Source organism: Vreelandella halophytica (assembly GCF_968193635.1).
Genome location: NZ_OZ309107.1, coordinates 2,400,025 through 2,515,367, shown reverse-complemented (window position 1 = coordinate 2,515,367; position 115,343 = coordinate 2,400,025). Strand labels below are relative to the sequence as shown.

Here is a 115,343-nt window from a genome sequence, read left to right as displayed (position 1 = left end):
CTGTTATAAGGTTTACGCCTTTAGTATCACAGTTATTCAACGCTGCGGTAATGGAGTCGCCGCGACATGTGTGCCCATCGTCCTGGGCATCACTCAGGGAGAACACGTTAGATGCAGCTCGCCATTTTGCTAGGTTTTTTACTGGCCGCTTCAGCCCCCTTGATGAACCGCTGGTTCGGGCAGCAGACAAGTTTCTTGCTGGCCCTGTTTCCTGGTGCCATCGCGGTGTGGCTTTTAAGTCAGGCGGGCAGCATCGTCACAGAAGGCCCGCTGCTTTTAGAGTGGCAATGGGTGCCTTCACTGGGCATCAGCCTGACCTTCATGATCGATGGCCTATCGCTGCTGTTCGGTCTTTTGATTACGATCATCGGTACCTGCGTGCTGGTTTATGCCGGCGGCTATCTTAAGGGCAGCCCGGACATCGGGCGTTTTCACGTGGCGATGCTGGCGTTCATGATGTCGATGCTGGGCCTTGTCATGGCCGATGGGCTGTTGACGTTGTTCGTGTTTTGGGAGCTGACCAGCATTACGTCGTACCTGTTGATCGGCTTTAACCATACCGATCTACAGGCACGTAACTCCGCACGGCAAGGCCTGTTCGTAACGGTGGCGGGCGGGCTTGCGCTAATGGCCGGGTTGGTGCTTTTGGGTATTGCCAGTGGGTCCTGGTCGTTCTCCGAGATACTGGCTGGAAGCGAAGACCTTCGCGAGCACGCGCTGTATGTACCAATGGTGGTCTGCCTTTTGTTGGGCGCGTTCACCAAGTCCGCGCAGTTTCCGTTTCACTTCTGGCTACCCAACGCTATGGCGGCTCCTTCGCCGGTGTCGGCCTATCTGCATTCCGCCACCATGGTCAAAGCGGGTATCTACCTGATGGCGCGCCTGCAACCGGAGCTGGGTGGCACCGAGCTTTGGGTGTGGACGCTGTCGCTGGTAGGCGCGTTCACCATGTTTACCGGCGCCTTTTTGGCGATCCACCATACCAATATCAAAAAGCTGTTGGCGTACTCCACCATCATGGCGCTGGGCACGCTGACCATGCTGTTGGGTATTGGTACCGACTACGCCATGACCGCCTTTGTCACCTTCATGCTGGCCCACTCCCTGTACAAAGGGGCGCTGTTCATGGTGGCGGGGATTCTGGACCATGAAACCGGCACCAAGGACGTGACCGAAATGGGCGGGTTGCGAACGGTGATGCCGGTGACTGCCACGATTGCGTTCGTCACCGCGCTTTCGCTTTCCGGCGTGCCGCCGCTGTTTGGTTTCATCGGCAAGGAGCTGATGCTCGAAGCGGTGCTCGGCGCCGAAGGCTTTCAAGCGGTGCTTTTGGGACTTGCTTTCGCCTCGGCGATCATGACCATCGCCGTAGCCGCCATCGTCGCGCTGCGCCCGTTCTTCGGCAAGTATCGGCCGACGCCCATCGAGCCCCACGAGGCGCCGCCGAGCATGCTCATCGGCCCGGCGCTGCTCGCCTTTGGCTCGCTGTTTTTCGGGTTGGCCCCCGCGTTTTTCGGCATCGACGCACTTTTGACCGCGGCGGCCAGCGCCATCGTGGGAAGAACCCTCGAGGTATCGCTTTCGCTTTGGTATGGCGTCAACGCCGCGCTGATCCTGTCGGTCGTGAGCCTGGCGCTGGGCTTTTTGCTCTTCAAACGCTGGGACAGCGTGCGCGGCCGGCTCAGCGTGCTGGCGCCGATCCAGCGCCGCGGACCAGAGGCGGGTTACGAAGGCGCGATGAACGCGATCGTGCGCTTTTCCGAGTGGCAGACCCGCATTCTGCAAAACGGCTATATGCGCAATTACATTCTGGTCATGCTGGTGGTGTTGATCGCGCTGGTGGGCTATTCGCTGCTGGTGCGCCATACGCCGCTTTTGAGTTTCGAGCTGGATGTACGCTTTCACGAGCTCATCGTGGTGGGCACCATGGCGATGGGCGCCATCTTCGCGACCATTTCGCGCTCCCGGCTGGGTGCGGTGGTCTCGGTGGGCATCATGGGCTTCTCCATCGCGTTGATCTTCATCCTCTTTAGCGCGCCGGACCTGGGCATTACGCAGCTGCTCGTCGAGACGCTGACGGTCATTTTGCTGGTGCTGGTACTGTTCAGGCTACCGCGCTTTTCCAATCTATCGACCAGCCTTGAGCGCGTGCGCGACGGCGCGATCGCCACGGCCATGGGCGTGTTGATTTTTTTGCTGGTCATGACGGCGTGGAGTATCGACCAGTTCGAGTCGATCTCGACCTACATGGTGGAGAACAGCGCGCCACTGGCGCATGGGCGCAATATCGTCAACGTGATTTTGGTGGATTACCGGGCGCTGGATACGCTGGGTGAGATGTTCGTGCTGGCGCTGGCCGCGATCGGCGTGATCGCCATGCTCAAGCTTCGCCACACCGCGCCCGAAGAGACCAGGGCCAGTGACGATAAAGCGGCGGCCAAGGAGCCTATCGATGGTTAAATCAGGGACGATCATCCTCAACACGGCAGCGCGCTTTTTGATGCCGCTGCAGCTGATGTTCTCTGTGTTTCTACTGCTGCGCGGCCACGACGAGCCCGGCGGTGGCTTCATTGCCGGGCTGGTGGCGGCGGGGGGCTTTACGCTGTATTTGTTTGCCTTTGGCGTAAGCGCCACCAAAGAGGTGCTGCGTATGCTGGACCCGCGGGATTTGATCGGCATCGGGCTGTTGCTGGGCATGATTTCCGTCGTGCCCGCCTGGTTTCTCGATCAGCCCTTTTTGACCGCCCAGTGGTGGACCATCCCGATCATCGAGTTCAAGGCGTCGACCCCGCTCATTTTCGATGTCGGTGTGTACCTGGCGGTGCTGGGCTCGGTGGTGGGCATGGTCATGGCATTGATGGAGGTGGATAAAGATGAACCTTAACGAGCAGGGAGGCCGTTTATGGAGCCGATAATGGCCCTGGCGATCGGGCTTTTATACGCCACCGCCGTATTCATGATGCTACGTCGATCCATCGTCAAACTGGTGATTGGGCTGCTGCTTTTGTCCAACGCCGCCAACCTTTTGATCTTTACGACGGCGGGGATGACCCGCGGCGCGCCGCCGCTTATTCCCGAAGGCATGTCTCAGCCGCTTGGTGAAGTGGCCGACCCGCTGCCCCAGGCGGTGGTGCTAACCGCCATCGTGATCGCGTTTGGCGTGCTGGCCTTTGCCGTGGTGTTGATCCGGCGCGCCTACGAAATCGTCAAGGCAGACGACCTGGATAAGATGAAGGATACCGACACGTGAGGCCTGAAGTTGCACTGCCCGTTTTACTTCCGCTGTTGTCCGGGGCGCTGTCGCTGCTTTTTTGGCGCTCGCGCCCGATGCAGCGCTTTCTTGCCGTGGCGGGTAACGTTGCCTTACTGGTCGTAAGCCTTTGGCTGTTCGTGTCTGTCTTGAATGACGGCTACGTGACCATGCAGATGGGCAGTTGGCCGGCGCCGTTCGGTATTACGCTCATCGCCGATATGCTCAGCGCGGTGATGATTCTGATGACCGGTATCATCGGCCTGGCCATGGGAGTCTATTCGCTGGCCTCGACCGGGCGCGGCCACGAAAAATTCGGCTACTACCCGTTGATGCACCTGCTGCTGGCGGGGGTGGCCGGCGCGTTTTTGACCGGCGATATCTTCAACCTCTATGTCTGGTTCGAGGTCATGCTGGTGGCGTCCTTCGCACTGCTGATTCTGGGCGGGGAGCGCGCGCAGATGGAGGGGGCGATCAAGTACGTGACCCTCAATCTTTTGGCCTCGGTGATCTTTTTGACCGCTATCGGGCTTTTGTACGGCACCGTGGGCACGCTCAACATGGCCGATATCGCCGTGCGCATCGAGCAGCTCGAGCATTCAGGCATGGTCGAGGTGCTGGCAGTAATGTTCATGGTCGCCTTTGGCATCAAGGCCGCCGCCTTTCCGCTGTTCTTCTGGCTGCCTGCTTCGTATCACACCCCGCCCGTGGCGGTGTCGGCGCTGTTTGCCGGTCTTTTGACCAAGGTGGGGGTGTACTCGCTGTTTCGCGTTTTTACCTTGATATTCGATCAAACCATGGGCTACTTGCAGGACATCATGCTGTGGGGGGCGGTGCTGACCATGGTGACCGGGGTGCTGGGCGCCGCTGCGCAGTACGAATTCCGCCGCATCTTATCCTTTCATATCGTCAGCCAGATCGGCTACATGATTCTCGGGCTGGCGATATTTACGCCGCTGGCCATCGCCGGCGGGGTGTTCGCGATCATGCACAACATCGTGGTGAAGACGAATCTGTTTTTGATCAGCGGTATCACCCACCGGCTGCAGGGTACCTACCAGCTCAAGAAGATGGGCGGGCTTTACCGCCAGTCGCCTGGGCTTGCGGTGGCGTTTTTCGTCTCGGCCTTTTCGCTGGCGGGCATACCGCCGCTTTCCGGCTTTTTTGCCAAGTTCGTGCTCATTCGCGCAGGCCTCGAGGCCGAGGCGTATGTGGCCACCGGGATTGCGCTGGCGGTGGGGCTGATGACGCTCTACTCCATGGTGAAAATCTGGAACGAGGTCTTCTGGAAAGCGCTTCCCGAGGATAACGAGGTGCCCGCGGCGCAAACACCCGTGGGCGATGATGGGCGACTTCTTAAGCCAAGTCTTTGGATCATGTATCTGCCCGTGATCGTGTTGGCGTTCATGTCGCTTGCCATCGGTCTCTTCGCCGAACCGATCATGCAGGTCATGACGATTATCGGCGAGCAGCTCTTCAACCCGGCAGGCTATGTGGACGCCGTACTGGGCGGCGCGCTTGGGGAGGAATTGCCATGACCGGTGCGATTTGGAATTTGTTGCTTGGCCTTGCCTGGGTGCTGTTGAGCGGCGACTTCACCGGCCTCAATCTGCTGGTGGGGATGATCTTTGGTTATATTGCGCTGGTGCTGATCGAGCATCAGGTCGATGCGCTCAAGGGCTATCCCGCGCGCATCCCGCGCATCATTCGTTTTCTCGGGTTTTTCATCAAGGAACTCATCCAGGCGAACCTGCGGGTCGGGTTCGATATTTTGACGCCGCCCTGGCACATGAAGCCCGGTGTGATCGCCATGCCGCTGTCGGCGCGCACGGAGATGGAAATCACCATGGTGGCGAACCTGATCTCGCTGACCCCGGGAACCCTGAGCCTGGACGTCTCCGACGACCGGCGGGTGCTGTATATTCACGCCATGTTCCTCGACGACGAGGACGAGCTGCGGCGCAACCTCAAAGAGATGGAGCACCGCGCACTGGAGCTATTTCGCTAATGAGTACCGTCATTTTAATTAGCCAGGTCATCATGGGGCTGGCGCTGGTGCTTACCTTCGTACGCGTGGTACGCGGGCCGAGCCTGCCGGATCGCGTCGTAGCGCTGGAACTATTCTCGACCACGGTGGTGGGGCTGGTGGGGGTTTATGCCGTTCAGTCCGAAGTGGCCAGTTTTCTGGACGCCGCCATCGTGATCGCGCTGATGGGCTTTCTTGCCGCGATCGGCTTCGCCCGCTTTTTGGAAAGAGGAGGGCCGCGGGATGATTGATGTCATAAAAGCAACGCTGCTGCTGGGGGGCTCGCTGTTTATCCTACTGGCCGCGATCGGGCTTTTGCGCCTGCCGGATCTTTTGACCCGTATGCACGCCACCACCAAGGCCGCCGCGCTGGGCGTGATACTGATCATGCTGGCGGCGGCCATGCACTTTGCCGAGGTGGGGGTGGTGGCGCGATCCTTTGCGATTATCCTGTTCATTCTCATGACCGCACCAGTGGCTGCCCACGTGATCGGCCGTGCGGGCTATTTCGTGGGCTCCAAACTCTGGAGTGGCACCGTCAAGGACGAGCTCAAACCCAATTACGATCCGTTGACCCACGAGCTCAAAAGCGGGCTGGAAACCCAGGAAAATGCCAAGCGGCCACCTCGCGCCAGCGACCCCTGACCCGCCAGTGCCGGTTTGATGCCAACGTAAAAAGATGAAATTATAATTTTTAAATTAACTTGTGTTAATGAATGAAACCGCTTCTTATGGAGCGGTTTTTTTGTATTCAATTGACCCAAAGCGAAAAAACATGGACACTGTCCATGTACAATAATAGTATTGTACAAGATAACCTGTTCAGCTATTACGTTTGACAGGGTCGAGACACTCCATAGATATGCCCCGGATCTGGTTATTAAGCCCACGATGACCGCGTTCTATGCCCGCATCCATACATGAAAGTCGTAATGGACGCCAAGCTGTTTGGCGCGCTAAAGCGGATCACGCCGCCCATGCACACCCAGCCAGCAGAGCACGCTTAGGAGGCACCTGACATGAATTTAACGACCGATATTGTTTGGCTACACGACAATCTGCGCGTGGCGGATAACCCGCTATTAAGATTCGACGCGCGGCCGGATCAGCTTATCTGCCTCTACGTGCTGGATGAGCGCTTGCTCGAACCCTGCCTTGCCGGTGAGCAAACGCCGCGCTTGGGGGCTGCTCGGCTGCGTTTCATATGGCAAAGCCTGATGGAGCTTCGCGGCGAACTCTTACAGCGCGGAAGCGACCTTCTAGTACGTATCGGCGACCCCGCCTCGACGGTAGTCAAACTTGCCAGTGACTATCAGGCGCGCAGTGTAAGGGTAGCGACACACTCGGGTTACGAAGAGGCTGAGCACATCAGCCGCGTGGCCGAGTCGTTGCCTTCACCCAGCGTGCTTGAATGCATGGAAAGTGGCTATCTTTTCGACCAGCAGGCGCTTCCCTTCGCACTGGAGGATATGCCTGCCAGTTTCTCGGCATTCCGCCAGCGCCTGGAAAAAAACTGGGAGGTCGCGGAAGCGCTCGACGCCCCCTTTACGCTGCCAGGCTGGCCCGAAAATGCTTCTCGCGGCTTTCCACCGCTTCACGCTGTAAGCGAACAGAGCGCTTTTTGGCAGCCAGATGATCGCCAGGGATTCAATTTCGTAGGCGGTGAAACGGCGGCCCGTAGCCGTCTCAACCAGTATCTTTGGCAGCAAAGCGGCGCCGAGTCCTATAAAAAGACGCGTAACGGTCTTTTGGGCGCCAACTTCTCGACCCGGTTCGCCCCCTGGCTTGCTCGCGGCTGTCTTTCGGCGCGTCAGGTTTATAAGGAGATCAAGGCCTGGGAGGAGGTGAACGGCGCGACCGAATCGAGTCAGTGGATCGTTTTCGAACTTCTTTGGCGCGACTACTTCCATCGCAACGCTCAGGTGGAAAAGGCCCGGCTTTTTGGCGGTGAGACGCTGCCCGAACCCTGCGACAAATTCGACCTTTGGCGTGAAGCTGGTACCGGCGTGCCGTTCATCGATGCCGCCATGCTCGAACTCAGTAAAACCGGATGGATTTCCAGCCGTGCGCGCCAAAACGTGGCCAGTTTTCTGATCAAGGATCTCGGCGTTGACTGGCGCCTTGGCGCCTGGTGGTTCGAGCACTGTTTGGTCGATTACGATGCGGCCAATAACTGGGGCAACTGGAGCCATCTTGCCGGTACCGGCCGGGATGGGCGCAAGGACCGCTACTTCAACGTGCTCAAACAAGCCAGGCACTATGACCCCAAAGGGCTTTACGTCGCGCATTGGCTGCCTGAGCTTGCATCCTTCGAACTCAGCGCGAAACGCCATCAGCCTTGGCGCTGCGCGCCGCAGACGTTCGAGCCACCCTGTGTGTCACCCCGTGAGTGGAGCCGGTGGTTGCTTGACGAACCCGTGCCGGGTGCTTTTGAGCCCAAAGAGTCGTTGAAATCCGATGAGGGTCGCGAAGAAGTTTCTGATACCGAAACCAGGCTGACCCGCTCATTGGAAAAACAGGCTACCCAGACCCGCCAGCCCGTAGAAGAGCCCGAAGAAGCCGAAGAGTAGGGGATACCAGCGGCTTTCGTTGACTTCATTAGCTGGTAAGTGCTGCCAATCCAGGCCATTATCGATCTCTGCCAAGGATTGCCCGGAGATCGATACTATGTCGTTGAAATTTAATATATTAGCAGGCTATCGAGGTCTGCACGTAGGCGCGCTAAGCCTGGCCTTGGGTGGTTTGCTGGCCGCGGCACCCGTTCAAGCGAACCTGCAGCTAATGAGCGAAGTGGATGCGCGCGGGGCCCAGCAGCTAAGCGCAGCCAACTTTAACCAGTGGCGCGAGGATTTTCGCCGCTACGCGCGCACCCAAGGCATTAGCGAGGCGACCCTGTCAGAGGCTTTCGACGGTTTGCGCTACCGCGAGCGGGTCATCGAACTCGACCGTTACCAGCCGGAGTTCGTTCGGCCCATTTGGGCCTATCTGGACTCCGCCGTCTCCGATGCGCGGATAAGCAATGGGCGGGAAAAGCTCCAGGCGCATCGCCAAACCGCCGATCAGATGCAGAGCCGTTTTGGCGTGCCCGCCGAGATCATCGTGGCCATCTGGGGCATAGAGAGCAATTACGGCAGCAACTTTGGCGATTTCTCCACCCTCGAAGCACTCGCCACCCTGGCCTTCGACGGCCGCCGTCGCGAGTTCGCCCGCAACGAGCTTCTTGCCGCGCTGCGTATTATCGATCAAGGCGATATTTCCGCCGAGCAGATGAAAGGTTCCTGGGCCGGGGCCATGGGCCATACCCAGTTTATTCCTTCGAGCTTTGAAGCCTACGCCGTCGATGGTGACAACAATGGCCGCCGCGATATCTGGGGCAGCATCCCCGACGTCATGGCCTCCACCGCCAACTACCTTGCCAAGGCCAACTGGCAACCCGGTAAGCCCTGGGGGCGCGAGGTGATCCTGCCCGATGACTTCGACTACGCGCAAACCGAGCGTCGCTCGACGAGCGAATGGGCAAGCCAGGGCGTGCGTGCGGTCAACGGCGAACTGCCGGACTTCGACAGCGGGGCGATCATCGTGCCGGCAGGTGCTCAGGGCCCCGCGTTTTTAGTCGGGCCCAACTTCCGTTCGATCCTGCGTTACAACAACGCTACCAGCTACGCCCTCGCGGTGGGAACGCTGAGCGACGCCATTGCCGGGCGCGCGGGTATTAGTCAGTCCTGGCCGCGGGATGAGGCACCTTTGACGCGGGACGATGTCAGAGCCCTCCAGCAGCGGCTCAACGCGGCTGGCTACTCGGTCGGAACGCCGGACGGCATCATGGGGCCCAACACGCAAAGTGGTCTGCGCACCTTTCAGCGCGACCAAGGCTTGACGCCGGATGGTTTCGCCACGCAGTCGCTGCTGGAGCGCCTTCGCTAACGGCGGCGCAGTACGGTAATTTTTACTCAAGGATGACAGGCAATGAGCATGGCTTTTTTTAAAAAAGTGAGCGTTTTCGCCATCACGGGCGCGGTACTGGCCAGTACCAGTACCAGTGCCTTGGCCGATGAGCGTAAAGTATACGGCTGGGTCGAAAATGCGCTGATCGACTCCTGGGATATTACGGTGAAGGCGAAGCTCGATAGCGGCGCTTTGACGTCTTCGCTTGATGCCCGGGATATCGAGCTTTTTGAAAAAGACGATGAGGACTGGGTGCGCTTTCGTTTGCAGCTAGAGGACCAGCAAAGCGGCGACACCTTTAGCGATGAGATCGAGCGCCCGCTGTATCGCGAGCTGACCGTGCGCGGCGCTGGCGGTAAGGATGACCGTCCGGTCGTGCTGCTGGATATCTGCATGGGGGATACGATCTATGAAGAGCAGTTTAGCCTTCGTGACCGTGATGAAATGAACTATCCCATGCTGTTGGGCCGGCGCAGCATTGGCCATCTGGGGCTTCTCGATGTCGATAACACCTTCCTGCAGAGCCCGAATTGCGGTGATGACGCCGAGTACGTGGCCCACGACCCCAGCGAAGACGAGGAGTAAAGGCATCTGCAGCGTTAGCGTTATGCAGTAGATACTGAGAAGTACAGGCCAGGCGCCTCGCTTGACCTGTACTGAGGCGCATAGGCGTTGCGCTAAACATAGGCGTTGCGCTAAAAAAGCTTCGAAAGTAGCGCCGTCACGGCGGTTTCCACCCGCAGGATGCGAGGTCCCAAATGGATTCCCTCGCAGCCTGCCCCCAGCAGTTTTTCGACCTCCCAGGGTATGAACCCGCCTTCCGGGCCGACCAGCAAAAGCGTTGGGTCGGTAACATCGCGTGGGCAGGCATCGCGCATGCCCGGATGGGCCAAAAGACCGTGGTGCTCGGCTAAAAGCGTCGGCAACCGGTCTTCTAGAAAAGGTCTAAACCCTTTAGCCAGCGAGATTTTCGGCAGGATCGTATCCTGGGTTTGCTCCAGGCCTAGAATGAGGTGCTGATGTATTTTGTCCGGTGTGAGTTCCGGCGACTGCCAGTAGCTTTTTTCCACGCGTTTGGTGTGCAACAGGGTGAGGTGTTTGACCCCCAGCGCCGTCACGTGCTCCAGGGTGCGCGCCAGCATACGCGGGCGTGGTAGCGCCAATACCAGGTGAACGGGAAGCGGCGGGGGCGGCGTTTGCGAAAGCGTCGTCACCTTGAACACCGCGCGCTTCTCGCTTAATTCCAAAAGTACCGCCTTGCCCACGCAACCGCCGAGCACGCCGACAGTGAACTCGTCGTTCACTTGGGCGCGGTGAACGCGCGTCAGGTGTTCCAGGCGGCGGGTGTCGGTCAGGGTAGCGCGCCAGTCGGCGCCAAGCTCGTCGGGGGCAAGCAGTATCAGGTTCATGGGGCTCATCGAAATAGGGCTGGATAAAGCGCCGAGTGCAGGTTGTCGCCTCACTTGGCTTGCATGCGTGCGCGTTGCAGGCACAATACCAGCAACGGCGGCAAAAGCCTTTACCGCGTTTAAGGAGATGCGCTGTGCGCGTGATTCGCAAATATGCCAACCGGCGATTGTACGATACTCAGCAAAGCCGGTACGTAACGCTTGAAGACCTGCGGCGGTTGATTATCGACGAAGAGCCATTCCGCGTCGAGGACGCCAAAAGCGGTGAGGACCTGACGCGGACGATTCTGTTATCGATCATCATCGAACAGGAGCAGGCCGATAATGATTCCGAGGTTTTTTCCAACGATCTTTTAGCGCAGCTGATTCGTGTCTACGATATGTCGTCGCCGCTGCCGCTGTCGCGCTATCTGGAGCAGGGCACTCAACTGATGCTGCAGCAGCAAAAGCGGATGCAAAACCAGTGGCAGCAAGCGCTCAAAAACTCGCCCATGGAGCTAATGCGCGAGCTTGCCGAGGAGAACATGCGTTTTTGGCAAAGCGCGCTGAATAAGCCAGGGCCGGCGGATGACGACAATGATAACGAGCGCTCCTAGCGCCACGCTACAGGTTTGCTGTGGCATAATGCGCCCAGGTAACGCATCCGCTCGATAAGGAAAGACATGAACGTTTTGATGATAGGTGGCGGCGGGCGAGAGCACGCCCTGGCGTGGAAACTCGCGCAGTCGGCACAGGTAACGAAGGTGTTCGTCGCGCCCGGCAATGCGGGGACTGCCCGGGAGCCCTCGCTTGAAAACGTGGCCATCGAGGCCACCGATATCGATGGCCTGCTGGCGTTTGCCCAGCGTGAAAACATCGCGCTGACCGTCGTGGGGCCCGAGGCGCCACTGGTCATTGGCGTGGTGGACCGCTTCCAACAGGCCGGGCTTGCCATTTTCGGCCCTACCCAGGCGGCGGCCCAGCTCGAAGGCTCCAAATCCTTCACCAAGGATTTCCTCGCCCGCCATCAAATCCCTTCCGCTGCCTATCAAACCTTTACCCGGGTCGACGACGCGCTCGACTACCTGGCCGAGGTCGGCGCACCGATCGTCATCAAGGCCGACGGCCTGGCCGCGGGCAAGGGGGTGATCGTTGCCATGAGCGAGGCGGAAGCCACGGCGGCGGTTCGCGATATGCTCGAAGCCAACGCCTTCGGTGATGCCGGCGCGCGGGTGGTCATCGAGGAGTTTCTCGAGGGCGAAGAAGCGAGCTTTATCGTCATGGTCGACGGCGAGAACGTCGTACCCATGGCCACCAGCCAGGATCATAAGCGTGCCTTCGACGGCGATACCGGCCCGAATACCGGCGGCATGGGCGCCTACTCGCCGGCACCGGTGGTCACACCGGAGATCGACGCGCGAATCATGGAGCAGGTGATTTTGCCCACGGTGCACGGCATGCGCGATGAGGGCAACGCCTACACCGGGTTTTTGTACGCAGGCCTGATGATCGACGAGGCCGGCAACCCGAAAGTGATCGAGTACAACTGCCGCTTCGGTGACCCGGAAACCCAGCCAATCATGATGCGCTTGACCTCTGACTTCGCCGCGCTTTGTTTGGCCGGGGCGAAAGGCGAACTGGCCGGTTTTGAGTGCCACTGGGACAGCCGCGCTGCGGTGGGCGTTGTGATGGCTGCGGGCGGATACCCCGATAGCTACCGCAAGGGGGATGTCATTACCGGGCTTGACGAAGCGGATACGCGACACTGCAAGGTCTTCCACGCCGGTACCGCGCAAAACGAGCAGGGTGAAATCACCACCGCCGGTGGGCGTGTGCTGTGCGTCACAGCGCTTGGCGAGAGCGTGCTGGAAGCCCAGGTTAAGGCCTATCTGGGCGTCAAGCAGATTCACTGGCAAGATGTCGAGTATCGTCGCGATATTGCGCACCGGGCCATCGCACGCGAGCAGTCACGCTAATTTTACAGCCGTTTATCAAGGAGTGAGCTATGGAGCGCGTCACGCTGGATTTCCCTGAGGCAGCGATTATTCACCGCCACTCCTTGTCGGTGCGCATTACGGACATGAACTACGGTCGTCACCTGGGCCACGATGCGCTGGTGGGGCTGATCGCCGAGGCGCGCGCCCAGGCGTTGGCCGCACTTGGGTTCCCGGAGTGGGATCTGGCGGGCTATCCAAGTGTCGTGGCTGATTTGACCGTGCTTTACCAGCGTGAGGCGTGCTTCCCCGAGGTGCTTTCGATCGAAACCGCCGTTCCCGAGCCCGAAGGCAAGGCCCTTGTGGTGTATCACCGGGTTTTGAATGCGCAAGACCAGCGCGTCGCGACGGCCAAACTCACGCTGATGCTGGTCGATACGGCCGCCCGGCAAACCGTCGAGGTGCCCGCAGAGGTCAAACGTGCGCTCGCCCATGCCCGAGGTCTCTAATGTCGCGTGAGTATCCGATTATTGCGATCACCGGCTCGTCCGGGGCGGGCACGACCACGGTCCGGCGAAGCTTCGAGCGCATGTTTTTGCGCGAGGACATCCACGCGGCGATCGTCGACGGCGACGCCTTTCACCGCTATACCCGTGATGATCTGCAGCGTATTTTCCGCGAAGAGCCGGATCGCAAGGACGAGCTCTCGCACTTTGCCGTCGAGGCCAATTTGCTCGACCGCCTGGAGGGGCTTTTTGCCGAGTACGGCGAGCACGGCTCGGGCACCTTTCGCCACTATATCCACGCCGAAGACAAGCAGAAGATCGAGGCCGGTTACCGCGTCGGTACTTTTACCGAGTGGCAGTCGCTACCCTGTGGGACGGATCTGCTTTTCTACGAGGGGTTGCACGGTGGCCTGGTAACGCCGGAGTACGATATCGCTCGCCATGCCGACCTTTTGATCGGCGTGGCGCCCACCATGAATCTCGAGTGGATTCAAAAGATCGACCGCGATACCAAGCTGCGTGGCTACTCTCAGGAGGCGGTGATCGATACGATCTTGGGGCGTATGGACGACTACGTTCGTTATATTCAGCCGCAGTTTTCGCGCACGCACATCAATTTCCAGCGCGTACCCACGGTGGATACCTCCAACCCTTTCGAGGTGCAGGATATTCCCACCGACGCGGAGTCCTTCGTGGTGATTCGCTTTCGCGACCCTTCCACGGTGGACTTTCCCTGGCTTTTGGCCATGGTCAAGGACGCCTTCATGACGCGCCCGCACACCCTGGTGGTGCCCGGGGCGAGGCTGTCGCTTGCCATGGAGCTCATTTTGGCACCGCTACTGCGCCATTTGCTGGCACAGCGGCGCTTTCGCTAAGCAAGCGCACGGTTCGTTAGCAACGCCTCATCGTTCAATACGTCAGTCAATCGACTTGGCCGCGAACAACACAGTCAACGAATAACAGGAGCACGTCATGGAGTGTCTTTTCTGCAAGATCATCAATCGCGAAATACCTGCCGATATCGTTTATGAAGACGAGCACGTGTTGGCGTTCAACGATATCGACCCCAAGGCGCCCACCCATCAACTGATCATTCCCAAACAGCATATCGCCACCTTGAACGATATCGAGCCGGATCACCTGGCCGTCGTCGGGCGGCTTCAATATACCGCAGCTCGCCTGGCCAAAGAGCAGGGGTTTGCCGAAGACGGCTACCGCGTGGTGATGAACTGCAACGCCATGGGCGGGCAGACGGTCTATCATATCCATATGCATTTAATGGGCGGACGGCAGTTTACCTGGCCGGCCGGTTAACGCGCGCGACAGGATCAAACGAGGTCATGCCAATGCGGGAACGCCACTTGAGCCGATCGGATCGGTTTATTTCACATATCGATAGCGCGCTGCGCACGCTGATTCCCAATACCCAGGGAGCGCAGCGCGCCAATCCCTCGGCTTTGACCCCTGAGGCGGCGCTTAGCGAGCTGGAGCGTCGCCACGCGGCCAGTACGCTACGGGTGCTGCATGTGGCCACCGCCGGGGTTCAAGGGCTATGCCAGGGGCAGGTAGGGCTTATCATGCTGCCCAAAGCGCGCCAGCAAATCGACCACTCCCAGCGCGAGGCAATCGATCATCTTGCGTGGTGCCAGCAGCGTCTCGAGCAACTCGAAAGCCGCACCAGCTACTTTATGCCGGTTTACTATGGGGCCGGGGTGGGGCTTGGGATCATGACCGGTTTGATCAACGACCGCTTCGGTCTGGGCATGGTAGCGGCGGCCAAGGAGCTGATCGGCCGTCAAGTGACCGAGCAAATGGCGTATCTGCCTGCCGAGGATCATCGCTCCCGCACGCTTATACGCCAGGTTGCCTCCGACAACACCCACCACGCCCAGTTGGCGATCGAAGCGGGCGGTATGCGCTTTCCCGCGCCTCTCAAGTGGGGGATGGGGTTGCTGGGCACTACGTCGCTCAAAAAGGCGCGCTATACCTGAACGGCTTGACGAACCGCACTGGTTGGCCAATTCTAAAGAGTGTGAGCATACGCTTTAACGTGGCTCAACCGGGCTACGTTAAAAAACGCATAGGCACCCGCTGGCGCGAGCGGCGGCTTCAGGGATGCAAGCCGGTTGGAAGGCACCGCAATAAAGGAGACGTAAAATGCTGGGTAACGCACTGCTTTTTTTGATTATCGCGATCATCGCCGGGGTACTCGGTTTTTCCGGCATTGCCGGGGTGGCCTCTACGATTGCCCAGGTACTGTTCGTACTCTTTTTGATCCTTTTTCTCGTTTCGCTGTTTACCGGCCGGCGCCGATAGCGCGCTGGGTGCAGGTATAAAAAAAGCCCCTTTACAGGGGCTTTTTTGTGCCACGACTTCGTACAAAAAACCGGTGCTCAGGCGTCGATACGCTTGTACTTCATCCGCTTGGGCGTGTCGTTGCCGACGCGTTTTTTGTGGTCTTCTTCGTAGTCGGTGTAGTTACCGTCGAAGAACACCACTTCCGATTCGCCTTCGAAGGCCAGGATGTGCGTAGCGATCCGGTCCAAAAACCAGCGGTCGTGAGAGATCACGATCGCACAGCCCGGGAAGGCGAGCAGTGCCTCTTCCAGGGCGCGTAGGGTTTCGATATCCAGGTCGTTCGATGGCTCATCGAGCAGCAGAACGTTGGCGCCTTGCTTGAGCGTTTGCGCCAACTGCAGGCGACCGCGTTCGCCGCCGGAAAGCTCGCTGAGGCGTTTTTGCTGGTCGTTGCCCTTGAAGTTGAAGCGACCCACGTAGGCGCGGGAGGACACCTCGTAGCCGTTGATGTTCAGGATATCCTGACCATCGGAGACGGCTTCCCAGACGGTCTGTTTGTCGTCCAGAGCGTCGCGCAGCTGTTCGACGTAGGCGATATCGACCGTGTTACCGATGACCACTTCGCCTTCGTCGGGCTGCTCTTTGCCGGTGATCAGCTTGAACAGCGTCGATTTACCCGCGCCGTTGCCGCCGACGATACCAATGATCGCGCCCGGCGGTACGGTAAAGGAAAGATCCTGGTAGAGGAGCTTGTCGTCGAAGCGCTTGGTCACGTTGTGAAACTCGATGACCTTGTCCCCCAGGCGCGGGCCGGGTGGAATATAGATCTCGTTGGTTTCGTTACGCTTTTGGAAGTCGCCGGACTGCATTTCTTCGAAGCGGTTGAGACGCGCCTTGCTCTTGGCCTGACGGCCCTTGGCGTTACTGCGTACCCACTCGAGTTCCTGCTTGATCGCTTTCTGGCGCGAGGCTTCCTGTTTGGCTTCCTGGGTCAGGCGCTGCTCTTTTTGCTCGAGCCACTGGGAGTAGTTGCCTTCGAAAGGAATGCCCTGGCCGCGGTCGAGCTCGAGAATCCAGCCCGCCACGTTGTCCAGGAAGTAGCGGTCGTGGGTGATCGCCACGACGGTGCCGCTGTAGTCGTGCAAAAAGCGCTCGAGCCAGGCCACGGACTCGGCGTCCAGGTGGTTGGTGGGCTCGTCGAGCAGCAGCATGTCCGGGTTGGAAAGCAGCAAGCGGCAAAGGGCGACACGGCGGCGCTCACCGCCGGAGAGAGTGCCTACTTTCGCCTCCCAGGGCGGCAGGCGAAGGGCTTCGGCGGCCACTTCCAGCTTGCGCTCGATGTTGTGCGCGTCCGCGGCCTCGATCATGTTCTCCAGGCGCGCCTGCTCGCTTGCCAGGGCGTCGAAGTCCGCGTCGGGCTCGGCGTAGGCTGCGTAGACTGCATCGAGTTTCTCCTGAGCGGCTTTTAGCTCGCCCAGGGCCTCTTCGACGGTGTCGCGAACGTTTTTCTCGTCGTCGAGCTGCGGCTCCTGAGGGAGGTAACCCACGTTAATGCCAGGCATCGGGCGAGCTTCACCTTCAAACTCTGTATCGACACCGGCCATAATGCGCAGCAGTGTGGATTTACCCGCGCCGTTCAAACCCAGCACGCCGATCTTGGCGCCAGGGAAAAACGACAGCGAGATATCCTTGAGAATTTGTTTTTTGGGCGGCACGACTTTGCCAACCCGGTTCATGGTGAATACGTATTGCGCCATGGAAATCCGTTAGGTTGTTGAACAGGGTGATCAAAAAAAGATGCGGGCGTAAATGATAGTGCCCTAAGCGAGTAAAGGCCAGAAAGAGGGCGGCCAACATGATCGCTTAGTGCCGTGAAGACGCTAAAAGGGCGCTCTTGCCCTAGTCGTTCCAGTCGTCTTCGATAGCCCGCTTGAGATTACGCTCTTCAAGCCAGGCCTCTACCTGGCGGCGTGCGCGCAGGGTATCGCCCTTGCTGGGCTTTTGCTTGCCGTACTGCTCGTCGTTGACCGCATCCAGGCTTTCGAAATCGTCGGCCTCTAGATTTGCAGTGCTAAACGTATCGCGATTCAAGGGGTCACGGCTCATGAGATGCCCTCCAACCCAAGCCGGCGTACCGGCGTTTTATAGGCTTAGCGCTAAACGTTGGCTAAGCGCCCAGCGCACCACTGCGCTTAGGCGCTGTATAACGCCGCTTGGATTGAAGTTCAAGCTTTAAATGCAGGCGGGGTGGATCAGGCGCTTTCCTGCTGTTTTTGCAGATCAGAAAGGGCCCGTTGGGCTTCGACGCGCTCGGAGACGTCTTTTTGAACGCCGACGCAATACATCAGGTTATCGCTTTCATCGAATACCGGCGTGATGGAGAGCTCGTTCCAGAACATGGTGCCGTCCTTGCGGTAGTTGCGCAGCACCTCGCGAGAGGGGCGACCGCTTTTGAGCGCCTCGCGGATCCGGTCAAGGGCGTCCTGGTCGCGGTCATCGTTTTGCAGAAAGCGACAGTCCCGATAAAGAATTTCATCGGCGGTGTAGCCCGTCAGGCGTTCAAAACCTTTATTGACATAGATGAGAATATTTTCATCGCCTTCCTGCTCGGACACGACGATGCCGTCGTCGGATGCATCTACAATGCGCTCGAGTAATTCAGGGTTGATTAAAGGAGATCGTTTCATAAAAAATCCTGTTGCTAATCGCTCTTCCGTTGCCATGGCGCTGTACGTCAGCGCGGGAATCAACGGTACTTAAACACGCCAAACAGCATTAACATAGGCAGCAACGCTGGCGGTGGCAAATTATCCTCTCTTATCCAATGAGCAGGCACGCCAATGCGCGCCTGGGAGGGCTCATTCGACCTCGGGCAGCCGGTAGGCGCTGAGTATGGCGCAAAATGCCGTGAATGCCAGTACGAGCAGCAGTAGGGCACTGCCTAGCCACTGCGCCAGTGCGCCCACCAGGCCCCCCACGGCAAGCATCAAGACACCGGTCAGCGTATTGGAGAGCGCCACGTAAAGCGCACGATTATCCTGATTGGCGATATCGACCAGGTAAGTCTTGCGGCCAAGGCGCACGCCATGGTGAATGATCACCAGCAGCGCATAGACGACGGCGTAGGGCACGATGCTTTGCGTCCATTCACCGCCCACCCACACAAGGCTTGCGCCCAGCAGGCAGCAAAGCGTCGTGCCCAGGGCGGCGTAGCCCATGACGCGGCGGCTGGATTGGTCGGCAAGCCTGCCCCATACCGGGCTGGCAACCATCGCTGCCAGCCCCGATACGACGACCAAAAAGCCCAGACTGCCCAGGCCGGTACCGCTTTGCTGTTGGCCGAGCAGCGCGATGTAGGGTAGCGCCAGGGCGCTCGAGAGCAATAACGCGCGGGAAACGTTGAAGTGTAAAAAGGTGCGGTCGGTTTTTAAAAGCGAAAACCCGTACTTGATGCTCTGCCAGGCATTTTCTCCGCCCTCTACCGCGCCGGGTTCTTCCTTGATGCGCGCCACGCAAAAGGCGTTGAGTAGCCAGCCAAAGGCTGCGACGGCGAGCAGCGTGGCCAGCGCCCACTGGCCGGGGCTTTCGTTAAACAGCATCAGTACGCCGCCGGCGGCGAGGGTGGCGGCGCCGGCGACGCTACCGCTATAGCCCATGAGCGTGCCGCGGCGGCGTTTGGCGATGGTTTTACCCATTACATCCTTGGTGGCAATGGAAGAAATGCCCCGGGCGAGTGAAAGCAGCACCAGCACGCCGAGCACCAGTGCCCCACCCAGCGAGCCACTGCCCCAAAGGGCCAGTAACGCTAAACAGAACGCGCACACCCCTTGAAGCACGGCCCCGGCGGCCCATATCCATTTGCGCCTGGGTTGGGGCCTGATGAAACCGGCCACGAATATCTGCGGAAGCAGGGCGCCGGCTTCACGGATGGGAACCAAAAACCCGACCATCCATATCGGCGCGCCCATGAGGCCCATGAGCCAGGGGAGCACCAGCCGTGCGCTCGAGAGCTCGTCGGCCAGCTTATTGCCTAGCGCTGCAAACAGATGCAAAAAGAAGTTGCGCGGCTGCTCGTGGCACGCCTGTTCCGGTATGTCCTGACACATTCGGCTATCGTCATCGCCGGTCAACCATTCGAATAGTCGGGTTTGGGAAATGGGCTGCTCGGCCATCGCGGTTCCTTGGCAGTTATTAATACAAGGTGCCAGAATGCCGTTTTATCACCGCAGGTTAAAGCACTCGAGGCCGACACAATGCCGCGACTACATATCCGCTACTGCACGCAATGTCAGTGGCTTCTACGCAGTGCCTGGTACGCTCAGGAGCTTCTTTCAACCTTTGGCGAGCAGCTCGATGAAGTGGCGCTGTCGCCTTCCCACGGTGGCACGTTCGAGATCTGGTGCGACGACGAGTTGATCTGGGAGCGCAAGCGTGATGACGGCTTCCCGGATAGCAAGGAACTCAAAAAACGCGTGCGCGACAGGATCGACCCGGCCCGGGATCTTGGGCATATCGACCGATGAATCAGGACCGCCAGGCAATCGCATTCGGGTTAGGGGCGGTTGCGCTTTGGTCGACGGTGGCGACGGCCTTCAAGGTAGCGTTGGGTTATATGAGCCCGCTGGAGCTTATGTGGATCGCCGCGCTGGTCTCCTGGATACTGATGGGGGCGCTGGTCATCAAGCGTGGTCACATTGGCAAGCTGCAAAGCGGGTGGAAAACCGCGGCCTGGGCCGGGCTGATGAACCCGGTGGCCTATTACCTGGTACTGTTTGCCGCCTACGACCGTTTGCCAGGCCAGGAGGCCATGGCGCTCAACTATACCTGGGGGCTGGCCATGGCACTTTTGGCCGTGCCCCTTCTGGGCCAGCGCTTGACGCGATGGGACGTGGCGGCGGGCGGCGTGGCCTACGCCGGTGTGTGGGTCATTGCAACGCGCGGGCAGGTTTTCAATCTGGCGTTCGAAGATCCGCTGGGCGTCGTGCTGGCGCTTTGTTCCACGCTTATCTGGGCGCTTTACTGGCTTTTGAACGCCCGCGATGCGCGGGAGCCGTTGGTCGGTCAGTGGCAAAATTTTAGTATTGGCTTGCCAGTGCTGACGTTTCTACTACTTTTAGGTCCGGGGGTGCAGTGGCACGGCTTGCCTGCATTGGGCGCCGGTGTCTACGTCGGCCTTTTTGAGATGGGGATCGCCTTCATATTCTGGCAGGTGGCGGTGCACAAGGTGTCGCGAACGGCCAAGGTGTCCAACCTGATTTTTCTCTCGCCGCCGGTATCGCTTTTGTTGCTGCACGTGGTCGTGGGAGAGCCGCTTTTGGTATCTACTTTCGCGGGGCTTGGGCTGATTTTAGGCGGTCTTGCCTTGCAGCAGGTACAAAGTGGTGAAAAAGACTGATTAAAAGAACGTGTTTTTTAGATTCTTATTGTAAAGTTTTGTGACTTTTGTTCTGATATGTTGCCTTAATCGTTAATGCTATTAACTTAAGCCAGGTTATCGAGGCTGCTCTTTCCGGTCGTAGAATCATAAGCCAAGCGCCAGATCTTGACGCCGCGCAACAAACAGGTGCCGGAGAAGTGGCAGAGTACGCCACGATGTCATCGCAAGAGTTTCATCGTAAGAGTGGAACGCTCAACAGGGATCCATGGATATGAAAGACAACGTAACAATGAAATTAAAGTATCTGTTTTCAGCGCGTGCGTTTCGCCCCATTACGTTAACAACGCTTGCGTGTCTGCCGCTTTCTGCGCTAGCGCAGTCGCTACCTGCCAGCCTCTACGCGCCGGGGTCCACGGATTTGCCGAGCGCCATTCAACAAACCATCATCACCAACCCGCAGGTCAACGCGGCCTGGGCGAATTTCAACGCGTCGGCAAGCGATATCCGGGCCGCCCAGGGTGGTTACTTGCCGACGATTGATGTGCGCGCCGGGGTAGGGCGTCAGGACCGGGAAAACGACGGGCGAGGCAGCTACAGCAGCGATTTTGCCGAGCTGACGCTGTCGCAAATGGTCTTTGACGGTTTTGCGACCCGCAGTGACGTGGAGCGCCTGGACCGGGCCCGCCTGGTCGCTTATTTCGAGCTTTTGGGCGCAAGCGAAGAGGTCGCGCTCGAGGCATTTGGCAGCTATATCGACGTCCTTCGCTATCGTGAGCTGGTGCGCCTGGCCCAGGATAATTACCGCCAGCACCAGCGCGTTTTCGGTCAGATCGAAGAGCGCACGCTTTCCGGCGCCGGGCGCGGGGTCGACCTGGAGCAAATCAGCGGCCGTCTGGCGCTCGCCGAATCCAACCTGATGTCGGAAGCGTCCAATCTTCACGATGTGACCGCGCGCTATCAGCGTGTCGTCGGTGAGCTTCCCGCGCAAAACATGACGCCGGTACCTTCGCTGGCGGCGGATTTGCCGGCGGATGTAGCTCAGGCCGTTAGAATGGCCTTCGAAGGTAACCCGGATTTCCAGGCGGCGATGGAGAATATCGCCGTGGCCCGTGCCGAGCAGGAAAGCGCACGCGCCGGTTATATGCCGCGCCTGGATATTCAAGGACGTACCGGCACCAATAACGATGATAATCTCACCGGGCGTAGCGACGAACACAGCATTCAGCTCGTGGCGAGCATGAATCTTTACCGGGGTGGGGCGGACCGGGCAACCTTCGACGCGGCCGCTTCGCGGATCGAACAGGCGCAGAGCCAGCGCGAGCTTGCCTGTACCAACGTGCGCCAAACCACACAGATCGCCTATAACGATACCCAGCGTCTGCGCGAACAGCTTAGCTACCTCAACGAGCACCGTCAGTCCATTGACCGCGTGCGGGGTGCCTATCAGCAGCAGTTCGATATCGGTCAGCGCACCTTGTTGGACGTTCTCGACAGTGAGAACGAGTACTTCGAAGCCAGCCGCGCCTACGCCAACGCCGAGTTTGATTTGACCCTTGCTCACGCGCGTACACTGGCGTCGATGGGCCAGCTCATGCAAACCCTCAACGTGACCCGTGACGACATCCCAAGCCTTGCGGAGCTCGACTATGAAGGTACGACGCTAAGCTCCGCCGATACCTGTGCCGTTAACGGCCCCAGTGGCTTTACGCTTGAAGACTTTACACGGGGTATTTCGGCCTCTTCCACGGATTACCCGACGGCGTATCCGGCAGAGTAACCAGCGCCCAGCGCTAATCCTTTGTACGTATGGCCGGTACACTGCACACCCCGCCGTGTACCGGTTTGCGGCTTTTTCTCTACCCGAGTGATCAGTGGGCCTTAACGCCGCTGAAAGCTTTCGGTCTTCGAGGGAAATAAACGGATTGGCGTGTCTTTTTGCGGCCTTTGAAAAGAGCACTTTAAGATTAAATATAGCGAGATGGCTCAAAAAATCAGGGCGTTGGGTGGGGGTGTAAAGTACCTGGCGTTGAGCGCTCGATGTTTCACTTTTCAGTGATGACTCGACCTCGCGGTAAACCGACGGATAGGAGATTAGGTTTTAGTGGCTCAGCAAAAGCAGGTCGTCTCTACCAGTACCCAATCTCACGAGCGCGCGGGCGATGAGCTTCTTGAATGCTTGAAAGCGATCGCCTCCTATCATCAGCACGAGGTATCTTCGGAGGCGCTCAAGGCGGGGCTGCCTTTGGAGCAAGGGAACCTCACCCCGTCGGTTTTTGGCCGCGCCGCGCACCGTGCTGGCCTGACGGCGCGCATCGTTAAAAGTCCTTTGCTGGGGCTCAATCCTTCGCTTTTTCCCGCCGTGCTCCTGCTGGAGCCGGGGCGCGCTTGTGTGCTTTTGGCACTGGACACTCACCAGCAAAAAGCCAGCGTCATCTTCCCGGAGCTTTCCGAGTCCGCCGTCGAGGTGGCGCTCGACGAGCTCAACGGTGGGTACAGCGGCGAGGCGATTTATGTCCGGCCCAGGTTTCAGGCTGACAACAGCACTGAACCCGGCGTCAAGAAAAAGCGCGACCAGCACTGGTTCTGGGGCGTCATCAAGGAAAACCGCCGGCTTTACCGCGACATCATCAGCGGGTCGATTGCGATCAACGTCTTTGCGCTGGCCATGCCGCTTTTCATCCTTAACGTCTATGATCGCGTGGTGCCCAACCAGGCAACCGAGACTCTTTGGGTGATGGCGGCGGGCGTGTTTATCGTGCTGTGCTTCGATTTGGCGCTTCGTCTAATGCGCAGCGCCTTTGTCGATTTAGCGGCAAGCCGGGCGGACGTGAAGCTCTCCTCGGCGATCATGGCGAAGGTGCTGGGGATGCGCCTTGAAGAGCGCCCGGCGTCTACGGGCTCGTTTACATCGACGCTGCAGTCGTTCGAATCGGTACGCGCCTTTATTGGTTCGGCCACCATCGTCGGTATCGTCGATCTGCCTTTCGTGCTCATGTTCGTGGGTATCATCGCGCTCATCAATCCGTGGCTTGTGTTGCCGGTTATCGTGGGGATCCTCTTTGTACTGCTGTACGCGCTGGGCGCGCAGGGCAAGCTGCACCAGCTCTCCGAAACCACCTGGGAGGTGGGGGCCCAGCGCAACGCGCTGTTGGTCGAGTCGGTGTCTCAGCTCGAGAACGTCAAGGCGCTGCGCGCCGAGAGCCGCATTCAGCGTCATTGGGAAAAAGCGTCGGCCTTTTTATCGCGCACCGGCGCGCAGCTAAAGCTGGTCAGCTCTTCGGTGTCGAGCGTGGCGCTCTGGGCGCAGAACAGCGTGGCGGTATGCGTCATCATCGTGGGGGTCTATCAAATCATCGAAGGCAACCTGACCCAGGGCGGGCTGATTGCAAGCTACATGCTCTCTTCCCGGGCGATGGCGCCGATTAGCCAGGCCGCCGCGCTGCTGGCCCAGTACCATCAGTCCTCTACGGCGCTCGAGTCGCTCAATCGGGTCATGGAGAAAAAAGAGGAGCGCCACGAAGGCAAAGCCTACGTCGAGAAACCGAGTGTGGCCGGCCACCTTCAGCTCGAAAAAGTCACGTTGCGCTACCCCAACGAAGAGCGCGATGCGCTACGTGACGTGTCGATGACGATCAAGGAGGGCGAAAAGGTCGCGCTTCTGGGGCGTGTCGGCTGTGGCAAGTCGTCGCTCAACAAGCTGCTTTTGGGGTTCTATCAGCCAAGCGCTGGCGCGGTGATGCTCGATGGCGTGGATATCCGGCAGTTGGATCCGCTGCAGTTAAGGCGCCATATCGGCTACGTGCCGCAAGAGGTAAGCCTTTTTGCCGGCTCGCTTCGCGACAATATCGTGGCCGGCGGCGGAAGTGACCGGGTCGACGATCATGCGTTGTTACGGGCGATCAAAATCGCCGGGCTCGAATCCTTGGTGAACAGCCATCCTCAAGGGGTGGATTTACAGGTGGGTGAGCGCGGCCAGGCGCTTTCCGGCGGGCAGAAGCAGGCGGTCGCCATTGCCCGCGCCGTGGTACAAGACCCGCCGGTGCTGCTGCTCGATGAGCCCACCAGCGCTATGGATAACGCCAGTGAAGAGACGTTCAAGGCGAACCTGACCCGCATTTCCGAGGGGAAAACCGTGCTGGTGGTGACCCACCGTACCTCGCTACTGTCGCTGGTCGACCGCATCATCGTGATGGATGCGGGTAAGGTCGTGGCCGATGGCCCGCGGGATAGCGTGGTCGAGGCGCTACGCAACGGGCAGATCGGGAGGGCCTCATAATGGCGAAAAAGTCCTCTACCACCGAGCAAAAAGGGTTCGAAGCGATCGGCCGTTTCTCTGAGAAGGGCCAAAAGCCCTTTCGCCCTTTTATGGACCGGCTGTTCGCCCGCCGGGTAAGTTCTGCCCACCTCAACCGGGACTGGGCAAGCGATACCGACTGGGCGCGTATGCAGCAAGAGCCCATTCGCGCGCGGCTCTTTCTCTACGTCACCTTGCTTGCGTTTATTGCCGTGCTGGTGTGGGCGTACTTCGCCCAGATCGACGAAGTGACCCGAGGTACCGGCCGGGTAATCCCCGCAAGTCACCTTCAGCGTATTCAGTCCTTTGATGGCGGCGTGGTCGAGCAGATCAACGTGCGCGAAGGCCAGGTCGTTAGCGCTGGCGAAGTGCTCATGCAGATCGACCCTACCCGGTTTGTCTCCGATTTTCGCGAAAACCGCGCTCAGCGCTACGCGCTCGAAGCGCGTAGCGAGCGGCTTCGCGCGCTGGCGACCGGCACCGAATTCGAACCTTCTGAGGAGCTTCGTCAAGAAGTGCCCGGGATCGTGTCTCAGGAGCGCGAAGCCTACGAGAGCAGTATCGAAGAGCTTCGCGAGCAGGAGAACGTACTGGAGGACCGCGTTCGCCAGCGCCGGGAAGAGCTAAGAGAAGCCCAGGCCCGTCGCGACACCGCCGGGCGTGAAGCCAGTATGGCAAGCCAGGAGCTGAACCTGACGCGGCCGCTACTTTCGTCGGGCGCGGTATCGGAAGTGGAAGTATTGCGCCTCGAGCGCGAGGTGTCCCGGGCGACCGGCGAGCGCAATCAGGCGGACGCTTCGGTAGCGCGGCTTCAGGCGGCGGTCGAAGAGTCGCAGACCCAGCTTCGCGAACTAAGCGCCGAACGACGCAGCGAGTGGCGCAGCAATCTGGCGCAAACCGTGGGCGATCTGAACGCGCTTCAGCAGTCGGGCACCGGTTTGCAGGACCGCGTACGGCTAACCGAAATTCGCTCGCCAGTGGATGGTGTCATCCAGCGTATTCACATCAACACCATCGGTGGGGTCGCCCAGCCCGGGCAAGAAGTGGTCGAAATTATTCCAAGCGATGATCAACTGCTGGTCGAGGCGCGTATTGCGCCCCAGGATATCGCCTTCTTGCACCCGGGGCAGGCCTCCACTATCAAATTAACCGCCTACGACTACGCCATTTATGGCGGGCTTCAAGCCGAACTCGAGCATATCAGCGCCGATACGATTACCGATGATGATGGCAACACCTTCTATCTGGTACGGGTGCGTAGTTTGCAAGACGAGAACGTGGCGCAGCGGCTGCAGGTCATTCCTGGCATGACCGCGCAAGTCGATATAGTGACGGGCAAACGAACGGTCATGCAGTTTTTGCTCAAGCCCGTTTTAAGAGCGTGGCGTGACTCAATGGGAGAGCGCTAATGAAACATCTATTTTTAACGGCGGATGGGATATTGAAGGCGCGCTGGCAGGAAGCGTTCCCCGGTGCCGCAGCGCTTACCCCGGATAGCGGGCTTGGCGCCGTCGATACCGGCGATGTGGTATGGCTGGTCACCACGGTCAACGACTGGCAAGCGCAGATTGGCACGATTACGCAAAAAGGCGCCGTGGTGGTGGTGTTGAGCTACGCCGCCGACGACCGTGAGGCTCTGCAGGCCCTCGACCACGGCGCCCGCGGCTACGCGCATACGCTTTCCGCATCGGCGATGCTCGAGCAGGTGGCGCTGGTGGTCACCAATCACGGCATTTGGGCGGGGCAGTCGCTTCTGTCCAGGGTTTTGGGCGGCTCCGCCCAAGCACTTCAGCAGCGAAGCGGCGCCGAACGGGGGCTTTCAAACCAGCATTTAGCCTTATTGACCGAGCGCGAGCGAGCGGTAGCCCAGGCGGTTTCAAGCGGAGCGAGTAACAAGGAGATCGCCCGCCAGCTGGATATCAGCGAGCGCACGGTCAAAGCGCATCTAAGCGCGATTTTCAAGAAGCTGGCGGTGCGCGACCGGCTACAATTGATGCTGAAGCTCGCCGCCGATGCTGAAGCCCGCTCCTTTGGGTAAATAGTCGCCGTTTCGGCCCGATTCCCCCCGCGGCTACGCCGTTTTAACACGGCGCCCCCACGCCGCGGGCGCTAAAATAAATGCACTACCTGTCCATCGGTACAATAGGTTTATCCCCTCTGTTTCCCTAGTATGGCGCTATAAGCCGCATCTCCCTTCGTGCCACCCACGAGCCTGCGGCCACTAACGTTTATCGGGGAACTACTTCATGGCAACAGCAACGGTCATTTCCATCACGGGCGACGCCTGGGTCGTGGACGCAGCGGGCAATATCCGCGAGGTTCGCATTGGCGACACCCTTAACGAGGGTGAAACGCTCATGACCTCGGACGGTGGCCGAGTAGAGCTGGATTTTGCCGATGGCACCGGTGCCAATGTGGTAGAAGGTGGCCAGGAAGTAGTCATTACGCCCGAGCTTGAAAGCGATGCGATCGTGACCAGCGACGAGGCCAGCGTTCTCGATGACGATATCGAAGCCCTGCTCGCGGCGCTCGAAGATGAGGATACCGACCTTCTCGATATTTTAGACCCCACCGCCGCAGGCGGCGCCGCGGGTGGCGGCGGCGAAGGCCACAGCTTCGTGCGCGTCGCGCGCATCTCCGAAGACGTTAGCCCGTTAAGTTTCTCCACTGCAGGCCCCGCCGCGGGCGCCTCCCCGGCATTCTTCGAGTTCTCTGGCAGCGAGCTGGATGATGCCGATGACGGCCTCACTCCGCCTATCGACCCGACTGATCCCACGGATCCGACCGATCCGACCGATCCTACGGACCCGACTGATCCGACCGATCCGACCGATCCAACGGACCCGACTGATCCGACGGACCCGACTGATCCGACCGATCCGACCGATCCAACGGACCCGACTGATCCGACGGACCCGACTGATCCCACGGACCCGACCGATCCTACGGACCCGACCGATCCTACGGACCCGACCGATCCCACGGACCCGACCGATCCCACGGATCCGACCGATCCCACGGATCCGACTGATCCCACTGATCCAACGGACCCGACCGATCCTACGGACCCGACCGATCCTACGGACCCGACCGATCCTACGGACCCGACTGATCCTACGGACCCGACCGATCCCACGGACCCAACCGATCCGACGGACCCGACCGATCCCACGGACCCGACGGACCCGACTGATCCCACGGATCCGACCGATCCGACGGACCCGACCGATCCGACGGACCCGACCGATCCTACGGACCCGACCGATCCGACGGACCCGACCGATCCGACGGACCCGACTGATCCGACCGATCCGACTGATCCCACGGACCCGGAAGATGGTGATGCGGACGCGGATGCAGACTCTGATGCAGATGCAGATGCAGATGCAGATGCAGACTCCGACGCTGATTCTGACGCGGATGCAGATTCCGATGCGGACGCTGATTCTGACGCCGACGCCGACGCCGACGCCGATGCTGACTCAGACTCTGATGCGGATGCCGACGCTGATGCAGATTCCGACGCCGATTCAGATGCGGACGCGGATGCAGACGCCGACTCGGATGCTGACTCAGACGCGGACGCCGACGCTGATTCCGATGCCGATGCCGATGCCGATGCGGATGCTGATTCTGACGCCGACGCGGATGCAGATTCCGATGCTGACGCGGACGCTGATTCCGATGCAGATGCTGATTCCGACGCTGATGCGGACGCGGACGCTGATTCAGACGCGGATGCTGATTCCGACGCAGACGCAGACGCCGATTCCGACTCAGACGCGGATGCGGATTCCGACGCAGATGCTGATGCGGACGCTGATTCTGATGCCGACGCGGATGCAGATGCAGATGCAGATGCCGACGCGGACGCCGATTCTGATGCAGACGCTGATGCCGACGCCGACGCAGATTCTGACGCCGACGCCGACGCTGATTCGGATGCAGATGCCGACGCCGATGCGGATTCTGATGCAGATGCGGACGCTGATGCGGATTCCGACGCGGACGCCGATTCTGATGCAGACGCTGATGCTGATTCGGATGCAGATGCGGACGCAGACGCCGATGCGGACGCCGACGCTGATTCTGATGCCGACGCGGATGCCGATTCAGACGCGGACGCTGATGCGGATTCCGACGCGGACGCCGATTCTGATGCAGACGCTGATGCCGATGCGGACGCTGATTCAGACGCTGATGCTGATTCGGACGCAGATGCCGATTCAGACGCCGACGCTGATTCTGATGCCGACGCGGATGCGGATGCTGATTCAGACGCGGATGCCGATTCCGACGCAGATGCTGATGCGGATTCCGACGCGGACGCCGATTCTGATGCAGACGCTGATGCCGATGCGGACGCTGATTCAGACGCTGATGCTGATTCGGACGCAGATGCCGATTCAGACGCCGACGCTGATTCTGATGCCGACGCGGATGCGGATGCTGATTCAGACGCGGATGCCGATTCCGACGCAGATGCTGATGCGGATTCCGACGCGGACGCCGATTCTGATGCAGACGCTGATGCCGATGCGGACGCTGATTCAGACGCTGATGCTGATTCGGACGCAGATGCCGATTCAGACGCCGACGCTGATTCTGATGCCGATGCAGATGCAGATGCCGACGCTGATGCCGACGCGGATGCAGATTCCGACGCCGATGCGGACGCTGATGCAGATGCGGATTCTGACGCGGATGCAGATGCAGATTCTGACGCGGATGCTGATGCCGACGCGGACGCCGATTCTGATGCAGACGCGGATGCGGATGCCGATTCTGACGCCGATGCTGATTCCGACGCAGATGCGGATGCCGATGCGGACGCTGATGCAGATGCAGATGCAGATGCTGATTCCGATGCGGATGCTGACTCAGACTCTGATGCGGATGCGGATGCCGACGCGGATGCAGATTCCGACGCCGATGCGGACGCTGATGCAGATGCCGACGCGGACTCCGATTCTGATGCGGACGCTGATTCCGATGCTGATTCGGATTCCGATGCTGATGCTGACTCAGACGCGGATGCCGACGCGGATGCCGACGCGGATGCGGACGCGGACGCTGATTCCGATGCAGATGCTGATTCCGACGCTGATGCAGATGCAGATTCCGATGCTGATTCGGATGCAGATGCGGACGCCGATTCAGATGCGGATGCCGATTCCGACGCCGATGCGGACGCTGATTCTGATGCCGACGCGGATGCAGACGCTGATGCGGATGCCGACGCGGATGCGGATGCCGATTCAGATGCAGATGCTGACTCAGACGCCGATGCGGATGCTGATTCCGACGCGGACTCCGATTCTGATGCGGATGCTGATTCCGACTCCGACTCCGACTCCGACTCCGACTCCGACTCCGACGCAGACGCCGATTCCGACTCAGACGCGGATGCAGATGCTGACTCAGACGCGGATGCGGATGCCGACGCCGATGCAGATGCCGACGCGGACGCCGATTCTGATGCAGACGCGGATGCCGATGCCGATGCGGACGCTGATTCAGACGCTGATGCTGATTCGGATGCAGATGCCGATTCAGACGCCGATTCAGACGCCGATGCGGACGCCGACGCCGACGCTGATTCTGATGCCGACGCGGATGCGGATGCTGATTCAGACGCGGATGCCGATTCCGACGCAGATGCTGATTCGGATGCAGACGCTGATGCGGATGCTGATTCAGATGCGGATGCCGATTCCGACGCTGATTCTGACGCCGACGCCGACGCCGACGCCGACGCCGACGCTGATTCGGATGCAGATGCAGATGCGGATTCAGACGCTGATGCTGATTCGGACGCAGATGCCGATGCGGACGCCGACGCTGATTCTGATGCAGATGCAGATGCAGATGCAGATGCAGATGCCGATTCAGATGCGGACGCTGATTCAGACGCCGATGCTGACGCGGATGCAGATTCAGACGCTGATGCTGATGCTGATTCAGACGCGGATGCGGATGCGGATGCAGACTCAGACGCGGATGCTGATGCCGACGCGGACTCCGATTCTGATGCGGACGCCGATGCGGACTCAGATGCCGATGCGGACGCTGATTCAGATGCTGACGCCGATGCCGACTCGGACGCTGACGCGGATGCAGATTCAGACGCAGATGCCGATTCAGATGCGGACGCTGACGCTGACGCTGATTCTGATGCAGATGCAGATGCAGATGCGGATGCTGACTCTGATGCGGATGCGGATGCGGATGCCGACGCGGATGCAGATGCCGATGCCGATGCCGATGCCGATGCCGATGCCGACGCGGATTCCGATTCTGATGCGGACTCAGATGCCGATGCGGATGCTGATGCCGATTCAGATGCAGATGCGGACGCGGACGCTGATTCAGATGCGGATGCGGATGCAGATGCAGATGCCGATGCGGATTCTGATGCAGATGCCGACGCGGATGCCGATTCAGACGCGGATGCTGATTCCGACGCAGATGCGGATGCTGACTCAGATGCAGACGCCGATTCCGATTCCGATGCCGATGCCGATGCCGATGCCGATGCCGATGCCGATGCCGACGCGGATGCCGACGCGGATGCTGATTCCGACGCCGATGCGGACTCAGATTCTGATGGTCCTCATGAGCCAAAAGCCAAGATCACCATCGACAAGATCACCGGCGATGACGTAATCAACGGCGAGGAAGCGAAGGGCGACGTGCGCGTCACCGGCACCGTAGGCGGCGACGCCCAGGCGGGCGACACCGTGACGCTGACCGTGGGTGACAACACCTATGAAGGTGAGGTCACCGCCGACGCCGATGGCAACCTGACCTACGCCATCGACGTGCCCGGCAGCGTGCTGGCCGAGAACGACACCGTCACCGCGGAAGTTACCGGCACCGATAGTGCAGGCAACGACTACAGCGCCGAGACGGATCGCGACTACAGCGTCAATCTCGATGCCAGCGCCAAGATCACCATCGACAAGATCACCGGCGATGACGTGATCAACGGCGAGGAAGCGAAGGGCGACGTACGCGTCACCGGCACCGTGGGCGGCGACGCCCAGGCGGGCGACACCGTCACGCTGACCGTGGGCGACAACACCTACGAAGGTGAGGTCACCGCCGACGCTGATGGCAACCTGACCTACGCCATCGACGTCCCGGGATCAGTTTTGGCCGAGAACGACACTGTCACCGCGGAAGTCACCGGCACCGACAGTGCAGGCAACGACTACAGCGCCGAGACCGGCCGCGACTACAGCGTCAACCTCGACGCCAGCGCCAAGATCACCATCGACCAGATTACCGGCGATGACGTGATCAACGGCGAGGAAGCGAAGGGCGACGTCAAGGTCACCGGCACCGTGGGCGGCGACGCCCAGGCGGGTGACACCGTGACGCTGACCGTGGGCGACAACACCTACGAAGGTGAGGTCACCGCCGACGCCGATGGCAACCTGACCTACGCCATCGACGTGCCCGGCAGCGTGTTGGCCGAGAACGACACCGTTTATGCGGAAGTCACCGGCACGGACAGTGCAGGCAACGACTACAGCGCCGAGGCCGGCCGCGACTACAGCGTCAACCTCGACGCCAGCGCCAAGATCACCATCGACAAGATCGCCGGCGACGACGTGATCAACGGCGAGGAAGCGAAGGGCGACGTCAAGGTCACCGGCACCGTGCGCGGCGACGCCCAGGCGGGTGACACCGTCACACTGACCGTGGGTGACAACACCTACACCGGCATCGTCGGTGAAGATCAGACCTACGCCATCGACGTCCCGGGATCGGTTCTCGCCGAGAACGATACCGTTTACGCGGAAGTCACCGGCACCGACAGTGCAGGCAACGACTACAGCGCCGAGACCGGCCGCGACTACAGCGTCAACCTCGATGCCAGCGCCAAGATCACCATCGACAAGATCACCGGCGATGACGTGATCAACGGCGAGGAAGCGAAGGGCGACGTCAAGGTCACCGGCACCGTGCGCGGCGACGCCCAGGCGGGCGACACCGTGACGCTGACCGTGGGTGACAACAGCTACACCGGCATCGTCGGTGAAGATCAGACCTACGCGATCGACGTCCCGGGATCAGTTTTGGCCGAGAACGACACCATTTATGCGGAAGTCACCGGCACCGATAGCGCAGGTAATCCCTACAGCGCCGAGACCGGCCGTGACTATAGCGTCAACCTCGACGCCAGCGCCAAGATCACCATCGACAAGATCACCGGCGATGACGTGATCAACGGCGAGGAAGCGAAGGGCGACGTCAAGGTCACCGGCACCGTGCGCGGCGACGCCCAGGCGGGCGACACCGTCACACTGACCGTGGGCGACAACAGCTACACCGGCATCGTCGGTGAAGATCAGACCTACGCGATCGACGTGCCCGGCAGCGTGCTGGCCGAGAACGACACCGTTTATGCGGAAGTCACCGGCACCGACAGTGCAGGCAACGACTACAGCGCCGAGACCGGCCGCGACTATAACGTCGATATAGCGCCTTCATCTGAAGGCGGTTACGCCCTGGGTGATGAAGATAGCTCCAGTGCCGGTCACGATGACTTCCTGCTCAAATGGGAAGATTTCAATATCACCGACAAGGGGTGGGTCGAATCCGATCCGGGTATTGTTGTCACTCAGCTGCCAACAAGTGGCTGGCTGCAAGCGAAAGAGGGTGATGGATGGCGTGATGTCGAAGAGGGCGAGCGCTTCTCCAAAGCACAGATCGACGCAGATGAGTTGCGCTTCAAACCCGAGGCCAACGAGTCGGGCTTCGATGGTTATGGTGGCGATGGTGTGGGTAACATGCAGGCTGACTACGCGAAATTCAGCTTCAAACCCGCAGGTGAGCTTAAGGATGGTAAAGAGTCCACGTTCACGATCGACATTACCCCTGTCGCGGATAAACCGAACGTCGAACTAGAGGTTACCGCTGGCGATATCGTCCCGGGGTCAGGTGCTGGTAAGACACTGCAGGTGAACGGTGGTAGCAGTCAGCGCGGCGGCTTCGATGTTCGGGACGGTCAAATCGTCAAGATCGGCGATAATGTGCGTGTATGGCTCTCGGAAGGAGATATCGCTCCCGAGAGTACCGGTACTGGGGTGGTCGCTTATTATGACCAGCATGGAAACCCGGCTGGTGACGCGGATTACTGCGACATCTTCGTAGTTCGTCCGGACAGCAAATTACTCCATAACGTAACAGGGGTACGTAGCGGCGAGCCCGACGCGTTGGCGGACTACATCTTCATGTCTGGCCCTGCTAGCGGGTATGCCGTCTCGGTTGGAACCAACAACCGCAATGGTCAAATCAATACCCTCGAGAACGTCCATGTCAGCCATAATGGTCACTCCATCATTGAGGCAGGCAATCAGGTCGAAGGGTTCATCTATGGCGATGGTACCTGGGAAGCTCAAGATAAGTGTAATCCTGAACCGCCGATGGAATCCGTAGAGGGCGAGAAGCCTCTTCAGGAGCTATTGGTCAAAGTTTCTGCCCAGTTGACCGATACCGACGGCAGCGAAGTGCTTTCGGGTATTACGCTGAAAGGTATCCCGGAAGGTGCAAGCGTCGAGCTTAAAGACGCGCCGATGGGCATTGGGCTGGTCGAGCAAGATGGCGTATGGACGATTACGAACCCCGAGCATTTGTCCGGCCTGAATGATATTCAGCTATCGCTGAAAGTGCCTGCGGGTAGCGAGCCTTTCGAGATCGTCGCCGTGGCGAGTTCTACCGAGGTTTACCGCGATGCTGATGGTAACCCGGTGGCGCTTGAAGGCGTGACGCCAGCGTATGGCCTGGCAACTGAATATGTCGATGTGACCTCTGACAACATCATCGTGCCGGAAGTGAGCCTGGCGGTCGAAACGGTTCATGGCCTCGAGACAGTCACGAAGGATGGCTTTGCTGATCTGGGCGTGGGCGGCTCAGGCGACGGCTGGATCAATGATCCACGTCCGCCGGCAGATACCGAAAAGGCCCACTTCGATTTCGGCAAGGCGCATGCGGGTGAAACCTTCACGTTAAGCTGGACGCAAATGGCGAAAGGCGGCTGGGAAGATGGTCGTACCGGCTGGGGTCTGAGAGGCGGCACTCGCGATACGTTCAAGGTGCTCGTCAATGGCCAGGAGCAGTACGAAACGTCCTGGTACGATCCCAATAACAGCAACTGGACCCGTTTCAAGCCTGAAAATCAGTCGCTGACCGTAACGCTGGATAAAAACGGTCAGGCGGTCGTCGAGTTCGAGGTGCGCTCGACCGAAGCCAATGAAGTCGTGGATGTCAGCAATATCAAGGCCGAGCTGAACGTCGAAACGACGATTTACAAGGTCGACCTTTCCGGCAGCATCGCGGAGGGTGAAATCGACTACTACGAAGTCGAAGTTGACGGTGGGCAGTTGCTTTACAACGGTAACGTGCTGGTCATTGAAAACGGTAGTTACCGTGTCGAGCCCGATCAGCTGGATCACTTGACCGTTAGACCCAGCCCGGGAGCGGAAACGTTCGACGTGCGCGCCATTTCGGTCAGCGAACACGGTATTCCCAGTAGTCAGGCGTACGTCAACGTCGAGATCGAACAACTGACGGACCCGGTCCCGGACGTCATGTTGGGCGTCGAAACGGTTCATGGCCTCGAGACAGTTACGAAGGATGGCTTTGCTGATCTGGGCGTGGGCGGCTCAGGCGACGGCTGGATCAATGATCCACGTCCGCCGGCAGATACCGAAAAGGCCCACTTCGATTTCGGCAAGGCACATGCGGGTGAAACCTTCACGTTAAGCTGGACGCAAATGGCGAAAGGCGGCTGGGAAGATGGTCGTACCGGCTGGGGGCTGAGAGGCGGCACTCGCGATACGTTCAAGGTGCTCGTCAATGGCCAGGAGCAGTATGAAACGTCCTGGTACGATCCCAATAACAGCAACTGGACCCGCTTCAAGCCTGAAAATCAGTCGCTAACCGTAACGCTGGATAAAAACGGTCAGGCGGTCGTCGAGTTCGAGGTGCGTTCGACCGAAGCCAATGAAGTCGTGGATGTCAGCAATATCAAGGCCGAGCTGAACGTCGAAACGACGATTTACAAGGTCGACCTTTCCGGCAGCATCGCGGAGGGTGAAATCGACTACTACGAAGTCGAAGTTGACGGTGGGCAGCTACTTTACAACGGTAACGTACTGGCCAGCGAAAACGGCGTTTATCGCGTAGAGCCAAGTCAGTTGGGCAGCTTGACCGTAAGGCCGGATGTGGGTGTGGACACCTTCGATGTGCGCGCAACCTCGTTTAGCGACAAGGGGGTCCCCAGCGAAGAAGCGGTTGTCACCGCTATCGACGTTGAAATGCCAGTAATGCCGCCCGAGGTCAGTATCGAGGGCATCGAGATGGGCCAAGCCGCCGGTGTCGATGTACTTTCTAAAGTGTGGGGCGGACTGGATCACAAGGCTTTCGGTACCTGGAATAAAGCGGTCGATACGAGCTATAAAAATCAGGATGTCGCAGGCAGTCAGCTCAACGTCAATAATACAAGTAAGCTGTCAATTTACTCTCAAAAGGGCAGTAATGAGGCTAGTTACTTCCAGGTGGGTGACGTTTATAAGCTGAGTTGGACCGAATCTGTTCCTGTGTTCAATTTGTTGGGAGTGGTCAAGTTCCATAAGACGGTCGAAAAGACTATGCAGGGGACAGTGACGCGCTCCGATGAGTCCAACCTGCAAGATGTGGATAAAGACATCGTTGTCTTTAGCGGTAAGGTCGACGGTGCTGCTCAGACGCTATTAATTGATAGCAAAGGCGTGCAGACAGGGCACTACGATTTGTCGTATGCAGTGAATGACAAGGATGGCAGTACCGTTGGTATCCGAGAGATGAAGATCTTCGGCTCAGCTGCACCCGACGCGGAGGTGAAAATTACCGACGCTAACGGCAAGGCGGTCGATACAGTAAAAGCGGACGGCAACGGCGAGTGGACCACGGCATTTAAGGAGATCAAAGGCTCCAATGGTGAGTTGAAAGCGACCGCTATCGATGCAGACGGCAATATCTCGGTCGACACCAAGCATTACCAGCTTGGTGACACGGGCAACAACGTGCTGCGCGGTACCGAAGCCAACGACCTTCTCTACGGCGGTGCCGGTAACGATACGTTAGTAGGCGGTGATGGAGACGACACGCTGATCGGTGGAACGGGTAATGACACGCTGATAGGCGGCCCGGGTGACGATATTCTCGTTGGTGGCCTCGGTGCCGATACCTTCAAGTGGGAATTCGGTGACCAGGGCAGTAGCCATAACGCGGCCACCGATGTGGTCGAGGACTTTACTCAAGGGGTATTTGGTAAGGATGCCCAAGCGGATCGTCTGGACCTCTCCGACTTGCTGAAAGGCGAGAACAACGAGAGTATCGATCAGTACATTCGCGCGGAGCAGCAGGGAAGCGATACGGTTCTGCATATCAAGTCGGAAGGTGGTTTGTCTGCGGATAACAGTAACGCCGACCAGCGCGTGGTACTCAAGGATGTCACGATGCCGCAAGGCGAGAACTCTTCGGACTTTATCCAGAGTATGCTGCAGGATCACCAGCTAAAGATCGATCACTAAGGCGAAGGCGTTATACCAGCCTTGCAAAACGAAAGGCCGCCTCCGGGCGGCCTTTTTAACCTTGAATATTGGGTCATCAAGAAAGGGTGGTTGCGATGTTTTATATCAAACGCAATGCGGCGGGTGAGATTGTGCTTCTCAGCAAAGAGGCCTCCAGCGAGTTCTCGGAGCAGATCGCGGCCGATGACCCGGAGGTGCTGGCATTTCTGGCGGAGCAGCCCGGGTCCTCGGCCAACTTCCTCGCCTCGGATCTGGCCTTCGTGCGGGTGGTGGAAGATTTAATGGAGGTGTTGTTGGATAAGGGCGTGATCTCGTTTACCGACTTGCCCGAGGCGGCACAGAACAAGGTCATGCAGCGTAAGTCGCTGCGCTCCAAAAACAACGTCAACCTGATCAGTGAGGACGGCGGTATCATTTGATACCGCCGTGGGTCTCGATTAGGGGGTACGAACGCCCGGGCCGGTAGCGCCATCCAGGCCCATACGGAAAAGCTGGCTCAGCTCCTGCTCGGTCGTTACCCCTTCGGCAATCACCAGAATGCCCAGCGAGTGGCAAAGCGTGGTCATGCTTCGCAGAATGCTCTGCTGCTCGAAGGATGCGTGAATGTCGCGCACCAGGCTGCTGTCCACCTTCAAATACGAAAGACCGATATCCTGCAAGTCGGCAAGCCTTGTGAACGCCGCCCCCACGTGCTCGATCCCGAATTGGCAGCCCAGGTGGCGCAGCGCCGAACAGAACCCGCGGAAGCTCGCAATCGCGTAGGGGTCGAGGGTGGCGGGTATTTCGAAGCAGAGCCTGGGGGCTAAAGCGGCGTTTCTTTCCAACAGCGTACGCAGCTCGGTCACGAACTGCGCGTTGGTGATGGTGGCGATGGAAAGGTTGATACCCAGGGTCTGGCCGGGCTCGGCGCGGAGAAGCTCCAGCGCCTGCTGGATGACGGCCTTGTCCAGCGAAGCCTCCAGACTGAAGCGCGCAAGCCAGGGGATGAACACGCCGGCGCTTTGCCACTGCTCGGCCAGTTCAAGCCTGGCGGGGCTCTCGTAGTGGAGCACGTTTTGGTGGTTGTCCAGCACCGGAAAACGGCCAAGCTGGGGGCCTTGCAGGATGGCCAGATCCAGCGCCGAACGCCAGTCCGCGTGGGTGGCAAACAGTGCCTGATGCTCGCGCTCTCGAACGATTACGCGGGGCGCTTGTTGGGCACTTTCTGCCTCGGCCAGCGCAGTATCCAGCGTTGCCAGCAGCACGCTTCGCTCATCACTGGATGAGTAGCTGGTAATCGCGGCGGGCAGGCGTACCTCCACCTCGGGGAGGTTCGCTGTGGCGGCCGTAAGCGCTTGGCAAAGCTCTTCGTAAAGCGCCTCTATATGGCTTTGATGTGGTAGCACCAGCATGAAATCGCTACCGTTCAAACGACCCACCAATGCTTCTTCCGAGGTGGTATCCAGCACTTCCAACTGCTTTACGAGCGCTTTCAACAAGGCGTCCGTTTCATCGTGGCCGAGTTGTTGGTTTAACTGGGGCAAATCCTGTACACGCACCATGACCATTAGCCCGTTAGCCCGGGCGTCGTCGCTATCCAGCAGGGCGGCCAAGCGGCCCATGAAAACGTTGCGGTTTAGCGCCCCGGTCAAGCGGTCCTGCTGCAGGTCACGGCGCAGCTCGTCAAGCTTCTGGCTTTCGTGGGTCAGCATTTGACGGACATTGTTGGATAGCGCATTCATGGCGCGGGCCACTTCGCGAAGCTCGAGCGTACTGGGCTCTTGTATGGTCGTAAAACGCCGGGCGCTGATATCCCGTGCCTGGGCAATCACGCGGGTCAATGGGCGCTTGATGCTGCTGACGATCACCGCCGCGGCCGCCAGGCTCGCCACTCCCGCGGCGATGAACCAGCCGGCCAGCTCTAGAAAGCTTTTCCAAAGTGCGGCGTAGGCAAAGCTATACTGGCTTTCAAGGGTGAGGGTGCCGAACTGGCGCCAGCCGTCCTGAATGGTGGCTTGGCCCGGCGGAATATCGAAGCGCACGAGCGCACGAAACCAGCCGGGGACGCTCCCCTGGTACGCGTTGGCGGCGCGCTCGATCAGAACATCACCCGCGGTGTCGCGCAGCACGATTTGCTGGTAGTAGCCGGTATCGAACTGCGCCGAGATCAAAAGCTCGAGGGTCACCATGTCCTTATCCAGCTGGCTCATCGACAGCGCAAGCGCGGTGGCATTGTCCTCATTCTTGATGCTGATTTCCTGCTCGATATAGCCACGGCTGGTGGTAATGCTGATCGCAAGGCTTCCAATAAAGGAAAGCAGCAAAAGCCCTATAATAGCCAGCCAAAGCTGTTTGATAAGCGACATACGGCACGTCCTTTTTATAAAAAGCCTTGTGATTGCATACGCTCTAACGCACTTCGCCAGCGCGAAAGCCGGGCAAGCGGGTCAGCACGTGATTGTGATGAGCCGCCGGCCCATAACCCTTCGCTGTTGAAACTGAAAAGCGGGTCCAGGTCGGTACGCTGCGAAGCAGGAGAAATCGACGGTGCGATATTGTCCAGAATGAGCGGCTCCGCCTCGGGGGTCGCGTAATAGCCTAGCACCATATGCGCTTGAGTTACCTGGCTACGTCCCAAACGGGCACGTACGTAGATCATGCGCAGGCGCTCGCCGGGCACTCCTAGCTGCTTTAGCGTAATGTATTTGGCGATGGAGTAGTCTTCGCAGTCGCCCTGGCCCTTGCCCATGGCCTCGAGCGGGGTCGCCCAGTAATCCTCTTCGCCCCAGGTGACAATGTCGTCGACCCAGCGAATGTTGCGGTTAAAGAAGTCGTTGACTTCACGCAGCTGGGTTTGGATATCCCGATTGGCCGCCCGCTCCAAAAGCGCAAACCACCCCTCTAGCACGCTCACACCGGACGGCCCATAAAGCGCGCTCATCCGCTGGCGTAAGCGCGCCGGATCATAGGCCGAAGCACTGAAAGGAAAAAGCCCCAGGCCCGCGCCCAGCGCCAATAGACCGGCGCCGGTCAACAGCGCCCGTCGGGATAGGGTCGGTCTGGAAGAGGATGAACACCTGGGCATGGAGGCTTGGCCGCCGTCAAATAAAGCTTAAGATTACAAGTTAGCGACCGGTAGTGCTATAACTCTCATCATGAAAAGAGTTGAACGGTATGAGTAAAATAATCTTGCAGGCTCTGCGCGCGGGCATCGCCTAGTCTGCGTTGTCCAGCATCGGCTCGAGAACGGGCCATACGTTGTCCATAATAAGGGGCTGGGCCTCGGCGGTGGGGTGGATGCCGTCGCTTTGCATGAGCTCGCGGTTTAGCGCAATATTTTCCAGCAAAAAGGGAACCAGCGGAATATCGTACTCATCGGCCAGGGAGTGATAAACGCCGGTGAACGCGTCGCGGTAGGCCTGGCCGTAGTTGGGCGGAATATCGATCCCCAGCAGCAGCACCTGGGCATCGATTTGCTGGCTTTGTTCGATCATGCTGGCGAGGTTAGCGCGCATTTGGCCCGGCGGCAGACCGCGCAGGCCGTCGTTGCCACCGAGCTCCAAAAGAACGATATCGGGCTCGCGCTTTGTGAGTATCTCCTCGAAACGCTCGGCCCCACCGCTTGTCGTCTCGCCGCTGATACTGGCGTTGACCACGGTCGCCTCATCTTCCAGGCGCTGCTCCAAAAGCCTGACCCAGCCCTGGTCTTGTTCGATACCGTAGGCTGCACTTAGGCTGTCACCCATGACCAGAAGCGTTGGCCGGGCATCGGCGCTTGCCAGGCTCGCGTTAAAGATGACTACCAGTGTCAGTAGTCCCCCGGTTACCATGCACGTAAGCCTATGCCACGTTAAAGGGATGCCACGCTTCATGTCCTACTCCTCTGAACCGGATACGAGATCGTCTGCTCATCTTGGTACTCAACAGCAAAGCTTAACTGATGACCCGGCGTCATCGCACGCTTTGGGCGCAATACAAGGGCCGCCGGTGTTGCTGGCCGAAAAGCTTTGCAAGCAGGTGAAAAGCGGTGAACGCTCGCTGACCATTTTAAAGGATCTTTCGCTGAGCGTTGCCCAAGGGGAAACCGTGGCGATTTTAGGCAAAAGCGGGGCAGGGAAGTCGACCCTTTTAGGCCTTCTGGCCGGGCTCGATACGCCAAGTGACGGCGAGCTGAGCCTGTTTGGCCATCCCTTGAGTCGTCTGGACGAAGATGGCCGTGCGGCACTGCGCGCCGGGCGTGTCGGGTTCGTGTTTCAGAATTTTCAACTGCTGCCCACGCTCAGCGCACTGGAAAACGTGCTATTGCCGCTGGAGCTTTCGCCGCGCGCCGGTGAAACCCAAACCGCGCACGCCTGGCTCGACCGGGTGGGGCTTGGCGAGCGCGTGGCGCACCTGCCCAAGCAGCTCTCCGGTGGCGAGCAGCAGCGCGTAGCCATTGCCCGGGCCTTCGTGACCGATCCCGAATTGGTTTTTGCCGACGAGCCCACCGGTAACCTGGACCCGGACACCGGTGCCCAGGTGATCGATCTGCTTTTTACGTTGAACCAGCAGGCCGGTACCACCTTGATTCTGGTCACCCACGACCACGCCCTGGCACGACGCTGCGACCGCTGTCTGCGTTTGGAAGGTGGACAGTTGACACCGTTCGACCCAGGCCATGTCACGCAAGGCGGTGTTGATGAGTAGTGTGAACTGGCGCCTGGCCGGGCGTAGCCTGAAGCGGGATCTGCGCGCCTCGGACGTGCGCGCGCTATTCGTCGCCCTGGTGCTAGCCGTAGCGGCTTCGACCATGATCGCGTTTTTCCTCGATCGCCTCGAGCGCGGTCTCGAGCGTCAGGCGGGGCAGATGATGGGCGGTGATCTAGTTCTCGAACAGCGCGAGCCCTTCGATGATGCGCTTCGCGCGACCCTCGAGCAGGCCGGTTTTGCGCTGAGCGACCAGGTCGACCTGGTGTCGATGATCAGCCGCGGCGAGCATTTTCAGCCCACCAGCCTCAAGGCGGTGGACGATGTTTACCCCCACTACGGCGTCACCCTGGTCGACCTTGGCCGCGGCGCTGAAGAGATCGCCTCCGGCCCGCCACCGGGCGAGGCCTGGGCCGACCCGCGGCTTGCCGAACTGCTCGAATTGACGCTGGGCGAAAGCGTTCGAGTCGGCCAGACCGAGCTTGTGATCACCGGTATCCTGGAGCGCGAAGCCGACCAATCCGCCGGGTTTAGCAGTTTCAACCCACGCCTGATGCTCAATACCGCGGATCTCGACGCCACCGGGCTCATTCAGCCGGGCTCGCGTATCGAATTCGAAATTCTAGCCGCCGGCCCGCCCCGCGCACTCGATCGCGTACAGCCGCTGCTGACCGAGTTGAGAGAAGCCGGGGTGGAGGTGCGCGACGTGCGCGTGGACCGCCCCCAGTTGGGTAACGCTCTAGCGCGGGCGGAGAGCTACCTGGGCCTGGCTGGGCTGGTGGCCGTGCTGCTGGCCGGTGTGGCCGTGGCCATGTCGACCAAACGTTACGTAGAGCGCCACCTGGACACCGCCGCACTGCTGCGCTGTTTTGGGGCCAGCCAGTACCAGCTCGTGACGATCTTTGCGCTACAGCTTTTGGGGCTTGCGCTGATCGCCTCGCTGCTGGGGGCGCTGTTGGGGTTGGCGGGCCAGGCGGTACTTTTGTGGCTGTTGGCTCGGTTTTTACCACTGACGCTCCCGCCGCCGGGACTCATGCCGCTAGGCTTGGGTGTGCTGACCGCGCTTGCCGTGCTGGTCGGGTTCGCCGGCCCTACGCTTTTGCGCATCAAACAGGTGAGCGCGCTCAAAGTGCTGCGCCGGGAGCTGGACCCGGTCCCTCCAGCGGCCTTGCTGGTGGTCGGCGTGGCAAGCCTGGTATTCGGCGGGCTGTTGTGGCTTTACTCGGGTAGCTTCTCGCTGGCCCTGGGGCTTTTGGTGGGCGGCGCGGTGCTGCTGGGCGTACTGTGGATGGCCAGCGCCTTGCTGCTGAGTCTGGTTCTTAACGCCGTGGCGCGGCTTTCCGGGGCGACGCCCTTGAGCCAGGCGCTCCGGCTGGGCGGCCGCCAGCTTGCCCGGCGCAAACAGGCGGGAAGGGGGCAACTGCTGGCATTCTCCGTGACGTTCTTTGCCATGGCCATGATCGTGCTGGTGCGCGGCGACCTGCTGACCACCTGGCAAAGCCAACTGCCCGAGGACACGCCCAACTACTTCGCGATCAACATACAACCCAGTGAACGCGACGCCTTCGACGCCATGGTGACGCCGCGGGTGGATACCCAAAGCGCGCTCTACCCCATGGTGCGCGGGCGTATCACGGCCATCAACGACCAGCCTCCGCGCGACGCCGTACCCGAGGATGCCCGGGGCGACGGCGCGCTGCGCCGCGAGCTCAATCTGACCTGGCAAGCCGAGCTGCCCGAGGGCAACGACATCGTCGCGGGTCAGTGGTTTGAATCGACGGCCAATGCCTCCCAGGACTTTATGAGCGAAGTCGACGCGAGCCCCGGTGCGGCCACCGTTCCCATCTCCGTCGAGCAAGGCTTGGCCGAGCGTCTCGGCCTTGCGCTGGGCGATACGATGACGTTCTCCATCGGCGGTGAGTCGATCGACACCCGTATCGCAAGTCTTCGAAGCCTCGACTGGGATAGCTTCAAGCCCAATTTTTTCGTGATTTTCCCGCCCGGTGTGCTGGAGAGCTTTGGGCACAGCTACATTACCGCGTTCTATCTTCCCGAGCGTGAAGAGGGGCTGATTTCGCAGCTGGTCAGGGATTTCCCCGGCGTGTCGCTTTTGAACGTGGACGCCATCCTCGGCCAGGTGCGCGATGTGTTGGGTCAGGTCACCCGCGCCGTCGAGCTGATTCTACTGCTTGTCCTCATGGCCGGGGTCAGCGTGCTGTACGCAGCCCTCACTGCCAGCCGCCCGGTGCGCGCCCACGAAAGCGGGCTTTTGCGCGTATTCGGCGCGGGCAATCAAATGATCTCCCGCGTGCAGGGCGCCGAGTATGCGCTTTTGGGCTTCGCAAGCGGCTTGATGGGCGCCTTTTTAGCCGAAATCGCCAGCGCTGCGCTTTACCTTTACTGGCTGGATCTGACACCACGCGTACACGTTGCGCTGTGGCTTGCGCTCCCGTTGGGCGGGGCGCTGTTGATCGGCGTGATTGGCCATGTGCTGTCGCGAAGCCTTCGCCGCCAGGCGCCGGCGGCAAGCCTTGGTCTGTTGGGTGAGGCTTAGGTGGGGGGCGGTGAATGGTGAATGGTAAGTAGTGAATGGTGAATGGTAAGTAGTGAATAGTGAATAGTGAATAGTGAGTAGTGAATGGGGGCGTGGTGTGAAGGGGGTGTGAAAGGGCTTTATGAAAGGGCTTCATGGTGTGGCTGAGCCGGATGCGATGAAAGTCGCCTCTGGCTGAGGTATCATGGCCGCCTTGCTTTTATTGATGCCCTAGCCTACGAGGTTTCCCCATGTTCAGCCGCGATATGACCATTGCCGGGTTTGATGATGCGCTTTTTGAGGCCATGCAGAAAGAAGTGGCCCGCCAGGAAGATCACATCGAACTGATTGCCTCGGAAAACTACGCAAGCCCCCGCGTACTCGAAGCGCAAGGAAGCCAGCTCACCAACAAGTACGCCGAAGGCTACCCCGGTAAGCGTTACTACGGAGGCTGCGAGTTCGTGGACATCGCGGAAAACATGGCGATCGACTACGCCAAGGAGCTGTTCGACGCGACCTACGTCAACGTTCAGCCCCACTCCGGCTCTCAGGCCAACAGCGCGGTGTTTCAGGCGCTGGTCAAGCCCGGCGACACCATTTTGGGCATGAGCCTGGACGCCGGCGGCCACCTGACGCACGGTGCCAAGCCCAACTTTTCCGGCAAGCACTACAACGCTATTCAGTACGGCCTGAACGACCAGGGGCTGATCGACTACGGCCAGGTGGCCGAGCTTGCCCGCGAACACCAGCCGAAAATGATCATCGCCGGTTTCTCCGCCTACTCACAGATCATCGACTGGGCGAAATTCCGCGAAATCGCTGACGAAGTGGGCGCCTACCTGCTGGTGGATATGGCCCACGTCGCCGGTCTGGTCGCGGCAGGTGTCTACCCCAGCCCGCTGCCCCATGCCCACGTGGTTACCTCCACTACGCATAAAACCCTGCGTGGCCCGCGTAGCGGCGTGATTCTGTCCGCCGAAAACGACGCGGATATCGAGAAGAAGCTGCAGTCCGCTGTCTTCCCCGGCGGCCAGGGTGGCCCCTTGATGCACGTGATTGCCGCCAAGGCGATTTGCTTCAAGGAAGCGATGGCGCCCGAGTTCAAGACCTACCAGCAACAGGTCGTGAAAAACGCCCAGGCGATGGCGAAGGTGTTCATCGATCGCGGTTTCGATATCGTCTCCGGCGGCACAGAAGATCACCTCTTCCTGCTTTCGTTGGTCAAACAGGGCGTCACCGGTAAAGACGCCGATGCCGCGCTGGGCCGCGCGCATATCACCGTCAACAAAAACGCCGTTCCCAACGACCCGCAAAGCCCGTTCATCACCTCGGGTCTGCGTATCGGCACCCCGGCGGTGACCACCCGCGGTTTCGGCGAGACCGAATGTAGCGAACTCGCCGGCTGGATCTGCGACCTGCTGGACGTACTCGCCAGCGGCGATGACACGACCGCGGTCGAGGCCTCGATCAGTGAGAAAGTCGCGAAGGTTTGCCAGCGTCTGCCAGTTTACAAGTAAGCGTTAAAACGCTTTTCCCGCTGGGGAAGTCAAAACGGGTGCCTGGCGGCACCCGTTTTTTTATTGCCTGTTTAAAGCGTTTTTAGGGTTTTCAGGCAGTGCTGCACCAGTTGATGGGCGCGCTCGCTCGAGCCGGCTTCCACGTAGCAGCGAAGCTCCGGCGCGTTACCGGAGGGGCGCAGGTGAATGATTTCGCTATTTTCAAACGTGGCGCGCAAGCCGTCGGTGGTGTCCAGCGCGCTGATAGCGGCTTCAACGCCCAGGGTGCGTGCCAAACGTTCGGGCTCGGCTTGCCACTGCTGCAACAGTTGCTGGCTCTTTTGGGTCGCAAAATTTTTGAGCCGGTCGCTTGCGGTGTAGCGCGCGGGCAGGGCGGCGTTGAGCGCGGAGAGTGGCTTTTGCAAGCGCGCTGCCTCTACCATTAGGGTCAAGGCGGGCAGCAAAGCGTCCCGGGTGGGCAGGGCGGCTAGCGTGCGGTGCTGCTGCTGAAGCGGCGACTCGAGGAGAAAGCCGCCGTTTGCCTCGAAGCCGGCAACGCGCTCGAACTGCGTGCGCAGGCGTTGCATTGCTGCCAGCACATAGGGCGAACCGATACGCGTGCGCTCGACGGTTTCAAAAGCGCCGCACGCCTCGATCGCCGTATTACAGCTAACCGGCACGGCCAGTGCCTCGATGCCGAGCGTCCGCGCGCAGAGCAAGCCCACGATATCGCCCCGAAGCCAGGTACCGTTCTCGTCGCCTAGCAAGGGGCGGTCGCCGTCACCATCCGTTGATAACAGCGCGTGCAAATCGTGCTGCAAAGCCCAGGCGCGCCCCAGGTCCTGGTCTTCTTCGCTCACTGCTTCGGTATCGACCGGTACGAAGTCGTCGCTACGCCCCAAAACGATGACTTCAGCCCCCAACGCTTCTAAAACGTGTGCGTTGAGATCCCGGCCGGCGGCGGAGTGCTGGTATAAGCCCACCCGCCATCCTGCCAGCGGCTTACCGTCGAACCAATGCGTGTAGCGAGCGGTGTATGCCTGGTTGGCCGCGTCGGACACGGCTTCTCTGGCCGGTGGCGCCAGGGCAGGCATCGCTACGTTACTGGCTAGAATCGCCGCTTCGTCGGCTTTGGTGATTTCTCCATCCGGGCGGTAGAACTTGATACCGTTACGATCAAACGGAATGTGGCTTCCTGTAATCATGATGCAGGGCACCTCATCGGTCATCGCCTTGAGGGCAAGCGCCGGGGTGGGGAGAACGCCATAATCATCCACCGCGAGCCCCAGCGCCTTGGCCGCACTGGTACAGGCCGCCGCCATGGCCGGGCTGCTGGGGCGCCGGTCCATGCCCAGCGCGATCCGTTCGACCTTCGCGCCGGCGCGCATCGCGTCGATAAAGGCCACGGTAAAAGCAGCGCATACCTGATCGGTGAATTGCTCCACCAGGCCCCGCGCGCCGCTGGTGCCAAAGGCGATGCCGCTTGCATCGATAATCTCGGAGGTGGTGGGGGAAGCGTTCAAGTGCGTCTCCTGTCAGGGGAATAAAGTCAGCGTGTCCGGCATTCTAATGGCGTGCGGCGTGGCTTGCCATGGCCGTCACCCAAAACGAAAAAGCCCTCGCAAAGCGAGGGCTAAAAGGCGACTGGAACGGGAGAGAGCCTATAACTCGGCGCCCAGGTTCAATCCCACCAGGATAGGGTCATGGTCGGAGCTGCGAAACGGGTCCGCCGCATAGAGGTTTTCATTTTGGCGCTCGGTGGTGAATTCGGTGTTGTAATCCAGCGCGCTCGCCTCATCCGAGTTGATATGCCACGTGGTCGTACCGGTAACTTGATCGGCCAGCGATTCGCTTGCCAGCGCATGGTCGAGCGACCCCCAAAAGCCATCGAACACGTAGCTGTAGTCGTCGTCGAGCAATTCGAAACCGGCGTCCGTCAGGGTCGTGACCGGATCTTCCATGGCATAGGCGTTCAGATCCCCCAGAATGAGGACATCCTGATCGTCGCTGCCGGTAGGGTTGGTCTCGAGCCAGGCGAGCAGCTCTTCCGACGCTTCCACGCGGGTGGGGTTGTTGTTGCCCTGGCCGTCACCGATGGCGTCTTCGCCATTGATCACGCTGCCCTTGGACTTGAAGTGATTGACGACCACGGAGAACTGCTCGCCGTTGCTGTCAGTAAAGGTTTGCATCACCGGCGGGCGATTACCAAAAGCAAACGCGCCATCGGTCTTGGTGGCGGCATCGCCTTCAGGGCTTACGGCTTGGCTATTGTAGATCACCCCCACGGTAATGGCGTCGTCGCCGGCGCTCTCGATATTGCCTTGCGCGTCCCGGGGCGTGCTGTATGCCCAAGTGACATCCTCGATGCCTTTGCTCTGGATATCCGCATTGAGCGCGTCTACCAGGCTCGCCAGGGCGCTATCTTCGCCGTAGCCGTTGTTCTCGACCTCCATCAAGCCCAGTACATCGGCACCGCTTGTGTTGATCGCCTCGACGATCTTGGCCTCCTGGCGGGCGAACTCCTCGGCGTTATTGGCGCCTCGTGGGCTGTGAGTCGTACCGTTGAGGGTTTGTGTCTGCTCGCCGCTATCGCCCAGGGTAGTGAAGTAGTTCAGCACGTTGAACGAGGCGACCTTGACGCTGGCATCCGCTAGCGTATCCACGTCCGGCGTGGCCGGGCGTTCGTCGCCGTAGAAATCCAGGCCTTCCACGTTCTGTACTTTCCACTCGCCGAAGTTGAAGTCCAGAACGCCTTCCAGCGTATCCAGCTGATCGCCGCCGCGTAGCGGGTTGGACGCCGACAACTCCTCGCCGCCCCGACCAAAGATGATCGGGTCCGGGTTCTGGGCGGAGTTTGCGTCATCGATCTTGATGGTCCGTGCGTCAGCGTCTTCCAGCCACTCGGTGTAGCCTTCGACGCTGGGCGCATTCACCTCGGTAAATTGCTCGAGGCGACCGCCTGCCGACAGCGTGACTTCACCATAACGGCCCAGCTCGTAAAGCTCGGTCACCACCAGGGGCTGACCATCCATCGCCTCGATGGCCACGCGCATGCCTTCGAAGGCCTCCAGGCCTTGCTTGTTGGCAAAGGGCAGCTTGATGACCTGGCTTTGCGGCAGGGGCTGGTCGTTTTGCAGAACGTTCAGGCTCGAGCGATCCGCGGTCAGCTGCGTTTTGTCATAATACTCGGACACGGTACCGCCGATCCGGACCTGGTCGCCGGCCGAGAGCTGCGATAGCCACTCGCCGCTGCCGCTGCCCGCGTAAACGAAGATGCCTTCCGAGGTGAGCGGGTTATCGTCGTTGTCTTCATCCTCTTCCTGCAGGAAGAAACCATCGAGGCCCGGAGTGACCATAGTGACGATCGCTTCCAGCGTCACGGCTTCGCCGTCCAGAGCACTGGTACCGCCTTCGCCCTGGACTGTGGAGATCAGCGTGATCTCGGGCTCGGGCATGATGGCCGTACCAGGGGAGGCGAGGGCGGCAACGTCGCTGCCGTCACCGCCTAGTGCGGTAGAGGTGCTGGCGCCTTCTTCATCTTGCTGCGTGAATGCCTGGCGATCAACGTTCCAGGACGCGGCATCGTTACCCGTCGTGTCCGGGTAGGCTTCGAAGGCGATCTGGTTTCCATCGACTCGCGGGTCGCCTTGCCACAGGGTAACGGCGTCGCCGCCGCTGCCCAGGCCTGCGGCGTTATCGGCGTAGCCGATCTTGAGGGTGTCGATGTTGGCCAGGTTGCTCCAGGCGTCCCGGAACTGGGCAACGCCATTTTCCCCGCCATCGACGATGACGATGGCCGACTCGCCGGGTGCGAGGGTGGTAAGCCCCTCGATCAGCACGGCATCCTGAGGCGAGGCGCTGTCGTCGTCGTAGTAGAGCGGGGCGCTGCCAAAGTCCAGCGTCTCGTCCGAGCGGTTGGTGATCTCGAACCAGTCCTCGGTCACATCTGCGCCGTCCTGACCTGGCCAGATTTCGGTAATCGCGAGACCGATGTCGGTTTCACCGGGGACGTAGGGCGCTTGGGTGGTGCCGATGCGGAAGGCTTGGGTCAGCCCTTCGGGCATGGCGCTATTGGCGAATTCCCAATTGTCCGGGTTGCTGATCGCGCTCAAGAGCTCGTCCGCCGTCCCGTAGCCTTCACCGGTGAACGCCGCGTTGCGTTCGCGGCCCACTGCGACCGCCGTCAGGCCGTTTTCAAGACCGGTCGGCAGCGCCGAGTTGTTGGAGTTGGTGGAGGTTTCCTGCCACTCGTCGCTGTTGGTCTGCACCGCGTAGATAAACTCGGGGTTGGTGTCCTCGCCCACAAAGGCGAGGACCTGGTCGCCGCTGACCGACAGGTTGAAACTGCCATTACCCACGGCGGCACTGTTGGCATCCGAAAACTGATCGGCGTCGCGGGTATGGGAAACGACGGTGCCGGGGGCCACACCGCCTTCGGGGGCGGTCCATTTCACGGCGCCTTCGTTGGCGCGAAAACCATCGCCCATCCAGCCGGAGTCGGTAAAGGTGATTTCAGCCCCTTCGGCGATACCGCGCAGCGCGACGAACTGGAACTCCTTGTCGCTACCGCTCACGGCGGTGACCGCGATATCCCCGGCGCGGGGAACCATGTCCGGAAACGCGTCGAACGTGACGTCGGTGCCGATAAATTGCTGCTGGCTATCGGGAAGGTCTTTGGATTCACGGCCATCGTCGAACCAGTCCACCGTGCCGCTATCGAACAGCACGCTGGCGGCGATACCGTCGTCGCTGGCTACGATATCAAACAGCGCTTCGGGCTTGGCACCGATTTCCCGGGGCAGGGTGTTCAAGTCGACACCTTCGATTTCGCGCACGGCGTAATCGCCGTCCCAGAAATAGAGGCCGAAGCCGGTATCGTCGCTATCGTTTACCGGGCCCGCCAGGATCAGATAGCCTTCGTCGCCCGCTGATTCGATGGCACGCACCGCGCGTCCGTCCAGGTCCAGGCGCAAGGGCTCGCCAAAAGAGGCTTGAGTCGCTGCACCGGTCACTAACTCAGCGGCGTTGGTAACCGGTAACAGCTGCGCAAACCCGCCATCCAGCGGCGCGCGAAGCCCCAGATAAAGGGTGTCCTCGATAAAGACAGCGCCTTCGATATTGAGGCCTTGCTCGAGGTTGAGCGCGTTCTCGCCAAGCCCGTGGCCATTACCCGAGTCCCAGGCGGCCAACTGAGCGGCCAGTCCAGTAAACTGCCCCACCACGTTGATCGACAGATCATCAGCGCTATCGCCGGTGACTTCCGTTGCGAAAAGCAGAGAACGCTGGCTGGTTTCGTGGGAGCCCAACCAGTACTGCACGCCCTGGTAGCTGGCCACCGCTTCCAGATCGGCTTCCTGGCCATCGCTAAGCCCCAGGGCCTCGTTGAGATTGAACTCGCTGAGGGGCTCGCCGCCGGCCGCGCGATCATAAAGGCGTAGCGTTTGGTCTTCATCATCGGCGACCAGCATCAGGTTTTCGTTAATGGCTACCGCCGCCGAGGCATCCGAGCTGCCCTGATAGTAGCGCTCACCAAGATCAAAAACCGGCTGGGGCGTTCTATCCAGTTCCGGCTCTTCCGGCTCTTCCGGGGCTTCTGGCTCTTCTGGCGGCTCTGGCTCGCTTGGCCCTTCCGGTAGTTCGGGCTCTTCCGGCGGCGCTGGTTCGCCTGGCTCTTCGGGGGCTTCTGGCTCCTCCGGGGCTTCTGGTTCTCCAGGTGCCTCTGGCTCTCCAGGTTCTTCCGGTACTTCAGGTTCTTCCGGTACTTCAGGTTCTTCCGGTACTTCAGGTTCACCGGGTTGTTCGGGCTGAGCTGCTTCCCGTTCTATTTGATCAACCAGGTCGTCCAGCAACGTATCGAAATCGTTGGTCGTATTGCCGCTGTTATTCCCGGTCAACGCTTGCAGCGTTTGAGCGGGTTTGAGTTGCTGGCTTTCACTGCTGGCGGCTAGTGTCTGGGCGATCTCGTCGCGGGAACTGCCCGCTTCGAGCAGCTCTAGCCAGTAGGATGCCCCGGACATGTCCGGGGAACGACCCAAAATGCCAAGGTAAGCCTGGTCGAGCCAGTCAGCATCGCTCGCCTGCCCGTTGGTTGCCTGAAATTCGGCCGACGCTTTTAGATGGCCGGTAATCTCCTCCATCGACATACCCGAACGGTACATGTTGGCCCAGTAAGAAAGCCCTTCGATATCCGCCGGGCGTAGTAGGTGGGTCGTGTAAAGCTCGGTCAGGGGCTGGATGGTCGAAGTGAACTCGGCGCCAGACATTAAAGTGCGCGCTACGGCCTGTGTATCCAGTGTGCCGTTTTCCAGTAAGCCCACCCAGTAATTCAGTCCCTCTTCATCGGCTTGACGAAGCAAAAGTGTTTGATAAAGCGTACCGATGATCGTTTGATTTTCCATATCTAAAAGCCCCCTGGAGCGGTGGTTCATTCATTGTGTTTATGCATAAAGCGGCAGCTGTGGCGCCGTAACAATGAGTATTGAAAGTTACTTAATGTTACGAGTGATCGGCTCAGCCTAACCACTCAATATGTCGATACCGTGACGCTGAGGTGTGCGAATTATTGCAAGTTGATGATTATTAATTATTGTTTATAGCAAGGCCCGATAAACAAAGATCACTTGGCTTTATTCAAGCTGTCATGCTTTCGTCATTAATCGCCAGGTAATATCGCTACCTGCTTCAAAAGCCTGTCACGAAAAACGGCCACGGAAAACAAGGGGATTTCAATGAGCAACTTTCAGCTACAGCTTCTGCACGCATCGGACATGGAAGGCGGCGGGGGCGATCTACTAAACGCACCTAACTTCATCTCGATAGTCGATCATCTGGAAGATCAGTACGCTAATAGCTTGTTTGTGAGCTCGGGCGATCTGGTTTTGCCGGGGCCTTACCTGAACGCGGCGGCGGAGGAGAGCTTGCAGTCGGCCTTCCAAACGGCGGTGGAAGATGTGTATGGGCTGGAAGCGGGCTCCATGAGCGGCATAACGGCCGCATCGGGCCGTGTCGAAACGCTATTGATGGACTTGATCGACGCTGCAGCCGTTGCTCTTGGTAACCACGAATTCGACCTGGGCACGGGGTTGATTGCCGACATGATTGCGCCGGTCACCAACGGCGACAGCGCTGCGGATGTCGAGTGGTTGGGGGCTCAGTTCCCCTACCTTTCCGCCAACCTGGACTTCTCCAACGATGCGGCGCTGAGCGGCCTGGCAACCAACGAAATTTTTTCCAGCGAAGCGTTTCAGTCCACGTTGGAGGAAGTGTTGGCCGGTGCCGATAAGCCCAAGCTTGCGCCGGCGGTCATTGCCGAAAGCGGTGGTGAGCAAATTGGTATTATTGGTATCACTACGCAGATCCTCGAGAGCATCTCATCAACGGGCGATGTCGATGTCATTACCGGTGGACGCGACGACATGCAGGCGCTGGCGGGTGTGATTCAGCCGGTGATCGACGAGCTCGAGGCGCGCGGCGTCAACAAGATCATCTTAAGCTCGCACCTGCAGCAGATTCAGTTCGAAGAAGAGCTTGCCACGCTATTGAATGGTGTGGATATCGTAATTGCGGGGGGCTCTGATTCTCTGCTCGCCAATGAGCAGGATATCGACCGTGGCCTTTTCCCCGGCGCCGGCGAGCCTTACAAGTCCTACCCCATCCTGACCCAGGACGCCTCCGGTAATGATGTCGTGGTCGTTAATACCGATGCGGGCTGGCGCTACGTGGCGCAACTCGTAGTCGAGTTCGATGAGAACGGTAATATCATCCCCGAGTCGATCGACCCGGCGACCTCCGGTATTTATGCGTCTACCGACGAGCAGGTCGAAGCGCTATGGGGCAGCCTCGAGGCTGCATTTGCTGAGGGTACCAAGGGGCAGGTCGCACAAGATTTGGTTGGCGCTGTCGGTGCCTTCGTCGAAGAGCAGGACGGCAATATTCTGGGCTTCACCGATGTTTACTTGAACGGTGACCGAGGTACGGTGCGTACCGAAGAGTCCAACCTGGGGAATCTGACGGCTGACGCCAATCTCTGGTATGCCAAACAGGTCGACAGCGATGTCATGGTCTCTTTCAAGAATAGCGGCGGCATCCGCGAGCCCATCGGTGATGTAGTGGTGCAAGGGGGCGATAGTGAGCCCAGCTACCAGCCGCCGGGCGCAAATCCGGCAATCGGCAAGCCGGAAGGCGCCGTGTCACAGCTCGATGCTGGCTCGGCGCTACGCTTTAATAATGACCTTGCCATTTTGACGCTGACGCGTAGCACGTTGTTGGACGTACTCGAGCACGCCGTCGCGGCTTCTGCGCCGAATATCACCGCCGGGCAGTTTGCTCAGGTGGGCGGTATTCAGTACAGCTTCGATTGGGAAAAGCCCGCCGGGGAGCGCATTCAAAGCGCGGCTATCCTGAACGACGATGGTCAGATTCACGATGTTCTGGTCGCCAACGGCCGTTTGGTGGGTAACGCCGAAGAGATCGTGAAGGTGGTGACTCTTGGCTTTATGGCGGACGGGGGAGATGCCTATCCGCTCGAGGGTAATTACATCGACCGTGTCGACCTTTTAGACGCCTACGACCTGGATGGCAAGTTCGACTTTGCCGAAAAAGGTACCGAGCAGGACGCCTTTGCCGAGTACATGGGTGAAATGTACAGCGAAACGCCTTTTAATGAAGCCGAAACACCGGTTGGTGAAGACACGCGCATTCAGAATTTGGCCTTCCGCGACGACGCCGTGCTCAGCGAGACGGTCGACCCGCTGCTACGCCTGTACGATGCCGCTTTTGATCGCGAAGCGGATGGCACCGGCTTGGGGTACTGGCTGGATGCAAGCCAGGAGATCGGTATAGATCATATCGCACATAATTTCATCAACTCGGAAGAGTTTCAGCAGAACAACACGAATATCCAGAATGACGCATTTGTTGAACTGATGTACTCCAACGTCCTCGATAGAGAGTCAGACGCGGCGGGTAAGCAGTACTGGCTCGATGAAATGGCCAATGGCGCCGATCAGGCTACCGTGATGGTCGGATTCATTGAGTCGGAAGAGAGTATGCTCCTCTTGGGATAATTCTTTTTCTTCAGAGATGTAGAACTGGCTTTATCGACGCCTCTATCCCTGATAGGGGCGTCTCTGTTATGCTCTCGCGGCTCTAACCCGCGTGTTTTTTATCGATTCTACGGTGGCCCTTCCATGGCAAAGCAACAGGAAGAAACGGATTTACAGCGCGCATTGAAAGCCTGTAAGAGTTCGTTCATATCAGTAGGTTTTTTTAGTATGTTCGTCAACCTGCTGATGCTTGTTCCTCCAATGTATATGCTTCAGGTTTATGATCGCGTACTCGCGACGCAGAGCCTGGAGACGCTGATCATGTTAACGCTGGTCGTCGTCTTTCTTTTTATGATCATGGGGGGGCTGGAGCTGGTTCGTTCACGCATGCTGGTACGGGTTGGTAACCGCCTCGATACCGCGATCAACGAACGTCTCTATAGCGCTATGTTCCGTAGAAGCCTCGTGGCGCAGGGCGGCTCTAGTGCGCAGCCATTAAATGATCTTACCAGCTTGCGCCAGTTTTTGACTGGTAACGGCCTGTTCGCCTTTTTCGATGCGCCTTGGGTGCCGGTCTATTTCGGCGTGCTGTTTCTGTTTCACCCTTGGCTTGGCATTTTTGCCATCTGTGCTGGCATCGTTTTGGTGATTTTGGCCATCGCAAACGAAAAAGCTACCAAGTCGCTATTGGCCGATGCAAATAACGAGCATATTCAGGCCCAGAACCTGGCCAACTCTAACTTGCGGAATGCCGAAGTACTTCACGCCATGGGCATGCTACCGGGTATTATGGGGCGTTGGTCAAAGCGCCATCACGAGTTTTTGTCCAAACAATCACAGGCAAGTGATCGTGCAGGGGCACTGACCAATACCTCAAAAGTACTGCGCATCATGTTTCAGTCGCTCATATTGGGGTTGGGGGCCTTGCTGGTACTGGAAGGAGAAATGAGCGCCGGTATGATGATTGCAGGCTCTATCCTGATGGGGCGTGCGCTGGCGCCCATCGATCAAATGATCAGTGGATGGAAAGGGTTTGTTAGCGCGCGCGGAGCTTATAGCCGTTTAAACGAGCTGCTGACACAGATCCCCAGTGACCAGCGTAAAATGTCGCTTCCAGCACCCAAAGGTGATATAGCGCTCGAAAGCGTAGCTGCAGCTCCTCCTGGATCGCGCATGGCGACCATCCGAGGTATCAATTTTAATGTGGACCGTGGCCAGCACGTTGGCATCATTGGCCCGAGTGCGGCGGGTAAATCAACGCTTGCTCGAGTGCTTCTAGGGATTTGGCCCACCCAGGTAGGCGATGTTCGTTTGGATGGCGGTGTCATCACTCAGTACAACCGTGATGAGATTGGCCCCTATATTGGTTACCTTCCCCAGGATATCGAGCTTTTCGACGGCACCATCAGCGAAAACATCGCTCGCTTTGGCGAGATCGATTCTACCAAGGTGGTTGAAGCGGCGCGAAAAGCGGGCGTTCACGAGATGATTTTGGAGCTTAACGACGGCTACGATACGGTTATCTCATCCACTAGCGGCGCTCTATCCGGTGGCCAGCGCCAGCGCGTGGGTTTGGCCCGAGCGCTTTATGGCAACCCCGTTTTTGTAGTGCTGGACGAGCCCAACGCCAACCTGGATGAAGCCGGCGAGCGCGCCTTGAGTGAAACGATCACTCAACTAAAAACGGAAGGCGTTACATTGTTTGTGATTAGTCACCGTACCAATGTTCTCAAAAACATGGACAAACTGCTGGTTATGAAAGAGGGGCAAGTAAGCATGTTCGGCCCGCGCGACCAGGTATTGGCTCAGTTTGCCAAGAAGTCGAATAAGCAGGTAAGTCAGCAGCATTCAGCTCGTCTGTCTGCCGTCTCGGGTGGCCGCCAAGGCGAGGAGTCATAAATGAGCAACGATCAGCGCAATCTAACGCCTCAGGGCGAGATCGATGTTACACCGCAAGGCCCTGCAACGCTGGAGGGCGAGGCGGCCGAGCACTTGCCAACAAGTGATAAAGGCTATCGCAAGCTCGGTTACCTCATTTTGATAATCGCGCTGGGCGGTTTCATTCTTTGGTCGGTCACCGCGTCGCTGGCGATTGCTGTTGTCGCCCCTGGCAGTGTCTCGATCGAATCCTTTAAGCGTACGGTGCAGCACTTGGAAGGCGGTATCGTGCGCGAGCTCCTCGTAGAAGATGGAGACAAAGTCGAGGCAGGTGATACGTTAATAGTGCTCAGCGACACTCAGTCGCGTTCGCAACTCGAAATTGCACGCTCTCAATATCTTATAAATCGTGCCATGGAAGCGCGCCTGCTCGCTGAACAGGAAGGCGCAGAGAGCATGGAGATCCCCGAAGATATTCAAGACGTCGATAGCCCGAGAGTCCAACAGGTAGTCGCGGTTCAACAAGCTTTGTTTACTGCACGGCGCCAATCGCTCCAAAGCTCCCTGGAGTCCCTGGATGAACAGATCATCCAAATGCAGGAGCAGATCGAGGGTCTCGAGCAGCGTATTGGTGTGAATACTCGTCGAATGTCCTCACTGCGCTCCGAGGCCGACGACTTCCGCTCGCTATATCGTGAGGGGCTAGGCGATAACCAGCGCTTACGCGAATTAGAGCGGCTCATTCTACAGTACGAAGGCGATAACGCTGAGTTTCGTGCCAATATTGCCCAGCTACGCTCGCAAATCAGCGAAAACCGCATGCAGCGCGAAATTCAGCAACAGGATTTTCAAAAAGAAGTAGGCGAGCAACTGCGTGAGGCCCAAACGCAAATTGCTCAAGCAGAGGAGCAAATCGTCTCGCTTAGCGATCAAGTAGAGCGCACAGTAGTTACTGCTCCCGTCTCCGGTACCGTAGTCGGTCGCCAAGTACATACCGTGGGCGCAGTCATCCGTCCGGGTGACACTATTATGGATGTCGTACCCAGCAACGATGGTTTTGTCGTCGAAGCCCGCATTCCGATTCGCGATATCGATAATATCTTTATTGGCCAGTTTGCCGAGATACGCTTTAGCGCCTTCAATCAGCGCTTGACCGATGAGATCGACGGCGAAGTCGTTTACGTCAGTGCCGACAGTTTTGAAGATGAAGCCACCGGCCAGCAATATTATCGGGCCCGAGTACGTGTCACTGAGTCGGGTTATGAGCAAATGAACGACCGTATGCAGCTGTTATCTGGTATGCCCGCTGAAGTCATGTTGCGTACTGGCGAGCGTACTTTCGCAAGTTACATTGCTAAACCAGTGACCGATATGCTGGCTCGCGCCCTACGGGAGGATTGATGCAAAGGACGCTGATACACCGGACATTTATCGGTCGTTACTGGAAGGGGGGAGTGCTGGCGCTGCCGCTGTGCCTGGTTTTGGGGGCTGTAAACGCTCAGGAACCGGACCCCCTCGCGGACGAAAGCGCTTTAATGGAACTGGCCGAACTGGACCAGCGCCCATCGCAGCCACCTACATTGCCCTCGCTGCCGGAGCTTTTCGCAAGTGCCCTCAATCACGACGCGGATCTTTCACGTCAGCGCTTTGAGCTCGATGCCACGCGCGAAGAAGTTCCCATGGCTCGCTCGCAGCTTTTGCCCCAGGTCTCGGCCTCTGGCTCTTATTTGTGGCAAGATTCAACCAATATTCAAACGTCTCCGGATGAATTTGGGCTCGACCAGCCTGCCCAGCGCCCGGGAGAAATCGAAGAAAACGTATGGAGTGTTCAGCTTCAACAGCCTCTTTTTAGCTTGGAACGATGGCGCGGTGTCGATGTGGCGAATGCCCAAGTCAGCGCTGCCGAGCTTCAGCTGGCGGTGGTCGAACGCGACCTGGCCATGCAAGTGGCAGAAGCTTACGTTCAAGCCTACTTGGCCTCTCAGCGTCTTGGCCTTTTGGAATCGCAGCAAGAATCATTGGATTTACAAGTGCGTCAAGCACAGCGGGCTTACGATCTGGGGGTAGGTGACCGTATCAATCTGCTTGAAGCGCAGTCTCGGTTGGACCAAGCGGTTTCCGAAGCCGTTCAAGCAGAAAACGAGCTTAATAACGCATTAAGCACGCTCGAACGCCTTACCGGCAGGTATCCGGAGTTCAGGCAGCTCGCCATTGGTGAACTCTCAAGTGTCGAGTTAATGGGAGACTGGGGGGATCCAGAGAGTTGGGTAGCGCAGGTCGGTCAGAACCTGGACGTACTCCTTGCTCGTGAACAGCAACGTGTAACCGAAGCCGATGCCAGTACTCGTCGGGCGGGGTACTATCCAGAGCTCAACCTGAATCTCTCCTACTCGGATCGCAAAAGCGATGATGCATTACGCGAAAGCGAGGATTATCGGGCGAGTGTCGAGGTAAGCGTACCTATTTACCGGGGTGGCTATACGACTGCCAACGTGCGCCAAGGCGAGCGACGTATTGATGCAAGCCAGGCTGACTTTGACAACCAGCGTAATTTGGCCGTTCAGGAAGTACGTCAGCGGCTTCGCTCGCTGAACGGACACGTACGCCGAGTCCAGGCACTGAATCAGGCAATCGAATCCAGTCAGTTATTTCTGGACGCCGCCGAGCGGGGTGAGCAGCTAGGCCTTCGCGATTTGGTTGACGTGTTGGACGCGCGAGCCAGTCTTTACGATCAGCGTATTCAGTATGTTGATACTATTGGCGAGTACGCTCTGGACACCTTGGCCCTTCATTCCGCCGTAGGTGATTTGAGCAGTCAGGATCTAAACGACATTATGTCATTGCTGTTATCATTGACGGATTTCCCAGTAACAAGCTGAGGATAACGCCGTTGCATGGCTGCCTTAAAAGGAATACACGGTAACGATTGGCTCAGAAGCGCAATGCGATGTTTCGATGGGGGGATAGCCCTCATCTTTTCATCCATTGCGCTATGGGCAATGCCTAATATTACTTATCACGGCGAAGAGTATCTCTTTTTGATCGTGATCGGCAGCTTGCTGCTTCCCGCCATAGGTGAGCTCGTTGGGCTTTATCAGCCTTGGCGCGGGCGCAGCCTTTACTCCATGCTCGGGGTATACGCACTAAGTTGGCTTGTCACTATCGTTTTGCTTAGCCTGCTGTTGATAGCCACCCAAACCACCGAAAATTTTTCTCGTCTTTGGATGGGGGGCTCCGCACTTACCGTACTGTGTGTTGGCAGCGTAATGCGCGGTTTGCTCTACAGCTACTTGCGTCGCCTGCGCGCCAAAGGTAAAAACTGTAAGCGCATCGTGATTATAGGGCGTTTAGATAATATTCGGCACTTAAAGGATCATCTAAACGCCATGCGGTATGCCGGCTACATGCTGTACAGCGCCCATGTAGATGACGATTCAGATTCCTTTCATCAGCAACTCAAGGTTCTGGTTGATAATAGCGCCTTTAATAAAGAATTTGATGAAATCTGGTTAAGTTATCCTCTGAGTGATGGGGATAAAGTCCGACTGGTTTCCACCAGTTTGATTAATATTCCCATCAGTGTGCGCTATTTTCCTGATCTCTCGGATATTCGTCTGCTTAACCACCGTATGGCGCAAGTGGTTGGGCTTTATTCACTCGAGCTTAACTATAGTCCTCTTGATAGTGGTCCGCTGCGTTTATTAAAGAGCATCGAAGACCGCTTGATTGGTGGGCTTTTGTTCATTGTTTTTTTGCCGGTTATGCTAGTGATTGCCGCGTTGGTCAAATGGAAAATGGGTGGGCCAGTGCTTTTCAAGCAGCACCGCCACGGCATGGATGGCAGGCGTTTTCGCATTTACAAGTTCAGAAGTATGAGCGTGCACCAAGCGTCTACCACGATCGCAGCCAAACAAAGTGATCCTAGGATCACCCCGTTAGGCGCTTTTTTGCGCCGGACTAGCCTGGATGAGCTCCCGCAACTCTATAATGTACTACAAGGGCGTATGTCGTTAGTGGGCCCGCGCCCCCATGCGCTGGATCACAACCAGTATTATAAGGGGGTGATTCAAAACTATATGCAGCGACACCGCGTAAAACCCGGAATGACCGGCTGGGCCCAGGTCAACGGCTATCGAGGCAGTACCGATACGTTAGAACAGATGCAAAAGCGTGTAGAGTTCGACCTTTACTACATCGACAACTGGTCGCTAGGGCTCGATTTAAAGATCCTGGTGATGACGTTGACGAGAGGCTTTGCCAACAGCCAGCCCTAGCAGGATGGGCGCAGGCACAAATAAACGTCCAGATCGTTTGTTCAAAGGATGAATGATGATATTGCCGGTTATTTTGTCAGGGGGCAGTGGGTCGCGACTTTGGCCTGTTTCCCGGGAGTACTACCCCAAGCAGTTTTTGAATTTAAACAGAGACGATGTGAGCTTGCTTCAAGAGGCGGCGCTGCGCCTCGAAACGATCGCCTGTTCCGGGGAGCCGCTGATCGTTTGCAACGAAGAGCATCGTTTTCTGGTTGCCGAACAGATGCATCAAATAGGCTTTAAAAAGAGTCAGATCATTCTCGAACCCTGTGGACGTAACACCGCACCGGCGCTGGCGCTGGCCGCCCTGGCTGCAAGCCAATCAAATCCGGAGGCCGAGCTTCTGGTCATGCCCGCCGACCACGTCATCAAGGATACGCAGGCGTTCGCCCAGGCGGTCGAGCAGGGGCGCGAATTGAACCAGAAAGGGCGGCTGGTCACGTTCGGCATTACCCCGACCACCCCCCACACCGGGTATGGCTATATCAAAAGAGGCCAGGCTTTAACTCATGGGTTTACCGTTGAAACCTTCGTCGAAAAGCCTGACGAGGCGGCAGCCGAGCAATACCTGGAAAGCGGTAATTATCTTTGGAACAGCGGTATTTTTCTGTTCAAGGCGAGTGGCTTTCTAGCGGCGCTTGGCCAGCACGCGCCGGATATTTTACAGAGCTGCCAGGCGGCCTTTGACGCGCGCACGCAGGACATGGACTTCCTACGTATTGATGAAGCGATTTTTGCTGACTGTCGTAGCGAGTCGATCGACTACGCGGTCATGGAGCATACCCGCCAAGCGGCGGTCGTACCCATGTCACCCGGTTGGAGCGACATCGGTGCCTGGGACGCGCTTTGGGAGCTTCGAGCAAGCGAAGACCCGGTGAACGGTAACGCGGTCCACGGCGATGTCATGCTGCAGGATACCCAGCAAAGTCTGGTGTATAGCGACTCCCGCCTGGTAGCCGCCGTGGGCGTGAGCAACCTGATCATCGTGGAAACCGACGACGCCGTACTGGTAGCGGACCGCCACCACGCTCAGGAGACCAAACGTCTCGTCGGCGCCCTGAAAGAGGCGGGCCGTAAAGAGTTCAAGTCTCACCAGCAGGTTTATCGCCCCTGGGGCTACTACCGCACCATGGTACTGACCGAAAGCTTCCAGGTGAAAGAGATCGTGGTTAAGCCTGGGGCTGCACTGTCGCTTCAAATGCATCACCATCGTGCCGAGCACTGGGTCGTGGTACAGGGCACCGCACGTGTCACTCAAGGAGAATGCCCGGGCGATACATCCAACCTGCGCAGTTTTCTGCTCACCGAAGATCAGTCCACCTATATTCCACTGGGAACCGTACACCGGTTAAAAAACCCGGGGGTGGTGCCGCTCAAGTTGATCGAAGTACAGACGGGCTCCTATCTAGGTGAAGACGATATTGTTCGTTACAACGATAAGTATGGTCGTGAATAGGGGCCTTACTGCAATGAGGGTTGCTATCGTTCACGACTGGCTAACCACCTGGGCTGGTGCCGAGAAGGCGCTGGCCGAGTTGGTCGGCTGTTTTCCCCAGGCGGAAATTTTTACGACCGTTAACTTTCTGCAAACGCAGGATATCCCCGCACTGCGTAATAACGTCATCCACACCAGTTTCATACAGCGGTTGCCCTTGGCGCGAAAGCGCTACCGTCACTATCTGCCACTGATGCCGCTGGCGGTGGAGCAGTTCGATTTAAAAGGGTTCGATCTGATCCTGTCCAGCAGTCACGCCGTGGCTAAGGGTGTAATCCCCGACCCCAACGCCGTGCATATTTGCTACTGCTATAGCCCCATGCGCTATGCATGGGATATGCAGCACCAGTATCTGCGTGAAATCGGCAAGGAGCGTGGCGTCATGAGCTGGCTCATGCGCTGGCAACTCCATCGGCTCAGGCAGTGGGACTACATCAGTGCTCAGCGAGTCGACCATTTCGTGGCGATCTCCAGCTACATTCAGCGGCGTATCGCCACTTGCTATCGTCGCGACGCCGACGTCATCTACCCGCCGGTCGATGTCAAAAAATTTCGCCACGACCAACCCCGGGAAGCGTTTTATCTAACGGCTTCTCGCATGGTGCCCTATAAGCGTATCGACTTGGTGATCGAGGCGTTCAATCGAATGCCCGACAAGCAGTTGGTCGTTATCGGGGACGGCCCTGATTACGCCAAGCTAAGCGCATTGGCGGGTCCCAATGTCACACTACTCGGTTTCCAGCCGGATGAGGTGTTGATAAATCACCTGGAGCGTACCCAGGCGTTTTTATTCATGGCGGAGGAAGACTTTGGCATTTTGCCCGTAGAAGCTCAGGCCGCCGGCGCGCCTGTGATCGGTTATGGGGTAGGGGGCCTTACAGAAACCACGCTTAATGGCGTCTCCGGACTATGGGTCTCCAAGCAAAGCAGCGATGCGCTGATCGAGCAGGTACGCCACTTCGAAGCAAAGCGGCTGGCCGAACCCGGCACTTTTTCTCCAGCGGCGTGCCGGCAAAGCGCTGAGCGCTTTTCCACCGCTAACTTTATCCGCTCGATCCACTCGTTGGTGAACAAATACCTCAAGGTTTGACCCCTGCTCAAAGCTCACCTTCGTAATAACGCAGACACTGCGCCATCGGCTCATCGCCCAACCAGTCGATGATCTGGCGCGTATAACGAGCGCGCGCTTCGTCCACAAGATGAAAGTTGGTATCAAAAAAGTCGTCGGCCGCATACATGGTATCCGTGGGCTGGCCTACCCATTGAAGCCCGGCGCTTTTTACTCGATGCGGCAGCGTCGTGTAAAACCGTGCTTCCACCGGTGATTCGGTGTACTCGGGCTGGTAAAGAAGTGGAGGGGGCATAAAAACGGGGCAGGCGCCTTTTTCCAGGAGCTCGTCACGAAAAGCACGGAGCTGGTCTCCAGCAAAGTGGCCCAGACGCGAAGCCTCACCGTAGGTCTCTACCGGTAACGAGGTCAAAAAGTGCCAGTGGCGCTCTTCGCGCAGCGCTCTAACGGTATGCAACTGATCGCCGCGAAGATCGAGGTTATGCGCGCCGTAGTCCCCGGTAACAACGAAGTCCTCGGGTAGGCCGCGGTAGCCCTCTAAAATACGCGTGAACGATGTTTGGGCGATGACGCTTAGGGCCCGCTTCAAAGGGAGTTGTAAAAAGGTGGCAGGATGACTATTTGCCCAATGTACCAGGGGAGTCGAAACGGGCTCGGCAGCGTTGTAAAGCGGATACTCCAATGGCAGTAGCACCAGATCTCCTGTCTGAATGCTGGGCCCGGCGCTCGATAGAATCACCGGCAGCGAGATCCCAGCATTGACCCCTAAATTGACGGCCGGGCGCTGATAGGTCGCCTCGAGGGCGCCGCTGTCGACACCAAACATGGCCGATGACCCAGCAACCAGCACGATTTTTGGGGAGGGGAGCGCGCGGGCCTGCGCCTGCTTGTAGCGCATTGCCCCGTCGATCCAGGCATTGTTGGGGTGCGGCCGCCCTAGCTGGCCTGCCCAAAAAACCAGCGAAAGAGTGAGTACGGCCAGGCCACCCGCCAGCACTCCCATGACAAAACGCACCATATCGACTCGCTCTCTTAACCAGCGCGCGTACACGACGAAGCGCGTAGGGATTAAAAATTGAAATATAAAAACGCCTGGCTGGGTAAATCGGTCATAGCCTTGGCCACTGCCACCAAAAGCGCGCCGACCACGACTCCTTGCCAAACGATACGAGAAGGCTCATTCAGCCACCTGGCGCAGCGCATGCTATTCGGCATGGTCAAGGCGATAAACGAGCCAAGCAGTAAAAGGACACCTGGCGAGCGTAGCCCCATCACGCCTTGGGTCATGGGATTTACTAGATCGCCAAGTGCGCCCCACTGCCAGTGGCCAAGGCCTGCGTATAACGCCCAGGTATGCTCGAGACTCGTGGCTCTAAAGGGCACCCAGGCAAGCATTACCAGTATCAACGTCAAAAACCAGCTGATGCTGCGGGGTAACTGCACGAGACTGGCTCGGCGCCAGCATACAAGCGCTACCAAAAGCACCCCGTGCAGGCCGCCCCACACTAAAAACTGCCATCCCGCTCCGTGCCATAATCCGCCCAACAGCATGGTGACCATGAGCGCCACTACATGGCGCGGCCAACCATGTCGGCTACCGCCCAGCGGTACGTAAAGGTAGTCACGCAGAAAGTGCGAAAGCGTCATATGCCAGCGCCGCCAAAAGGTCTGAATATCCACGCTTCGGTAGGGCGAGGCGAAGTTTTCCGGCAACCGTATACCCAATAAAAGCGCCAACCCCAGCGCCATGTCTGCGTAGCCCGAGAAATCGAAATATAGCTGCAGCCCGTAAGACCAGCCGGCCAACAGGGTATCCCCGGCGACGATACTTCCCGCTGGCTGGTCGTAAAGCCCATTCACTAAGGGCGCCAGGTTGTCGGCCAGCAGCAGCTTCTTCGAAAGCCCCATGGCCAGTAACACTAGCCCGCAGCGCACCAGCGCAGCGCCCGGTGGCTTGAGGTGTACAAGCTGGGGCGCCAGTGTTCGGTAATGCACGATAGGGCCCGCGATCAGTTGAGGAAAAAAACTGACGAATACGCCGTAGAGCGACCAGGGCCCGCGTTCTATCTTGTGCTGTCGAATATCCACTAAAAAAGCGATTTGCTGGAACGTAAAGAAAGAGATCCCCAAGGGCAGGACCAATGGGCTAATCGCCTGAGCGGGAAGGTCGACCGCTGAGAGTAAAAAAACCGAGTACTTGAACCACCCCAGCAGCCCCAGGTTGAACGCGATACCCAGCCAAAGCCAAACAGGGTGGGGTCGGGCGATTCGCCCGGCGAACCAATAGTTCACGCCAATGCTTACGAGTAGCAAAGGCAACAGGGTGATATCCCACATTGCATAAAAAACGAGCGAAGCGCCCCCCAACCAGGTCAAAGTCAGGCGTGGTGCGGCCAAAAGCGTTAATAGATAAAAAACGGACCAAACGACAGGCAGAAAAACCAATAGAAAGTGGGGGGTGCTGAAAACCATGCCTGGGGCTCAAACGGTCGCGGGAGAGGCGCTAACAGGGTAGCGAAGCCGTGAGCATAGCATAGCGCCAGACGCATGAGACGCCCAACGGTGGTATGACCTTCACGCTTGGCTTAACATGGCCCCTGTTCGAGTCCCTCTCCAGCATGGGAAGAAGGTAATGCACTTAGCATCCCTTAAAGGGGCCTGGCACTACCGCCAGTTTATTGCCACATCGATACGTCACGAACTGGTGACCCGCTTTGCGCGCAGCCGTATTGGCGGCGCCTGGATGATTATTCACCCGCTGGCCATGGTGCTCATCTACGCACTGTTGCTCTCGGCAGTGCTCTCGGCCAAACTTCCCGGCGTCGAAAGCCGCTACGCCTACGCTATTTACCTGACCGCGGGAATGCTGGGGTGGAGTCTTTTTAGCGAGCTTCTCAACCGCTGCCTTGGGGTGTTTATCGAAAACGCCAACCTCATGAAAAAACTGGTGTTCCCCAAAGTGGCCCTGCCGATCATCATTACTGGCTCTTGTTTGATCAACAACCTGGCCCTCTTTGTGGTCATCCTGGTCGTGTTCGCCGTGCTTGGCCATTTTACCCTCGCCACCCTCCCGTGGGTGTTCGTGCTCACCGGTATTACGGTGCTACTTGGTCTGGGGCTTGGACTGACACTTGGCATTCTGAACGTGTTTATCCGCGATATCGGCCAGTTAATGCCTATCGTGATGCAGTTCCTATTCTGGTTCACGCCAGTGGTCTATCCTGCCGAGATCGTACCGTCATCCCTACAGGCGCTCATCGCGTTCAACCCGCTGTTTCACCTGGTCGGGGCCTACCACGACGTTTTGGCCTACGGACAAGCGCCTTCAATGGTCACGTTGGCGGCGCTGGCGCTGCTAGGCATTGGGCTAGTGCTTTTTAGCGCGTTGCTGTTTCGCAAGGCCAGTCCTGAAATGGTGGACGCCCTATGAACCCGCCCAATAGCTCCTCCTCGGCGCTGCTGGAAGTGCGCGAGCTCGGCAAAGCCTACCGCCATTACCGCAACGAACTCCTGCGCATCGCTAACTGGTTCACTCCGATCCCACCCCAGGCCGAAACCTGGGTTCTGCGTGATATCAGCTTCGATATAGCGTGTGGCGAGGCCGTCGGCATCGTGGGGCAAAATGGTGCGGGTAAAAGCACGCTTTTAAAAATGATTACCGGCACGCTAATGCCCTCCGAGGGTTATATTCGTTCGCACGGGCGAATAGCGGCGATACTGGAGCTTGGCATGGGGTTCAACGGCGAGCTGACCGGACGTCAGAACGTGCTGCATGCGGCCGGACTGATGGGCTTTACCCACCCCCAAATCGCCGGCGCGATCGACGATATCGAAGCCTTTGCCGAAATCGGCGACTACTTCGACAAGCCCATGCGAGTCTACTCGAGCGGAATGCAAATGCGCGTCGCTTTTTCGGTCGCCACGGCGTTTCGTCCGGACATTCTCATCGTCGATGAAGCGCTTTCGGTGGGGGATGCTTATTTTCAGCATAAAAGCTTTGATCGCATCCGTGAGTTCCAGCGCTTGGGAACGTCGTTGTTGATCGTTTCTCACGACAAGGCCGCCATACAAAGCCTTTGCGACCGGGCCATCTTGCTGGAACAGGGGAGCGTGCTTCAGGATGGCCTGCCCCAGGATATCATGGATTACTACAATGCTTTGATCGCCCAAAAAGAGAACGCTAAAGTCGAGATCGAGTCGCTCGAAAGTGGCCAAATTCAAACGCGTTCCGGTAACGGCGAGGCGAGTATCGCGCGCATTAGCCTGCACGACGACCAGCAAGGCGGGCAGAGCCAGGCTATTGATGTGGTCGATGTCGGCCAGCCGGTAGAGCTTCGGGTGCGGGTGGTGATTCACGCCGACCTGCCCGAACTGGTGCTCGGTTATAAGATAAAAGACCGTGTAGGCCAGGACGTATTCGGCACTAACACTTGGCACACCCACCAGGCCGAGCGTGAGCTCATCGCTGGTGAAACGCTCACGTATCGCATACGTTTTGACGCCAACCTGGGGCCCGGCAGCTATTCCGTTTCGCTCTCGCTACATAGCAGCGATACGCATCTTGCGCGTAACTATCAATGGATAGACCACGCGCTGGTCTTTCAAATGGTGAATATGGAAAAAGACTTTTTCCTGGGAAGTAGCTGGATAATGCCGGCCATCGACTGCGAGCGCGACGTCGCATCCGGTTCAGCATCTAACGAGTCAGCGTAATGGATTTTTATACCCGCTTTACCAACCATTTTCGTGGTGAGAAAGACGACATCAAAAAGCGTCTTGACGTTTACGTGCCGCTATTGGGGCCCATCATGGCGCGCTACCCCGAGGCGCACGTGATCGACTTGGGCTCCGGGCGTGGTGAGTGGCTCGAGTTGATGCGCGACAACGGTTGGCCCGCCAAAGGCATCGATACCAACGAAAGCATGGCAAACGCCTGTAATGCAAACGGACTCGAGGTCGAGGTCAGTGATGCGTTGGCCGCACTAAAGAAAACCGAGAGCGATACGCTCTCGGCCATTACCGGGTTTCACATCGCCGAGCACATTGCGTTCGATTCTTTAGTGGCACTCGTACAGCAAGCACTCCGAGTGCTGGTGCCCGGTGGCGTTTTAATTCTGGAAACGCCCAACCCTGAAAACCTGACCGTCGGTCTTTGGAGCTTCTATCTCGACCCGACTCACCTGCATCCGCTGCCGCCGCCACTTTTACACTTTGTCGCCACCGATGCCGGTTTTGCCAAAGCCAATATTCTTCGTTTGAACGGCCCCACGCCTCCGGAAGACCACGCCGCCGTGGGCGAATACCTTGCCTGGGCCGTCTCTGCCCACCCGGACTACGCACTCATCGCCCATAAAGGCACCGATGACGCCAGCGCCCCCTGGTTCGACTATCTGGATCAGTTGACCGTCGCCCAGCAGGGAAGCCTTCAGACGCTGGCCGACAAAATCCAGCAGCAGACCGACGAGCTAACAAAGACCCAAGTGCTGCTCGCGAAAGCGACCGAGGAGCGCCAGTACTATCAGCAGAAATCCGAGCAGCTACTCTCGGAGATCAACGGCGTTTACCAAAGCCGTTCCTGGCGTCTTACCCAGCCGCTGCGTGGCGCCATGCACCTTCACCGGCACACCTCGAATGCTCGGGGCCGGTGGCTTCGTAAAATGGCGCAGATACCCTGGCTGAAGCGGCTGGCCCTAAAGGTTCTGAATCGTTTTCCCGCTTTGAAAATGCGCGTGCTCAAACAAATGGCCGCAAGCGATGGGCTTTTTAGCCGCAAAGGGCAGTTTCACGACGAAGACTTCATCAATCTCGACCCGGAGGTTCAGGCGCGGGTCCGCCGAGAGGCACTGGCCTTGCGCGACGCCTGGCACGAGGCCCCCTTGATTCGAGGCGTTCGACTCGAGGGGCATATCAACGGGAGTTACAGTCTGGCCTCGGTCAACCGTCACCTGCTCACTCGGCTCTCGCAAAGCGAGGAAGCGCCTGCGCTGTGGCTTTCACCTTTTGAGGCCTCGCCCGAGGCACGGGTAAGTACCACCCCCGGCGGGGCCGAGGAGATCAAAAGGCTTAACGAGTTGACCGACCCCTCGGCCTGGCAGGCGCTGGCGCCTGAAAAGCGCATTGCGCTTTATCACCACTACCCGCTCATCACGCCCAACCCCGCCCATGGCAAGGCCGTGGCGCTCTTTTTTTGGGAAGAGTCCTTTGTGCCGGCGGATATGGTGGAGACCCTCAATCAGCACTATCACGGCGTCATCGTCACGGCCTGGTTCGTCAAAAAGGTGTTGATGGATAGCGGCTGCCAGCTTCCCGTTCACGTGATTACCCTACCGCTGGTGGCTAACGCCCACGCCTTTAATAGCCATGCGAGCGATCTTGCCCGGGTGAGTCAGAATCAGACAGTCAATCTTTTGCACGTCTCCTCGGCGTTTCCCCGTAAGGGCGTTGATGTGCTGCTACAGGCTTTTGAGCAGTTGGCGGAACAGGACGCCGAGATCACGCTCACGCTCAAAACCTTCCCGAACCCGCATAATCAAACCCAGGCTTTGGTCGAGGAGTACGTTAGCCCGCGCCACCACTCCCGGCTTACCGTCATCATGGAAGACTATTCCAGTGAGCAGATGGCCGCGCTTTATCATCAGGCGGATATCGTGGTGCTACCGACTCGCGGCGAAGGCTTGAACATGCCCGCCATAGAGGCCGGCGAGTTTTCGCGCGCACTGGTGGTAACCGGCTACGGGGCCCATACCGATTTCACGCCGGCCAGCCATTCAGGCGTCATCGACTACTGTTTTGCCCAGGCTCAGTCGCATTTCGCAAGCGGACAGGCGCTTTGGGTGGAGCCCAGCGTCAGTAGTACCGTGGGCCAGATCAAGCGCCAAATCGAGGCGCTGCGTCAGAAAGGCGAGCGCGCCACGCAAGCGGCAAGCGGGCTAAGTGCCGCCATTCAGGCACGGTTTTTTTCGTCCGCCGCGGCCACCTCGGCGCTGGCCGCGCTGGGCCGGCTGCAAGCGATACCCGACACCTCGCTCCCCGCGCTTTCGATAAGCCTTTACACCACTTGGGACGAGCCCTGCGGCATCGCGCAGTATAGCGACCACTTGCTGGATGCCATGCAAACCCTGGATGAAGCAACCAGGATCGAAGTGCATGCCCCCACCAAACAACAGGTCCCGCCTTCGAGCACGCTTCAGGTCGTAGAAAGCAGTTGGCAGAAAGGCGCTAGCCCCCAACTTGCGAGCGCTCAGGGGAACGTGGTCTGGCTACAGCACCATTTCGCGTTTTACGAGCTCGACCTCGCGCTCCAGCAAGAGGTCAAGCAGGCCCGCCAGCAGGGAAAGCGGGTATATATCACGCTCCACACGACCCGCCCGGTGATCGATTTCGATACCTCACGCCGTCGCGTCGTGGCCGCCACGCTGGCCGAGTTCGACCGGGTCTTCGTGCATACGCTGGACGATCTCAATTACCTCAAGCGAATCGGCCTAACCGATAACGTGACGCATATGCACCAAGGCGTTGCCAGCGACCCCGCTACACAAACGCGGATGACTCAAGCCCCCTCCAATGCGCCGATCATCGGCTGCTTCGGTTTTTTGCTTCCCCATAAAGGCGTCAATACGCTCATCGAAGCCTTCGCAAAACTGCTTGAATCCAGCACCCTGCCCGAGGCGGCAACGTTGCGCCTCGTTACCTCGGTGCGTGATGAACCGAGCTCCCAGGAAGAGCTGGCGCGCTGCCAGCGCACCGCCCAGCGTTTGGGCGTTACCGCCCATATCGAATGGATCACTGACTTTCTGCCGCTTGACGAGGCGCAAAAGCGCCTCGCCGAATGCAGCGTCGTGGTATTGCCCTATCAATACACCCAGGAATCCAGTAGCGCCGCGGTACGTACCGCCGTAGCGGCGTGCCCTGCCATTCTGACCACACCGGCGCCCATTTTCGACGAAGTCGCCAATGTGGTTTGGCAAACCGAAGGGTTCGAGCACGCCGATATTGCCAAGGCGATTACGCAGGTACTAAGCGCCAGCGAAGAGCAGCGCAGTACGTATCAAAAAGCGCGAGCGCAGTGGCTTGATGAGCGGCGCTGGGCCACGCTGGCGCAACGCTACCAGGGGCTAATGCGCGCAGCTCTCGTTGACCAAAAACTGTAAAAAAACGGCGATTACACTGGCGGGATGCTTAAAATGGCTTGCCCTTGGCCTACGCAGCGGCCAGTCCCTTTAAAGTAGCTACGAGGGTGGTGCGATTTTAATGGTTTACCGATGGTTTTTTTGAAGAAAAGGAACGATGCCTTGAATGCGATCGTGACAGGAATCACGGGTCAGGATGGCGCCTACCTCGCCAGGCTGCTGCTTGAAAAAGGCTATACCGTCTACGGTACGTATCGACGTACCAGCTCCGTCAACTTTTGGCGTATCGAAGAGTTGGCGATTCAGAACCACCCCGCGCTGCACCTCGTCGAGTATGACTTGACCGATCTCTCGGCCAGTATTCGTCTTCTGCAGCGGTGTAAACCTCGCGAAATTTACAACCTGGCGGCGCAAAGCTTTGTCGGGGTCTCATTCGACCAGCCCATCACGACCGCCGAGATTACCGGCCTGGGCGCGGTCAACCTCTTGGAAGCCATCCGCATCGTGGACACCTCCATTCGCTTTTACCAGGCCTCGACCTCTGAAATGTTCGGCAAGGTGCAGGAAGTACCGCAAACCGAAGCCACGCCGTTCTATCCCCGCAGCCCCTACGGTGTGGCGAAACTCTACGCCCACTGGATGACCATCAACTACCGTGAATCCTACGGCCTTTTCGCCACCAGTGGTATTTTGTTCAACCACGAGTCGCCGCTTCGCGGGCGCGAGTTCGTCACCCGCAAGATCACCGACGGCGTAGCGCGCATCAAGCTTGGAAAACAGGCCTGCCTGGAGCTTGGCAACCTGGATGCCAAGCGTGACTGGGGGTACGCGAAAGAGTACGTAGAGGGTATGTGGCGCATGCTACAAGCCGAGACACCCGATACCTATGTACTAGCCACCAAGCGCACCGAAACGGTTCGGGATTTCGTGACGCTGGCCTTCAAGGCGGCCGGTATCGAGCTTCGCTGGGAAGGCGAGGGCGAAAACGAGTTTGCCATGGACGTGGCTACGAGCCAGAAGGTAGTCGTGATCAACCCGCGTTTTTACCGGCCCGCCGAGGTGGAGTTGCTCATCGGCAACCCCGAAAAAGCCCACCGTGAGCTAGACTGGAGGCCCACCACCAGTTTGGAAGAGCTTTGCAAAATGATGGTCGAGGCGGATCTGGTACGTGTCAGCAAGGAAATTGATGCCTTTAGCGCCGCGTGAGCCATTAAGCAAGGAGCCACCATGACGACATGTCTGGTCACAGGGGGCAGCGGTTTTACCGGCCGCTATCTCATTGCACACCTAAAGCAACAGGGCCACACCGTGGTAGCTTTGGCAAGCCACCCCTGTGGCGCCGATGAAACGCACCGCATTGATCTCAACGACGAAGCAAACGTACAAAACATCGTTCAGGAGACCGCGCCGGACCAAGTGTATCACCTGGCGGCTCTCTCTTTCGTGGGTCACCCCAGGCCGCTCGATTTTTACCGAGTCAACGTGCTGGGGACCGAAACGCTGCTCAGGGCGCTCTGCCAACTGACAACGCCGCCTCGCGTCCTGCTGGCCAGCAGCGCCAACGTATATGGGGCGAACGGTCAGGTCACTATCGATGAAAGCGTTATACCATTACCGGTAAACCATTACGCCCATTCGAAACTTGCTATGGAGCACATGGCCCTTACTTACAAAGAGCAGCTTCCACTGCTGCTTGCACGGCCGTTCAATTACACGGGGCCCGGCCAGGCATCTCATTTTCTGGTGCCCAAAATCGTCGAGCATATAAAACGGCGCGAAAAAACGATGGAACTGGGTAACACCCACGTAAGCCGTGACTTCAGCGACGTAAGAGATATTGTCGCTATTTATGCGCAATTACTGGCCGCATGGCCGCCAGAGGCTGACAGCGCTAGCGTCATCAATATAGGCAGTGGCGAGGCGACATCGCTGACGACACTAGTGCGAAAGCTGGAAAGCCTGGCTAAACACTCCATCGAGATCAACGTGAATCCCGCGTTTATACGCGCCAACGAAATACCGGAATTAAAGGCGTGTACCAAGCGGCTAAAGGCTTGGGCCCCCGATATAGAGCGCATCCCAATCGAGCATACCTTGGCGGACATGCTGAAGAGCGATTAAGTTCCGGAGTCGGCTAGAGCCGCGTCGGCAGAGGTAAGGCCGCACGGCTTTACCAAAAACCCTTGTTCATCGAAAGACGGCGTTTCAAGCGCCAGGTCAAGCGAAGATGGTGCAGCCCCAACTGATAGCCCGAGTATTTTAAACACGTACGCAGCGCTGCTTCGGGCAAGCGCCATGGCGCATGGCGCAACAGGTAGCGCGTTTCCGAGCGCACAAAGCGGGCGCCTTCCCCTTCGGCTCGACCCAGCCAGGCTAAAAGCCAGCCCTGTTCGTAGTGAAACACCCCGATATCGAAATAGCGCTGAAACTCCTCTTTCAGCGAGTAGTTATGGGAATGATGCACCCGAGCGTTCGCGCAGTAGGCAAGCGTCCAACCCTGCTTCAGTAGGTTGGCGCCGGCCAGCATGTCTTCGCTTAAAATCGTATTCGTTGCAAACCCGCCGCTTGCCAGCAGCGCCTCGCGCCGATACGCCGCAAAGGAGTTGGATAAAAACGCCGTTTTGATGCCCATACGCGCAATATCCGCCTGACTGACCTGATAAGAGCGTGCCGGGTAGTTGAAAAGGCGCGCGTGGCGAGCAAGCGGCGTGGCACCGGGGTGGGGAAGCTGGCGGCCGAACGCAGCACCCACCCGCGCGTCGTCGAACGCCCCGACCAACTCGGCAATCGCGTGCGGGTCGGCCACCACCGCGTCCTGAGTGAGAAACACCACTATTTCGCAGTCATCGAGATACTCGAGCGCGTGTTGGCGCGTGCCACCGTGGTCGAACTCCTCGCGTGCAATGCTCATGACCTCCCATCCGAAGCGTGCCGCCAGGGTGGGGGTTTCATCCGACGAGCTCGAGTCCACGATCAGGGTACGCTGCGCGCCGGACACGGCGGAGCGGCTTTGCTCGAGCCACGTGTGCCAAGCGTTTCCCGCGTTCAGGGTCGGGATGCAAATGCCGTAGCGCAATCTTTGAGCCATCGCTTGCTATGGCTCCCTGAGTAGTCGGCTTTTCACCCGGCGCTGCCACCCGGCAGGTACGTGGCGCGAAAGCCCGCGCAAAAGCGGCTGGGCACGTAGCCAGTAAAGCGTGGAGACCATGGCCTTGCGCACGCGCATGGTGGTTGAGTCTTTCAGGGCGGCGTGGTCCTGCCAGTGTGAGGGAAGCTTTGCCAGTTTCTCAGGGGGCACGGCCGGGGCGACGAGTTCCAGATAGCGCTTTGCATAGAAGTCCGCGTGTTTCGAAGACCACGCATCCACGGGCTTATCGGTTTGAATGGTGGCGTCTACGCGAGACGAGAGCGTGGTAAACCACTCGCACCACTGCTGCGCGGAGCTATCCCACTCCAATAGCCAGGAGTAGGGGCGCTCACGCAGCCGCTCGGGCAGCGCACCCAAGTTGCTGGCCACCACGGGCAAACCAAGCGCTAGGCAAGTGCTCAGTGTATAGCTATAGGTTTCCGGCCATAGCGGCGGGAACCAAACGATGTGCGGCTGCCACTCGCTAATAAGTGTCGGCAGTTCGTCGTCACGATAAGGCCCGGTCACAGTCAGGTTGGGCAGCGGCTTCAGGGAGCGATACGCAAATCCGAAGAGCTTGAACTCGATACCAAGCTCTTGCTTGGCCGCCAGCGCTGCTACGCTCTCTAGTACGTCGGCTCCTTTGATGATGGAAAGCGCGCCAATCACCGCCACGCGCAGCGGCTCGTTCTCTTTGGGCGCCTGCCAGGTCGGGGCTTGGTAGGTGAGCTTTTCCTGGTCGGGGTGAACCGCGACCTCGATCTCAAGCTCAGGTATGTAGCGTTTGAAACGCGTTGCCGCATCCTGGCTTGGCGTAATTATACGGTCACTGGCCAAAAGCCACTTGGCGTGACGCTCGCGCCACTGGGTAATACTGCTGCCATCAGGTGCGGGCTGCTCGGCCAGGCAGCGCTGGCACTGTTCTACCCCTTTTTCGCCGCAGTAGCGGTGATCGATCGGTGTCAACGATATTTGCGGGCACACCGCGTAGTAGTCGTGAAGCGTCACATCCTGGGTCGTGCCGACCGCTTTGGAAAGCGCGTGAATGCACTTGTCAAAGCCCAGCCAGTGGTGGAAGTGAATGTGTACGACGCCAAGGGCTTTTAGCATTTCGACAAGTTCATCGAAAGCGTCGGGTAATACGTAGTCAAATGCCATGGACTCGGCTTCATTGAGCATGGTAAGCCGGGCGCCACCAACCGGGCTTGGCCGCAACATCAGCCACTCGACTTCGTGCTCCAGGGTTTCGGAAAGTTCCTGGCAGTGGCGCTCTGTACCGCCACCTCGCTGGTGGTTTACCATCAGAATTCGTGGCTTCTGGCTACCTCTCAGGCGGGCCAAGTCGATATTCAAACGCGCCTGGTGCGCCGGGTCCTCGCCGATGAATTTGTGAACACGTGACTCGTAGTCTGGATGCAATTCGTGGAGGACCTGGAGCGCTTTGGTCACGCGCTCGGGCTGGCTGTCTCCAAAGCTCACACTGCCTTTATGCCAAGCGAAAACGTCCAGCGCGTGCAAATGGCACCAGCCCGCCTTGAGTGTACGCATGCAGAAATCGTTCTCTTCACCGTAGCCTTTGCCGAAGTTTTCGACATCGAACAGACCAACGTCATTGAGCGCTTCGCGGCGGATATACATACAAAAGCCGATGCCCGTGGGAATCTCCACCGCCTGACCTTCGTTGGCGTTGGCCACCAGCCGGTCGATTTCGGGCAGCTCGAAACCATCCGGTAGGGTGTTATCCTCACAAAAGCGCGGGTAGCTGCAGATAGTCGCATTGTTGGAAAACGGCGTAACGCTAGCAACCGGGCGTGTGGTAGGGCGGTAGGCTGCGTTGATCAGACGGTCCAGCCAGTCATTGGCTACTTCGGCATCGCTATTGATTAGCACCACGTCTGCGCTTTCCGAGTGGGTCATACCCCGATTGACGGTACCCACGAAACCGAGGTTCTCCTCGTTTTCCAACAATAGCATCGGCTTTGTTTTAGCTACCTCGCGAAGCCACTCGGTCAACTCTGGTTCCGGGCTGGAATCGTTGATCACGATCAGGCGGTAAGCATGAGAAGGCGTGGATGACCAAATACTTTCCAGGCAGTCGCGGGTTTCATCGAGCCCCTTGTACACTGGAACGATAAGATCCACCGCGCCCACGGGCTTTTTCTGTTTGGCTCGGGCAATCGGGAGGTCGTCGTGTGCAGCAAACTGTGCTTTGAACGAGCCCGAGCGCAGGCGGCGAAGTTGCTCGGTCAGCCAGCGTAGTGGTTTGGTCAAACGCATAGAGCGCGAGTGGCGAAGCGCGTGCAGTTCCTCTCCCAGCAAGTGAAGCCGGTGGTTAGCCTCTGCATAGGCCTGTTCAAGCTCTGCTTGGGCGTGCTGGGCGCCGGCCAAACGTTCGTATGCTTGGGCGTGCTCTTGTTGGAGCGTTTGATGAGTGGCCTGAAGGTTCTCGAGCGCCTCATCGCGCGCTTGAAGCGTTTGTTGCAGTGCCGTGTGTTGCTTGAGTGTTTTCTCGTGCTCCTGGCCCAAGTTGTTCAGTTTCTCCCAGGCGCCGCCGTGAGCCTGTTGCAGCTCGTGGTGCAGAGCCTGGAGTTTTTCGTAGTGCTCTCGTAGCTCCAGTAATTGGCCTTGGCGCTCGTGGTCGCGCTGATGAAGGCTTTGTTCGCTGGCGTGAAGCTGCCCAGTGTCCCACTCAAGCTGCTCTAAACGGTCGATCAGTGAGGCCAAGCCGTTCTGTAAAATTGCCTCGTCTACATGGCGTAGCCACTTTTGCCATATCGCGCTGCGCGCATTTTGATAAGTGTGTAAATCCCGCTGTTGTGACAGCCCCGATTCCCCCAGTGCCAGCCGGTAGGTGGCGCTCACACCCGGAACGTGGAGGAAATCGCCCTGGCGCGAGAGCTGTAGCCAGAAATCCCAGTCCTCTAATTCGATAAACTGCGTATCGAAGCGATAGCCATTTTCCCGCACCACCGCCATGCGGAACAGCACGGCGTGAATGGGCAATGTGTTATGGACTAAAAGCTCCCCCGGCACCCAGGGTGAATCCGAGGTGGATACCGTCTCGCCGCTGGTTTTTTCGAGACGCACACCCGTATATGCCGCAGGCGCATCGGGTTGGGCCTCCAGGGCATCCACCAAACGCTCGAGGTGAGTGGGGTCGATCAAATCGTCGTCGTCTAAAAACATCGCTAGCGGGGATCGTACTTGCTCGAGCGCCGCGTTAGCTGCCTCGGCTCTTTTAAGCGGTGTAGCGCTTTCGATTAACCGGCAGGGCACACTCAACTTGGGCAGTTCGCTGTGGGGCTCGCCTTTTGCGTTGACTACAAGAATGTCTATGCAGGGGTAACGTTGAGCTTCTACTGCAGCCAGTGCGCAATGAAGGTGATCGCGATCCATGCTGCGAATCAGCAGACTAACGCGAGGGGAGGTCGAGCGAGACGTTGACATAAACTTCCTAAAATAAATAACGCGCTTAGCCGCGCCCTAATAATAATTTTATACGCGTAAGCCAGCGCCAACCCCGCGAGGCGTAAATGGCCTGCAGCGTTTGCTCAGCGCTTTGACGTGCCTGCTCGCTTTTTGAAAGCGCGGTTTTTACTTCATCGGCTTGCGTTGAAAGGGCCCTGTTTTCTTGCACAAGCTTTTGTTTCAACGCCTCGAATGCTTGGGCGTGTTCATGCTGCGCCTGTACAAGGGCTGCTTCGCAGCGCCAAAGGGCCTGATCCTGAACCGAGGGTAGCGTTACCTCGCTAAGTGTCTTGGTAGCCTGAACGACGTGAAAAGCTTCGGCTTGCGTTACTGAAAGTCCTAGCGTGTAGCTGCGGTAGCGATTAAGTCCGCTTATCTGTTCAGCATAACGTTGCTCAGCTAGCTGTGAGGCGAAGCATTGCATGGCACGGGCTTTTAGCTCGCTTACGTCCGAGATATCCACTAATTGGTTAACGCTTAAAGGTACCCCGATTTCATACAGGGCGATGGTCAACGCGTGGATGTTCGTATAACGTTCGCCGGCTCGCAAGGCTGCGTCACAGGCGGCGCGATGATCCGGATGCATCTCCCAGTTCGAGGGGGCTAATAAAAGATCCGGCTGGAATTCTTCAAGCATTTGCAAAAGCCGCTGTGTCAGCGCGTCGCGTTTTTGCTCAAGGCCTCGGTCCGGAAAATCCCAGTTAAGCGGCGCAGGATAGCCCAAAAGTTTGGCGGCTTCGAGCGACTCCGACGAGCGAATCTTCGCATCGGGGCCTTTGGTCGCAATGACCACTTGTATGGTTGCACCTTGGGTGGCCAACTGTGTCAACGCACCCCCGCAGCCGAATACTTCGTCATCCGGGTGGGGGGCGAGTACGAGCACTCGCTCTCCTTGTAGAGCGCTCGCTTGATAAGGAACGTACCAGGCTTCTCTCATCGAACTGTCCTTTTATAAAGCTGGGAGAAATCCCCGCCCGCTAGCGAAAGTCTGTATCGCCGCCCATAAGCCACCACTGATGCTCTACCTCCATACCAAGTGTCAATCCATTCACTTGGCTGCCAGGCACTATCACCTCGGTAGGAGCTATAGAAGGGGCCGTCTCTTCGAGACTTTCAGCGACGCTTGCGGTCAGCCAAGCGATCATACGAGACGATCCCATTCGCGCCGTAAGATGTTGCGCGCAAGTCACTATGTCGGCCAAGTGCTCGATTGGTGTGATCAGGTCCAAAAGTTCGACGGTTTCGCTATCGTGTTGGCGCAGTACACATACACCAAGAGGTTGTCTGGTCAAGCGGTTGATAACCAGCCAGCACTGATAACCGCGCTCGGGAGCATCGATATAGCGGTGGGAAAGCCAATCCCAGTCACGTACGCCTACTGCATTGCCTGAAAGCCCCTTGGCCATACGTGTCCAAAGTTTATCCACCGTAAGCGCGTGCTGTGCCGTGATCGGTAAGGCAGTCGTTAACAAGCGTCGACGGCCAAGCGAAGGCCATACCGCTTCAAGGATTTGGTCAGTGGTGCAATAAAGCTTCAAGGCTGCGCCGAGGCGCGCATGGCGGGCGTGAGGGAAGCCAAAGGCGAAACGATAGGCGAGATGTTCGCCCACCTTTTCTTTAAAAAACGCGTTAACTACCTGATAAAATGGGCCTTTGCGGGTCAATATTCCCCGGTAAGCGGGGTCGACCATCACATCGCCCATTTGTACGATGGAGCACGCCAAGCCATTAACGATTCCGCGACGTGGCATGCCGCCGTTGAACGCGATCACTCTCTCCCCATCCAGGCATACTACACCCGGGGAGGCTGCCTGGCTGTATTTCCACTGCCAGGTATCGGTATCCACTCTATGGCCAAAGGCGCGCTCGAATAGTGCTAGTAGGGCAGGTAGGTCCTCTTGGGTGGCCCAGCGTGTTTGCCACATGCCTTAGTTCGCCTCAAGCTTGCTGTCGGGGGGCAGCGCTTGCCACTGATGGGCAAGACGCACTACGCCGCGGGCGACGCTATTCTGAGTCACATGAAATCCGCTAATGGGGTCCACCCACTCGTAGCTATGTAGGCCCCGCTCGCAGAAAAGGTACGCTCCTACGTGATATTCCCCCTTCAAAAGCGAAAGGTGGGGGAAGCTGATAGCGATACGCCCTTCGCCGCTTTCATTCCGATCAAGGGTAACACCTTCTTCCCAACTGCCTGAGCTAGTGACGATCTGTCCCGCAGGCGTCGAAATGGTGACCGCCACGCCTGGGCAAGCTAAAGCTGGATCACTGGCAAACTGAATTTCGATTTCAAGCAAACTCTCTCCGCTAATGGCCGGATAGCGGGCGTCAGGCGTTGTACCATCGATAAGTACTTTGGTGCTTAAGAGTCTTGCACTGCCTTGAGGGATGACACGTCGCTGTTCTTCGACGGCGCTATCGCGCACCCCGCGGCTTTGGTCGCTCTCGCCCATCAAGAACTGCTCGTAGCGGGGAATAACGACCGACGGAATATCGTCCGCCAACACTTCACCACCTTCTATCCAGAGCGCGCGCTCGCATAAGTTCTCAACCTGATAGAGCGAGTGTGAGCAGAAAAGAATAGTCGCACCGCTATCGCGTAGCGCCATGATACGGTCGAAGGACTTGCGAGCGAAGGCGCCGTCGCCCACCGAAAGCGCTTCGTCTACCACCAATATATCCGGCTCGACACTGGTGGCTACGGCAAACGCCAAGCGCACATACATACCGCTGGAATAGGTTTTGACCGGCTGGTCGATGAAATCACCGATGCCGGAAAACTCATGGATCTCTTCGAACTTATCCTGTACCTGGCGACGGCTAAGCCCAGCAATGGCTGCCGACATGTAGACGTTCTCACGCCCGGTGAACTCAGGGTTGAATCCAGAGCCGAGCTCCAGCAGCGCCGCGATTTTACCGTTAACGCACACATCACCAGTACTAGGCGAAAGCGTGTTGCAAACCAGCTGTAAAAGCGTGGATTTACCCGCGCCGTTACGGCCAACCAGCCCGACGACTTCCCCACGCTCAACCGTTAAATCCATCGGTTTCAAGCCGCTAATGGTATCGAACCTTGCACGCTTACTAAGTGCCTTGAACTGCAAAAGCAGCCTGTCGATAGGGCGCTCATAGCGGTAAAACGTCTTGCTGACTCCTTTGAGCGAAATCGCAGGAGGTAGAGCAGGACCTGAAAAGTCTTGCCGTGGGACATCTATACTCTCATGCGTTGTATCAGAGCACATCGGCAAAGCCTCCGCGTAGCTTATTGAACGCCCAGGCACCGCTGGCTAGCAGCGCGCCTGCTACCAGAGTCAGGCCAGATACCACCTTGGGGCTTGGCCAGGCACCCATGAAAATTACATCTCGAAGCTGGGTAATCAACAGTGCAAGCGGGTTCATCAAATAAACTGCCTGCCACTGTTCCGGCACGTTGGATAACGGATAGAAAACCGGCGAGAGAAACATCAAAACGGACGTGCAAAGCGCCATGAAGGGGCCAATGTCACGCAGGTAAACGCCAAGCGCAGAAAGCCACAGCGAAATACCTACCAGCACTGCCGCAAAGGGCACGATGACCAGCGGCAGACCGATCCAGGTAACGTTAACGCCTACCAGGTACGCAGTGATCAATAGAAGAAGAATGAGGCTGACCAGTGCCTGAAAACTTGCCGCCAGCACTGAGGAAAACGCCAAGAGGGGGAGGGGAAAAACTACCTTGGTAACCAAATTTGGCTGGCCGGTGATCAGTACCGGACCGCGATTGACTACCTCGGCAAACCAGTTAAACGATAGAAGTCCTACGAACACCTGCAGTGCAAAGTCCATTTGCGGCGTGCCGGTTGCCTCCACAGGCCACTTGAGGTCGAAAAAACCGTAAAATACCAGAGTGAAGGCGCCCAGCATCAACAAAGGAGAGAGAAGGGTCCATCCCAAGCCTAGCAGCGAGCCCCGGTAACGCCCTGAAACATCTCGACAGGTGAACTGCCATAATAGATGTAGGTGGCGAAGAAAATGGTTAGCAGCCAAGGCGAGCTCCAGAGTTGATAAAGGGCGCTATCTTACCTTTACCCTCAACAGGTGCCAACCGGCCCACGAGTAACTCTACTTTGAGGTAGGACCGCAGCGCATCTACGACCTATTGCTGTATTGTGGCTTGAATGCCCTGTCCAATTGGCACAGAGGGCTTTCCCCATGCCTTGATTGGCGTGATATATGTCAAAAATGCAATAAAAAATAGCCTTTATAGCGTTGCTTGTTATTAGGGTTGGCTTGCATGGAGCTGGCTTAATAGGCATATTACCGGGATGTTGCCTTGCAGGTTTTAGCTAATTTGTATTGGCTGATAAGAAAAAACTGTTATTATCCTGTGGCGATATCGCAAAACCGCAAGCAGCACAGTGGTGAGGTGCCTGAGCTTATGCTAACGTGCGTAAGCGGGGCTCAGGACTGTAGCCCGACAACGTTGTCAAGAATGCAAGGAGTTCTAACTCAATGGCTATTACTGCACAGCAAAAAATGAACTTGTTAGGTGTTACATCTTTCATGTTCAACTATGCGCCGGACCAAGCGTCCCTGGCGCGCTTTGAAGAAGCTATCGAAGCAAACCCCAGTTTTTACGCTCTCGGAACCAGCTTGGCTGCCACCAGCGCATTCACTAGCCAGTTCCCGGAAGACGCTACCCGTGACGAAAAAATCGATCTCGTTCTGAGCCGTGTTGGCTTGGAAGAAGGTACCGTTGGCTACGATCGCGGCGTTGAATTCATCAATCAACGTCTGAACGACGGCGTACCTGAAGGTCAGGTGCTCATCGAAATCGGCGAAAAGCTGCTGCAGACTCCGCCTCCGGAAGGTCTGGAAGAAGCTGCTGCCGTACTGCGCAACAAAATCGCCGTTAGCGATGCCTACTTGAACAGCGGTATCGAAGGTTACAGCAGCGAAACTCTGCCGAACCTGATTAGCAACGTAACCGCTGACGCAGCCTCTGTAACCGCAGCCGTTGCAGCTATCGGTGAGTTTGAAGCAGAAGAGCCGGTCGATCCGGGTGTTCAGGGTGAAACCTACGTTCTGACCGACGGTCGCGATAACGTTGTTGGTACCGAAAATAACGATACTTTCCTGGCCGACGTAGGTCAGAACCAGAACGGTGCGATCTCCAACGCACTGTCTACTGGTGATCGTCTGGACGGTGCCGGTGGCCGTAACACCATCGAAGCGTCCATGATCCAGGACAACGAAGTTGATGCCGGTGTGAACCAGGCTCCGCGTCCGATCACGCAAAACATCCAGGAAGTTTACATCGAAGCCCTGGAAAGCAATACTACTGACGGTGGCAACGTTGTGCTCGACGCAACGCGCATGGCCAACGTCGAAGAGTATTGGTCCAACTTCAGCCGCAGCGACATGACGTTCTCGGGTGTCAACCTGAACGGCTCTAACCTGAACATCACCAAAGACGTGACGTTCGGTATGCGCGACGTTGATTTCGACTCTGGCCTGCGCGGTGCGTTCGAAAGCCAGTCTCTGGTACGTGCGCCGTCTACTCAGGTTAACTCTCAGCTACAGGTTCGCATCGCGGACGTTAGCACCGAGACCCCGACTACGCCGCTGGCCAACGTTGACCTGAACCTGAGCTTCAGCTTGGGCGACGAAGTTGTCAGCCTCGAAGGTATCCGCTCTACTGACGGCACCTATGCCGGTCTGGTAGAAGCACTGCGTGCCGAGCTCTCTGCTGTAGGCCAGGGCGGTGTCAACGTTGCTCTGTCTACGCCTTACGAGCAAGTAACCGTTGCGGGCAACACCGTTAACCTGCCGTTCACTGCTCAGGAAATCCTGGTTACTGACGCAGACGGTAACGCGTTCAGCAACGTGAACTTCACTCAGCGCGCCATCGAGCCCGTTGCAGACGGCTTCCTGGTAGCAGGTAACGCTCAACCGGTCGATCCTGCATCCACCAGCAACCTGATCGAAACCAACCTGGTTCTCGATAATGCTGGCCGTGGCTCCACCGCGGGCGATGTCACCATCGGTGGTATGTCGAACTCCGGTACCGTTGTCGAGAAGCTGAACCTGGAAGTTGATCGCAATAGTAAAGTGGCTGAAGTGTTCTCAGCTTCCGGTATGGGTCATGGTGCTTTCAATACTGGCACCGAAACCCGTGTTGCCTTCGAGCAGATCGAAGTGACTTCTGGTGCGGCTCAGGGTGATCTGTCCATCGAAAACGTAGGCAACGTCTACAACTTCGACGCGACTGCTTTTGCTGGCCAGAACCTGGACGTTACCGGTGTAGCAGGCCTCAACCGCGATGGCGGTGACTGGGTGCCGAACGCCGAAGCACGTGCGCACGTGTACAACACGGCTAACGATGCAGGCAGCAACGACACCGTTACCGTAGCTTACTCGCACGACAAGGCGGCTGAGTTCAACGGTTTCTCACTGGCGATCAACACCGGTGAAGGTGATGACACCATTCACACTATCGCTGTGAATACTGGTGGCAACAACCTGCCCAACCAGCAGGACCTGCAGCAGAACGTCAACATCAACGCGGGTAACGGTAACAACACCGTATGGGCCGAAGGCGCTGGTGGTATCACCATCACTTCTGGTACCGGTGCTGACACCATCTACACCGATAACAGCGGCGCGTCGTTGATGACTGACGAATCGCTGGCTGCTACTTGGGTAGTAAATACTCAGGCAGATGCCGATGGCACACGTGATTTCGACAACCTGCGTGGCAACACTGCTGAGCTCGCCTCTGGTGTGGGTTCTACACCTGCATTGCTGGCTAATGCACAAGTAACGGTTGCTTTCTCTGGCGCGGCAGCTGGTGGTGCGTTGACCAGCGGTGCAGCGGTTGCAAACCAGAACGGTTTTGAAAGCACCGTTAGCTTGAACGACATTCTGGGCGACCGTGTTTTCGGTACTCAGACTGACGTCAATGCGGCTATCATGCAGGCGATCAACAGCAACTACGTGCTGAACAAGCTGCTGCAAGCCGAGCTTGGTCCGGACAACAGCCTTGTGATTCGCTCCATGATCGATGGTGAGTTCTCCGCTGAAGACCTGTCTATCAACGTGTTCAACAACTACCAGGTTGGTGAAAGCACTAACGCTGATCAGCGTTTGGTTTCTGCCATTCGTGAAGAAGCAAACAACTCTGAGTTGGCCGTTGATCTGCAGTCCGTCATCGACGGTTCTACTGCGGCAGCGAACAGCGTATCGGGCATGGTCGGTAGCGATGATTCCAGCGTGCTGGCACAGCGCGATGGCACAGACCTGACTGGTACTCAGTCTATCGCTGATAACACCGGTAACATCGTTAATGCTGGTGCAGGTAACGACGTAATCGTTCTGTCTTCTAACGACATCAGCAGCGAAACCGTCCAGTTCACCGGTTACAACAACGGCGTTAACACTATCGTTAACTTCGATAGCGTTTATAACACTGATGACGGTGATGACGGTGATGACGCTGGCGTAAATGCTGGTGCAGATCTGCTGGACTTCTCTGCTTACCTGAACACGCTGACCAGCAACAGCGGTAGCGTTGAGTCGCAGGAACTGGTCGGCTACACAGTTGCCGATACGTCGGGCGCTCTGTCTGCTAACAGCGTATCCATCGTTGACTTTGATGGTACTGGCTCAGTGTTCAACGGCATGACCAGCGGTAACCTGCTGGCGGCGTTGAACGGCACAGGTGACACCGACTTCGGTGCTCTGGGTGCAAACACCAGCCTGGCCACCATTGGTGGCGGTGAGTTTGTTGGTAACACCTACGATTCCGTGCTGATGATTCAAGACGGTCTGAACGAAGGTCGTTACCAAGCATGGGATGTGACTGTTGGCCAGACCGCCGACGGCGCTGGCTCAGCCGTTGCAACTAATGCGCAGCTGATCGGCACCTACGACTTTGGTGCTTCTCTGACTGGTCTGGACGACGCTTCTCTGGTTGCCTAACGGCGCTGGTGTTGTGTTGACGCCCAAGCGGCAGCTTTTGCTGCTTGGGTAACAGACAAAACCCCGATCCTTGGATCGGGGTTTTTTATTTGAAACGCCGCTACTTTTCGAAGTACTTTGCACCTGTGGTAGTATGAGCCCATTTGGAGAAGTCTATGACGATGTCGCATTACGTTCCTTTGCAGGCTTCGCAACACCGCGAGGCCGGTTTTGCCGCTACTGGCTATGAGTTCGCCTTGGAACAACCCGTGGTGCCCGTAGTGGTGGAGGAGTTGCCCGAACTGGTAGCCACCATGCCGACAGGATTTATACGGCGTGAGAGTGGTGCCTTTGAACTGATAGGGCTACAAGCGCTGGAAGGGGGGAAGAACGTTTTCGTTCATACTAACGGGCGTTGGATCGGCGGATATCGACCCGCCATGTACCGCGCTTACCCTTTTAAGGTGATGAACGATACCCAGGCTCAGCGGTGGGTGCTTTGTATAGACGAAGCCGCCCCCGGATTCAGAACCCACGCCGATACCGACGACATGCCCTTTTTCGATGCCGAAGGCCAGCCCACGCATCAGATGACAAAGACGCTAGCGTTTTTACAAAATCTGGAGCGCTCCCGCGAGGTTACCAATCGTCTGGTAGCACAGCTCGATGAGGCGGGCCTGATAGCCCCTTGGCAGATCGAGCTATCCCGGGAAAAGCAGGAAAACGCGCGAGTAGAGGGGCTTTACCACGTACATGAAGCTGCTCTTAAATCGCTCTCCGGTGAACAACTCGCAAGCTTGGCTCAAACGGGTGCGCTGGCCATGGCTTATACCCAGTTGTTATCCGAGCATCGCTTATCAGTGCTACAAAAGTTATATACGTTGCGTCAAAAAGCGATTGACGAGGACCAAAAAGTCGATCTTGAAGAGCTGTTCGATAATAGCGGAGACGATTTCAGCTTTGATTTCGATAGTTAATACGTTTAAAGGAGGCATATATGCAAGAAACACAAACCGTTACGTTAGATGGCGTAGAATATTCGCTGGATCAGCTCAATAATGCTGCCAAGCTGCAGCTGTCACATTTGCGTCAAGCAGATCAGGAAATTACCAGGCTGAAACAGCAATTGGCGATTGCTCAGACGGCTCGCTCAGCTTACGCACAGTCGCTAATGGGCGACTTGCCAGAGTAACTGCATTGGATGCAATCGAGTCAATCAAAGGTTTTTTTATAAGGCCCCCCTTGGGCCTTTTTTCATAAATATTCGACTAATGAACGCGCCGCCATTTTAATGGTAGTCCGTGGTTTTCATACCGGGCACTCATTTGAACCAAATAATCGGGATAGGGCTCTAATTCATTAGAGAAGTTTACTCGATTGGAAATTGCCTTCATTGTAGCTTTAGAGTCAGGTGTCATGCCAAAATTGCCCAAAAGCATTACGCTCGATGGTCGCCGTTACCCCACTTGGGCGTTGACTGCGCAGGCGCAGACCCACATTGTAAATATCCATGAAGTCGACGCACATATGAGCGTATTGCAGACGCGTTTGGAATATCAGTATCGCGTACGTGAGTTTCTGGAAACACAGCTTCGTCAAGCACTGGAGACATCGCCAGATGCAGAGAAGGAGTCGCGTTATTTTTGGCATATAGTGCCGGCCGAGTGGTTTAAATCTTGCTGGCCGTCTTCGTCGGCTCCTTTGGATTTGAGTCTATTGGAAGCCGCTAACCTTTATCAACCACAGGACCGCTTGGTGCTCTATGCCAAGGGGCAAGGGGCCATAGGCTGGGGAGAGGTCCACGATACATCGTCGGGCCAAGTGCTTGAGTGGCGTTGCCGTGCGCACCGGTCGGAGGAGGCGGTAACCGCCAAAACGGTGAAGCTTTTTCGTATGCGTCATCCGACCCGCCGTTCTCAGCGTATACCTGAGAAGGCGGACATCGATGGGCTACTCAGTACCATGGCGTCTAATATGGTCTCGACGTAGCCCTGTGTAAACAGCTTCGTTGAAGCTGCATAAACTGCTACACTAGTGCGGTTTTTTATTTATGCTAATGGAGCTCGCAATGGCGAAGGAACAATCTCAAACGGTTACTATCGATAATCGTGAATATAACCTCGATGACCTGTCTGACAACGCGCGTAACCAGCTGATGAACCTCCGCGTTACCGATCAAGAAATTCAGCGGCTCAATCATCAGTTGGCCATTGCTCAGACTGCGCGTACGGCCTATGCCAACGCGCTCAAGCAGGAACTTCCCAAGCAGAAAACGCATTAATGAGATGCCTAAAGCCCTCCATCAATAGAGGGCTTTTTAATACCCGTGGTATGCAGGCGAAGATCAAGTAAAAGCTTGCTAAATGATCATCGGATTACACTCCGCACAATTTTATCTCGGTGCAGGGTGGTGAATGCGACCCCTTAGAGCTCTTTATGGCTCGATCCTTTAAATTTTAGTCGTCTCACCAATGGAAAGTCGTCGAGTATTTTTGGTAACGAAATCAGCGTTTTTTATATATTAGTACATCATATTTGGCTGATTTTTGCCGACGAATCACGTGGCACTGGTTTTATGATGACTTCTCGTTTTAACTGGCTGGTTTGATGATGTGTTTTAAATAGCATTTATTGTCATAGCTAACTGCCAAGGCGCTTATTGGTTAAAATATTTTAAATTAGCTTACGCATGAGTGATTAGTATTGGCCTATGTCTCGTTCTCTATTTAATTCATTGAATATTGTAAAAGTATTTGGCGCTTTACTGGTGATGGCTTCACATTACGGGCCGGTGTATATAGGTCTCTCGTTTTACAGTTACGGCACGGGCTGCTTTTTTGTTGTTACCGGCTACTATGCTCTCAACTGGGAGCGTAGTCGAGGCATTTACTACGTGACAAAGCGCCTAGTGCGCCTTTATCCAGCTTTTTTGGTGGCAGTGCTGGCCTATCTACTGACAAAGCAGATACCGCTGGAATCGTGGCCGCGTCTAATTACGCATCATCTAACGTTCCTATTGAGTACGCCGGACCGCGATACCGTATTTGCGCTGAATCCTCCTTTTTGGTCGCTACCCGTATTTTTTACTTTTTTTGTTCTAATCGCCTTCTTGCCCCGCTTTGTGCCGAAAGGCTGGCAGGTTGTGGGCTTGTTAGTGTTGGCGGTGGCGACTGTTAAATGGGGGGCGACTGAGTGGCGTGATGGTTACATTGAACTTTGGGCGGTGCCGCTCCACCTGTATGCGTTTTGGCTGGGGGGGTGGCTTGGTCATCTAGCGCACCATACTCCGCGCAAGGCAAATAGCGCTTTCACACTAATTGCCTGCGCCTTGATGGTTCTCATCGTTATGTGTGGCGCTTACTATACGGTACTGATTTCTCTTTTTTTTAATGAAGAGGGATTTTATTATCGTGGTGTAATGGTGTTTTTATATGGTGCGCTGCTTTGGTCGGTACTTCATATTCCCCGAATGCAAGAGAGGCTACCCGTGTTGAACTTTCTTGGAACCATTAGTTTCGGCGTTTACTTATTTCATAACCTTCCGGTTTATTGGTTCGAGCCGGGGGTGACAGGCCCTTGGGGAGCGCTTTTTGCCGCTGTTGTTTCGTTGTTGCTGGCCTGGCTTTCCTGGCGTTTTATCGAGTCACCTATTCAATCATGGTGTAAGCCCAGATTAGCCAGTCTGCATTGAGAGCAGTCGATAAGTATTCAGTTTTAGCTATACCTAAAAGAAGCTGGTAGTATGCTGCGCTATTTTGGAGCACATTTTATGCGGCGACTCATTCATTTATTTACTCGCGACACCTTTCAGCCCTTGCGTTTTCTGCTTGTCGGCGGGATGGCGACGGCGACCCATATGCTGGTAGCAGCTTTGATGTTTGCGTTGTACGCGGCTCCTTCCCCTTACCTGGTCAATGTGCTGGCATTTCTGGTGGCGTTCATGGTTTCTTTTTATGGTCACCGCCATATTACCTTTAAGACCGCTGGTTCCTTGCGCCGCTTTTTGTTAGTGGCAGTGGGCGGCTTTCTGGCAAACAATGCGATTCTGATGGGCTGCCTCACCGCTGGTGTCAATAGTTTAGCTGCTGTAATCATCGCCACGGCATGCGTGCCGGTACTGACTTACCTTGCTTCGTCACTTTGGGCCTTCAAGAAAAAAGAGAGCTGATCTGTATGCAAAACACCCTTTCGCTAATCGTTCCTATCTTTAACGAAGAGGTCTCAATCGCGCCTTTCCTGGAAGCGGTTGAAAGCCACTTGGCAACGTTACCTGCCGAGTTGGAAATCCTGTTCATCGATGATGGCTCGACAGATCGAACGGTTGCTGAACTTCAGAAGGCCCAGCAACTGGATTCCCGAGTCCGCTATGTCAAGCTGTCGCGCAACTTTGGCAAGGAAGCCGCCATGACAGCAGGGCTTGATTATGCACGTGGCGATGCCGTCATCCCGATGGATGTGGATCTTCAGGATCCGCCTGAGCTAATTCATGAGTTCTATCGACTGTGGCAAGATGGGTACGATACGGTATATGGCATGCGCCGTGACCGCAATGAAGATTCGCCCGGTAAGCGCAGGTCTGCAAGCATGTTTTACCGAGTTTTCAATTGGCTTTCACATACCGAAATTCCGGCAAATGCAGGAGACTATCGGTTAATGAGTCGCCGCGTAGTAGAGGCGTTAAGGCAACTACCCGAACGCAACCGTTTCATGAAAGGTATGTTTGCTTGGCCCGGGTATCGCTCCATCGGGGTTGAGTATAGCCGACCTGCCAGGCATGTTGGAGAAACCAAATGGAATGCCTGGAAGCTATGGAACTTTGCCCTCGACGGTGTTACCAGTTTTTCCACTTGGCCGTTGCGGGTTTGGTCTTATGTAGGCATATGTATTGCCGTGTTAAGTCTTTTTTATATGTTATTCATTATAGCGCGTACCCTGATTTTCGGGGTTGATTGGCCTGGTTATGCTTCTATCATGTCCGCTATTTTGTTTTTTGGTTCTGTACAGCTTATTTCTATCGGAGTATTGGGAGAGTACGTAGGGCGACTCTATATCGAAAGTAAACAAAGACCTGTTTACCTGACGGATGAGCAAGATGAACATTAAGGCTTGGCAGAACGGTTGGCTTTTGCTGGTGCTGTTCTTGAGTGTCTTGGGGGTTCAGATGGCGGCAGGGCCGGCATTGAACTCGGACGATGAAATGTATGCTGCAGTTGCCAATAGCGGCGATATTGTCGGCTGGCTGATCAGTCGTTATGCCAGTTGGTCTTCGCGCTCTTTGATAGATCTGATTACCATCCTGCTGGTGAGACATGAAACGCTGTGGATGGTGATGAATGCGCTCGTCATCACGGGAATGGGTATGGCGATGTCTGCGCTAGCCAGCCGCGACGGCCTTATATGCGCTAACCGGACGGCGTTGGTGTTAGCGTGCTTTTGGTTGATTCCGGCAAATATGATGCATTGGAGCGTCTGGTGGTTAACGGGCTCCATCAATTATCTGTGGCCTGTTACAGCCTCGTTGGTCTACTGGGCCATAGTAAGGTACGAAATTATCGCCTCGAAGACCGCTTTCCCGGTATTCGTAGTGGGGCTGGCACTGCTGTTGTTTAGTGCTTTCAGTGAGCAGATCATGGTCATCAATTTCATTGTTCATGGTTTCGTATTTTGCTTATTGAAACGGGACTATTTCAAAAATAGAGCCGCTATTGTCGGGTTGTTGGTCAATGGTATCGGACTTGCATTTTTTGTGTTTTGCGATGGTAACGCAGGCAGGGCGTTGTTTTCTGCACGGGAGTATTTCCCCGAGTTTCTGCAAATGGGGTTGATGGAAAAAGCCTATTTTGGCATTAGTCTGGGTCTATATCAGTTTTTTTATATGGGAAGTTGGGTGAGCGTTATTTTCTGCTTTGTTATTGCCTTGCGCTACGACGCCAAGCATGCAAAGCACATCGCGTTAGTCAGTATGATTTTTATCATGATGACCTCTGGTTATCTGCTTGGCTATACCGGTTCCGGTTTTTCCAGGTTGACCGATAATATTGACTTTATCGGCGGTGTTTACCAAATAGATTACCACGAGGCATTCACTAACGATTTTTACAGAGCAATGACCTTTGGCTTAATGTTTGCTAGTGCTCTTGGCGTAGCACTATTGGGTAATATGGTGTCGTTTAGTCGGTTTTCTTTTCAACAACCGTTAGAATGGATGTCGGTCAACCGCTTATTACTCTTTGTACTATCGTTTATACCTTCCTGCATGCTAGGGTTTTCTCCCACCATGTATGTTTCCCAGGAAAGGGTGTTGTTCGCTTCGACCGCTATTTTACTATTGCTTATTACAATGATCGCCGGCAGAACAAGGTACAGCTGGCATTTTTTTGCTGCTGCTACCGTGGTAGCCTATTTCACGTATGCAAAATAAGCTTGTCTAGACAACAGTAGTGGCCGTGGCGTTAGTTAAAATTAGATGATAACGTCGCGGCTTTTATTAACATGAGCTTCTTTAAGGCATAGTGCGCTCAGGGTGCGAGCCAGTCGGTATAGATTTCATCAATGCTTAGCGATTGGTAGTACTCCAGCTCGCGCTGGGTATTGACCGTATGAACGTAGGTGGATATGCCAGCCTCGCTCAGAGCGTGGCCGTCGCCGCGCTCGGCCATTCGGCGGGGCATGGCCAGGCCGTAAAGCTCCATACTATTCGCCATTGCCAGTAAGTCGTTTGGCGGTATAGGAAACATTTGGTAAAGCCCCCAAATGACATCGCTATAGCCCAGCGCGCGAACCTGTTGGTAGTGGTCAGGTGTGTAGATCTGGGCGATCACGTGCTCGCCAACCCGATCGAACTGTTTGGCCAGAAGTGCCAACCCTCGCACCACATCCTCTTTTAAATCCGGCACCAGGCGTTTGTCCGGGTTCTCCTTTAACCACTGAACCAGGGTTTCCAGGGTACAGCTTTGGACGTAGGGGTTGTCATCCACGAGTTGCTCGAATTCGGCCAGGGTCGGGCGTGAGGTAAAGCGGCGTTGAAAAATCCATTCGGCGTTGTAATGCCAGTCGTGCAGGCAGACGAGTTGGTCATCGGCCGTCCAGAGAAGGTCGATCTCGAAAAGGTCGAAATGGTCGCGATTGAAGTCAAGTGCTTCCAGGGAGTTCGTGTAGGCCCAGTTGTTGTACCCTCCACCGGCGTGGGCAATACGTGCCACGCTTTCGGAGGAGGCCTGCCCCTCACAGCCAGTGAGAATAAAAATACTGGTCAGTATAAAAATGCGAAAAGCAAACATTAATGATCTCTAGTAATATCCATGGGCGAAAACACGCGGGGCAGATGAGGGACCTCTACTTGCCTTTAGTCGAAAAACTTGTATGAGAACGCCTGCTCAGGTGTCGAAATGTTAGCACGCCGGGTATGAGCACGCTTGGATGGCTGTCTTTTTGTTGAGTATATTTAGGTATGAGTAACAGGTTTTACCCATCGGCTTCGTCTTTCTTATGGCGCTTTTGGATAACACCGCTGGGCTTTTTTGGTGTCTTCCTGACGGTTGCGTTAGCGATTCGTGTCGCGGTACTACAGAATCTTTCCAATGCACTATTGAGCTGCCGCTGGTGTGCCACGCCAGACATTATCAAAGCAGACGTGCCTTACCTTACGGTCTTGGCTTTACTGTTTGGCGTTTCGATGCTAAGAGCCTCGCGGGGATGGGCGCTACTTTGGCGTTTTCCGGCCGTCGTTGGACTTTGGGTCTATACCCTCGATATAGCCACCATGGTGCAGTTTTATAATCGGTTCAGGATTGCCGACGCCCGTATTTACCTGGCAGATGGCCAGTTAGCGTTAAGCGTATTGCAGCAGGCACCCTTAATGGTTACCGCGCTGCTTGTGCTCTTAATGGTGTCAAGTGTGTGGTGGTTGTTCCGAGCGCCGACGCCGTTTAGAGGTCACCGCTTTTTATTGGCAGGCAGTACATTGGCACTAGCGAGTATTGTGCTGCCTCTGTTGTTGCCATCCTCCGCGTACGTACACCAATGGGCACTAAAAAACGTGGTAGCGGCGAACTGGCCTGACGGTGTTGATGTGCCTTACAGCCAGGAAACGCTTCAACGCCTTGGCGAGACCAGCCAGGCAGCTCACTTTTGTTCGATGCAGCCCGCCCAGCGTGACGATATCGTCATACTGGTTTTAGAATCCTGGTCGCCATATCACAGTAAGCGATGGCTAGGGCTAAACGATTGGACTCCTCGGTTGGACGCTTTAGCCGGAGAGGGGCTGTGGTTTTCGCGCTTGCACGCGGGTGGCTTTAACACCAATGAGGGGCTGGTCTCTTTGCTGACCGGCCGACAAATAGTGTTGCCGCTGGTTGAGCCTACGCAAATGGAGGCCTTTGAAGGCGCTTGGGGCGATGCCAAGAAAGCGCTGCCGCATAAGCTTCGAGAGCGCGGCTATCAAAGTAGCTTCTTGACATCCGGGGATCTTGCCTACACTCGCAAGGGAGAGTGGCTTTCGCATATCGGCTTTGGCGAGCTGCACGGTCACGATACCCCGGCCTTCGATGATACACCTCGCCATCATTTTAACGCAGTCGAAGATGCCGTTCTTTACGATCATGCCTTGTCGTTTATTCATCGGCGTCGACAATCCCCGTCCCCACAATTTGTGGTGATTGAAAACGTTAGCACGCACCATCCTTTCGTTCATCCAACGACAGGTGAGCGCAGCGAAGAGCAGGTCTTTCGCTACATGGATGATACCGCTGCCGACTTTGTTGAAGCCTTGAAGCAGCAAGCGTTTTTTGACAATGGAATGTTAGTGGTCGTGAGCGACCACCGGGCGATGACCATGGTCACCAGCGAAGAACAAGCGCTTTTGCAAGCCGCCAGTGCCTCGCAGATCCCTGGATTTATCCTGACGGGAGACAAGCCTCAACAGGAGGTAGAGACGCTCTATCACCAGGCTGACTTGATGCCTACGCTTTTGGAGCATGTCAGTGCGCCTCCTTATTGCCGTCCGAGGTCACCGCGCAGCTTGTTAAAGCCTGCGACTACCTGGCCTGAATGCGTGTTCCATGCAAGGGGGGATCAGCGCGACCGCGTAGATGTATTCTGCCCCCAGGGCGAGGGAAGTATTCGTGTGAACGGCGATGACAGCCGCTTTCTACAGGCACACGGCTTGACCAGTGAGCGCCAGCGCCGTTTGCTGGACCGACTTGTCGAAGAGCGACAATAAGCGCCCGACGACGATCAGCGCGTTGCGACAGGCAGTAGCGCCTTCAGCCCCTTCTTGAGTGGGCCTGTAAATAGAGTTGTGACAGCGTTACCCGACGCCCGGGCGTGTTATGCTTGTGTGCAATTGCCTGCGTTAGCGGGCCCTCATCGAAAGGCCGTTCAAAGGCCGGGTTATAATTTATTGAGTAGGATAAGGCGTTTAATATGAAGCTTTTAGTGACGGGTGGGGCAGGGTTTATAGGGTCTGCTGTCGTGCGATACCTTATTGCCAGTACCGGGCATGAGGTCGTCAATGTCGATGCATTGACCTACGCCGGTAACCTCGAGTCACTCGCCGAGGTCGACAGCAGCGAACGCTACGTTTTCGAACGTGCCGACATCAATGATGCCGCACAGATGGCTGAACTCCTTGAGCGCTACCAGCCCGATGCCGTGATGCACCTGGCGGCGGAGTCTCACGTGGACCGCTCGATCGATGGCCCGGCGGCATTCATTCAAACCAATATCGTGGGCACCTACACGCTGTTGGAAGCCGCCCGTCACTACTGGAAAGACCTCCAGACCCGTGCACCGGAAAAGGCGGCCGCGTTTCGTTTTCATCACATCTCGACCGATGAAGTGTATGGCGATCTGGAGGGGCCCGAAGATCTTTTTACCGAAGAGACTCCTTACGCACCAAGTTCGCCTTACTCGGCTAGTAAGGCAAGTTCCGACCACTTGGTACGGGCGTGGTATCGCACCTATGGGCTGCCGGTGCTCATTACCAACTGTTCCAATAACTATGGGCCGTACCACTTCCCGGAAAAGCTCATTCCGCTGATGATTCTCAATGCTCTGGCGGGCAAAGCGCTGCCGGTATATGGCGATGGTCAACAGGTGCGCGACTGGCTGTTTGTCGAAGACCACGCCAGGGCGTTGGTAAAAGTAGTGACACGGGGTGTCGTAGGGGAAACCTACAACATTGGTGGGCACAACGAGAAAGCCAACCTGGAAGTGGTCGAGACTCTTTGCGACCTGCTACAGGAATTAGTGCCCATCGAGGGGCGCTATCGTGATTTGATCACCTTCGTACAGGATCGCCCTGGTCACGATGTGCGCTATGCCATCGACGCCGATAAAATCGAGCGCGAACTGGGCTGGCGCCCGGAGGAGACGTTCGAAACCGGGCTACGTAAAACCGTTCAGTGGTACCTGGATAACCGGCAGTGGTGGCAACGTGTGCAGGATGGGAGCTACCAGGGTGAGCGTTTGGGTAGTTTGTGATTTGTTAGGAAACGATCGCCTAAGATGTTGACCTAAAGGAATGGGTATGAAGATTTTAATTACCGGTGGCAATGGACAAGTGGGATCCGAGCTTAAACGCCAGTTGGCCACACTGGGTGAAGTGTTGGCGCCCACCCGAACGATACTTGATCTTGCTGAGCCTTGCGCCGTTAACAGCTATCTTGCCAAACACCAGCCTGATGTGATCGTCAATGCGGCGGCCTACACGGCAGTGGATAACGCGGAATCCGACCAGGCAATGGCCACACGCTTGAATGCAACACTGCCACAGCAGCTGGCCGAACACTGTGCTGCGAACAACGCCATGTTGATTCACTATTCCTCTGACTACGTGTATACCGGCAAAGGCAGCAGTCCTTGGCAAGAAGGCGATGCCACCGGGCCGTGTAACGTTTATGGTGAAACCAAGCTGGCGGGCGACGAAGCCATTACTGACAGCGGCTGCCGACATCTGATCTTTCGTACCAGTTGGGTGTATAGCGCCTTTGGAAAAAGCTTCTTGGCCACTATGCTGCGTCTTGGGGGCGAGCGGTCGAATTTGAGTATCATCGATGATCAGATCGGCGCTCCCACACCTGCGCGTCTGATTGCGCTGGTTACCCAGCAAGCGCTGACGAAATGGATCGGTGAGCATGGCAGTCATAGTTTGCCAAGTGGGGTATACCACTTGGCGCCACGGGGGGAGACCAGCTGGCACGGATTCGCCTGCGAGATTTTCAGGGTGGCCAGCAACCTCGGGCTGCCACTTGCAATCTCCCCCGAGGGCGTATCGAGCATCCCGACAGCGGAGTACCCTACGCCCGCCGCCCGCCCGCTTAACTCTCGGCTTGCGGTTAGTAAGCTGGAACGAGCGCTTGGCATTGAGTTACCTGAATGGCAGAACCAGCTGGCGTTAACCGTGGAAGAAATCGCAAGCTCGCGTTAAACCGTGCAAGGAGCAAGGAAGGAAATTATGCAACGTAAAGGTATTATTTTAGCCGGAGGAAGCGGCACGCGGTTGCACCCCATTACTCGTGGTGTATCCAAGCAGCTGCTGCCTATTTACGACAAGCCGATGATTTACTACCCCATCTCGGTACTGATGCTGGCGGGTATTCGCGAAATTCTGATTATTTCAACTCCAGAAGACTTGCCACAGTACGAAAATCTTCTGGGTGATGGCGGCGCGTTCGGCGTACGTTTTGAATACGCTGTACAGCCGAGCCCGGACGGCTTGGCCCAGGCCTTCATCATCGGCGAGGAATTCATCGGTGATGCCCCCGTTTGCCTGGTGCTGGGCGACAACATATTCCATGGTCAGCACTTCTCTGAACAGTTGAAGCGCGCCAGTGATCAACAAAGCGGCGCCACGGTATTTGGCTATTTGGTCAAGGACCCTGAGCGCTTCGGTGTTGTAGAATTCGATGAAGAAGGCACCGCCGTTTCCATAGAGGAAAAACCAGCTAATCCTAAGTCACCTTATGCTGTGACCGGGCTCTATTTTTACGATAATGATGTGGTCAAAATTGCCAAGGAAGTGAAACCTTCCGAGCGCGGAGAGCTTGAAATTACCAGTATCAATAACGCTTATCTCGAACGGGGGGATTTGCGCGTCGAGCGTTTGGGCCGCGGTTTCGCGTGGTTGGATACCGGCACTCACGATAGTCTTTTGGAAGCCAGCCAGTATGTGCAGACCATTGAGCACCGCCAGGGCCTGAAGGTGGCATGTCTGGAAGAGATCGCTTGGCAGCACGGCTGGTTGAGCGAACAGGCGCTACGCGAAAGCGCCAATGCGCTTTCCAAAACCGGTTACGGCCAGTATCTGCTTCATCGTCTGGATGCCCAAGGGAGTCACTAATGCAGGTTGAGCAAACGTCATTACCTGGTGTCGTCATTCTGACGCCCAAAGTGTTCGGCGATGAACGCGGTTTTTTCATGGAAAGTTTTAACCAGAAAGCCTTCGAGGAGGCGACTGGTTGCGCGCGCGAGTTCGTACAAGATAACCATTCGCGCTCCCGGCAGGGAGTCCTGCGCGGTATTCACTATCAGTTGGAACAGCCTCAGGGTAAGCTCGTACGCGTTGTCCACGGTAGCGTATGGGATGTAGCGGTGGATCTACGCCGCGAGTCTAGCCAATTCGGAAAATGGGTGGGCGTTGAACTCTCCGCCGACAATAACCGTCAGTTGTGGGTACCGGAAGGCTTTGGCCACGCGTTTGTCGTGCTATCTGAAACCGCCGATTTTCTTTATAAAACAACTGACTACTACCACCCCGCATCCGAGCGAAGTATCCGCTTCGATGATCCAGAGCTCGGCATAGAGTGGCCCAAGCTGCCCGTGGAGTTCGCGCTTTCAGATAAAGACCTGGCTGCCAGTGCGTTTTCTAAAGCTGATGTATATGAAGAGTAGCTAACCACTGGTTCGTTCGGTGATGTTGGCCTGCGCCAGCCTCCTTAGGGGCTGGCGCTTTTATGAACTGCTTTGGCTTCTACCCGGGTTTTACCTTATGAATCAACCCATGGACGTAAGCACGTCGTGGCTCCAAATGGTTATCAATGTAACGGTTTTCATGATGGGGGCATTGTCACTCATCGTGCCTTCAGGTTACTCCATTGGCGCGGTGGTCCTGTTGCTTACTTCATTCGTTCTGCTCTTTGAACGCTTTCCCTGTACGCTCACTGGTCGCGACAAAGCTGTCATCACCGTATTGATACTTTACGCTCTAATAGTCGGCGCGCTCTCCGCCCTGGATGTAGGCGCACGAGGCTTTGATCGTCCGTCGCGGTTTTTGCTGGCAATACCCGTACTCTTGTTGATTTTGCGTAAACCGCCACGGCTTGAGTACCTGTGGTCGGGCCTCGCGTTTGGTGCAATGGGAGCTGGAAGTTGGGCCATTTGGCAAAAGCTGGTATTGGGGGTCGAGCGAGCGGGAGGGTTTCTTCATGTAATTCAGTTTGGCAACCTTAGTATGCTAATGGGCGTCCTCTGCTTTGCAGGTCTTGGCTTTGCATTTATGCAGCGTCACCGAAGCTTGTGGATTTCACTACTGTTAATCGCTGCCTTGTTGGGCATGCTGGGGTCACTGCTGTCAGGTAGCCGAGGAGGGTGGATAGGGCTACCTTTTGTCGGGTTTGTGTTGTATCGCGGTTACGGCCGTCAGCTGTCCCTTCAAGTGAAACTGGTCGCTGTTACGCTAATGCTGACTTTGGCCGTTACCGTTTACGCCTTACCGCAAACGGGGGTTCATCAGAGGGTGCATACCGGCATCGAAGATGTAACGCAATTCATGGGTGGCGGCGAGCGTAATACCTCTCTTGGGCTTCGCTTTGAAATGTGGCGCGGCGCTGGGCAGTTAATCGCCGAGCGGCCGCTTCTTGGCTGGGGCGAAAAAGGCTATACCCAAGCGATGATCGAGCTAAGCCAAAGCGGCGTCATTATACCTGGGGCGACAGATTTCGATCACGCCCATAACGACTTTATCGACGCCGCCGCCAAACGCGGGGTGGTGGGGCTTTTGGTTCTGCTGGCGCTTTATATCATTCCGCTTAAGTTGTTCGCCTCCGGGCTTAACCATCCGGATTTAGAGGTACGCTCGCTGGCCGTGGCCGGCAGTTTGCTGCCGGTAGCGTATATCGATTTTGGCCTTTCCCAAACATTTTTGGCGCACAACAGCGGCGCCATGTTTTACGCTTTTTGGCTAGCGCTTTGGTGGGGGAGTTTTAGCGCTTACCAAAAGCGTGCCGCTCGACAGGCACGGCCGTAAGCGCAAGGTGCGCTCATGGCCGTGCCCCTGGCGTTACCAGCCGCTCTGACCCTCGAGCAGGCTGAGCACATTGTTGTTGATCGGCAGTTTGAAATCGGCGCTGCCGAGCACCATGGCGTCCCCGGCCCGCACCACGCGGGTACTTACGTAGATAAAATCCTGCCCCTGGGCGTAGGTACCCATCAAGATCGAGCGCGCGTTGTTCTGCGCGCTTAGCCGCTGAACCTGGCGGGAAAGAATCAGCTCGCCCACGCTCTCTTCGATGAACATGCTGTCGCGCATTTTGACTTCGCGTACCTGCATGCCCTGTTGGGCAAGGGCTGAGGCCATGATTTCCGAGCTGATCCGTCCAAAGGTCGACGACTCAGTCAGATTATCGATGCTGACGAAAGTCGCCGCGATCATCGGGCTGTACCGGGTCAAGTCCGGGTTGTTGGCGATCATGGTCATCGCGGCCTCGTGGGCCAGGTCGGATAGATCCGGCGGCGGCGGGGGCGGATTGGCATTTCGCTGGTTGATGCCCGCGCAGCCGCTTAGTAACAGCACGCACAGGGCAAAAAGCGCCAGGCGCCAGTGGGCACGGCGCGTAATGAAGGCAAACGGTGAAGAAATCATGGCGTGCATGGCCTTACCAGGTATTGGTGAGTGGGATAGAGGGCTCGACAGGGGTATGGTATACCCGGCGCGGCGCGTATTGGTGGCGATCACCCTTATTGATGTAGTAGATATTGGAAGAAGAGTACAGGATGCGCTCGCCATCGATGATCTGCGTCGTGACGATGATCTCTTCGTTGCCGGTGTGCGTCCAGCTGCCGCTGGTGATATCCGCCGCGATCCCCGCCGGAATCAGCCCCAGCGCCGGTTCGCTCCAGCGGTTGATCGGAATCGTGGCCACGGCGATACCCGCCGTTAGTGCGGTGAACGCGCCTACCGGCGGGCGGATAAAGCCGCGATCGCGATGCTCGACGACCTCGACATCGATAACGACCTCGGCGCTGTTATCGGTGGGGTTCATGGTCACGTTGGCGCCTCGGGTGACCAGCTCGCTGGTCAAAAAGGTGCGGAAACCGCGGCCAAACTCGCCGCCGCTGTAGGCTACGTAGCCGTCCGGCTCTTGGTCTTGAATATGTAGGTCGCGAAACCGTACGCGCTCGCGCTGAAGGATCTGGCCCGCTTCATGGCGTGCGAGTATTTCCCAGTGGTGAGCGGCCTGCATGCGCTGCTGCTCGGAATAGGGATAGGTTGTCGCAATCGGCGCTTGCGAGGTATTGGCGTAAAAGCAGCCGCTCAGGGTAAGACTCAACAGTCCCACGCCAAGCGCGCCTCTCAAACGCGTTGTTCCAGCTAAAAGGCGGGTATACACCGGCTAGTTCCTTCTCTTCACAAAAGGTGTTTTTGATAGACTTGTCGGCCACGTCTATATTCCATCGGCCAACGGGTAGAAAACTTGAATGAGTAGAGACACCTATGCTTGAAGACCACCGCGGAGGTCCGCGCCACGACTCGTTGCTGTCCGCGTACCCGTCGGACGATGGCAACAGCGGCTGGATGATCAGCTATATCGACATCATGACGCTACTCGTCGCGCTGTTTGTGATCATTATCGCCGCAGCGAATGTAAGTCCTGGCTGGTCAAACGACGACCCGCTGGATTTATCCACCAGCGACGCGCCGGACACTCAGCAGCCCGAGCTTCGCGTGCCATTGCCGGAAACGCTAGAGCGTACCCCCGCGCCAGCGGCGTGGGGGCTGAGTCCCGCCGCCATTAGCGCCTCGCTTGGCGTGGTGGGGCCGTTACCTCGCAGGCCCATAGCGTCGCCGGCACAAGTGCCGGTAGAAGCCCTTCCACCCCCTGCGCTGCTGGCCCGCCTGGCGCCTGGCGCTCAAGTCGATGCGCTGGATATTGACGAGCCTGCGGCGGTTTTTGAGTGGCTGCTTCCCACGCCGCTCTTTACCGCCCAGGCCACGGCACGCCAAGGCAACGCTACACGTCTAGCGGGCAACTCGGCCCTGGCCGACTACATGGTGATTCTAACCGATCAGCCGCCGGTAAACGCGATTGCCTTGAGCGACGAGGCCATCGAAGGGGCGGTGAGCGCCGCCGAGGGCTTGAACGAGCGCGTCGCCGACTCGCTTTATCTGCCAAGTTTGGAGGGGGTCGAAGTAGCGCGTGTCGCCGAAGGGATTAGCCTGCGTGTGCAGGATCAGCTGCTATTTCCCTCGGCCACCTCGGAGCTCACCGAAAGCGGCGCTTCTTTGGTGGATAGCCTGCTGGAAACCATTCAGCGCTTTGATGGCGAGGTATGGGTCGAAGGCCACTCGGATAGCCAATCGATCAATACGCCGGAGTTTTCCTCCAACTGGGCGCTCTCCAGCGCCAGGGCCATCGCCATTGTCGAAGCGCTCGAAGCAGCCGGCGTCGAGGCTTCGCGGTTGCGGGCGGTGGGGCTCGCCGCGACGCGGCCACTCGAGGACAACACCACGGCGGATGGCCGCGCGAGAAACCGCCGGGTCGAGGTCGTCATTCACGTGGAGTAACGTACCGGCAAAAAAAGACCCGCCGGGGGAGGGCGGGTCACTAAGGGCTTGGCTCGATGTATTCTGCTGGCGTCAGGTGAGGGGTGTACAAGGCCGCCAGCAGGTACAAGTTGAGTATAGGCATTTTGGCGTTTCTGCCAAGCATTTTTTGAATGTTTTTTTATGCCTTGTTAAAGCCTTGTTAAAGTTTTACCGTTTTTAAGTGATAACCCACGAGGCATCGAGCCAGAATGCGAGAATTCATTTGCATCAATGTGGTGCAAAGTAGCTGCCCCGTTCTGGTGCTCGTAACTTTGCGGCACAGCACTCGCTTTTTATCTTTTTGAAAGTAAAGAAAATACGCTGTGTGGCACGTAATCTGCTTGGTGGCTAATTCACAGCGCCGCCCGTCCATATCGGGTGGCCTAAAACGCGAGCAGGTGCGCCATGCCGGAACACGTCCCAACACAACGATCGGCCCAAGAGCTTGGCAGCAGAGCGCTGGACCCCGCCTTCGAGCCGCGCTTGCTGGTAACGGACCTGGACGGTTCTTTGCTGGACCATGACAGCTACGACTTTTCACCGGCCAGAGCGTCGCTCATTCGGCTTGGCGAGCTGGGGGTGCCCGTCATCCCCGTGACCAGCAAGACCCGCGCCGAGCTGATTCCGCTGCGCGAGGCCCTCAAGCTCACTTCCACCCCCTTTGTCGCTGAAAACGGCGCAGTGATCGGCTTGCCGCCGGGCTGGTGCCATCCAAGTCTGGACCGCCCGGGCGACGCCAGAGACGGCATCGTCATCAAACATACCGGGGTGGATGCCCGTTTCATTCGCGCGCGACTGAACGTATGGCGTGAGCGCCTGGGCGTGCGCTTCACCCGTATGGGCGAGATGTCCGTCGAACGGCTCATCGAACTGACCGGGTTGGACGAGGCGCGCGCCAATGCCGCGCGCCAGCGCGAAGGCAGCGAGCCGCTAATCTGGGAGGATGACGACAAGGCGCTGGAAGGTTTTCGTCAAGCGCTCGAGAGCGATGGCCTGGCGCTGACCCAGGGCGGGCGTTTTCATCATGTAATGGGCGCGGCCTCGGACAAAGGCAGCGCCGTGAACTGGCTGATCAAGCGCTTTAGCGCCCTACGTGGGCGGGCGCCACTTACCCTGGGCCTTGGCGATGGGCCCAACGATGTCGAAATGCTCGAGGCCGTGAACCAGGCGGTGGTCATCAAGGGGCGTCACCGCTTGACCGTGGCCCCCGCCAACCCGCTTTTATATCGCACCCATGCAGAAGGCCCCGAGGGCTGGGTCGAGGGCCTCATGTACTGGTGGGGCCAGGCAGATGAACGCTTGGCAGTGGCCGAAGACGACGCCACGACGGGATAAATTGGGTCCTGGGGCCTTTTAAAGTCAATGCCGGACGATACGCCAAAGAGGGCACACTATGAGCGATTTTCATCAAAATGGTTTAGTGACGGACTTTCACAACTTGACGCGGCGTCCCGTCGAGGATCTCGAGAAAGACCTGGCTGACTTTGCCAAGCGCCGCCCCATGGGGCTCATTCTACCGTCGCTTTTTTCCGAGCTCGAAGGGCCGGCGCTGTCGGCGATCATCGACGAGCTCAAACACGTTCCCTACCTTGGCGAAATCGTAATCGGGCTCGACCGGGCCGACCGCGAACAGTTCTTGTACGCCCGGGAGTTTTTCTCCCGTCTGCCGCAGCATACGCGCATCCTTTGGAACGACGGACCGCGCCTGCGCGCGCTGGATAGCGAACTCGAAGAGCACGGTCTGGGGGCATTGGAGCCGGGTAAAGGACGCAACGTGTGGTACTGCGCTGGTTATATGCTCGCATCGAACCGCTCGACGGTGGTGGGGCTTCACGACTGCGATATTTTGACCTACGACCGTGGTCTGCTGGCGCGCTTGATGTACCCAGTAGCCCATCCGCGCTTCAACTACAGTTTCTGTAAGGGCTACTACCCGCGTATTGCCGAAGGCAAACTCAACGGCCGCGTTTCCCGGCTAATGGTCACACCGCTTCTGCGCGCCCTGAAAACCGTCTGCGGGCCGCTGCCGTATCTGGATTACCTGGACAGCTTTCGCTACCCGCTCTCCGGCGAGTTCGCCATGCGCCGTGACGTGCTGGAAGGCATTCGTATTCCGGCGGATTGGGGGCTCGAGATAGGCGTACTCTCGGAACTTCAGCGTAACTATTCGATGCGCCAGATCTGTCAGGTGGACATCGCCGATGCCTACGACCATAAACATCAGCCGGTCAGCGAAGAAGACGCAAGCGGTGGGCTCAACCGCATGAGTCTGGATATCGCCAAAGCGCTTTACCGCAAACTCGCCACCCAGGGCGTGAGTTTCAGCAGCGAGGATTTCCGCACGCTCAAGGCGACCTATTACCGCTTGGCGCTCGATTTGATCGAAGCCTACGACCATGATGCCACCATGAACGGACTGAGTCTTGACCGCCACAGCGAAGAGCAGGCGGTCGAGCTTTTTGCCAGCAACCTGCTGGAGGCGGGCAACCTGTTTCTGGACAACCCGCGCGAACGCCCCTTCATCCCCAGCTGGAGCCGCGTACAGGCCGCCGTACCGGATCTCCTGGCGCGCATGCACGAAGCGGTCGAGTTGGACAATCAGGGCAAGGTCTAGCAAGAACGTATTCAGCTCTAGTGGCAAGCGCAGGTTTCAGCGGGTAATTTCTAAAACGTGGCCTCGCCAGCAAAGGAAGGCCATGCCTTCCATCGCCCAATAGAATGGGGCGCCTGAGATAGGCTCATCCACCGTAGGAGCAGGCTTTAGCCAGCGATGCCGCGCAAAGCGCGGCTGGGGTCGATGCCAGAAAAAAGGCTGGCCTGAAGAGGCCAGCCTTGTGAGCGACAGGCGTTAGAAGTCGCTGGTGGGGGCGCTGGTGCTGGGCAGGCGCTGTACCGTTTGCGGTGCGGCGTCGTGGATACGAAAGTGCGTTACCCGGTCGCGCAGCTCCATGCTGAGCTGGGCCAGCGCTTGGGTGGCGTGGTTGCTCTCCTGAACCAGCCCGGCGTTTTGCTGGGTCATCTGATCCATCTGAGTGACCGCTTCGTTGACCTGCTCGATACCGCTGCTTTGTTCCTTGGTCGCCGCCGCGATCTCCTGTACCAACGTGCTGAGCTGCTGAATATCGCCCACTACGCTGCTGATGACATCGCCGGTATCGCGTACCTGCTGGCTGCCGCCGGTCACTTTCACGCCGGAGTCTTCGATCAGTTTCTTGATCTCCTGCGCCGCCGCAGCTGAGCGGCTGGCCAGCTGGCGCACCTCGTTGGCTACTACGGCAAACCCGCGGCCCTGCTCGCCGGCGCGGGCGGCCTCGACCGAGGCATTGAGCGCCAGAATATTGGTCTGAAATGCGATGCCGTCGATCGTGTCGACGATGCTGCTCATCTGCGACGAACTTTCGTTGATGGCATCCATCGTGCTGACCACATTGGTCATGGCGTCGCTGCCACGCTGGGCGTTAGAGGCCGTGGAGGCGGCCAGTTGACGCGCGTGGTCGGCGTGCTCGGCGTTTTGCTTCACCGTCGCCGTCAGTTCTTCCATGCTCGAAGCGGTTTCGGCAAGCGAGGCGGCCTGCTGCTCGGTGCGCGTCGAAAGCTCTTCGTTGACGCCCACGATCTGCTCGACCCCGCTGTTGACCTGGTCGGCGCCCTGGTGAATCCCGCCAATCGTATCCGCCAGGTTTTCCCGCATACGGTTGATATTGAACAGCAAGCTGTGTTGATCCGAGCGGGCAAGCGTGGTGCTGCGGGTCAGGTCACCATCGGCAATATGGCTGACCACGTTGGCGGCATAGCGCGGGTCACCCCCCAGCCGGCGTCCTACATCGCGAATGATCCAGCCCATTAAAAGCGCCACGGGCAAGCCGATAATGAGAAAGGCGATCAGCGACTGAATCAGGTTGCTAATAAAATCCGCGTTGATGTCATCGGTATAGATGCCCGCGCCATAGGCCCAGCCCCAATCAGGTAAGTAAGCGAAATAGCTGATTTTGGGAAACTGGTCGTCACCCGCATCGATGCGGCGCGAATAGTACTCGACGTGGCCGCCGCCGGACTTGGCCGCCTCCATGAAGGCGCTGTAGAGATACATGCCGCGACTGTCCTGGAAGCTACTCATATCGTCGCCCCGTTCACGCCTGGGGTGCGCGACGATATCGAGCTGTTCGTCGAAAGCGAAGATATATTCGCCGTCGCCAAAGCCGGCGTTGACGATGCTCTCGATTGCGCGCTGCTGCGCCTGCTCGCGGGTAAGCTCGCCGCTGGCGGCCCGCGCTTGAAGTGATTCCAACTGGGAACCCAGACTCTCGACTACCTGCTGGATACTGGTGCGCCGCTCCTCCTCCATGGTTTGTCGAGTATCCCAGCTAAGCCAGCCCACCAGAGCCAGCATGGCAAAGCATATGATGGCCAGTACGCCCCACAGTCTTTGGTTCAACGTTAATCGTGTCATGGTGTTCCCGGTTTGGTTTTATTTAAAACAAGCACCTTCAGATACGATGCTGTATATCGGCGGAAACCGGCGGAGCATTAATAAAAAAAACCGCTTGCAGAGCAAGCGGATGATGAGGGGCGGGGTGCGTCTTGTTCCGAGTTATAGTGAGCGCGCCTCAAGGCGCCTCACTGCCCATCATGTCGATCAAGCGCTCCTCGCTTGGCAACCCCTCGATACGATCAAGGCGGATATGGCCGTCGTCGGTTTCGCGCTGGAAAGCGCTGGTCGGGGTGGCGTTCAGGCCAAGCGCCTCGAAGAGCTGGTTATTGGTGTAGACCTGCTCCTCGATCGCGATCGCCTGGGCGCTGGCCTCGATAGGCTCGCCTTCGCTATGCGCTTTCAAGGCCGCCGACGGGTCATCGGCGGCGAGCAGCGTGGCGGCCAGCGCCGGGCTGTTGGGCGCCAATATACCGACCATGATGTGGCGAAGCTGGACCTCGCCGGCCTCGACCCAGGGGCGGGTTTGGCGCCAAAGCTGCTTGCAGTAGCGACAGTTGGCATCGGTGAACATGTAGACCGTCCTGGGCGCTTCGCGGTCGCCATCCTGAATCCAGTGGCTCTGCACAAGGCTTTGCCAAGTCTGCGCTTCCAACGGTACGCGCACAGAAGCCTCGAGCTGATCTTCGGTGACATTTTCACCTTGGCGATCCATCATCGTGCCGATAATGGCGTGCTCGCCGTCCGGCGTCAGGTAGATGATCATTTCCTGACCTGGCGTGCTGGCGCCAAAGCCGGTAAGCCCACCCGGGGCTTCGAAGCGTTCGTGAATCATGACGCCCTGATCGCGCAGCGCCTCGATGGGAGCGGGCAGTTCTGAGGCAACGCCAGGCGTCGCCCCCAGGCCTGCGCTTGCAAGCGCGGTGAGCAGTGATTTTTTAAACATGACCGGCATGGGGGGAGTGGCCTCAAGGGAGTGGGTCGTCGTGCAGCGCAGGTCGAGCGATTCAACCACCCTCGCGCACCAGCCAGCGAACCGCGTAGGGTGGCAGGGCTTTTTCCGGTATCCAAGCCTGCTCGCTATCGAGTGTTCGCCAGGTGTGCCGGTCGAGGGTGTCTGTCAGCGTCTCACCGGCCTCTTCGAGCGGGGCGGGCTTGTCGGTCACGTTGAAAAGCGCCAGCAAGGTTCTACCGTCTTGAAGCGGGCCGCGCTCGATGGCCAGTACGTTGTCGCTTGTCGCGATAACGCGCTGGGCGGCGCCCGGATGAAAGCATGGCTCTGAGCGGCGCTGCTTCAAAAATTCGCGTAGCGCAAAGAATATATCATGGGTCGGCGTCGTCGGGCTTTCCAGCAACAGCTCCAGCTCATCAAGCGCCCAGTGGTGACGGTTGATCGAGCGCAACCGTCCGCTTCGTTCTACGCCTTCGACGTCGTTGAGCGAGCCGGTCAGGGTGTGAATGTAAAGCGCGGGAATCCCCTGCAGCGTGAGCATGATCGCCTGGCTACACAAAAACCGGGCGATCTGCCAGGGGTCCGGTCCGCGGCGGGTGCCGCGCATTGCCTCGAACCAGGTGATGTTGATCTCGTAGGCCGTGTCGCTGCCGTCGGGGTTACTGCGCATGCTGACAAAACCGCCGAAGCGGTGCATCAATTCAAGCAAAGCGTCGCGCTCGTGATCGGGTAGCAGGCCCTCCAGCGGGCGCACGCCGATGCCGTCGTGGCTGGCGGTAAAATTCAAGTAGGTGCAGTTGTCCGGAAGCGTGGGCAGGCTTGCAAGCCAGGCCTGTAGGGTCGAGGTTTCACCCCGGGTAAGGGTGTGCAATAAAAGTGGCGGCAGGGCGAACTGATACACCATGTGCGCCTCATCCGCGGTTTTCACGGGCTCTGTTGCATCCGGCAGTAGCCGCTCGAGGCCGAAGTAGCTGATGTTCTCCGCGTGGGGCACGTTGGTTTCGGTGATCAACAGCGTCCCCGGGGCCACCTCGTCGACGATCGCGCGCAAAAGGCGCACCACGGTATGGGTTTCGGGCAGGTGGATGCAGTTCGTGCCCAGGCGTTTCCATAAAAACGCCACGGCGTCGAGGCGGATGATGCGAATACCCTGCAGTAGATAGAAAAGCAGAATGCCCACGAATTCGAGCAGGACATCCGGGTTTTCGAAGTTCAGATCGATCTGGTCGTCGGAAAAGGTCGCCCACAGGTGGCGCGTGCCGCGCCGGGTGGCCACGGGCACCAAAAGCGGGCTACTGCGTGGCCGGGTCACTTGGGAGACATTCGTCTGTGGGTCGGCCTCGATAAAGAAATCGCGCCCGGGCAGGCTCCCGGTCAGGTAGTCAACGAACCAGAGCGACTCCCGGGAGACGTGGTTGAGTACCAAATCGCCCATGAGGTCGAAGTGGTGGGCAATCTCGCGAATATGCGACCAATCGCCGAGCTCGGGATTGACCTCCCGGTAGTGAATGACCGAGAAACCGTCGTCGCTGCTCCAGGGAAAGAAGGGCAGTACGTGCACGCCGCTAATGCAGTCGCCCAGGCGGTTGCGTAAAAAATCGCTGAGCACGGTAAGGGGAGGCTGGTCCTCGGCGGTGATCGAGTCGCCATAGCTGATCACCCACTGATCCCTTTCGCTCCAAAGTGGTGCGCCGGGAGGGGCGTCATTCACCCGGGCAACCGGCGTGCCGTCCTGGCTTTCGCCCCTTGCCCGGGCGTCGGCGTAGTACGCCAGGTGCTGGTTGATTCGCCGGACGACCTCGTCCGCGCGGTGGCCATAAAGGTGGGTCAAATAGCGGTGAAGCGTTTGCTCGAAAGGCGTCATGGCGCGTCCTCTTGTGATAGCTGTAACAAACGCTGCAGCTTGTGTGCCAAATCGTTACAATGCTAGGTTATGGCCGCATCGATATAAAAGGCGGCGGCCCCTGCATATCGAACGAACCCTTGTGGGGCTATTCAGTAAGCCTTTAAAAAATCTGTTTTTAAAGGCCTGCTTTTAAACGGCTCTTGTTCGATAGCGTGGCGTTTTAAAAACGCGCTCAGGCGGCACAACGTTATTACTGCTCTAACCATAGGTTGACGGCCATGCATTGCCCTTTTTGTGGTGCTAATGATACTCGAGTCACCGACTCGCGCCTGGTGGCAGACGGCGACCAGGTGCGGCGGCGGCGCCAGTGCGCCAGCTGCCAGGAGCGCTTTACCACCTACGAAACCGCGGAGCTCATCATGCCCCGGGTGGTAAAATCCGACGGCTCCCGTGAAAGTTTCAACGAGGCCAAGCTGCGCGCCGGTATGCTGCGCGCGCTGGAAAAGCGCCCGGTCAGCGCCGAGGCCATCGAAGCGGCGGTCGAACGCATTCGCCAGCAATTGCGTGCTCAAGGCGAGCGGGAAGTGAACGCCTGGGATATTGGCGAGGCGGTCATGAAAGCGTTGAGCGGGCTCGACCAGGTCGCGTACATCCGCTTTGCTTCGGTTTATCGCAAATTTCAGGATCTGGACGAGTTTCGCGCCGAGATCGACCGGCTGGCGCAAAGCCCTAAAGAGGCTTCCAGTGCTACGCCGGCAGGCGCTGATAATGAAACGGCAAAGCCTGGCGGAGAATCCTGATGAGCACGGCCTTTTCCACCCGCGACCACGTCTATATGGCAAGAGCTCTCACGCTTGCCAAAAAGGGCCTTTATACCACTGACCCCAACCCGCGAGTGGGCTGCGTGATCGTTCGCTACGATGACGCGGGCGCCGAGGACGAAGGGCGCGTGGTAGGCGAAGGTTTTCACGAACGAGCAGGCGAGGCCCACGCGGAAGTGCATGCCCTTGATGCTGCCGGCGACAGCGCCCGCGGGGCGACCGCCTACGTCACGCTGGAGCCTTGCTCTCACGTAGGCCGCACGGGCCCCTGCGCCGATGCCCTGGTCAGCGCCCAGGTAGCCCGGGTGGTGATCGCCATGGTCGACCCCAACCCGCAGGTCAGCGGCCAAGGGGTCGAGCGCTTGGAAAAGGCGGGTATCAAGGTCGAGACCGGGCTTTTGGCGTCCGAGGCCCAGGCGCTCAATCCGGGGTTTATCTCGCGTATGCAGCGCGGGTTGCCGTTCGTGCGTTTGAAAATGGCCATGAGTCTGGATGGGCGCACCGCCATGGGCTCGGGGGAGTCGCAGTGGATTACCGGGCCCGAGGCGCGCCGCCAGGTACAGCGGCTACGCGCGCGTTCGAGCGCCATTTTGAGCGGCGTCGAGTCGATCATTTTGGATGATGCACGCTTGACCCTGCGCGCCGAACAGCTCGGCCTCGACAACGGCGAGCTAGCCGCCGCCCGCCAGCCGCTTCGCGTGATCATGGACTCGACGCTGCGCCTGCCGCTGGCTGCGGCCTGCCTGCAAGAACCTGGCCAGACCCTGGTGATCACCACCGAGCAGCACAGCGAAGAGAAGCGCCGTAAACTGGAAGAGGCGGGCGCGCACATTCACGTGATGCCCGCTTTCGCGGCGGGCAGGGTGTCGCTTTCCGATATGCTGAGCTATTTGGCCTGCGAGTACGATGTCAACGAAGTGCTGGTAGAAACCGGCGCGACCCTGGCCGGGGCACTGCTCGATGCGCGCCTGGTTGACGAGCTGCAGCTTTTTGTCGCGCCCACGCTTTTGGGGGGCGAAGCGCGGCCGCTTTTCGCGCTGCCCGGGCTTACCGAAATGGTCCATCAAAAGCGCCTGGATATTCAGGATATCCGGGCAGTAGGGGAGGATTGGCGCATTATTGCCAAACCTCGCGATCTCGAGACCTGCGGTAACGCCGACTAAATCGAGCGCACGTTGAGAGGCGCTGACCAAGGGTTGGCGCTGGTGGCGAACGCGCTTAAACCTGGCGCGCGCGGGTCAGCCAAGGTACCCTTGCGCGCAAAATCGCACATAGTGCGGCTACTGTTTGGGAGATTCCATGGTGCACGCCTGTTCAGAGGGGCTATCCCCGATTGCCGATCTGGTCGAAGATATCCGGCAGGGCAAAATGGTGATCCTCATGGATGATGAGGATCGCGAAAACGAAGGCGATATCATTATGGCGGCTGAAAAGGTTCAGCCCGAGCATATCAACTTCATGGCGCGCCACGCCTGCGGGCTGATCTGTATGCCCATGACGCGCGAGCGCTGCGAGCGGCTGGACCTGCCTTTGATGGTGGGTAAAAACGGTTCCGGTTTCGGTACCAAGTTCACGCTCTCCATCGAGGCCCGCGAAGGCGTGACGACCGGTATCTCGGCGGCGGATCGCGCGCGCACCGTACAGGCCGCGGCGGCCCCCAACGCGAAAGCGGCGGATATCGTGCAGCCCGGGCATATTTTCCCGTTGATGGCGGAGCCGGGCGGGGTGCTGCGCCGCGCCGGGCACACCGAGGCGGCCTGCGATCTGGCGGCGCTTGCCGGGTGTGACCCGAGCGGGGTGATCTGTGAGATCATGAACGACGATGGCAGCATGGCGCGCCGCCCCGAGCTCGAGGCGTTCGCCAACACCCACGGTATCAAGATGGGCACCATCGCTGATCTGATTCACTACCGCATGGTCAACGAGCAAACCGTCGATCTGATCGAAACCACGCCGGTATCGACCACTCACGGCGAGCTGACGCTACACGTGTTTCGCGACCGCCTGCAGGGCAGCCACCACCTGGCGCTGGTCAAGGGTCGCCCCGTCCCGGAAGAGATCACCACGGTGCGCGTTCACCTGGCCGATACGCTGCGCGACGTGCTGGGGCTGACGCAGGCGTCGTCCTATCGCTGGCACGCGCACCGGGCACTCGATGAGATCGCCACGGCCGAGGCGGGCGTGCTGGTGTTGATCGACGAAGGGTATCCGGCGCAGGATCTCAAGGATCAGTTGGAGCTATTTTTGGGCCGCGTACAGCCGCCGCGCACCAGCGACTCCGACGGCTCCGGTAATTACATGACCATTGGTACAGGCTCGCAGATTCTGCGCCATCTGGGCGTAGGCAAGATGCGCCTTCTCAGTTCGCCGTGGAAATTTTCAGCGCTTTCCGGGTTCGATCTGGAAGTCGTCGAGCTCGTAGGCCCCGAAAGCGGCACTGAACCCACGTCTTGATAGATGATTAAGTAGGATTAAATAGATGCAATCCCTTTCGCAAGTTGAAGGCAGTTTTGTCGATGTCGACGGCCGCTACGTGATCGTGGTCGGGCGTTTCAACCACCATGTGGTCGATAGCCTGGTCGAAGGCGCCGTAGACAGCCTGACGCGCCACGGCGTCGACGCTGACAATATTCATATCGTGCACGTGCCCGGCGCCTGGGAGCTTCCTCTAGCGGTCAAGCGGGTACTCAAAACCATCAAGCCCGAGGCGGTGATTGCGCTGGGCGCGGTGATTCGTGGCGGTACGCCGCACTTTGAGTACGTGGCGGGCGGCTGCAACACGGCCATCAACCATCTTCAGCTCGAGTTCGATACCCCCATCGCCAATGGCGTGCTGACCGTGGAGTCCATCGAGCAGGCAATCGAGCGCGCCGGCACCAAGGCGGGTAATAAAGGCACCGAAGCGGCCATGGCCGCCATGGAAATGGTGTCGCTGCTGCGCGCGCTACCCCTCGGAGAGCGTTCATGAGCGAGCGTCAGCCAAGCGCTGCCCAGCAGGCGCGCCGTGCCGCCCGAGAACTGACCGTGCAGGCGCTTTACCAGTGGGAAATGACCGGCAAGTCGGCCTCCACCGTGGAGGCCGAGTTTCGTAGCCAGCTCGCCGACGACGACCTGGAAGACCACGAAAACTGGGTCATGGTGATGCAGATCGCCGACAAGGCGCTGTTTCACACCCTGTTTCACGAAACCGTGCGTCACAAAACCGAGCTCGATCGCGAAATTTCCACACTACTGGATCGCCGCCTGGAGGATCTGGATGCGGTGGAGCTGGCCATTCTGCGCCTGGGCGCCTATGAGCTTGCCAAGCGCCCGGAAGTGCCTTATCGCGTGGCGATCAATGAAGGCGTCGAGCTGGCCAAGTCCTTTGGCGCCACCGATGGCCACAAATACGTTAACGGCATTCTCGATAAGCTGGCCAACCGCTTACGCAGTGCCGAGGTAAGCGCTCGCCGGCTTTAAGGCGAGTTCGCTTGGATCGCGTCAAGGGGCCCCATGTGTTTGGCGAATTCGAACTCATTGAACGGTTTTTAAAACCCGCACCCACGCTGGCTGGCAACAGCGGTGTGGCGCTGGGCTGCGGTGACGATGCTACCTTGCTAACGCCCCAGCCGGGCTGTCAGCTGGCGGTGAGCGTCGACACATCGATCGTTGACGTTCACTTCCCCGCCGATGCCCCGGCCGAGGCTATCGGCCACCGCGCGTTAGCGGTGGCCTTGAGCGACCTGGCCGCCATGGGC

Annotated in this window: 88 protein-coding genes (1 of these 88 running past the window's edge); 64 read left to right on the top strand and 24 right to left on the bottom strand. The window is 57.8% G+C overall.

Annotated elements, in window-relative coordinates:
- The first annotated feature begins 111 nt into the window (after positions 1 to 111).
- The 10 genes from ACWHXT_RS11590 (at position 112) to rloA3 (ending at position 9,806) form a co-directional block, all read left to right on the top strand.
- On the top strand, positions 112 to 2,460 hold the full coding sequence (locus tag ACWHXT_RS11590) for a putative monovalent cation/H+ antiporter subunit A (protein ID WP_447955949.1): 2,349 nt from the start codon (positions 112 to 114) through the stop codon (positions 2,458 to 2,460).
- Positions 2,453 to 2,884: a Na+/H+ antiporter subunit B gene (locus tag ACWHXT_RS11585; RefSeq protein WP_447529309.1), complete on the top strand. Its 432-nt coding sequence runs from the start codon at positions 2,453 to 2,455 to the stop codon at positions 2,882 to 2,884. The genes ACWHXT_RS11590 and ACWHXT_RS11585 overlap by 8 nt, the downstream gene beginning before the upstream one ends.
- A gap of 18 nt (positions 2,885 to 2,902) precedes the next feature.
- Positions 2,903 to 3,250, top strand: coding sequence for a Na+/H+ antiporter subunit C (locus ACWHXT_RS11580; protein WP_447926464.1), 348 nt, complete (start codon positions 2,903 to 2,905; stop codon positions 3,248 to 3,250).
- Positions 3,247 to 4,788 (top strand): Na+/H+ antiporter subunit D, encoded by a 1,542-nt coding sequence (locus ACWHXT_RS11575; RefSeq protein WP_447926463.1) that lies wholly within the window; start codon positions 3,247 to 3,249, stop codon positions 4,786 to 4,788. The genes ACWHXT_RS11580 and ACWHXT_RS11575 overlap by 4 nt, the downstream gene beginning before the upstream one ends.
- A complete protein-coding gene (locus ACWHXT_RS11570; RefSeq protein WP_447529306.1) occupies positions 4,785 to 5,258 on the top strand; it encodes a Na+/H+ antiporter subunit E in 474 nt (157 codons plus the stop codon). Before ACWHXT_RS11575 ends, ACWHXT_RS11570 begins: the two co-directional genes overlap by 4 nt.
- Entirely contained in the window at positions 5,258 to 5,527 is a 270-nt protein-coding gene (locus ACWHXT_RS11565; protein ID WP_447529305.1) for a monovalent cation/H+ antiporter complex subunit F, read from the top strand. Before ACWHXT_RS11570 ends, ACWHXT_RS11565 begins: the two co-directional genes overlap by 1 nt.
- Positions 5,520 to 5,921 (top strand): monovalent cation/H(+) antiporter subunit G, encoded by a 402-nt coding sequence (gene mnhG, locus ACWHXT_RS11560; protein WP_447926462.1) that lies wholly within the window; start codon positions 5,520 to 5,522, stop codon positions 5,919 to 5,921. The genes ACWHXT_RS11565 and mnhG overlap by 8 nt, the downstream gene beginning before the upstream one ends.
- Positions 5,922 to 6,295: 374 nt before the next feature.
- Positions 6,296 to 7,846 (top strand): DASH family cryptochrome, encoded by a 1,551-nt coding sequence (locus ACWHXT_RS11555; protein ID WP_447955948.1) that lies wholly within the window; start codon positions 6,296 to 6,298, stop codon positions 7,844 to 7,846.
- A gap of 97 nt (positions 7,847 to 7,943) precedes the next feature.
- Entirely contained in the window at positions 7,944 to 9,200 is a 1,257-nt protein-coding gene (locus ACWHXT_RS11550) for a lytic murein transglycosylase (protein WP_447955947.1), read from the top strand.
- A 48-nt stretch (positions 9,201 to 9,248) separates the two neighbouring features.
- Positions 9,249 to 9,806: a retropepsin-like aspartic peptidase RloA3 gene (rloA3, locus tag ACWHXT_RS11545; RefSeq protein WP_447955946.1), complete on the top strand. Its 558-nt coding sequence runs from the start codon at positions 9,249 to 9,251 to the stop codon at positions 9,804 to 9,806.
- 110 nt (positions 9,807 to 9,916) lie between these two features.
- Here rloA3 and ACWHXT_RS11540 read toward each other — a convergent pair whose 3' ends face one another.
- The gene (locus ACWHXT_RS11540; protein WP_447955945.1) at positions 9,917 to 10,630 is read right to left on the bottom strand and encodes a 16S rRNA (uracil(1498)-N(3))-methyltransferase; all 714 of its coding nucleotides are present in this window, start codon (positions 10,628 to 10,630) and stop codon (positions 9,917 to 9,919) included.
- Positions 10,631 to 10,764: 134 nt separating this feature from the next.
- Here ACWHXT_RS11540 and phaR point away from each other — a divergent pair, with 134 nt between their 5' ends.
- The 7 genes from phaR (at position 10,765) to ACWHXT_RS11505 (ending at position 15,365) form a co-directional block, all read left to right on the top strand.
- On the top strand, positions 10,765 to 11,226 hold the full coding sequence (phaR, locus tag ACWHXT_RS11535) for a polyhydroxyalkanoate synthesis repressor PhaR (protein ID WP_447926457.1): 462 nt from the start codon (positions 10,765 to 10,767) through the stop codon (positions 11,224 to 11,226).
- A gap of 66 nt (positions 11,227 to 11,292) precedes the next feature.
- Positions 11,293 to 12,585 (top strand): phosphoribosylamine--glycine ligase, encoded by a 1,293-nt coding sequence (gene purD / locus ACWHXT_RS11530; protein WP_447955944.1) that lies wholly within the window; start codon positions 11,293 to 11,295, stop codon positions 12,583 to 12,585.
- A 29-nt stretch (positions 12,586 to 12,614) separates the two neighbouring features.
- The gene (locus ACWHXT_RS11525; RefSeq protein ID WP_447926455.1) at positions 12,615 to 13,052 is read left to right on the top strand and encodes a thioesterase family protein; all 438 of its coding nucleotides are present in this window, start codon (positions 12,615 to 12,617) and stop codon (positions 13,050 to 13,052) included.
- Positions 13,052 to 13,924, top strand: a complete 873-nt coding sequence (locus tag ACWHXT_RS11520; RefSeq protein ID WP_447955943.1) for a phosphoribulokinase — start codon at positions 13,052 to 13,054, stop codon at positions 13,922 to 13,924. Before ACWHXT_RS11525 ends, ACWHXT_RS11520 begins: the two co-directional genes overlap by 1 nt.
- 97 nt (positions 13,925 to 14,021) lie before the next feature.
- Positions 14,022 to 14,363, top strand: coding sequence for a histidine triad nucleotide-binding protein (locus tag ACWHXT_RS11515; RefSeq protein ID WP_447926453.1), 342 nt, complete (start codon positions 14,022 to 14,024; stop codon positions 14,361 to 14,363).
- Positions 14,364 to 14,410: 47 nt separating this feature from the next.
- Positions 14,411 to 15,040, top strand: coding sequence for a 3-demethoxyubiquinol 3-hydroxylase (locus ACWHXT_RS11510; RefSeq protein WP_447955942.1), 630 nt, complete (start codon positions 14,411 to 14,413; stop codon positions 15,038 to 15,040).
- Between the two features lie 166 nt (positions 15,041 to 15,206).
- Positions 15,207 to 15,365 carry a DUF1328 domain-containing protein gene (locus tag ACWHXT_RS11505; RefSeq protein ID WP_447893793.1) on the top strand — a complete coding sequence of 53 codons (159 nt, stop codon included), beginning with the start codon at positions 15,207 to 15,209 and terminating at the stop codon, positions 15,363 to 15,365.
- A 77-nt stretch (positions 15,366 to 15,442) separates the two neighbouring features.
- Here the strand turns inward: ACWHXT_RS11505 and ettA are convergent, their stop codons facing one another.
- The 4 genes from ettA to ACWHXT_RS11485 all read right to left on the bottom strand — a co-directional run bounded on the left by ettA (position 15,443) and on the right by ACWHXT_RS11485 (position 19,519).
- A complete protein-coding gene (ettA, locus tag ACWHXT_RS11500) occupies positions 15,443 to 17,104 on the bottom strand; it encodes an energy-dependent translational throttle protein EttA (protein ID WP_447926451.1) in 1,662 nt (553 codons plus the stop codon).
- Between the two features lie 142 nt (positions 17,105 to 17,246).
- Positions 17,247 to 17,453, bottom strand: coding sequence for a PA3496 family putative envelope integrity protein (locus ACWHXT_RS11495; protein WP_447529291.1), 207 nt, complete (start codon positions 17,451 to 17,453; stop codon positions 17,247 to 17,249).
- 146 nt (positions 17,454 to 17,599) lie between these two features.
- Positions 17,600 to 18,034: a PAS domain-containing protein gene (locus tag ACWHXT_RS11490; RefSeq protein WP_447926450.1), complete on the bottom strand. Its 435-nt coding sequence runs from the start codon at positions 18,032 to 18,034 to the stop codon at positions 17,600 to 17,602.
- 171 nt (positions 18,035 to 18,205) lie between these two features.
- Positions 18,206 to 19,519: an MFS transporter gene (locus tag ACWHXT_RS11485; protein WP_447955941.1), complete on the bottom strand. Its 1,314-nt coding sequence runs from the start codon at positions 19,517 to 19,519 to the stop codon at positions 18,206 to 18,208.
- Between the two features lie 81 nt (positions 19,520 to 19,600).
- Between ACWHXT_RS11485 and ACWHXT_RS11480 the strand changes: the two genes are divergently transcribed.
- The 8 genes from ACWHXT_RS11480 (at position 19,601) to ACWHXT_RS11445 (ending at position 38,021) form a co-directional block, all read left to right on the top strand.
- Positions 19,601 to 19,870 carry a SelT/SelW/SelH family protein gene (locus tag ACWHXT_RS11480; RefSeq protein ID WP_447926448.1) on the top strand — a complete coding sequence of 90 codons (270 nt, stop codon included), beginning with the start codon at positions 19,601 to 19,603 and terminating at the stop codon, positions 19,868 to 19,870.
- On the top strand, positions 19,867 to 20,742 hold the full coding sequence (locus ACWHXT_RS11475) for a DMT family transporter (RefSeq protein WP_447955940.1): 876 nt from the start codon (positions 19,867 to 19,869) through the stop codon (positions 20,740 to 20,742). Before ACWHXT_RS11480 ends, ACWHXT_RS11475 begins: the two co-directional genes overlap by 4 nt.
- Positions 20,743 to 20,995: 253 nt before the next feature.
- Positions 20,996 to 22,501, top strand: coding sequence for a TolC family outer membrane protein (locus ACWHXT_RS11470; RefSeq protein ID WP_447955939.1), 1,506 nt, complete (start codon positions 20,996 to 20,998; stop codon positions 22,499 to 22,501).
- A gap of 324 nt (positions 22,502 to 22,825) precedes the next feature.
- The gene (locus ACWHXT_RS11465) at positions 22,826 to 25,000 is read left to right on the top strand and encodes a type I secretion system permease/ATPase (protein ID WP_447955938.1); all 2,175 of its coding nucleotides are present in this window, start codon (positions 22,826 to 22,828) and stop codon (positions 24,998 to 25,000) included.
- Positions 25,000 to 26,427 carry an HlyD family type I secretion periplasmic adaptor subunit gene (locus ACWHXT_RS11460; protein ID WP_447955937.1) on the top strand — a complete coding sequence of 476 codons (1,428 nt, stop codon included), beginning with the start codon at positions 25,000 to 25,002 and terminating at the stop codon, positions 26,425 to 26,427. The genes ACWHXT_RS11465 and ACWHXT_RS11460 overlap by 1 nt, the downstream gene beginning before the upstream one ends.
- Positions 26,427 to 27,056 (top strand): helix-turn-helix domain-containing protein, encoded by a 630-nt coding sequence (locus tag ACWHXT_RS11455; RefSeq protein ID WP_447955936.1) that lies wholly within the window; start codon positions 26,427 to 26,429, stop codon positions 27,054 to 27,056. The genes ACWHXT_RS11460 and ACWHXT_RS11455 overlap by 1 nt, the downstream gene beginning before the upstream one ends.
- A gap of 208 nt (positions 27,057 to 27,264) precedes the next feature.
- Positions 27,265 to 37,602 (top strand): Ig-like domain-containing protein, encoded by a 10,338-nt coding sequence (locus tag ACWHXT_RS11450; RefSeq protein ID WP_447955935.1) that lies wholly within the window; start codon positions 27,265 to 27,267, stop codon positions 37,600 to 37,602.
- 95 nt (positions 37,603 to 37,697) lie between these two features.
- Complete coding sequence (locus tag ACWHXT_RS11445; protein WP_447926441.1) at positions 37,698 to 38,021, top strand: tryptophan synthase subunit beta like protein; 324 nt, start codon at positions 37,698 to 37,700, stop codon at positions 38,019 to 38,021.
- A gap of 18 nt (positions 38,022 to 38,039) precedes the next feature.
- Here the strand turns inward: ACWHXT_RS11445 and ACWHXT_RS11440 are convergent, their stop codons facing one another.
- The 3 genes from ACWHXT_RS11440 to ACWHXT_RS11430 all read right to left on the bottom strand — a co-directional run bounded on the left by ACWHXT_RS11440 (position 38,040) and on the right by ACWHXT_RS11430 (position 41,411).
- Positions 38,040 to 39,947, bottom strand: a complete 1,908-nt coding sequence (locus ACWHXT_RS11440; RefSeq protein ID WP_447955934.1) for an EAL domain-containing protein — start codon at positions 39,945 to 39,947, stop codon at positions 38,040 to 38,042.
- A gap of 14 nt (positions 39,948 to 39,961) precedes the next feature.
- Positions 39,962 to 40,666: a transglutaminase-like cysteine peptidase gene (locus ACWHXT_RS11435; RefSeq protein WP_447955933.1), complete on the bottom strand. Its 705-nt coding sequence runs from the start codon at positions 40,664 to 40,666 to the stop codon at positions 39,962 to 39,964.
- Between the two features lie 130 nt (positions 40,667 to 40,796).
- A complete protein-coding gene (locus ACWHXT_RS11430) occupies positions 40,797 to 41,411 on the bottom strand; it encodes an arylesterase (protein WP_447955932.1) in 615 nt (204 codons plus the stop codon).
- 40 nt (positions 41,412 to 41,451) lie between these two features.
- Between ACWHXT_RS11430 and ACWHXT_RS11425 the strand changes: the two genes are divergently transcribed.
- The 3 genes from ACWHXT_RS11425 to glyA all read left to right on the top strand — a co-directional run bounded on the left by ACWHXT_RS11425 (position 41,452) and on the right by glyA (position 46,317).
- The gene (locus ACWHXT_RS11425) at positions 41,452 to 42,267 is read left to right on the top strand and encodes an ABC transporter ATP-binding protein (protein ID WP_447955931.1); all 816 of its coding nucleotides are present in this window, start codon (positions 41,452 to 41,454) and stop codon (positions 42,265 to 42,267) included.
- Entirely contained in the window at positions 42,260 to 44,821 is a 2,562-nt protein-coding gene (locus ACWHXT_RS11420; RefSeq protein WP_447955930.1) for an ABC transporter permease, read from the top strand. The genes ACWHXT_RS11425 and ACWHXT_RS11420 overlap by 8 nt, the downstream gene beginning before the upstream one ends.
- A 230-nt stretch (positions 44,822 to 45,051) precedes the next feature.
- Positions 45,052 to 46,317 (top strand): serine hydroxymethyltransferase, encoded by a 1,266-nt coding sequence (glyA, locus tag ACWHXT_RS11415; protein ID WP_447955929.1) that lies wholly within the window; start codon positions 45,052 to 45,054, stop codon positions 46,315 to 46,317.
- 71 nt (positions 46,318 to 46,388) lie between these two features.
- On the opposite strand, the gene ACWHXT_RS11410 is transcribed toward glyA, so the two are convergent.
- Both ACWHXT_RS11410 and ACWHXT_RS11405 read right to left on the bottom strand, forming a co-directional pair.
- Complete coding sequence (locus ACWHXT_RS11410) at positions 46,389 to 47,819, bottom strand: phosphomannomutase (RefSeq protein WP_447955928.1); 1,431 nt, start codon at positions 47,817 to 47,819, stop codon at positions 46,389 to 46,391.
- A 138-nt stretch (positions 47,820 to 47,957) separates the two neighbouring features.
- On the bottom strand, positions 47,958 to 52,694 hold the full coding sequence (locus ACWHXT_RS11405; RefSeq protein WP_447955927.1) for an ExeM/NucH family extracellular endonuclease: 4,737 nt from the start codon (positions 52,692 to 52,694) through the stop codon (positions 47,958 to 47,960).
- Between the two features lie 330 nt (positions 52,695 to 53,024).
- Between ACWHXT_RS11405 and ACWHXT_RS11400 the strand changes: the two genes are divergently transcribed.
- The 7 genes from ACWHXT_RS11400 (at position 53,025) to ACWHXT_RS11370 (ending at position 64,116) form a co-directional block, all read left to right on the top strand.
- The gene (locus ACWHXT_RS11400; protein WP_447955926.1) at positions 53,025 to 55,361 is read left to right on the top strand and encodes a DUF4214 domain-containing protein; all 2,337 of its coding nucleotides are present in this window, start codon (positions 53,025 to 53,027) and stop codon (positions 55,359 to 55,361) included.
- A 123-nt stretch (positions 55,362 to 55,484) separates the two neighbouring features.
- Positions 55,485 to 57,239 (top strand): type I secretion system permease/ATPase, encoded by a 1,755-nt coding sequence (locus ACWHXT_RS11395; protein WP_447955925.1) that lies wholly within the window; start codon positions 55,485 to 55,487, stop codon positions 57,237 to 57,239.
- On the top strand, positions 57,240 to 58,619 hold the full coding sequence (locus tag ACWHXT_RS11390) for an HlyD family type I secretion periplasmic adaptor subunit (protein ID WP_447955924.1): 1,380 nt from the start codon (positions 57,240 to 57,242) through the stop codon (positions 58,617 to 58,619).
- Positions 58,619 to 60,097, top strand: coding sequence for a TolC family outer membrane protein (locus ACWHXT_RS11385; protein WP_447955923.1), 1,479 nt, complete (start codon positions 58,619 to 58,621; stop codon positions 60,095 to 60,097). The genes ACWHXT_RS11390 and ACWHXT_RS11385 overlap by 1 nt, the downstream gene beginning before the upstream one ends.
- A gap of 15 nt (positions 60,098 to 60,112) precedes the next feature.
- The gene (locus ACWHXT_RS11380) at positions 60,113 to 61,492 is read left to right on the top strand and encodes an undecaprenyl-phosphate glucose phosphotransferase (protein WP_447955922.1); all 1,380 of its coding nucleotides are present in this window, start codon (positions 60,113 to 60,115) and stop codon (positions 61,490 to 61,492) included.
- Between the two features lie 52 nt (positions 61,493 to 61,544).
- Positions 61,545 to 62,987 (top strand): mannose-1-phosphate guanylyltransferase/mannose-6-phosphate isomerase, encoded by a 1,443-nt coding sequence (locus ACWHXT_RS11375; protein ID WP_447955921.1) that lies wholly within the window; start codon positions 61,545 to 61,547, stop codon positions 62,985 to 62,987.
- Positions 62,988 to 63,000: 13 nt separating this feature from the next.
- On the top strand, positions 63,001 to 64,116 hold the full coding sequence (locus tag ACWHXT_RS11370) for a glycosyltransferase (protein ID WP_447955920.1): 1,116 nt from the start codon (positions 63,001 to 63,003) through the stop codon (positions 64,114 to 64,116).
- A gap of 7 nt (positions 64,117 to 64,123) precedes the next feature.
- Here the strand turns inward: ACWHXT_RS11370 and ACWHXT_RS11365 are convergent, their stop codons facing one another.
- Both ACWHXT_RS11365 and ACWHXT_RS11360 read right to left on the bottom strand, forming a co-directional pair.
- Positions 64,124 to 65,113: a hypothetical protein gene (locus tag ACWHXT_RS11365; RefSeq protein WP_447955919.1), complete on the bottom strand. Its 990-nt coding sequence runs from the start codon at positions 65,111 to 65,113 to the stop codon at positions 64,124 to 64,126.
- A 50-nt stretch (positions 65,114 to 65,163) separates the two neighbouring features.
- Positions 65,164 to 66,387, bottom strand: coding sequence for an MBOAT family O-acyltransferase (locus ACWHXT_RS11360; RefSeq protein ID WP_447955918.1), 1,224 nt, complete (start codon positions 66,385 to 66,387; stop codon positions 65,164 to 65,166).
- 340 nt (positions 66,388 to 66,727) lie between these two features.
- Between ACWHXT_RS11360 and ACWHXT_RS11355 the strand changes: the two genes are divergently transcribed.
- The 5 genes from ACWHXT_RS11355 to ACWHXT_RS11335 all read left to right on the top strand — a co-directional run bounded on the left by ACWHXT_RS11355 (position 66,728) and on the right by ACWHXT_RS11335 (position 74,345).
- On the top strand, positions 66,728 to 67,525 hold the full coding sequence (locus tag ACWHXT_RS11355; protein ID WP_447955917.1) for an ABC transporter permease: 798 nt from the start codon (positions 66,728 to 66,730) through the stop codon (positions 67,523 to 67,525).
- Positions 67,522 to 68,808, top strand: a complete 1,287-nt coding sequence (locus tag ACWHXT_RS11350; protein ID WP_447955916.1) for an ABC transporter ATP-binding protein — start codon at positions 67,522 to 67,524, stop codon at positions 68,806 to 68,808. Before ACWHXT_RS11355 ends, ACWHXT_RS11350 begins: the two co-directional genes overlap by 4 nt.
- Complete coding sequence (locus ACWHXT_RS11345; protein WP_447955915.1) at positions 68,808 to 72,245, top strand: glycosyltransferase; 3,438 nt, start codon at positions 68,808 to 68,810, stop codon at positions 72,243 to 72,245. Before ACWHXT_RS11350 ends, ACWHXT_RS11345 begins: the two co-directional genes overlap by 1 nt.
- Positions 72,246 to 72,356: 111 nt before the next feature.
- A complete protein-coding gene (gmd, locus tag ACWHXT_RS11340; protein ID WP_447955914.1) occupies positions 72,357 to 73,430 on the top strand; it encodes a GDP-mannose 4,6-dehydratase in 1,074 nt (357 codons plus the stop codon).
- A gap of 21 nt (positions 73,431 to 73,451) precedes the next feature.
- The gene (locus ACWHXT_RS11335; RefSeq protein WP_447955913.1) at positions 73,452 to 74,345 is read left to right on the top strand and encodes an NAD-dependent epimerase/dehydratase family protein; all 894 of its coding nucleotides are present in this window, start codon (positions 73,452 to 73,454) and stop codon (positions 74,343 to 74,345) included.
- Positions 74,346 to 74,394: 49 nt separating this feature from the next.
- On the opposite strand, the gene ACWHXT_RS11330 is transcribed toward ACWHXT_RS11335, so the two are convergent.
- From ACWHXT_RS11330 to ACWHXT_RS11305, 6 genes are all read right to left on the bottom strand, one after another.
- Entirely contained in the window at positions 74,395 to 75,312 is a 918-nt protein-coding gene (locus ACWHXT_RS11330) for a glycosyltransferase family 2 protein (protein ID WP_447955912.1), read from the bottom strand.
- A gap of 6 nt (positions 75,313 to 75,318) precedes the next feature.
- Positions 75,319 to 78,747, bottom strand: a complete 3,429-nt coding sequence (locus tag ACWHXT_RS11325) for a glycosyltransferase (protein ID WP_447958036.1) — start codon at positions 78,745 to 78,747, stop codon at positions 75,319 to 75,321.
- Between the two features lie 76 nt (positions 78,748 to 78,823).
- Positions 78,824 to 79,702 (bottom strand): PIG-L deacetylase family protein, encoded by an 879-nt coding sequence (locus tag ACWHXT_RS11320; RefSeq protein ID WP_447955911.1) that lies wholly within the window; start codon positions 79,700 to 79,702, stop codon positions 78,824 to 78,826.
- Positions 79,703 to 79,796: 94 nt separating this feature from the next.
- Positions 79,797 to 80,744, bottom strand: a complete 948-nt coding sequence (locus ACWHXT_RS11315) for a GNAT family N-acetyltransferase (protein WP_447955910.1) — start codon at positions 80,742 to 80,744, stop codon at positions 79,797 to 79,799.
- A gap of 3 nt (positions 80,745 to 80,747) precedes the next feature.
- A complete protein-coding gene (locus tag ACWHXT_RS11310; RefSeq protein WP_447955909.1) occupies positions 80,748 to 81,860 on the bottom strand; it encodes an ABC transporter ATP-binding protein in 1,113 nt (370 codons plus the stop codon).
- Between the two features lie 187 nt (positions 81,861 to 82,047).
- Entirely contained in the window at positions 82,048 to 82,842 is a 795-nt protein-coding gene (locus ACWHXT_RS11305) for an ABC transporter permease (protein ID WP_447955908.1), read from the bottom strand.
- A 465-nt stretch (positions 82,843 to 83,307) separates the two neighbouring features.
- Between ACWHXT_RS11305 and ACWHXT_RS11300 the strand changes: the two genes are divergently transcribed.
- The 9 genes from ACWHXT_RS11300 to ACWHXT_RS11260 all read left to right on the top strand — a co-directional run bounded on the left by ACWHXT_RS11300 (position 83,308) and on the right by ACWHXT_RS11260 (position 93,175).
- On the top strand, positions 83,308 to 86,775 hold the full coding sequence (locus ACWHXT_RS11300) for a beta strand repeat-containing protein (RefSeq protein ID WP_447955907.1): 3,468 nt from the start codon (positions 83,308 to 83,310) through the stop codon (positions 86,773 to 86,775).
- 155 nt (positions 86,776 to 86,930) lie between these two features.
- Positions 86,931 to 87,731: a SapC family protein gene (locus ACWHXT_RS11295; protein WP_447955906.1), complete on the top strand. Its 801-nt coding sequence runs from the start codon at positions 86,931 to 86,933 to the stop codon at positions 87,729 to 87,731.
- Positions 87,732 to 87,751: 20 nt separating this feature from the next.
- On the top strand, positions 87,752 to 87,946 hold the full coding sequence (locus ACWHXT_RS11290) for a DUF6447 family protein (RefSeq protein WP_447955905.1): 195 nt from the start codon (positions 87,752 to 87,754) through the stop codon (positions 87,944 to 87,946).
- Between the two features lie 185 nt (positions 87,947 to 88,131).
- Positions 88,132 to 88,743: a hypothetical protein gene (locus ACWHXT_RS11285; RefSeq protein ID WP_447955904.1), complete on the top strand. Its 612-nt coding sequence runs from the start codon at positions 88,132 to 88,134 to the stop codon at positions 88,741 to 88,743.
- Between the two features lie 79 nt (positions 88,744 to 88,822).
- Positions 88,823 to 89,035: a DUF6447 family protein gene (locus ACWHXT_RS11280; protein WP_447955903.1), complete on the top strand. Its 213-nt coding sequence runs from the start codon at positions 88,823 to 88,825 to the stop codon at positions 89,033 to 89,035.
- Positions 89,036 to 89,464: 429 nt separating this feature from the next.
- Positions 89,465 to 90,445 carry an acyltransferase family protein gene (locus ACWHXT_RS11275; protein ID WP_447955902.1) on the top strand — a complete coding sequence of 327 codons (981 nt, stop codon included), beginning with the start codon at positions 89,465 to 89,467 and terminating at the stop codon, positions 90,443 to 90,445.
- 51 nt (positions 90,446 to 90,496) lie between these two features.
- Entirely contained in the window at positions 90,497 to 90,922 is a 426-nt protein-coding gene (locus tag ACWHXT_RS11270) for a GtrA family protein (protein ID WP_447955901.1), read from the top strand.
- A 5-nt stretch (positions 90,923 to 90,927) separates the two neighbouring features.
- Positions 90,928 to 91,857, top strand: a complete 930-nt coding sequence (locus ACWHXT_RS11265; protein WP_447955900.1) for a glycosyltransferase family 2 protein — start codon at positions 90,928 to 90,930, stop codon at positions 91,855 to 91,857.
- Positions 91,847 to 93,175, top strand: coding sequence for a DUF6056 family protein (locus ACWHXT_RS11260; RefSeq protein WP_447955899.1), 1,329 nt, complete (start codon positions 91,847 to 91,849; stop codon positions 93,173 to 93,175). The genes ACWHXT_RS11265 and ACWHXT_RS11260 overlap by 11 nt, the downstream gene beginning before the upstream one ends.
- A gap of 97 nt (positions 93,176 to 93,272) precedes the next feature.
- Here ACWHXT_RS11260 and ACWHXT_RS11255 read toward each other — a convergent pair whose 3' ends face one another.
- The gene (locus tag ACWHXT_RS11255; RefSeq protein WP_447955898.1) at positions 93,273 to 94,034 is read right to left on the bottom strand and encodes a glycerophosphodiester phosphodiesterase family protein; all 762 of its coding nucleotides are present in this window, start codon (positions 94,032 to 94,034) and stop codon (positions 93,273 to 93,275) included.
- A gap of 170 nt (positions 94,035 to 94,204) precedes the next feature.
- Between ACWHXT_RS11255 and ACWHXT_RS11250 the strand changes: the two genes are divergently transcribed.
- The 6 genes from ACWHXT_RS11250 (at position 94,205) to ACWHXT_RS11225 (ending at position 100,999) form a co-directional block, all read left to right on the top strand.
- Complete coding sequence (locus tag ACWHXT_RS11250; protein WP_447955897.1) at positions 94,205 to 95,974, top strand: LTA synthase family protein; 1,770 nt, start codon at positions 94,205 to 94,207, stop codon at positions 95,972 to 95,974.
- Positions 95,975 to 96,177: 203 nt separating this feature from the next.
- On the top strand, positions 96,178 to 97,236 hold the full coding sequence (rfbB, locus tag ACWHXT_RS11245; protein WP_447955896.1) for a dTDP-glucose 4,6-dehydratase: 1,059 nt from the start codon (positions 96,178 to 96,180) through the stop codon (positions 97,234 to 97,236).
- A 46-nt stretch (positions 97,237 to 97,282) separates the two neighbouring features.
- Entirely contained in the window at positions 97,283 to 98,182 is a 900-nt protein-coding gene (rfbD, locus tag ACWHXT_RS11240; RefSeq protein ID WP_447955895.1) for a dTDP-4-dehydrorhamnose reductase, read from the top strand.
- 27 nt (positions 98,183 to 98,209) lie between these two features.
- Positions 98,210 to 99,094: a glucose-1-phosphate thymidylyltransferase RfbA gene (gene rfbA / locus ACWHXT_RS11235; protein ID WP_447955894.1), complete on the top strand. Its 885-nt coding sequence runs from the start codon at positions 98,210 to 98,212 to the stop codon at positions 99,092 to 99,094.
- Positions 99,094 to 99,645 carry a dTDP-4-dehydrorhamnose 3,5-epimerase gene (gene rfbC / locus ACWHXT_RS11230; RefSeq protein ID WP_447955893.1) on the top strand — a complete coding sequence of 184 codons (552 nt, stop codon included), beginning with the start codon at positions 99,094 to 99,096 and terminating at the stop codon, positions 99,643 to 99,645. The genes rfbA and rfbC overlap by 1 nt, the downstream gene beginning before the upstream one ends.
- Positions 99,646 to 99,754: 109 nt before the next feature.
- On the top strand, positions 99,755 to 100,999 hold the full coding sequence (locus ACWHXT_RS11225; protein WP_447955892.1) for an O-antigen ligase family protein: 1,245 nt from the start codon (positions 99,755 to 99,757) through the stop codon (positions 100,997 to 100,999).
- Positions 101,000 to 101,032: 33 nt separating this feature from the next.
- Here ACWHXT_RS11225 and ACWHXT_RS11220 read toward each other — a convergent pair whose 3' ends face one another.
- Both ACWHXT_RS11220 and ACWHXT_RS11215 read right to left on the bottom strand, forming a co-directional pair.
- Positions 101,033 to 101,623 (bottom strand): FlgO family outer membrane protein, encoded by a 591-nt coding sequence (locus ACWHXT_RS11220; protein ID WP_447955891.1) that lies wholly within the window; start codon positions 101,621 to 101,623, stop codon positions 101,033 to 101,035.
- A gap of 4 nt (positions 101,624 to 101,627) precedes the next feature.
- Positions 101,628 to 102,311: a hypothetical protein gene (locus ACWHXT_RS11215; RefSeq protein WP_447955890.1), complete on the bottom strand. Its 684-nt coding sequence runs from the start codon at positions 102,309 to 102,311 to the stop codon at positions 101,628 to 101,630.
- A 155-nt stretch (positions 102,312 to 102,466) separates the two neighbouring features.
- On the opposite strand from ACWHXT_RS11215, the gene ACWHXT_RS11210 reads away from it, so the two are divergent.
- The 3 genes from ACWHXT_RS11210 (at position 102,467) to ACWHXT_RS11200 (ending at position 106,172) form a co-directional block, all read left to right on the top strand.
- The gene (locus ACWHXT_RS11210; RefSeq protein ID WP_447955889.1) at positions 102,467 to 103,537 is read left to right on the top strand and encodes an OmpA family protein; all 1,071 of its coding nucleotides are present in this window, start codon (positions 102,467 to 102,469) and stop codon (positions 103,535 to 103,537) included.
- A 426-nt stretch (positions 103,538 to 103,963) separates the two neighbouring features.
- The gene (locus ACWHXT_RS11205; protein WP_447955888.1) at positions 103,964 to 104,893 is read left to right on the top strand and encodes an HAD-IIB family hydrolase; all 930 of its coding nucleotides are present in this window, start codon (positions 103,964 to 103,966) and stop codon (positions 104,891 to 104,893) included.
- A 58-nt stretch (positions 104,894 to 104,951) separates the two neighbouring features.
- A complete protein-coding gene (locus ACWHXT_RS11200; RefSeq protein ID WP_447955887.1) occupies positions 104,952 to 106,172 on the top strand; it encodes a glycosyl transferase in 1,221 nt (406 codons plus the stop codon).
- A gap of 234 nt (positions 106,173 to 106,406) precedes the next feature.
- On the opposite strand, the gene ACWHXT_RS11195 is transcribed toward ACWHXT_RS11200, so the two are convergent.
- From ACWHXT_RS11195 to ACWHXT_RS11185, 3 genes are all read right to left on the bottom strand, one after another.
- Positions 106,407 to 108,008: a methyl-accepting chemotaxis protein gene (locus ACWHXT_RS11195; RefSeq protein ID WP_447955886.1), complete on the bottom strand. Its 1,602-nt coding sequence runs from the start codon at positions 108,006 to 108,008 to the stop codon at positions 106,407 to 106,409.
- 157 nt (positions 108,009 to 108,165) lie between these two features.
- Positions 108,166 to 108,933, bottom strand: coding sequence for a thiol:disulfide interchange protein DsbG (gene dsbG / locus ACWHXT_RS11190; protein WP_447958035.1), 768 nt, complete (start codon positions 108,931 to 108,933; stop codon positions 108,166 to 108,168).
- Positions 108,934 to 108,994: 61 nt separating this feature from the next.
- The gene (locus tag ACWHXT_RS11185) at positions 108,995 to 110,803 is read right to left on the bottom strand and encodes a sugar phosphorylase (RefSeq protein ID WP_447955885.1); all 1,809 of its coding nucleotides are present in this window, start codon (positions 110,801 to 110,803) and stop codon (positions 108,995 to 108,997) included.
- Positions 110,804 to 111,063: 260 nt separating this feature from the next.
- Here ACWHXT_RS11185 and nrdR point away from each other — a divergent pair, with 260 nt between their 5' ends.
- From nrdR to thiL, 6 genes are all read left to right on the top strand, one after another.
- Positions 111,064 to 111,585 carry a transcriptional regulator NrdR gene (gene nrdR / locus ACWHXT_RS11180; RefSeq protein ID WP_447926401.1) on the top strand — a complete coding sequence of 174 codons (522 nt, stop codon included), beginning with the start codon at positions 111,064 to 111,066 and terminating at the stop codon, positions 111,583 to 111,585.
- Positions 111,585 to 112,769: a bifunctional diaminohydroxyphosphoribosylaminopyrimidine deaminase/5-amino-6-(5-phosphoribosylamino)uracil reductase RibD gene (ribD, locus tag ACWHXT_RS11175; RefSeq protein WP_447955884.1), complete on the top strand. Its 1,185-nt coding sequence runs from the start codon at positions 111,585 to 111,587 to the stop codon at positions 112,767 to 112,769. The genes nrdR and ribD overlap by 1 nt, the downstream gene beginning before the upstream one ends.
- A 136-nt stretch (positions 112,770 to 112,905) precedes the next feature.
- Positions 112,906 to 114,060, top strand: coding sequence for a bifunctional 3,4-dihydroxy-2-butanone-4-phosphate synthase/GTP cyclohydrolase II (gene ribBA / locus ACWHXT_RS11170; protein ID WP_447926399.1), 1,155 nt, complete (start codon positions 112,906 to 112,908; stop codon positions 114,058 to 114,060).
- A gap of 25 nt (positions 114,061 to 114,085) precedes the next feature.
- Positions 114,086 to 114,574 carry a 6,7-dimethyl-8-ribityllumazine synthase gene (gene ribH, locus ACWHXT_RS11165; protein ID WP_447926398.1) on the top strand — a complete coding sequence of 163 codons (489 nt, stop codon included), beginning with the start codon at positions 114,086 to 114,088 and terminating at the stop codon, positions 114,572 to 114,574.
- On the top strand, positions 114,571 to 115,065 hold the full coding sequence (gene nusB, locus ACWHXT_RS11160) for a transcription antitermination factor NusB (RefSeq protein WP_447926397.1): 495 nt from the start codon (positions 114,571 to 114,573) through the stop codon (positions 115,063 to 115,065). The genes ribH and nusB overlap by 4 nt, the downstream gene beginning before the upstream one ends.
- A gap of 35 nt (positions 115,066 to 115,100) precedes the next feature.
- Positions 115,101 to 115,343, top strand: the beginning of a protein-coding gene (thiL, locus tag ACWHXT_RS11155) for a thiamine-phosphate kinase (RefSeq protein WP_447958034.1). 732 nt of this gene lie beyond the right edge of the window; 243 of the gene's 975 nt are visible here — the first part of the coding sequence; the start codon lies at positions 115,101 to 115,103; its stop codon lies beyond the right edge, outside the window.

Excerpts from the sequence above, each read along its gene's own strand:
- ACWHXT_RS11295 (WP_447955906.1), top strand. The coding sequence starts at position 86,931 with ATGACGATGTCGCATTACGTTCCTTTGCAGGCTTCGCAACACCGCGAG.
- ettA (WP_447926451.1), bottom strand. The coding sequence starts at position 17,104 with ATGGCGCAATACGTATTCACCATGAACCGGGTTGGCAAAGTCGTGCCG.
- ACWHXT_RS11395 (WP_447955925.1), top strand. The coding sequence starts at position 55,485 with ATGGCAAAGCAACAGGAAGAAACGGATTTACAGCGCGCATTGAAAGCC.
- glyA (WP_447955929.1), top strand. The coding sequence starts at position 45,052 with ATGTTCAGCCGCGATATGACCATTGCCGGGTTTGATGATGCGCTTTTT.
- ACWHXT_RS11505 (WP_447893793.1), top strand. The coding sequence starts at position 15,207 with ATGCTGGGTAACGCACTGCTTTTTTTGATTATCGCGATCATCGCCGGG.
- mnhG (WP_447926462.1), top strand. The coding sequence starts at position 5,520 with ATGATTGATGTCATAAAAGCAACGCTGCTGCTGGGGGGCTCGCTGTTT.
- ACWHXT_RS11315 (WP_447955910.1), bottom strand. The coding sequence starts at position 80,744 with ATGTGGCAAACACGCTGGGCCACCCAAGAGGACCTACCTGCCCTACTA.
- ACWHXT_RS11280 (WP_447955903.1), top strand. The coding sequence starts at position 88,823 with ATGGCGAAGGAACAATCTCAAACGGTTACTATCGATAATCGTGAATAT.
- ACWHXT_RS11255 (WP_447955898.1), bottom strand. The coding sequence starts at position 94,034 with ATGTTTGCTTTTCGCATTTTTATACTGACCAGTATTTTTATTCTCACT.
- ACWHXT_RS11470 (WP_447955939.1), top strand. The coding sequence starts at position 20,996 with ATGAAAGACAACGTAACAATGAAATTAAAGTATCTGTTTTCAGCGCGT.
- ACWHXT_RS11270 (WP_447955901.1), top strand. The coding sequence starts at position 90,497 with ATGCTGCGCTATTTTGGAGCACATTTTATGCGGCGACTCATTCATTTA.
- ACWHXT_RS11350 (WP_447955916.1), top strand. The coding sequence starts at position 67,522 with ATGAACCCGCCCAATAGCTCCTCCTCGGCGCTGCTGGAAGTGCGCGAG.
- nusB (WP_447926397.1), top strand. The coding sequence starts at position 114,571 with ATGAGCGAGCGTCAGCCAAGCGCTGCCCAGCAGGCGCGCCGTGCCGCC.
- ACWHXT_RS11370 (WP_447955920.1), top strand. The coding sequence starts at position 63,001 with ATGAGGGTTGCTATCGTTCACGACTGGCTAACCACCTGGGCTGGTGCC.
- rfbD (WP_447955895.1), top strand. The coding sequence starts at position 97,283 with ATGAAGATTTTAATTACCGGTGGCAATGGACAAGTGGGATCCGAGCTT.
- ACWHXT_RS11580 (WP_447926464.1), top strand. The coding sequence starts at position 2,903 with ATGGAGCCGATAATGGCCCTGGCGATCGGGCTTTTATACGCCACCGCC.
- ACWHXT_RS11380 (WP_447955922.1), top strand. The coding sequence starts at position 60,113 with ATGGCTGCCTTAAAAGGAATACACGGTAACGATTGGCTCAGAAGCGCA.
- ACWHXT_RS11375 (WP_447955921.1), top strand. The coding sequence starts at position 61,545 with ATGATGATATTGCCGGTTATTTTGTCAGGGGGCAGTGGGTCGCGACTT.
- ACWHXT_RS11325 (WP_447958036.1), bottom strand. The coding sequence starts at position 78,747 with ATGGATCGCGATCACCTTCATTGCGCACTGGCTGCAGTAGAAGCTCAA.
- ACWHXT_RS11225 (WP_447955892.1), top strand. The coding sequence starts at position 99,755 with ATGGACGTAAGCACGTCGTGGCTCCAAATGGTTATCAATGTAACGGTT.
- ACWHXT_RS11585 (WP_447529309.1), top strand. The coding sequence starts at position 2,453 with ATGGTTAAATCAGGGACGATCATCCTCAACACGGCAGCGCGCTTTTTG.
- ribH (WP_447926398.1), top strand. The coding sequence starts at position 114,086 with ATGCAATCCCTTTCGCAAGTTGAAGGCAGTTTTGTCGATGTCGACGGC.
- ACWHXT_RS11565 (WP_447529305.1), top strand. The coding sequence starts at position 5,258 with ATGAGTACCGTCATTTTAATTAGCCAGGTCATCATGGGGCTGGCGCTG.
- dsbG (WP_447958035.1), bottom strand. The coding sequence starts at position 108,933 with ATGTTTAAAAAATCACTGCTCACCGCGCTTGCAAGCGCAGGCCTGGGG.
- ACWHXT_RS11430 (WP_447955932.1), bottom strand. The coding sequence starts at position 41,411 with ATGGTAACCGGGGGACTACTGACACTGGTAGTCATCTTTAACGCGAGC.
- ACWHXT_RS11345 (WP_447955915.1), top strand. The coding sequence starts at position 68,808 with ATGGATTTTTATACCCGCTTTACCAACCATTTTCGTGGTGAGAAAGAC.
- ACWHXT_RS11495 (WP_447529291.1), bottom strand. The coding sequence starts at position 17,453 with ATGAGCCGTGACCCCTTGAATCGCGATACGTTTAGCACTGCAAATCTA.
- rloA3 (WP_447955946.1), top strand. The coding sequence starts at position 9,249 with ATGGCTTTTTTTAAAAAAGTGAGCGTTTTCGCCATCACGGGCGCGGTA.
- ACWHXT_RS11250 (WP_447955897.1), top strand. The coding sequence starts at position 94,205 with ATGAGTAACAGGTTTTACCCATCGGCTTCGTCTTTCTTATGGCGCTTT.
- ACWHXT_RS11290 (WP_447955905.1), top strand. The coding sequence starts at position 87,752 with ATGCAAGAAACACAAACCGTTACGTTAGATGGCGTAGAATATTCGCTG.
- rfbC (WP_447955893.1), top strand. The coding sequence starts at position 99,094 with ATGCAGGTTGAGCAAACGTCATTACCTGGTGTCGTCATTCTGACGCCC.
- ACWHXT_RS11200 (WP_447955887.1), top strand. The coding sequence starts at position 104,952 with ATGAGCGATTTTCATCAAAATGGTTTAGTGACGGACTTTCACAACTTG.
- ACWHXT_RS11445 (WP_447926441.1), top strand. The coding sequence starts at position 37,698 with ATGTTTTATATCAAACGCAATGCGGCGGGTGAGATTGTGCTTCTCAGC.
- ACWHXT_RS11205 (WP_447955888.1), top strand. The coding sequence starts at position 103,964 with ATGCCGGAACACGTCCCAACACAACGATCGGCCCAAGAGCTTGGCAGC.
- ACWHXT_RS11455 (WP_447955936.1), top strand. The coding sequence starts at position 26,427 with ATGAAACATCTATTTTTAACGGCGGATGGGATATTGAAGGCGCGCTGG.
- ACWHXT_RS11265 (WP_447955900.1), top strand. The coding sequence starts at position 90,928 with ATGCAAAACACCCTTTCGCTAATCGTTCCTATCTTTAACGAAGAGGTC.
- ACWHXT_RS11490 (WP_447926450.1), bottom strand. The coding sequence starts at position 18,034 with ATGAAACGATCTCCTTTAATCAACCCTGAATTACTCGAGCGCATTGTA.
- ACWHXT_RS11195 (WP_447955886.1), bottom strand. The coding sequence starts at position 108,008 with ATGACACGATTAACGTTGAACCAAAGACTGTGGGGCGTACTGGCCATC.
- ACWHXT_RS11425 (WP_447955931.1), top strand. The coding sequence starts at position 41,452 with ATGTCCTACTCCTCTGAACCGGATACGAGATCGTCTGCTCATCTTGGT.
- ACWHXT_RS11420 (WP_447955930.1), top strand. The coding sequence starts at position 42,260 with ATGAGTAGTGTGAACTGGCGCCTGGCCGGGCGTAGCCTGAAGCGGGAT.
- ACWHXT_RS11260 (WP_447955899.1), top strand. The coding sequence starts at position 91,847 with ATGAACATTAAGGCTTGGCAGAACGGTTGGCTTTTGCTGGTGCTGTTC.
- ribD (WP_447955884.1), top strand. The coding sequence starts at position 111,585 with ATGAGCACGGCCTTTTCCACCCGCGACCACGTCTATATGGCAAGAGCT.
- ACWHXT_RS11335 (WP_447955913.1), top strand. The coding sequence starts at position 73,452 with ATGACGACATGTCTGGTCACAGGGGGCAGCGGTTTTACCGGCCGCTAT.
- rfbA (WP_447955894.1), top strand. The coding sequence starts at position 98,210 with ATGCAACGTAAAGGTATTATTTTAGCCGGAGGAAGCGGCACGCGGTTG.
- ACWHXT_RS11590 (WP_447955949.1), top strand. The coding sequence starts at position 112 with ATGCAGCTCGCCATTTTGCTAGGTTTTTTACTGGCCGCTTCAGCCCCC.
- ACWHXT_RS11435 (WP_447955933.1), bottom strand. The coding sequence starts at position 40,666 with ATGCCCAGGTGTTCATCCTCTTCCAGACCGACCCTATCCCGACGGGCG.
- ACWHXT_RS11365 (WP_447955919.1), bottom strand. The coding sequence starts at position 65,113 with ATGGTGCGTTTTGTCATGGGAGTGCTGGCGGGTGGCCTGGCCGTACTC.
- ACWHXT_RS11475 (WP_447955940.1), top strand. The coding sequence starts at position 19,867 with ATGAATCAGGACCGCCAGGCAATCGCATTCGGGTTAGGGGCGGTTGCG.
- ACWHXT_RS11220 (WP_447955891.1), bottom strand. The coding sequence starts at position 101,623 with ATGCACGCCATGATTTCTTCACCGTTTGCCTTCATTACGCGCCGTGCC.
- ACWHXT_RS11460 (WP_447955937.1), top strand. The coding sequence starts at position 25,000 with ATGGCGAAAAAGTCCTCTACCACCGAGCAAAAAGGGTTCGAAGCGATC.
- purD (WP_447955944.1), top strand. The coding sequence starts at position 11,293 with ATGAACGTTTTGATGATAGGTGGCGGCGGGCGAGAGCACGCCCTGGCG.
- ACWHXT_RS11310 (WP_447955909.1), bottom strand. The coding sequence starts at position 81,860 with ATGGATTTAACGGTTGAGCGTGGGGAAGTCGTCGGGCTGGTTGGCCGT.
- ACWHXT_RS11555 (WP_447955948.1), top strand. The coding sequence starts at position 6,296 with ATGAATTTAACGACCGATATTGTTTGGCTACACGACAATCTGCGCGTG.
- ACWHXT_RS11450 (WP_447955935.1), top strand. The coding sequence starts at position 27,265 with ATGGCAACAGCAACGGTCATTTCCATCACGGGCGACGCCTGGGTCGTG.
- ACWHXT_RS11515 (WP_447926453.1), top strand. The coding sequence starts at position 14,022 with ATGGAGTGTCTTTTCTGCAAGATCATCAATCGCGAAATACCTGCCGAT.
- ACWHXT_RS11185 (WP_447955885.1), bottom strand. The coding sequence starts at position 110,803 with ATGACGCCTTTCGAGCAAACGCTTCACCGCTATTTGACCCACCTTTAT.
- ACWHXT_RS11300 (WP_447955907.1), top strand. The coding sequence starts at position 83,308 with ATGGCTATTACTGCACAGCAAAAAATGAACTTGTTAGGTGTTACATCT.
- ACWHXT_RS11390 (WP_447955924.1), top strand. The coding sequence starts at position 57,240 with ATGAGCAACGATCAGCGCAATCTAACGCCTCAGGGCGAGATCGATGTT.
- ACWHXT_RS11570 (WP_447529306.1), top strand. The coding sequence starts at position 4,785 with ATGACCGGTGCGATTTGGAATTTGTTGCTTGGCCTTGCCTGGGTGCTG.
- ACWHXT_RS11275 (WP_447955902.1), top strand. The coding sequence starts at position 89,465 with ATGTCTCGTTCTCTATTTAATTCATTGAATATTGTAAAAGTATTTGGC.
- ACWHXT_RS11550 (WP_447955947.1), top strand. The coding sequence starts at position 7,944 with ATGTCGTTGAAATTTAATATATTAGCAGGCTATCGAGGTCTGCACGTA.
- ACWHXT_RS11405 (WP_447955927.1), bottom strand. The coding sequence starts at position 52,694 with ATGGAAAATCAAACGATCATCGGTACGCTTTATCAAACACTTTTGCTT.
- ACWHXT_RS11210 (WP_447955889.1), top strand. The coding sequence starts at position 102,467 with ATGCTTGAAGACCACCGCGGAGGTCCGCGCCACGACTCGTTGCTGTCC.
- ACWHXT_RS11485 (WP_447955941.1), bottom strand. The coding sequence starts at position 19,519 with ATGGCCGAGCAGCCCATTTCCCAAACCCGACTATTCGAATGGTTGACC.
- ACWHXT_RS11540 (WP_447955945.1), bottom strand. The coding sequence starts at position 10,630 with ATGAACCTGATACTGCTTGCCCCCGACGAGCTTGGCGCCGACTGGCGC.
- ACWHXT_RS11400 (WP_447955926.1), top strand. The coding sequence starts at position 53,025 with ATGAGCAACTTTCAGCTACAGCTTCTGCACGCATCGGACATGGAAGGC.
- ACWHXT_RS11440 (WP_447955934.1), bottom strand. The coding sequence starts at position 39,947 with ATGTCGCTTATCAAACAGCTTTGGCTGGCTATTATAGGGCTTTTGCTG.
- ACWHXT_RS11385 (WP_447955923.1), top strand. The coding sequence starts at position 58,619 with ATGCAAAGGACGCTGATACACCGGACATTTATCGGTCGTTACTGGAAG.
- ribBA (WP_447926399.1), top strand. The coding sequence starts at position 112,906 with ATGGTGCACGCCTGTTCAGAGGGGCTATCCCCGATTGCCGATCTGGTC.
- gmd (WP_447955914.1), top strand. The coding sequence starts at position 72,357 with ATGGTTTTTTTGAAGAAAAGGAACGATGCCTTGAATGCGATCGTGACA.
- ACWHXT_RS11525 (WP_447926455.1), top strand. The coding sequence starts at position 12,615 with ATGGAGCGCGTCACGCTGGATTTCCCTGAGGCAGCGATTATTCACCGC.
- nrdR (WP_447926401.1), top strand. The coding sequence starts at position 111,064 with ATGCATTGCCCTTTTTGTGGTGCTAATGATACTCGAGTCACCGACTCG.
- ACWHXT_RS11355 (WP_447955917.1), top strand. The coding sequence starts at position 66,728 with ATGCACTTAGCATCCCTTAAAGGGGCCTGGCACTACCGCCAGTTTATT.
- ACWHXT_RS11520 (WP_447955943.1), top strand. The coding sequence starts at position 13,052 with ATGTCGCGTGAGTATCCGATTATTGCGATCACCGGCTCGTCCGGGGCG.
- ACWHXT_RS11330 (WP_447955912.1), bottom strand. The coding sequence starts at position 75,312 with ATGGCTCAAAGATTGCGCTACGGCATTTGCATCCCGACCCTGAACGCG.
- ACWHXT_RS11480 (WP_447926448.1), top strand. The coding sequence starts at position 19,601 with ATGCCGCGACTACATATCCGCTACTGCACGCAATGTCAGTGGCTTCTA.
- rfbB (WP_447955896.1), top strand. The coding sequence starts at position 96,178 with ATGAAGCTTTTAGTGACGGGTGGGGCAGGGTTTATAGGGTCTGCTGTC.